The sequence below is a fragment of the Nitratireductor luteus genome, from assembly GCF_026162365.1.
GTDB lineage: Bacteria > Pseudomonadota > Alphaproteobacteria > Rhizobiales > Rhizobiaceae > Chelativorans > Chelativorans luteus.
In genome coordinates this window covers 166,502-278,820 of record NZ_JAOANW010000001.1, presented here as the reverse complement: position 1 = coordinate 278,820, position 112,319 = coordinate 166,502, and the positions used below count along the sequence as shown (strand labels likewise).

At 63.1% G+C, this 112,319-nt stretch carries 107 protein-coding genes, 1 tRNA gene and 3 pseudogenes (2 of these 111 running past the window's edge); 66 read left to right on the top strand and 45 right to left on the bottom strand.

Features of this window, described 5'->3' with window-relative positions:
• On the bottom strand, window positions 1-785 hold the beginning of the coding sequence (gene scpA, locus N1058_RS01425) for a methylmalonyl-CoA mutase (RefSeq protein ID WP_265515693.1). 1,360 nt of this gene lie to the left of the window's left edge; the window shows 785 of its 2,145 coding nt (coding positions 1-785); it begins with the start codon at window positions 783-785; its stop codon lies off the left edge, out of view.
• Between the two features lie 9 nt (window positions 786-794).
• A complete protein-coding gene (locus N1058_RS01420) occupies window positions 795-2,237 on the bottom strand; it encodes a methylmalonyl-CoA mutase family protein (protein WP_265515692.1) in 1,443 nt (480 codons plus the stop codon).
• 219 nt (window positions 2,238-2,456) lie between these two features.
• Here N1058_RS01420 and N1058_RS01415 point away from each other — a divergent pair, with 219 nt between their 5' ends.
• Window positions 2,457-4,004: a helicase HerA-like C-terminal domain-containing protein gene (locus N1058_RS01415; RefSeq protein WP_265515691.1), complete on the top strand. Its 1,548-nt coding sequence runs from the start codon at window positions 2,457-2,459 to the stop codon at window positions 4,002-4,004.
• 42 nt (window positions 4,005-4,046) lie between these two features.
• On the opposite strand, the gene N1058_RS01410 is transcribed toward N1058_RS01415, so the two are convergent.
• Window positions 4,047-4,793, bottom strand: coding sequence for a L,D-transpeptidase (locus N1058_RS01410; protein ID WP_265515690.1), 747 nt, complete (start codon window positions 4,791-4,793; stop codon window positions 4,047-4,049).
• Window positions 4,794-5,005: 212 nt separating this feature from the next.
• Window positions 5,006-5,668: a haloacid dehalogenase type II gene (locus N1058_RS01405; RefSeq protein ID WP_265515689.1), complete on the bottom strand. Its 663-nt coding sequence runs from the start codon at window positions 5,666-5,668 to the stop codon at window positions 5,006-5,008.
• 150 nt (window positions 5,669-5,818) lie between these two features.
• On the opposite strand from N1058_RS01405, the gene N1058_RS01400 reads away from it, so the two are divergent.
• The 4 genes from N1058_RS01400 to N1058_RS01385 all read left to right on the top strand — a co-directional run bounded on the left by N1058_RS01400 (window position 5,819) and on the right by N1058_RS01385 (window position 8,950).
• Window positions 5,819-6,697 carry a branched-chain amino acid aminotransferase gene (locus tag N1058_RS01400; RefSeq protein ID WP_265515688.1) on the top strand — a complete coding sequence of 293 codons (879 nt, stop codon included), beginning with the start codon at window positions 5,819-5,821 and terminating at the stop codon, window positions 6,695-6,697.
• 103 nt (window positions 6,698-6,800) lie between these two features.
• Window positions 6,801-7,403, top strand: coding sequence for a superoxide dismutase (locus N1058_RS01395; protein ID WP_265515687.1), 603 nt, complete (start codon window positions 6,801-6,803; stop codon window positions 7,401-7,403).
• 165 nt (window positions 7,404-7,568) lie between these two features.
• On the top strand, window positions 7,569-8,018 hold the full coding sequence (locus N1058_RS01390; RefSeq protein WP_265515686.1) for a c-type cytochrome: 450 nt from the start codon (window positions 7,569-7,571) through the stop codon (window positions 8,016-8,018).
• A gap of 2 nt (window positions 8,019-8,020) precedes the next feature.
• The gene (locus N1058_RS01385) at window positions 8,021-8,950 is read left to right on the top strand and encodes a c-type cytochrome (protein ID WP_265515685.1); all 930 of its coding nucleotides are present in this window, start codon (window positions 8,021-8,023) and stop codon (window positions 8,948-8,950) included.
• Here N1058_RS01385 and N1058_RS01380 read toward each other — a convergent pair.
• Window positions 8,904-11,051, bottom strand: a complete 2,148-nt coding sequence (locus N1058_RS01380) for a S9 family peptidase (protein WP_265515684.1) — start codon at window positions 11,049-11,051, stop codon at window positions 8,904-8,906. The two genes, N1058_RS01385 and N1058_RS01380, sit on opposite strands and share 47 nt — an antisense overlap.
• Window positions 11,052-11,169: 118 nt before the next feature.
• Here N1058_RS01380 and N1058_RS01375 point away from each other — a divergent pair, with 118 nt between their 5' ends.
• A complete protein-coding gene (locus N1058_RS01375) occupies window positions 11,170-11,526 on the top strand; it encodes an SH3 domain-containing protein (RefSeq protein WP_265515683.1) in 357 nt (118 codons plus the stop codon).
• Between the two features lie 21 nt (window positions 11,527-11,547).
• On the opposite strand, the gene msrB is transcribed toward N1058_RS01375, so the two are convergent.
• Complete coding sequence (gene msrB, locus N1058_RS01370; RefSeq protein ID WP_265515682.1) at window positions 11,548-11,955, bottom strand: peptide-methionine (R)-S-oxide reductase MsrB; 408 nt, start codon at window positions 11,953-11,955, stop codon at window positions 11,548-11,550.
• Window positions 11,956-12,142: 187 nt separating this feature from the next.
• Between msrB and N1058_RS01365 the strand changes: the two genes are divergently transcribed.
• The 8 genes from N1058_RS01365 to N1058_RS01330 all read left to right on the top strand — a co-directional run bounded on the left by N1058_RS01365 (window position 12,143) and on the right by N1058_RS01330 (window position 18,843).
• Complete coding sequence (locus tag N1058_RS01365; RefSeq protein ID WP_265515681.1) at window positions 12,143-14,488, top strand: putative monovalent cation/H+ antiporter subunit A; 2,346 nt, start codon at window positions 12,143-12,145, stop codon at window positions 14,486-14,488.
• A gap of 2 nt (window positions 14,489-14,490) precedes the next feature.
• Entirely contained in the window at window positions 14,491-14,910 is a 420-nt protein-coding gene (locus N1058_RS01360; RefSeq protein WP_265515680.1) for a Na+/H+ antiporter subunit B, read from the top strand.
• Window positions 14,910-15,287, top strand: a complete 378-nt coding sequence (locus N1058_RS01355; RefSeq protein WP_265515679.1) for a Na+/H+ antiporter subunit C — start codon at window positions 14,910-14,912, stop codon at window positions 15,285-15,287. Before N1058_RS01360 ends, N1058_RS01355 begins: the two co-directional genes overlap by 1 nt.
• A gap of 6 nt (window positions 15,288-15,293) precedes the next feature.
• A complete protein-coding gene (locus N1058_RS01350) occupies window positions 15,294-16,853 on the top strand; it encodes a Na+/H+ antiporter subunit D (RefSeq protein WP_265515678.1) in 1,560 nt (519 codons plus the stop codon).
• Complete coding sequence (locus tag N1058_RS01345; RefSeq protein WP_265515677.1) at window positions 16,850-17,323, top strand: Na+/H+ antiporter subunit E; 474 nt, start codon at window positions 16,850-16,852, stop codon at window positions 17,321-17,323. Before N1058_RS01350 ends, N1058_RS01345 begins: the two co-directional genes overlap by 4 nt.
• A complete protein-coding gene (locus N1058_RS01340) occupies window positions 17,320-17,658 on the top strand; it encodes a cation:proton antiporter (RefSeq protein WP_265515676.1) in 339 nt (112 codons plus the stop codon). Before N1058_RS01345 ends, N1058_RS01340 begins: the two co-directional genes overlap by 4 nt.
• On the top strand, window positions 17,651-18,007 hold the full coding sequence (mnhG, locus tag N1058_RS01335; protein ID WP_265515675.1) for a monovalent cation/H(+) antiporter subunit G: 357 nt from the start codon (window positions 17,651-17,653) through the stop codon (window positions 18,005-18,007). The genes N1058_RS01340 and mnhG overlap by 8 nt, the downstream gene beginning before the upstream one ends.
• Window positions 18,008-18,423: 416 nt before the next feature.
• Window positions 18,424-18,843, top strand: coding sequence for a Ros/MucR family transcriptional regulator (locus N1058_RS01330; protein ID WP_265515905.1), 420 nt, complete (start codon window positions 18,424-18,426; stop codon window positions 18,841-18,843).
• 236 nt (window positions 18,844-19,079) lie between these two features.
• On the opposite strand, the pseudogene N1058_RS01325 reads toward N1058_RS01330, so the two are convergent.
• Window positions 19,080-19,328 (bottom strand): annotated as a pseudogene (locus tag N1058_RS01325) (cytoplasmic protein); the annotation flags it as partial.
• Between the two features lie 206 nt (window positions 19,329-19,534).
• Between N1058_RS01325 and N1058_RS01320 the strand changes: the two are divergent.
• Window positions 19,535-19,957: a helix-turn-helix domain-containing protein gene (locus N1058_RS01320; RefSeq protein WP_265515674.1), complete on the top strand. Its 423-nt coding sequence runs from the start codon at window positions 19,535-19,537 to the stop codon at window positions 19,955-19,957.
• Between the two features lies 1 nt (window position 19,958).
• On the top strand, window positions 19,959-20,780 hold the full coding sequence (locus N1058_RS01315) for a DUF6456 domain-containing protein (RefSeq protein WP_265515673.1): 822 nt from the start codon (window positions 19,959-19,961) through the stop codon (window positions 20,778-20,780).
• A 12-nt stretch (window positions 20,781-20,792) separates the two neighbouring features.
• Here N1058_RS01315 and N1058_RS01310 read toward each other — a convergent pair whose 3' ends face one another.
• Both N1058_RS01310 and N1058_RS01305 read right to left on the bottom strand, forming a co-directional pair.
• Window positions 20,793-21,218: a SufE family protein gene (locus N1058_RS01310; protein WP_265515672.1), complete on the bottom strand. Its 426-nt coding sequence runs from the start codon at window positions 21,216-21,218 to the stop codon at window positions 20,793-20,795.
• Window positions 21,219-21,267: 49 nt separating this feature from the next.
• A complete protein-coding gene (locus tag N1058_RS01305; protein WP_265515671.1) occupies window positions 21,268-21,621 on the bottom strand; it encodes a DUF5330 domain-containing protein in 354 nt (117 codons plus the stop codon).
• 511 nt (window positions 21,622-22,132) lie between these two features.
• Between N1058_RS01305 and N1058_RS01300 the strand changes: the two genes are divergently transcribed.
• From N1058_RS01300 to N1058_RS01290, 3 genes are all read left to right on the top strand, one after another.
• Window positions 22,133-23,842, top strand: a complete 1,710-nt coding sequence (locus N1058_RS01300; protein WP_265515670.1) for a sensor histidine kinase — start codon at window positions 22,133-22,135, stop codon at window positions 23,840-23,842.
• Window positions 23,817-24,668 carry a peptidoglycan-binding domain-containing protein gene (locus N1058_RS01295; protein WP_265515669.1) on the top strand — a complete coding sequence of 284 codons (852 nt, stop codon included), beginning with the start codon at window positions 23,817-23,819 and terminating at the stop codon, window positions 24,666-24,668. Before N1058_RS01300 ends, N1058_RS01295 begins: the two co-directional genes overlap by 26 nt.
• A 172-nt stretch (window positions 24,669-24,840) precedes the next feature.
• The gene (locus tag N1058_RS01290; RefSeq protein WP_265515668.1) at window positions 24,841-25,185 is read left to right on the top strand and encodes a DUF1491 family protein; all 345 of its coding nucleotides are present in this window, start codon (window positions 24,841-24,843) and stop codon (window positions 25,183-25,185) included.
• Here N1058_RS01290 and N1058_RS01285 read toward each other — a convergent pair.
• On the bottom strand, window positions 25,161-25,970 hold the full coding sequence (locus N1058_RS01285; protein ID WP_265515667.1) for a hypothetical protein: 810 nt from the start codon (window positions 25,968-25,970) through the stop codon (window positions 25,161-25,163). The two genes, N1058_RS01290 and N1058_RS01285, sit on opposite strands and share 25 nt — an antisense overlap.
• A 360-nt stretch (window positions 25,971-26,330) precedes the next feature.
• On the opposite strand from N1058_RS01285, the gene N1058_RS01280 reads away from it, so the two are divergent.
• The gene (locus N1058_RS01280) at window positions 26,331-26,516 is read left to right on the top strand and encodes a hypothetical protein (RefSeq protein ID WP_265515666.1); all 186 of its coding nucleotides are present in this window, start codon (window positions 26,331-26,333) and stop codon (window positions 26,514-26,516) included.
• 33 nt (window positions 26,517-26,549) lie between these two features.
• On the opposite strand, the gene N1058_RS01275 is transcribed toward N1058_RS01280, so the two are convergent.
• The 3 genes from N1058_RS01275 to N1058_RS01265 are packed head-to-tail and all read right to left on the bottom strand — an operon-like array spanning window position 26,550 to window position 29,827.
• Window positions 26,550-27,092, bottom strand: a complete 543-nt coding sequence (locus N1058_RS01275; RefSeq protein ID WP_265515665.1) for a DUF1254 domain-containing protein — start codon at window positions 27,090-27,092, stop codon at window positions 26,550-26,552.
• Complete coding sequence (locus tag N1058_RS01270) at window positions 27,085-27,666, bottom strand: DUF1214 domain-containing protein (protein WP_265515664.1); 582 nt, start codon at window positions 27,664-27,666, stop codon at window positions 27,085-27,087. Before N1058_RS01270 ends, N1058_RS01275 begins: the two co-directional genes overlap by 8 nt.
• Before the next feature lie 13 nt (window positions 27,667-27,679).
• Complete coding sequence (locus N1058_RS01265; RefSeq protein WP_265515663.1) at window positions 27,680-29,827, bottom strand: transglycosylase domain-containing protein; 2,148 nt, start codon at window positions 29,825-29,827, stop codon at window positions 27,680-27,682.
• A gap of 447 nt (window positions 29,828-30,274) precedes the next feature.
• Between N1058_RS01265 and N1058_RS01260 the strand changes: the two genes are divergently transcribed.
• From N1058_RS01260 to N1058_RS01190, 15 genes and pseudogenes are all read left to right on the top strand, one after another.
• Entirely contained in the window at window positions 30,275-30,757 is a 483-nt protein-coding gene (locus N1058_RS01260; protein ID WP_265515662.1) for a hypothetical protein, read from the top strand.
• A gap of 10 nt (window positions 30,758-30,767) precedes the next feature.
• Window positions 30,768-31,148: pseudogene (locus N1058_RS01255) on the top strand (terminase large subunit domain-containing protein); the annotation flags it as partial.
• Between the two features lie 296 nt (window positions 31,149-31,444).
• Window positions 31,445-31,687, top strand: a complete 243-nt coding sequence (locus N1058_RS01250) for a hypothetical protein (protein ID WP_265515661.1) — start codon at window positions 31,445-31,447, stop codon at window positions 31,685-31,687.
• A 35-nt stretch (window positions 31,688-31,722) separates the two neighbouring features.
• A complete protein-coding gene (locus tag N1058_RS01245) occupies window positions 31,723-32,388 on the top strand; it encodes a response regulator transcription factor (protein ID WP_265515660.1) in 666 nt (221 codons plus the stop codon).
• 64 nt (window positions 32,389-32,452) lie between these two features.
• The gene (locus N1058_RS01240) at window positions 32,453-33,808 is read left to right on the top strand and encodes an ATP-binding protein (RefSeq protein ID WP_265515904.1); all 1,356 of its coding nucleotides are present in this window, start codon (window positions 32,453-32,455) and stop codon (window positions 33,806-33,808) included.
• Window positions 33,809-33,992: 184 nt separating this feature from the next.
• A complete protein-coding gene (locus N1058_RS01235) occupies window positions 33,993-34,424 on the top strand; it encodes an RT0821/Lpp0805 family surface protein (protein WP_265515659.1) in 432 nt (143 codons plus the stop codon).
• A 97-nt stretch (window positions 34,425-34,521) separates the two neighbouring features.
• Entirely contained in the window at window positions 34,522-35,634 is a 1,113-nt protein-coding gene (gene ccmI / locus N1058_RS01230) for a c-type cytochrome biogenesis protein CcmI (protein ID WP_265515658.1), read from the top strand.
• A gap of 7 nt (window positions 35,635-35,641) precedes the next feature.
• A complete protein-coding gene (gene ccmE / locus N1058_RS01225; protein WP_265515657.1) occupies window positions 35,642-36,076 on the top strand; it encodes a cytochrome c maturation protein CcmE in 435 nt (144 codons plus the stop codon).
• A 16-nt stretch (window positions 36,077-36,092) separates the two neighbouring features.
• Complete coding sequence (locus N1058_RS01220) at window positions 36,093-38,084, top strand: heme lyase CcmF/NrfE family subunit (RefSeq protein WP_265515656.1); 1,992 nt, start codon at window positions 36,093-36,095, stop codon at window positions 38,082-38,084.
• Complete coding sequence (locus N1058_RS01215) at window positions 38,081-38,554, top strand: cytochrome c-type biogenesis protein (RefSeq protein WP_265515655.1); 474 nt, start codon at window positions 38,081-38,083, stop codon at window positions 38,552-38,554. Before N1058_RS01220 ends, N1058_RS01215 begins: the two co-directional genes overlap by 4 nt.
• Window positions 38,555-38,673: 119 nt before the next feature.
• Complete coding sequence (locus N1058_RS01210; RefSeq protein WP_265515654.1) at window positions 38,674-39,909, top strand: bifunctional alpha/beta hydrolase/OsmC family protein; 1,236 nt, start codon at window positions 38,674-38,676, stop codon at window positions 39,907-39,909.
• A 151-nt stretch (window positions 39,910-40,060) separates the two neighbouring features.
• Window positions 40,061-41,575, top strand: coding sequence for a Do family serine endopeptidase (locus N1058_RS01205; protein WP_265515653.1), 1,515 nt, complete (start codon window positions 40,061-40,063; stop codon window positions 41,573-41,575).
• 130 nt (window positions 41,576-41,705) lie between these two features.
• Window positions 41,706-42,380: a response regulator transcription factor gene (locus N1058_RS01200; RefSeq protein WP_265515652.1), complete on the top strand. Its 675-nt coding sequence runs from the start codon at window positions 41,706-41,708 to the stop codon at window positions 42,378-42,380.
• A gap of 12 nt (window positions 42,381-42,392) precedes the next feature.
• Complete coding sequence (locus N1058_RS01195; protein ID WP_265515903.1) at window positions 42,393-43,817, top strand: sensor histidine kinase; 1,425 nt, start codon at window positions 42,393-42,395, stop codon at window positions 43,815-43,817.
• Window positions 43,818-46,775 (top strand): bifunctional [glutamine synthetase] adenylyltransferase/[glutamine synthetase]-adenylyl-L-tyrosine phosphorylase, encoded by a 2,958-nt coding sequence (locus tag N1058_RS01190; protein ID WP_265515651.1) that lies wholly within the window; start codon window positions 43,818-43,820, stop codon window positions 46,773-46,775.
• Window positions 46,776-46,788: 13 nt separating this feature from the next.
• On the opposite strand, the gene N1058_RS01185 is transcribed toward N1058_RS01190, so the two are convergent.
• Together N1058_RS01185 and pepN are read right to left on the bottom strand one after the other, a co-directional pair.
• Complete coding sequence (locus tag N1058_RS01185; protein ID WP_265515650.1) at window positions 46,789-49,122, bottom strand: PAS domain-containing sensor histidine kinase; 2,334 nt, start codon at window positions 49,120-49,122, stop codon at window positions 46,789-46,791.
• Window positions 49,123-49,251: 129 nt separating this feature from the next.
• Window positions 49,252-51,897: an aminopeptidase N gene (pepN, locus tag N1058_RS01180; protein ID WP_265515649.1), complete on the bottom strand. Its 2,646-nt coding sequence runs from the start codon at window positions 51,895-51,897 to the stop codon at window positions 49,252-49,254.
• Window positions 51,898-52,046: 149 nt separating this feature from the next.
• On the opposite strand from pepN, the gene N1058_RS01175 reads away from it, so the two are divergent.
• Both N1058_RS01175 and N1058_RS01170 read left to right on the top strand, forming a co-directional pair.
• A complete protein-coding gene (locus N1058_RS01175) occupies window positions 52,047-54,359 on the top strand; it encodes a xanthine dehydrogenase family protein molybdopterin-binding subunit (RefSeq protein WP_265515648.1) in 2,313 nt (770 codons plus the stop codon).
• A gap of 94 nt (window positions 54,360-54,453) precedes the next feature.
• Window positions 54,454-55,407 (top strand): DMT family transporter, encoded by a 954-nt coding sequence (locus tag N1058_RS01170; RefSeq protein ID WP_265515647.1) that lies wholly within the window; start codon window positions 54,454-54,456, stop codon window positions 55,405-55,407.
• Window positions 55,408-55,410: 3 nt separating this feature from the next.
• Here N1058_RS01170 and N1058_RS01165 read toward each other — a convergent pair whose 3' ends face one another.
• A complete protein-coding gene (locus N1058_RS01165; RefSeq protein ID WP_265515646.1) occupies window positions 55,411-56,226 on the bottom strand; it encodes a helix-turn-helix domain-containing protein in 816 nt (271 codons plus the stop codon).
• 123 nt (window positions 56,227-56,349) lie between these two features.
• Here N1058_RS01165 and N1058_RS01160 point away from each other — a divergent pair, with 123 nt between their 5' ends.
• Window positions 56,350-56,745 carry a hypothetical protein gene (locus tag N1058_RS01160; RefSeq protein WP_265515645.1) on the top strand — a complete coding sequence of 132 codons (396 nt, stop codon included), beginning with the start codon at window positions 56,350-56,352 and terminating at the stop codon, window positions 56,743-56,745.
• Here N1058_RS01160 and N1058_RS01155 read toward each other — a convergent pair.
• On the bottom strand, window positions 56,742-57,608 hold the full coding sequence (locus tag N1058_RS01155; protein ID WP_265515644.1) for a uracil-DNA glycosylase: 867 nt from the start codon (window positions 57,606-57,608) through the stop codon (window positions 56,742-56,744). The two genes, N1058_RS01160 and N1058_RS01155, sit on opposite strands and share 4 nt — an antisense overlap.
• Before the next feature lie 37 nt (window positions 57,609-57,645).
• Entirely contained in the window at window positions 57,646-58,287 is a 642-nt protein-coding gene (locus N1058_RS01150) for a hypothetical protein (protein ID WP_265515643.1), read from the bottom strand.
• 175 nt (window positions 58,288-58,462) lie between these two features.
• Here N1058_RS01150 and N1058_RS01145 point away from each other — a divergent pair, with 175 nt between their 5' ends.
• Complete coding sequence (locus tag N1058_RS01145; protein WP_265515642.1) at window positions 58,463-60,175, top strand: electron transfer flavoprotein-ubiquinone oxidoreductase; 1,713 nt, start codon at window positions 58,463-58,465, stop codon at window positions 60,173-60,175.
• 109 nt (window positions 60,176-60,284) lie between these two features.
• On the opposite strand, the gene N1058_RS01140 is transcribed toward N1058_RS01145, so the two are convergent.
• The 4 genes from N1058_RS01140 to N1058_RS01125 form a co-directional block, all read right to left on the bottom strand.
• Window positions 60,285-61,250, bottom strand: coding sequence for an endonuclease/exonuclease/phosphatase family protein (locus tag N1058_RS01140; protein ID WP_265515641.1), 966 nt, complete (start codon window positions 61,248-61,250; stop codon window positions 60,285-60,287).
• A 78-nt stretch (window positions 61,251-61,328) separates the two neighbouring features.
• Window positions 61,329-62,828: an AMP nucleosidase gene (locus N1058_RS01135; protein WP_265515640.1), complete on the bottom strand. Its 1,500-nt coding sequence runs from the start codon at window positions 62,826-62,828 to the stop codon at window positions 61,329-61,331.
• Window positions 62,829-62,905: 77 nt separating this feature from the next.
• A complete protein-coding gene (locus N1058_RS01130; RefSeq protein WP_265515639.1) occupies window positions 62,906-63,100 on the bottom strand; it encodes a hypothetical protein in 195 nt (64 codons plus the stop codon).
• A 42-nt stretch (window positions 63,101-63,142) separates the two neighbouring features.
• Window positions 63,143-63,307 carry a hypothetical protein gene (locus N1058_RS01125; protein WP_265515638.1) on the bottom strand — a complete coding sequence of 55 codons (165 nt, stop codon included), beginning with the start codon at window positions 63,305-63,307 and terminating at the stop codon, window positions 63,143-63,145.
• Window positions 63,308-63,528: 221 nt separating this feature from the next.
• Here N1058_RS01125 and N1058_RS01120 point away from each other — a divergent pair, with 221 nt between their 5' ends.
• Window positions 63,529-64,230 carry a glutathione S-transferase family protein gene (locus N1058_RS01120; RefSeq protein ID WP_265515637.1) on the top strand — a complete coding sequence of 234 codons (702 nt, stop codon included), beginning with the start codon at window positions 63,529-63,531 and terminating at the stop codon, window positions 64,228-64,230.
• A gap of 63 nt (window positions 64,231-64,293) precedes the next feature.
• On the opposite strand, the gene N1058_RS01115 is transcribed toward N1058_RS01120, so the two are convergent.
• Window positions 64,294-64,635, bottom strand: a complete 342-nt coding sequence (locus tag N1058_RS01115) for a DUF2147 domain-containing protein (protein WP_265515636.1) — start codon at window positions 64,633-64,635, stop codon at window positions 64,294-64,296.
• 400 nt (window positions 64,636-65,035) lie between these two features.
• Between N1058_RS01115 and N1058_RS01110 the strand changes: the two genes are divergently transcribed.
• Window positions 65,036-65,302 (top strand): SEL1-like repeat protein, encoded by a 267-nt coding sequence (locus N1058_RS01110; protein WP_265515635.1) that lies wholly within the window; start codon window positions 65,036-65,038, stop codon window positions 65,300-65,302.
• 164 nt (window positions 65,303-65,466) lie between these two features.
• Here the strand turns inward: N1058_RS01110 and N1058_RS01105 are convergent, their stop codons facing one another.
• Complete coding sequence (locus N1058_RS01105) at window positions 65,467-67,428, bottom strand: acetyl-CoA carboxylase biotin carboxylase subunit (protein ID WP_265515634.1); 1,962 nt, start codon at window positions 67,426-67,428, stop codon at window positions 65,467-65,469.
• A gap of 990 nt (window positions 67,429-68,418) precedes the next feature.
• On the opposite strand from N1058_RS01105, the gene N1058_RS01100 reads away from it, so the two are divergent.
• Both N1058_RS01100 and N1058_RS01095 read left to right on the top strand, forming a co-directional pair.
• Entirely contained in the window at window positions 68,419-69,759 is a 1,341-nt protein-coding gene (locus N1058_RS01100) for a DUF7507 domain-containing protein (RefSeq protein WP_265515633.1), read from the top strand.
• Complete coding sequence (locus N1058_RS01095; RefSeq protein WP_338040603.1) at window positions 69,752-70,066, top strand: DUF7507 domain-containing protein; 315 nt, start codon at window positions 69,752-69,754, stop codon at window positions 70,064-70,066. Before N1058_RS01100 ends, N1058_RS01095 begins: the two co-directional genes overlap by 8 nt.
• 61 nt (window positions 70,067-70,127) lie before the next feature.
• Here N1058_RS01095 and N1058_RS01090 read toward each other — a convergent pair whose 3' ends face one another.
• On the bottom strand, window positions 70,128-71,033 hold the full coding sequence (locus N1058_RS01090; protein WP_265515632.1) for an ABC transporter substrate-binding protein: 906 nt from the start codon (window positions 71,031-71,033) through the stop codon (window positions 70,128-70,130).
• A gap of 116 nt (window positions 71,034-71,149) precedes the next feature.
• On the opposite strand from N1058_RS01090, the gene N1058_RS01085 reads away from it, so the two are divergent.
• The 8 genes from N1058_RS01085 (at window position 71,150) to N1058_RS01055 (ending at window position 76,920) form a co-directional block, all read left to right on the top strand.
• The gene (locus tag N1058_RS01085) at window positions 71,150-72,136 is read left to right on the top strand and encodes a FecCD family ABC transporter permease (RefSeq protein ID WP_265515631.1); all 987 of its coding nucleotides are present in this window, start codon (window positions 71,150-71,152) and stop codon (window positions 72,134-72,136) included.
• Window positions 72,133-73,185, top strand: a complete 1,053-nt coding sequence (locus N1058_RS01080) for a FecCD family ABC transporter permease (protein WP_265515630.1) — start codon at window positions 72,133-72,135, stop codon at window positions 73,183-73,185. Before N1058_RS01085 ends, N1058_RS01080 begins: the two co-directional genes overlap by 4 nt.
• On the top strand, window positions 73,178-73,996 hold the full coding sequence (locus tag N1058_RS01075; protein WP_265515629.1) for an ABC transporter ATP-binding protein: 819 nt from the start codon (window positions 73,178-73,180) through the stop codon (window positions 73,994-73,996). Before N1058_RS01080 ends, N1058_RS01075 begins: the two co-directional genes overlap by 8 nt.
• Before the next feature lie 126 nt (window positions 73,997-74,122).
• Window positions 74,123-74,893, top strand: a complete 771-nt coding sequence (locus tag N1058_RS01070) for an MBL fold metallo-hydrolase (protein ID WP_265515628.1) — start codon at window positions 74,123-74,125, stop codon at window positions 74,891-74,893.
• A gap of 681 nt (window positions 74,894-75,574) precedes the next feature.
• Complete coding sequence (locus N1058_RS01065) at window positions 75,575-76,159, top strand: DUF922 domain-containing Zn-dependent protease (protein WP_265515627.1); 585 nt, start codon at window positions 75,575-75,577, stop codon at window positions 76,157-76,159.
• Window positions 76,149-76,424 carry a DUF2314 domain-containing protein gene (locus tag N1058_RS01060; protein ID WP_265515626.1) on the top strand — a complete coding sequence of 92 codons (276 nt, stop codon included), beginning with the start codon at window positions 76,149-76,151 and terminating at the stop codon, window positions 76,422-76,424. The genes N1058_RS01065 and N1058_RS01060 overlap by 11 nt, the downstream gene beginning before the upstream one ends.
• A 53-nt stretch (window positions 76,425-76,477) precedes the next feature.
• A complete protein-coding gene (locus N1058_RS24200; protein ID WP_420847921.1) occupies window positions 76,478-76,579 on the top strand; it encodes a type II toxin-antitoxin system RelE family toxin in 102 nt (33 codons plus the stop codon).
• Between the two features lie 11 nt (window positions 76,580-76,590).
• Entirely contained in the window at window positions 76,591-76,920 is a 330-nt protein-coding gene (locus N1058_RS01055) for a helix-turn-helix transcriptional regulator (RefSeq protein ID WP_265515625.1), read from the top strand.
• 9 nt (window positions 76,921-76,929) lie between these two features.
• Here N1058_RS01055 and N1058_RS01050 read toward each other — a convergent pair whose 3' ends face one another.
• The 5 genes from N1058_RS01050 to N1058_RS01030 form a co-directional block, all read right to left on the bottom strand.
• Window positions 76,930-77,826, bottom strand: a complete 897-nt coding sequence (locus N1058_RS01050) for an HNH endonuclease (RefSeq protein ID WP_265515902.1) — start codon at window positions 77,824-77,826, stop codon at window positions 76,930-76,932.
• Between the two features lie 177 nt (window positions 77,827-78,003).
• Window positions 78,004-78,528: an O-acetyl-ADP-ribose deacetylase gene (locus tag N1058_RS01045; RefSeq protein ID WP_265515624.1), complete on the bottom strand. Its 525-nt coding sequence runs from the start codon at window positions 78,526-78,528 to the stop codon at window positions 78,004-78,006.
• A 408-nt stretch (window positions 78,529-78,936) separates the two neighbouring features.
• On the bottom strand, window positions 78,937-80,544 hold the full coding sequence (locus N1058_RS01040; RefSeq protein WP_265515623.1) for a carboxyl transferase domain-containing protein: 1,608 nt from the start codon (window positions 80,542-80,544) through the stop codon (window positions 78,937-78,939).
• An 84-nt stretch (window positions 80,545-80,628) separates the two neighbouring features.
• On the bottom strand, window positions 80,629-81,789 hold the full coding sequence (locus N1058_RS01035; protein ID WP_265515622.1) for an isovaleryl-CoA dehydrogenase: 1,161 nt from the start codon (window positions 81,787-81,789) through the stop codon (window positions 80,629-80,631).
• Between the two features lie 48 nt (window positions 81,790-81,837).
• A complete protein-coding gene (locus tag N1058_RS01030; protein WP_265515621.1) occupies window positions 81,838-82,431 on the bottom strand; it encodes a TetR/AcrR family transcriptional regulator in 594 nt (197 codons plus the stop codon).
• Between the two features lie 149 nt (window positions 82,432-82,580).
• Here N1058_RS01030 and N1058_RS01025 point away from each other — a divergent pair, with 149 nt between their 5' ends.
• Entirely contained in the window at window positions 82,581-82,820 is a 240-nt protein-coding gene (locus N1058_RS01025) for a hypothetical protein (protein ID WP_265515620.1), read from the top strand.
• Between the two features lie 223 nt (window positions 82,821-83,043).
• Here the strand turns inward: N1058_RS01025 and N1058_RS01020 are convergent, their stop codons facing one another.
• Together N1058_RS01020 and N1058_RS01015 are read right to left on the bottom strand one after the other, a co-directional pair.
• Entirely contained in the window at window positions 83,044-84,135 is a 1,092-nt protein-coding gene (locus N1058_RS01020; RefSeq protein WP_420847927.1) for a glycosyltransferase family 4 protein, read from the bottom strand.
• A gap of 381 nt (window positions 84,136-84,516) precedes the next feature.
• Window positions 84,517-84,870: a MerR family transcriptional regulator gene (locus tag N1058_RS01015; protein WP_265515618.1), complete on the bottom strand. Its 354-nt coding sequence runs from the start codon at window positions 84,868-84,870 to the stop codon at window positions 84,517-84,519.
• An 80-nt stretch (window positions 84,871-84,950) separates the two neighbouring features.
• Between N1058_RS01015 and N1058_RS01010 the strand changes: the two genes are divergently transcribed.
• Complete coding sequence (locus N1058_RS01010) at window positions 84,951-85,766, top strand: aminotransferase class IV family protein (RefSeq protein ID WP_265515617.1); 816 nt, start codon at window positions 84,951-84,953, stop codon at window positions 85,764-85,766.
• A 303-nt stretch (window positions 85,767-86,069) separates the two neighbouring features.
• Here the strand turns inward: N1058_RS01010 and N1058_RS01005 are convergent, their stop codons facing one another.
• The 5 genes from N1058_RS01005 to N1058_RS00985 all read right to left on the bottom strand — a co-directional run bounded on the left by N1058_RS01005 (window position 86,070) and on the right by N1058_RS00985 (window position 90,616).
• Window positions 86,070-86,618, bottom strand: a complete 549-nt coding sequence (locus N1058_RS01005) for a dihydrofolate reductase family protein (RefSeq protein WP_265515616.1) — start codon at window positions 86,616-86,618, stop codon at window positions 86,070-86,072.
• Window positions 86,619-86,845: 227 nt separating this feature from the next.
• On the bottom strand, window positions 86,846-87,772 hold the full coding sequence (locus N1058_RS01000; protein WP_265515615.1) for an SRPBCC family protein: 927 nt from the start codon (window positions 87,770-87,772) through the stop codon (window positions 86,846-86,848).
• Window positions 87,769-88,110, bottom strand: coding sequence for an ArsR/SmtB family transcription factor (locus N1058_RS00995; RefSeq protein WP_265515614.1), 342 nt, complete (start codon window positions 88,108-88,110; stop codon window positions 87,769-87,771). The genes N1058_RS01000 and N1058_RS00995 overlap by 4 nt, the downstream gene beginning before the upstream one ends.
• A 161-nt stretch (window positions 88,111-88,271) precedes the next feature.
• A complete protein-coding gene (locus N1058_RS00990) occupies window positions 88,272-89,378 on the bottom strand; it encodes a pyridoxal phosphate-dependent aminotransferase (protein WP_265515613.1) in 1,107 nt (368 codons plus the stop codon).
• A 50-nt stretch (window positions 89,379-89,428) separates the two neighbouring features.
• Window positions 89,429-90,616: a serine hydrolase domain-containing protein gene (locus N1058_RS00985; RefSeq protein WP_265515612.1), complete on the bottom strand. Its 1,188-nt coding sequence runs from the start codon at window positions 90,614-90,616 to the stop codon at window positions 89,429-89,431.
• A gap of 523 nt (window positions 90,617-91,139) precedes the next feature.
• On the opposite strand from N1058_RS00985, the gene N1058_RS00980 reads away from it, so the two are divergent.
• The gene (locus N1058_RS00980) at window positions 91,140-91,550 is read left to right on the top strand and encodes a DUF3024 domain-containing protein (RefSeq protein ID WP_265515611.1); all 411 of its coding nucleotides are present in this window, start codon (window positions 91,140-91,142) and stop codon (window positions 91,548-91,550) included.
• A gap of 24 nt (window positions 91,551-91,574) precedes the next feature.
• A pseudogene (locus N1058_RS00975) lies at window positions 91,575-92,712 on the top strand (hypothetical protein).
• 22 nt (window positions 92,713-92,734) lie between these two features.
• Here the strand turns inward: N1058_RS00975 and N1058_RS00970 are convergent.
• Window positions 92,735-92,824, bottom strand: a tRNA-Ser gene (locus N1058_RS00970).
• Between the two features lie 550 nt (window positions 92,825-93,374).
• Between N1058_RS00970 and N1058_RS00965 the strand changes: the two genes are divergently transcribed.
• Window positions 93,375-94,478 carry a porin gene (locus tag N1058_RS00965; protein WP_265515610.1) on the top strand — a complete coding sequence of 368 codons (1,104 nt, stop codon included), beginning with the start codon at window positions 93,375-93,377 and terminating at the stop codon, window positions 94,476-94,478.
• Window positions 94,479-94,579: 101 nt separating this feature from the next.
• Here the strand turns inward: N1058_RS00965 and N1058_RS00960 are convergent, their stop codons facing one another.
• Together N1058_RS00960 and N1058_RS00955 are read right to left on the bottom strand one after the other, a co-directional pair.
• A complete protein-coding gene (locus N1058_RS00960) occupies window positions 94,580-95,476 on the bottom strand; it encodes an alpha/beta fold hydrolase (RefSeq protein ID WP_265515609.1) in 897 nt (298 codons plus the stop codon).
• A gap of 61 nt (window positions 95,477-95,537) precedes the next feature.
• Entirely contained in the window at window positions 95,538-97,595 is a 2,058-nt protein-coding gene (locus N1058_RS00955; protein ID WP_420847926.1) for a lytic transglycosylase domain-containing protein, read from the bottom strand.
• Between the two features lie 375 nt (window positions 97,596-97,970).
• On the opposite strand from N1058_RS00955, the gene dapA reads away from it, so the two are divergent.
• Window positions 97,971-98,852 (top strand): 4-hydroxy-tetrahydrodipicolinate synthase, encoded by an 882-nt coding sequence (gene dapA, locus N1058_RS00950; RefSeq protein ID WP_265515607.1) that lies wholly within the window; start codon window positions 97,971-97,973, stop codon window positions 98,850-98,852.
• 58 nt (window positions 98,853-98,910) lie between these two features.
• Complete coding sequence (smpB, locus tag N1058_RS00945) at window positions 98,911-99,384, top strand: SsrA-binding protein SmpB (protein WP_265515606.1); 474 nt, start codon at window positions 98,911-98,913, stop codon at window positions 99,382-99,384.
• A gap of 62 nt (window positions 99,385-99,446) precedes the next feature.
• Here the strand turns inward: smpB and N1058_RS00940 are convergent, their stop codons facing one another.
• Window positions 99,447-100,115 carry a uracil-DNA glycosylase gene (locus N1058_RS00940; protein WP_265515605.1) on the bottom strand — a complete coding sequence of 223 codons (669 nt, stop codon included), beginning with the start codon at window positions 100,113-100,115 and terminating at the stop codon, window positions 99,447-99,449.
• A complete protein-coding gene (locus N1058_RS00935; RefSeq protein ID WP_265515604.1) occupies window positions 100,112-100,699 on the bottom strand; it encodes a LabA-like NYN domain-containing protein in 588 nt (195 codons plus the stop codon). The genes N1058_RS00940 and N1058_RS00935 overlap by 4 nt, the downstream gene beginning before the upstream one ends.
• A gap of 332 nt (window positions 100,700-101,031) precedes the next feature.
• Here N1058_RS00935 and rpoZ point away from each other — a divergent pair, with 332 nt between their 5' ends.
• From rpoZ to recO, 8 genes are all read left to right on the top strand, one after another.
• Entirely contained in the window at window positions 101,032-101,430 is a 399-nt protein-coding gene (gene rpoZ / locus N1058_RS00930) for a DNA-directed RNA polymerase subunit omega (RefSeq protein ID WP_265515603.1), read from the top strand.
• Window positions 101,431-101,561: 131 nt separating this feature from the next.
• The gene (locus tag N1058_RS00925; RefSeq protein WP_265515602.1) at window positions 101,562-103,808 is read left to right on the top strand and encodes a RelA/SpoT family protein; all 2,247 of its coding nucleotides are present in this window, start codon (window positions 101,562-101,564) and stop codon (window positions 103,806-103,808) included.
• Between the two features lie 260 nt (window positions 103,809-104,068).
• On the top strand, window positions 104,069-104,611 hold the full coding sequence (locus N1058_RS00920) for a DUF2062 domain-containing protein (protein ID WP_265515601.1): 543 nt from the start codon (window positions 104,069-104,071) through the stop codon (window positions 104,609-104,611).
• The gene (acpS, locus tag N1058_RS00915) at window positions 104,611-105,012 is read left to right on the top strand and encodes a holo-ACP synthase (RefSeq protein ID WP_265515600.1); all 402 of its coding nucleotides are present in this window, start codon (window positions 104,611-104,613) and stop codon (window positions 105,010-105,012) included. Before N1058_RS00920 ends, acpS begins: the two co-directional genes overlap by 1 nt.
• Before the next feature lie 126 nt (window positions 105,013-105,138).
• Complete coding sequence (lepB, locus tag N1058_RS00910) at window positions 105,139-105,888, top strand: signal peptidase I (RefSeq protein WP_265515599.1); 750 nt, start codon at window positions 105,139-105,141, stop codon at window positions 105,886-105,888.
• Complete coding sequence (rnc, locus tag N1058_RS00905) at window positions 105,888-106,604, top strand: ribonuclease III (RefSeq protein WP_265515598.1); 717 nt, start codon at window positions 105,888-105,890, stop codon at window positions 106,602-106,604. Before lepB ends, rnc begins: the two co-directional genes overlap by 1 nt.
• A complete protein-coding gene (gene era, locus N1058_RS00900; protein WP_265515901.1) occupies window positions 106,604-107,527 on the top strand; it encodes a GTPase Era in 924 nt (307 codons plus the stop codon). Before rnc ends, era begins: the two co-directional genes overlap by 1 nt.
• Before the next feature lie 19 nt (window positions 107,528-107,546).
• Window positions 107,547-108,293 carry a DNA repair protein RecO gene (gene recO, locus N1058_RS00895; RefSeq protein ID WP_265515900.1) on the top strand — a complete coding sequence of 249 codons (747 nt, stop codon included), beginning with the start codon at window positions 107,547-107,549 and terminating at the stop codon, window positions 108,291-108,293.
• Window positions 108,294-108,296: 3 nt separating this feature from the next.
• On the opposite strand, the gene N1058_RS00890 is transcribed toward recO, so the two are convergent.
• The 3 genes from N1058_RS00890 to N1058_RS00880 all read right to left on the bottom strand — a co-directional run.
• Entirely contained in the window at window positions 108,297-110,264 is a 1,968-nt protein-coding gene (locus N1058_RS00890) for a PhoX family protein (protein WP_265515597.1), read from the bottom strand.
• 90 nt (window positions 110,265-110,354) lie between these two features.
• Entirely contained in the window at window positions 110,355-111,596 is a 1,242-nt protein-coding gene (locus N1058_RS00885; protein WP_265515596.1) for an MFS transporter, read from the bottom strand.
• A gap of 214 nt (window positions 111,597-111,810) precedes the next feature.
• Window positions 111,811-112,319: the 3' portion of a mechanosensitive ion channel family protein gene (locus N1058_RS00880; RefSeq protein ID WP_265515595.1), read on the bottom strand. 379 nt of this gene lie beyond the right edge of the window; 509 of the gene's 888 nt are visible here — the last part of the coding sequence; its start codon lies beyond the right edge, outside the window — the gene reads right to left on this strand; it ends in the stop codon at window positions 111,811-111,813.

Here is a 112,319-nt window from a genome sequence, read left to right as displayed (position 1 = left end):
CCGGCGGCAATGCCGGCGCGGGCATATTCGATGCCGTCGGCGATGGTGTAGGCGAGCTCCAGATCCGCCGTCGCACCGGCTTCCTGCATGTGGTAGCCGGAAATCGAGATGGAGTTGAATTTCGGCATGTGCTCCGTCGTGTAGGCGAAGATGTCCGAAATGATCCGCATCGATGGCTTGGGCGGGTAGATATAGGTGTTGCGGACCATGAACTCCTTCAGAATGTCGTTCTGAATGGTGCCCGCGAGTTGCTTCTGGTCGACGCCCTGTTCCTCCGCCGCGACGATGTAGAGCGCCATGATCGGCAATACGGCGCCGTTCATGGTCATGGAGACCGTCATCTGATCGAGCGGGATGCCGTCGAAGAGCTGGCGCATGTCGAGGATCGAATCGATGGCTACGCCGGCCATGCCGACGTCGCCGGCCACCCGCGGGTGGTCGCTGTCATAGCCCCGGTGGGTGGCAAGATCGAAGGCGACGGAAAGGCCTTTCTGGCCGGCGGCCAGATTGCGCCGGTAGAAGGCGTTCGATTCCTCGGCCGTGGAGAAGCCGGCATATTGGCGAATGGTCCACGGGTGGCGGACATACATGGTGGGGTAGGGGCCACGAACGAACGGGGCGAAGCCTGGAAAGCTGTCCAGGAACGGCAACCCCTGCAGGTCAGCCTCACCATATCGACGCCGGACGGCAATGCCCTCCGGCGTTTCTCGGGTCTCGCCGGATGGCGATTTTTCGGAGGCCGGTGAAGGCGGCGACCAGTCGATCCGGGAAAAGTCGGGAATCACGCCGCCACCCTAGTCGCCGGCCGAAGCAAGCGCTTCGTCAATCCTGACGGCAGACAGCTTCTCGCATGAGACCGCGCCGTCGTCCGGCATGGGTTGGCGGCTGGCCTTCAGGATGTTGATCGGCCGCTCCTTTTCGGTGCGATAGACCGTGGTGCCGACGATGGCGCGCGCCCCATCGGCATATTTGACCTGCCGCCGGGCGCGGGCTTGCATAACGCGCTTTTGGATATGGCCGTTGGCCAAGCTGCGCAGGACACCGCCTTCGGACTCGATGCGACGGAACTCCTCCCATGCCTTCTCGCACAGGCCTGCCGTAAGCGATTCGATGGCGCCGGAACCCGCGGCCGGATCGGCGACGAAATCCAAATGGCTTTCGCCCGACAGAAGAAGCTGCGTGTTGCGGGCAAGCCTGCGGGCGAAGCCATCCGGCAGGCCGTGAGTGATCGTATGCGGCAGGACCGCAATCGAATCGGCTCCTCCCGCGGCAGCGGCGAAGGCGGCGATGGTCGAGCGGAGTATGTTGGTCTCCGGATCGCGCCGCGTCATCATCCGGTAGGATGTCTCGGCGTGGATCGTGACTGGAGAAGGCTCTATCGAGCATGTCTCCAGCATACGCGCCCAAAGCTTCCGCACGGCCCGTATCTTGGCCATGGACAGGAACTGGTTCTGGTCGACGCTGGTTGCAAAGCCGATATGCGGCGCGGCGTAGACCAGCGGCTGGCGGGCCTGCTCGAACATGCGCAGGTGGGAGACCGCCGAGGAAAGCATGATGCCCAATTCCTGAGCCTCGGTCGCGCCGGCATTGTGGAAGACGCGCCCGTCCGCCTCAAGAAGAACGCCCGGCAGCGCCAGGGCGAAGAAGCCTGCCAGCGATTGCGGCATGGAGGCTTCCAGCGCGTCTATCGACATGCGCAGCCTGCCCGTGCCGGCAAAAAGGGACGCCGGATCTATGCCGAAGGAAAGCGAAAGCTTTTGCGGATCGACGCGCCGACCCTGGAGGAGATGGGCCACCCAGTCGATGGAGGCGCGGCTTTGCGGATGCACGTCGATGCGCAGCCGCACATCGCGCAACGGGATGTCGGCGAGCACCGCTTCCAGCGCCTGCGGCCCTGACGGCAGGCCATAGCCGAACGCATTGGGCGCGCCGGCAAAGATCAGGGACAGGCCGGTCGCGCCCTGTTCCAGGTCTTCGCGCGCCTGGACATTGGCCCGCGCCTCGTCGGGATCGTCGATGCGCTGGATGATCGTCCAGGGAACGGAGGGCTGAACGCGCGGCAGCGCCTGTGCGCCTTCGGCTCGATCGTAGAGCGGCGCCACACTTATCCCGTCGTCCGTTTCATGCGATAGCGCCGCCATGCCCGCTTCGTCACCGAGCGATTTCGACACGAGCGAGAGCCACTGTTCCCTGTCAACCTTGGGGAAATCCGCCCTGGTCAGGACCGTGCGATCCATTCTGCCTCCTCAACACCCACGGCTAATTGAACAGAGAGTTTAGGATGCCCTTCCTCCCGCCGCAATGCACCAATGCGAGACATTTCTTCAACCTGTTCAAGTAGCGAATTCCTTGGGCGGCGGCTCGCCGGATGCAAGTATGGATTGTCGCGGTGGCCGGCACTGACTATACGGTTTAGTAGGCCATGCCGATACGGGCGGACAAGGAGAGGCGAGGGCATGACGTCGGAAGACAGCATTTTTCTGGGAGCCAGCCGGCACAATGACGATACGTATCAGCGGGCCGAGCATCTGCTTCTGAAATACGCCAACCGGCATGGTCTGGTGACGGGCGCGACGGGCACCGGCAAGACCGTCTCGCTGCAAATCCTCGCCGAAGGATTTTCCAATGCCGGCGTTCCGGTGTTCTGTGCCGACGTCAAGGGCGACCTTTCGGGCATCGCCGCTATGGGCGAGGAAAAGGATGTCCTGGCGAAGCGGGCGGCCACCATCAAGCTGGACCCCTACGAGTTCCAGGAATTCCCCGTCATTTTCTGGGACCTTTTCGGCGAGAAGGGCCATCCCATCCGCACAACCGTTTCGGAGATGGGCCCGCTGCTTCTGTCGCGCCTGATGAACCTGTCGGAAGCACAGGAAGGCGTGATGAACATCGCCTTCCGGATAGCCGACGAGGAAGGCTTGCTGCTGCTCGACATGAAGGACCTACAGGCCCTTTTGCTGCATATGGCCGAGCGCTCGGACGAGTTGAGTACCCGGTACGGCAATGTCTCCAAACTCTCGGTCGGTGCGATCCAGCGTTCGCTCCTGGTTCTGGAAGAGCAGGGCGGCACGCATTTCTTCGGTGAGCCCGCGCTGGAGATCGCCGACATCATGCGCACCACGCGCGACGGGCGCGGCGCGATCAGCGTGCTTGCCGCCGACAAGCTGATGATGAATCCGCGCCTTTACGCGACATTTCTTCTCTGGCTGCTTTCCGAACTGTTCGAGGAACTGCCCGAAGTGGGCGATCCGGACAAGCCCCGGCTCGTTTTCTTTTTCGACGAGGCGCATCTCCTGTTCAGCGAAGCGCCGAAAATCCTCATCGACCGGGTCGAGCAGGTGGTGCGGCTGATCCGCTCCAAGGGCGTTGGCGTCTATTTCGTGACGCAGAACCCGCTGGACGTGCCGGAGACCGTGCTGTCGCAACTGGGCAACCGGGTCCAGCATGCCCTGCGCGCCTATACACCGCGCGAGCAGAAGGCCGTGAAGGTTGCCGCCGAGACCTTTCGTCCCAATCCGGATTTCGACTGCTTCGAGGCGATTACGCAACTGGGCGTGGGCGAGGCGCTGGTTTCCACGCTAGAGGCCAAGGGCGTGCCATCCATGGTCCAGCGCACCCTCATCCGCCCACCTTCTTCGCGGCTGGGGCCCATAAGCGACGCGGAGCGGCAGAAGATCGTCCAGCAGAGCCCCGTTGCCGGACAGTACGACAACGGCATCGACCGGGAATCCGCGTTCGAGATGTTGCAGAAGAAGGCAACCGAAAAAGCCAAGGCCGAGGAAGAAGCACGCGAGCGGGAGGAAGCAGACAGCAGCGAAGGCTCGCGCTGGACCTTGCCGGACTTCGGCGGCGGCTCCTCACGCGGCTTGAGCACGAGGCGCAAAAGCTCCTATCGCAGGCAGTCGGTGACCGAGGCGGCCGTCAAATCCGTGGTGCGTTCCATCGGAACGACGCTCGGCCGCGAGCTTATCCGCGGCATCCTGGGGAGCTTGAAGCGGGGACGGTAGAACGTTTCCGTGCGCCCGGATGGACGCACGGAAACATAAGGATCAGACCGTGCGCAAACCGCCGCCGGTCACCAGGATCGGCGAACCTTCGGGAACCCGGTCGTAAAGATCGATCACATCCTGATTGATCATGCGCACGCAGCCGGACGAGACAGATTTGCCGATTGTCCACCATTCGGGAGATCCGTGGACGCGGTAGAGCGTGTCCTTGCCATCCTGATAGATATAGAGCGCGCGCGCCCCGAGAGGGTTCTGCAGGCCGCCATCCATGCCGCCATTCCAGTTGCCCGTTTCCTTGTCGAAAACCGCGGCGTATTTCTCCAGTTCCGGCTGGCGCTCGATCATCTCGGTGGGCGGGAACCATTTTGGCCAATGCTGCTTGCGGGCGATTTCGGCGCGGCCGGCCCACTCGAAGCCGGCGCGGCCGAGGCCGACGCCGTAGCGCAGGGCACGCCCGCGCTCGCGCACGAGATAAAGGAAGTGCTGCGACGTGTCGACGACGATCGTGCCAGGCCGCTCGCCGGTCGGGTCGGCAACCTCCTGCCGGAGGTAGCGTGGGTCGATCTTGTCGATGGGGATGGCCGGGAGCTCAAAACCGCCGTCGACCATGGCGCCGTACATGGCGCGGTAATGCGCCGGTCCCGTAGGCTCGGGCCGTGCGGGGACGGGCGGTGCGTTCGAGGGAACGGTCACGCAGCCTGAAAGGGTCAGCGCAGCGGCCCCCGCGCCCGTGGCTGAAAGAAAGCGTCGGCGAGTGAGCGAAATGGATGGCTTTTTATCAGATGGCATCGGGTCTCTTCGCTAGTTCGGTCAAAAATATTCTCTATCGTGAAATGCAAGGCCGCCCGTCACAGTTGCGTTGCGGACCATCCCCATATCTCCGAGGAAAGCAAGCGGATATGTCCCCGTGATTCGGGCCAGACGGTGAAATTGCCGCCGCCGGCCGCAACTTCCCGAGGCATATTGCTTTTATGCAACGCTTCGGGCAATGCCGCGCTTCATCAACTCGTTGTGACAAGTCCTTCAAGAGAAGGCAAAATCAGCGCCGGACTGTAGTTCTCGTACTCGTCCGGCTGTTGCGACCGGTTGACCCACACGGTTCTGAACCCGAACTTGGCGGCGCCTGCTATATCCCACCGATTGGATGACTGGAACGAAACTGCGTCGGGATAAAGACGCCACGCGGTGGTGACCATCTCGTAGACGGAGGCATCCGTCTTGAAGCGCCGGACGGCGTCGGCCGACAGAACATCGTCGAGCACGGTGTCGAGGGCAGCCGAGCGGACGGCTGCATCGAGCATTGCCGGCGAACCGTTCGACAGGATTGCCAGCCGGGCTCCGCCAGCCTTGAGCTTCTTCAATACGGCCGGGACTTCCGGATAGCAGTCGAGGTGCCAATAGGCCTCGAGCAGCTTGTCCCGCAGCGACGGATCGGCGGAAGGAACCTTTCGAAAGGCGAAGTCGAGCGCCCGTTCGGTCAGCGCCCAAAAATCGCTGTAGGATCCCATGAGCGTTTCGACCCACGAATATTCAAGCTGCTTGGCGCGCCATATCTCCGACAGGAGCTGGCCTTCCGGGCCGATTTCACCCGCGTGCCGGCGCACGGCGGCGTGGACGTCGAACAAGGTTCCGTAAGCATCGAAGACAAAAGCGGTGTGGCGCATGCACATACCTTTGAAATATGCTGGCAGTTGAATGCAAGCGTTTTCTGCCGTCAAGGAGGCTGGCATCCACCTATGCGGCCGCTGGTGTTTGACGCCGCGCGCGGACGCGCTATTGATCTGGCCGTAAAAGAAGAAAGAGGAAATCCCACAATGAATGCCGTGCCCGCAGCGCAATCCACCACCTGGACATTTCTCGACGGCGACTGGCACGAGGGCAATGTTCCGATCGCCGGGCCGCGCACCCACGCCATGTGGCTGGGCTCCTCCGTGTTCGACGGCGCGCGCTGGTTCGAGAACGTGGCGCCCGACCTCGACCGCCACGCCGCCCGCGTCAATACATCGGCCGTCAATCTTGGCCTCGCGCCGACCAAGTCCGTCGAAGAGATCGTCGGGCTGACATGGGACGGGTTGAAGAAATTCGACGGCAGAACCGCCGTCTACATCAGGCCGATGTATTGGGCCGAGCACGGTGGCTATATGAGCGTACCCGCCGACCCGGACTCCACCCGCTTTTGCCTCTGTCTCTATGAAGCGCCGATGATTGCGCCGTCCGGCTTTACAGTGGGCGTGTCGCGCTTCCGCCGCCCGACGATGGAGACTATGCCGACCGACGCCAAGTCCGGCTGCCTTTACCCGAACAATGGCCGCTCGATCCTCGATGCAAAAGCGCGCGGCTTCGATAACGCGCTGGTGCTCGACATGCTCGGCAATGTGGCCGAGACAGGCTCCTCCAACATCTTCATGGTCAAGGACGGGGAGGTTTTCACGCCGGCGCCCAACGGCACTTTCCTCTCAGGCATAACGCGTAGGCGCGTGATGGCGCTGCTTGGCGAGGCCGGTTACAAGGTGGCGGAGAAAACCTTGCGGGTTCATGACTTTATGGAGGCCGATGAGATTTTCTCCAGCGGCAATCATTCCAAGGTGGTGCCGGTTACAGGCGTGGAAGACCGCAAATTGCAGCCCGGACCGGTGGCCAAACGCGCGCGCGAACTGTATTGGGAATGGGCGCATGCCGACCTTGCCGCCTGAGTGAGAGCGGGAACGATCTACCGGGGGCAGGCGTTGTCAAACCGCCTTTGCGTCCCCATTTGCGGAATGCAGATTTTCAACCATGGTTACGAGGGAGACCGATATGGCCTTTGAACTGCCAGACCTGCCTTACGACTACGAGGCGCTTCAGCCCTACATGTCGAAAGAGACGCTGGAATACCACCACGACAAGCACCACAAGGCCTATGTCGATAACGGCAACAAGCTGGCTGCCGAGGCCGGAATGGACAATTTGTCCCTCGAAGAGGTGGTCAAGCAGTCCTTCGGCAAGAACCAGGGCCTCTTCAACAACGCCGCTCAGCATTTCAACCATATCCATTTCTGGAAGTGGATGAAGAAAGGCGGAGGCGGAAAGAGCCTGCCCGGCGCCCTCGAAAAGGCCATTGCGAGCGATCTCGGCGGCTATGACAAATTCAAGGCCGACTTCATGAATGCCGGCGCCACGCAGTTCGGGTCGGGCTGGGCCTGGCTGGCCGTCAAGAACGGCAAGATCGAGATCATGAAGACGCCGAATGGCGAGAACCCGCTGGTGCATGGCGCGACGCCCATTCTGGGCGTGGATGTGTGGGAGCATTCCTATTACATCGATTACCGCAACGCGCGGCCCAAATATCTCGAGGCTTTCGTCGATAATCTGATCAATTGGGACTACGTCCTGGAGTGTTACGAGAAGGCCACCGGCTGATATCGAAGCCTGAAACTGCAGGTTGATGGGAAACCCGGCTCCGGCCGGGTTATTCCTTATTGGCGTATAGCTCACGAAAGCGTGATTGAATCTTACGGATTGTTAAGTTTCGCCGGCGTGCCAGTCGCTAAGGTGCGGCGGGATGACAAAGACCGGAGATTGCAAATGAAGACTATCCTCCTATCCATTTCGGCCTTGATGATTTCAGCGGCGGGCGTTGCCGCCGCCGACGATCCGATTGCAGTCCGCAAGGCACTCATGCAGGCCACAGCGGCTTCCGCCGCCACGTCCGGCGGTATGATGAAGGGCGACATCGCCTATAATCCGGCCGTCGCCAAGGCGGCCATCGCAACGCTGAATGCGGTTTCGCATGCTTATGGCGATTTCTTTCCGGAAGGTTTGTCCGGGGAAAATTCGACCGCGTCGCCCAATATATGGGAAGACACCGACGCTTGGCAGCAGGCCTTGAGCAAGTTCCAGATCGACACGCAGGCGGCCGTCGAGGTCTCCGGCAAGGATGGTCCCGCTGACCTTGCTTCTTTCCAGGCCGTGATAGGACCCGTCTTGTCCAATTGCAGAAGTTGCCACGAGAATTTCCGCGTGCAAACGAACTAGCCATGCATCGCAAGATCTTAACGCCTGTCGCCGCGTTGGCGGCAGCCGGCGCTGCTTTCTGGTTTCTTACGGGAGCCGAAGGGCTCGACGCCCAGGCGCTTGCGTCGGTCGAACCCGGCGATGCAGCGCGGGGCGAGCGGGTTTTCTGGGCTGGCGGCTGTACTTCGTGTCATGCCCGGCCCCAAGCGCAGGGCGACGCCAAGCTGGAACTGGCAGGCGGGCTTGAACTGACGACTGATTTCGGCACCTTCGTGGCCCCCAATATCTCGCCCGATCCGGATGACGGCATCGGCGCCTGGAGCGAAGCGGACTTCGCCAACGCGATGCTCCGGGGTGTCTCGCCCGAGGGTGCGCATTACTATCCCGCGTTTCCCTATACGTCCTATGCGCGCATGGAAACGCAGGACGCCGCCGATCTCTTCACCTTCATCAAGACGCTGCCACCCGTTTCGGGCGCGGCGGGCGAACACCAACTCTCGTTCCCGTTCAACATCCGCCGAGGGCTGGGGCTTTGGAAGATGCTCTATCTGAACGAGGAACCGGTGCTCGCTCTCGGCCAGGACGCATCCGAAGCCCTGCGGCGTGGACAGTATCTGGTCGAGGGGCCAGGCCATTGCGGCGAGTGTCATACGCCGCGCTCGTTTACGGGCGGATTGGAGAAGGGAAAATGGCTGGCCGGCGCGCCGTCGGCGGAAGGCAACGGCATCGTGCCCAACATCACGCCGGACGAGAGCGGCATCGACTCCTGGTCGGCAAGCGATATCGCCTATTATCTGGAAAGCGGCTTTACGCCCGACTTTGATTCGGTGGGCGGGGCAATGGCCGCGGTCCAAGCCAACATGGCGAAGCTGCCGGCCGAAGACCGCGAGGCCATCGCCGCCTATCTCAAATCCGTGCCGCCCCGGCCGAACGGCTATCCGGCTTCCCAATGACCTTCATCATGCCCGTGACCTTGAGCATGAAAGCATAGGCGAGCGCCACTTCTTCCAGCCTTGAAAAGCGGCCGGAGGCGCCGGCATGGCCGGCCTCCAGATTGGTGCGCAGGAGGATCGGCTGGTCTCCCGCATTGTGCTCCCGCAGCTTGGCCACCCATTTGGCCGGCTCCCAATAGGTCACCCGAGGATCGGTCAGGCCGGCGAGGGCGAAGATCGCCGGATAAGCGCGCGGGGCGACGTTGTCATAGGGCGAGTAGCTGCGGATCAGCGCGAAATCCTCGGCGCTGGCCAGCGGATTGCCCCATTCGGGCCATTCCGGCGGGGTGAGCGGCAGGGTGTCGTCGAGCATCGTGTTGAGCACGTCGACGAACGGTACCTGCGCCACGATGGCGCGGAACGCCTCGGGCGCCATGTTGGCGACCGCTCCCATCAGCATGCCGCCGGCCGAGCCGCCCTCGGCCACCAGCCGGTCGTGGCTGGTGTAGTTCTCGGCCACGAGATGGCGGGCGCAGGCGATGAAATCGGTGAACGTGTTCATCTTGCTCGAGCGCTTGCCGTCCTCGTACCAGGAAAAGCCCTTGTCCTTGCCGCCGCGCACATGTGCGATCGCGTAGACGAACCCGCGGTCGACGAGCGACAGCGGCGCGGTGCGGAAGGAGGCGGGGATGGTTATGCCGTAGGAGCCGTAGCCGTAGAGGAGGCAGGGAGCCGAGCCGTCGAGCGCGATGTCCTTGCGGTAGAGCAGCGAGATCGGCACCAGCGCGCCGTCTTCGGCGGGCGCCATGAGGCGGCGGGTCACATAGTCGGAGGGATCGTGCCCGCTCGGCACTTCCTGCGTCTTGAGCAGCGTGCGCTCGCGGGTGCGCATATTGTAGTCGAACTCCTGCGTCGGAGTGGTCATCGAGGAATAGGTGAAGCGGATCGTCTCGGTGTCGTATTCGGCTGCGCCAATCAGACCGAGCGAGTAGGCCTCTTCGTCGAAGGCGATGGCGTGTTCGGCGCCGGTCGCCCTTTCGCGGATGACGATGCGCGGGAGCCCGTCGACCCGCTCGATGCGCACAAGGTGATCCTTGAAGGCGACCATGCCGATGATGAGCCGGCCCGGCTGGTGCGGCACGACCTCGCTCCAGTTCGCGCGGGAGGGATCCGCCGCCGGCGCGCGCACGATCTTGAAATCCTTGGCGCCGTCGGCATTGGTGAGGATGAAGAACTCGTTCCCGGCCGCCTCCAGGTCATATTGGAGCCCGGTCTCGCGGGGTGCGACGAGCTTGGGTTCGGCATCCGGCGTGGCGGCCGGCAGGATCCGGTATTCCGATGTTTCATGGTCGTGGATCGAGATCATGATCCAGTCGTTGGCAAGGCTCGCCCCGACGCTCATGAAGAAGCCGGCGTCGGTCTCCTCATAGACCAGGCGGTCGTTTGCCGCATCTTCGCCGATGCGGTGGTAGAACACTTTCGAAGGGCGGTGATTGTCGTCCACCAGAGTGTAGAAGAAGCCATCGGACCCGGCGTCGAACGCGCCCGAGCCGGCGGTGTTCTCGATCCGATCGGTAAGGTCGGAGCCCGTTTCTAGGTCGCGCAGATGCAGCGTGTAGAACTCGGAGCCCTTGTGATCGGCGCTCCATAGCAGGCGGCGATGGTCCGGCGCGTGCTCGACTGAGCCGATGTTGAAATAGGTCGTGCCCTCGGCCTCACGATCGCCGTCGAGAAGGATCATTTCTTCGCCGCCCTCGGTCGGCTGCCGGAAGAAATACGGATGCTGGCCACCCTTGCGGAAGGCGCTGCCATAGGCATAGGGACCGTCTTTCATCGGTATCGAGGAATCGTCCTCCTTGATCCGGCCCTTCATTTCCTCGAACAGTACTTTGCACAGCTCCTCCGTATCGGCCAGCACGGCCTGCTGATAGGCGTTCTCCGCCTCCAGATGCGCCCGTATGTCATCGGCGAGAAGGGAGGGGTCCTTGAGTACTTCCTGCCAGTTCGCCGCCCTCAGCCACCCGTGATCATCGGTCAGCTCGACGCCATGGCGAACCTCGATTCTGGGACGCTTCTCGGCTTTTGGGGCAACAAGCGCCGGAAAGACGGGCTTTGTCAGCATGAAATGAACCTTTCGGGAGGATGAGAACACACAGAGCTGGAAGGCCGGCAATAAACAGGGCCTTCATCGCTCGTTCAAGATGGGCGTGGGATTATCGGTTTGATGAAGGAGGAAGCAAATGCGCATTTCCCTGTTAGCAGCCGCGCTCGGCCTGAGCATGATCGGCAGCGCCGCCGAGGCGACGGTCTTCGCCGCATGGGAGGTGACGAACGTGCCCTGGGGCGACACGCTCAACGTGCGGAAATACCCCGCCAGCCATTCGCAGAAGCAGACGGCCTATCCGAACGGCACCGTGCTCCAGATGACCGGCCGCTGCACCGGCGGGCTCGATCTCTTGTCGATTGCCGGCGATCCGGAGTGGCACCAGAAGCAGGCCGTGCGCTACCGCTGGTGCGAGGTCTGGCACGACCCAGCCCGCAACGGGCATTTCGTCACCGGCTGGGTCTACGGAAAATATATCCAGCCCGCCGATTGATACGAGGACAGCGGACACCGGTCATTTCGGCTCGAAATCGAGGGCATGACCGTTCATGCAGTAGCGCAGGCTCGTGGGCTGTGGACCGTCGGTGAAGACGTGGCCCAGATGGGCGTCGCAATCGGCGCAGCGGATTTCGGTACGGGTCGAAAACCACGACCGGTCCACATGTTCGCTGACGGCGTTCTCTTCGACAGGGGCGTAGAAGCTCGGCCAGCCCGTGCCGGAGTCAAACTTCGTCTCGGACGAAAACAGTGAGCGCCCACAGCCTACGCATCGGTAGAGGCCGGGCTCCTTGTTGTCCCAATAGGGACCGGTGAACGCCCGCTCCGTGCCGTGCTGGCGCGTGACGTGATACTGTTCCGGCGTGAGCTGCTCTCGCCACTCCGCGTCTGTCTTCTGCACCTTGAAATTCGTTTGATCGGACATGTTCGTGCTCCTGACAATCGTTGCCCCTATGTAGTGCCCGGCGATTGCAAATGTCAGCCTTTCGCGGAAACTTCAGTTGCGGACGATGTGTGAATAAACGGACCGATTGTCGCGCCCGCCTTGCTCCGGTGAAAATGAGCGTCTATGTCCTTTCGGGGTTTAGACGAATGATTGAGCGGGGACCTTCATGGCGGCGGATGGGCACTGGCTGACATTTCTTGTTCTAATGCTGCCTTTCGCCGGCGCTGCCGTTGCACCCTTCCTGGTTCGCTCCTTCGGCCATAACGCCGCCTGGCTGCTGGCGCTCATTCCCGCTTTCATGTTCTACCATTTCACCGGCTTCCTCAGCTCCGTCGCCAACGGGGAAACGGTGGCGGCGGGGTATTCATGGATACCCTCGCTGGGCGTCGATTTTTCCTGGTATATCGACGGGCTGTCACTGACCTTCGCCCTGCTGATCACCGGCATCGGCGCGCTGATCGTTCTTTACTCAGGCGGTTATCTGAAGGGGCACCCGCATCTGGGACGCTTCTTCTCGTTCATCCTGATGTTCATGGGCGCAATGCAGGGGCTGGTGCTTGCCGATGGCTTCCTGACCCTGTTCGTCTTCTGGGAGTTGACGTCGATCACCTCGTTCCTGCTGATCGGCTTCGACCACGTCCGCGAAGCCTCCAGGCGTGCCGCGCTTCAGGCGCTGATCGTGACCGGGCTCGGCGGCTTGTCGCTGCTGGCAGGGTTGCTGCTCATCTGGAACATGACGGGGCTGGGCTCCATGTCGGCGCTGCTGGAGGCGGAAGGCGCGCTGCGCGAGGCGCCGCTTTATCTCGCCGCCTTGCTGCTGGTTCTTGGTGGCGCCTTCACCAAATCGGCGCAGTTTCCGTTCCATTTCTGGCTGCCCAACGCCATGGAAGCGCCGACGCCGGTTTCCGCCTATCTGCATTCGGCCACGATGGTGAAGGCAGGCGTCTATCTTGTCATGCGGCTCAACCCGGTGATGGGTGACACGGTTGCGTGGGAAACGATACTGCCCGTCTTCGGAGGCACGACCCTGATCGTCGGCACGCTGCTGGCGGTCCGGCAGACGGATCTCAAGCTGATGCTGGCCTATACGACGGTTTCCTCGCTGGGGCTTCTGATCATGCTGACGGGCTTCGGCTCGGAGAAGGCGGCCGAGGCAGCCGTGCTTTATCTGGTTGCTCATTCCATGTTCAAGGGTGCGCTGTTCATGGTCGCCGGCGGCATTGACCATGAGACCGGCACCCGCGACATCACGAAGCTTGGCGGCATCGGTCGCGCCATGCCCATTACCTTCGCCGCCGCCGTTCTGGCGGCGATCTCCATGGGTGGACTACCACCCTTCTTCGGTTTCCTCGCCAAGGAGGAAATCTATGCCGGGCTCTGGCAAGGCAGCGGCTGGAGCGGCCTGATCACGCTTGTCGCCATCGTCGGCAACGCGCTGATGTTCGCGGTCGGCTTCGCGGTTGCGCTGAAGCCCTTTACCGGCCCGAAGGTCGAAACGCCGAAGCATGCCCACGAGGGCCCGATATTGTTGTGGCTTGGGCCACTGGTGCTAGGCCTCGGCGGCCTTTTGACCGCGCTTGCCTCGCCCCTGAGCCATCGCTTCATCAGCAATCCGATGGCGAGCGCGGTGGTCGGCGAGCCTGTCGAGATTTCGATATCCGTCGTCCCGCATGTCGGGCTGCCGCTGCTTCTGTCGGTGATGACCATCGCGCTCGGGATAACGGCTTATCTGGCGCTGGCGCGCGGACGCGAGATAATGGCGGGGACATTGAGGACCATCGGTTGGGGGCCTGACCTGGGCTTCGACCAGGCCATAGGCGGGACGGTGCGGATTTCCTCGACTGTCACGCGGGTCGTTCAGAGCGGACGCCTCGACTACTACATGACGGCGACATTCATCGCGCTGGCGCTGGCGCTGTTCGTGCCGATGATCCTGTTCGGCGAACTTCCCGCGCTGCCCGATTTCCCGAGCCTTCGGTTCTATGAATGGACCGTGCTGGCCATCGCCTTCATCGGCCTGGGCGCCGTCCTTCATGCGCGCGACCGGCTGACCGCCATCGTCTCGCTGGGTATCCAGGGTTTTGCCGTGGCGTTGTTGTTCATGCTTCTCGGCGCGCCCGATCTTTCGTTCACCCAATTCATGGTAGAGACGCTTTCGGTTGTCATTCTTGCGCTGGTGATGACGCGGCTCAGACTTTCGCCGACGGACCACCGGCCCACGGGCGAAAAGGCCGGGGATATAGCCATTGCTGCAGTCTGTGGCGCCACACTCGGCCTGATGCTTCTGCGCGTGACTCAGATACCCTTCGACGACACGCTGAGCGCCTTCTTCGCGGAAAACTCACGGGCGATCGCCCATGGCCGCAATATCGTCAATGTCATCATCGTCGATTTCCGTGGCCTGGATACGCTGGGCGAAATCGCCGTGGTGATGATCGCCGGTCTCGCCATCCTTGCACTGGTGCGCATTCGCGCCGGCAAACCGGCAGATGCCCGGAAAGGAGGAGGCTGACCATGCGCACGCTCATCTTCCGCACCATCGCGCCATATCTGACCAGCCTAATGGTGCTGTTCTCGATCTTCGTGCTGCTGCGCGGCCACAATGAGCCTGGCGGCGGGTTTATCGGCGGGCTGATAGCGGCTTCCGCCTTTGCCATCTACGGCATCGCTTGCGGCGTCTCGCCGGTTCGCCGCGCGCTCTATTTCCACCCCATGGCGATCTCTGGGTGTGGGCTGCTGGTCTCGGCGCTTTCCGGCCTTGTCTCCATATTCGAGGAAATGCCGTTCCTGACCGGGCAGTGGGGCGTGATCGAGGTACTTGGCGTGCCGGTGGACATATCGACGGTTCTCTTCTTCGACATAGGCGTCTACCTCGTCGTCGTCGGTTCCATTACCTCCGTCGCGCTCGCACTTGAAGAAAGGGAGCATGCCTGATGGAGACCGCGCTCTCGGCGACCGTCGGCATCTTCTTTGCCGTCGCAATCTACCTGATGCTGTCGAAGCACATCATTCGCATCCTCCTGGGCGTGGCCATTTTCGGCAACGCGGTGAACCTGACCATCTTCACCGCCGGCCGCGTGATGCGCGAAGTGCCGCCGATCATTCCAGAGGCGCTGATAGCGCCCGATGCGGCGACCGCCAATCCGCTGCCCCAGGCGCTCATCCTGACGGCAATCGTGATTTCATTCTCGTTCTTCGCCTTCCTGCTCGTCCTTGCCTTCCGCGCCTATCAGGAGCTCGGAAGCGACGATACGGACACGATGCGGGTCGCCGAGCCCGAGAGCGAAGACCTACCACCGCTTGGATATTGAACGGCCATGGCAGTTGATCCCGGAAAGACAGTCGACCTGGCGCATGCGATGGTGATGAAGCCCGTTGCCGCCGCCGATTGGCTGGTGGTAGCGCCGGTCGTCATCCCACTCGTCTTCGGCGCCGTGATCCTGATGCTGCGTCATGAGACCAGGATGCACGCCTCGATCGCCATCGCCGCCCTGGTGGCGACCCTGGCGGCCAATATCGGGCTTTTGGCGCGCGTTATCGAGACCGGGCCACTGGTCATGACGATGGGACGGTGGCTGCCGCCCTTCGGCATCTCGTTCGCCGCTGACGCGCTTGGGGCGTCACTGGCTCTGGTGGCGACGCTGGTTGCGCTGGTCTGCGCGATCTATTCGCTTTCCGACATCGGCTCGATTGGCCGAAGATATGGTTTCTATACCTTCATGCTCCTGATGATGGCCGGTGTCGGCGGAGCGTTCCTCACGGGCGATATCTTCAACCTCTATGTCTGGTTCGAGGTCTTCCTGATCTCGTCATTCGGACTTCTGGTCCTGGGCTCCGAACACCGCCAGCTCGACGGTGCGACGAAATACGCCATCCTGAATCTCGTCGCCACGACGCTCTTCCTGACGGCGACGGCTTTTCTCTACGGCATCTTCGGAACGCTGAACATGGCGGACATCGCCCGCAAGGTGGACGGCCTGCGCGACACCGCGCCGCTGATGACGCTAGGCGTGATGTATCTTCTGGCCTTCGGCATGAAAGCGGCCGCGTTCCCTGTCAATTTCTGGCTGCCCGCCTCGTATCATACGCCGCGCATCGTGACCGCGGCGCTGTTCGGCGGCATTTTGACCAAGGTGGGGGTCTACGCGCTGTTGCGCACCCTGGTCATGCTTTTCCCGCCGGAGCTGGCGCTGCTGTCGGGCCTTATTGCCTGGGTGGCGGGCCTGACCATGGTGATCGGAATCATGGGCGCGCTGGCGCAGACGGATTTGCGGCGAGCGCTCGGCTTCGTTGTCATATCGGGCGTGGGCGTCATGATGGCGGGGCTGGCGCTGGGCACGGGCGAGGGGCTCTCAGGCACCATCTTCTATGCCTTCCATTCCATGATCGTCATGGCCGCGCTTTATCTCCTGGCCGGCGTGATGAACGGTGTCGGCGGAAGCTATTCGATACGCACGCTGTCGGGTCTTTACGGGGCGCACCCAATGCTGGCGGCGTTCGCGTTGCTCCTGATGCTTGCCGCTGCCGGGCTGCCGCCGGCTTCGGGCCTGTGGCCGAAAGTGATGCTGGTTCGTGCTTCACTCGATGCCGGCTATCCGTGGCTCGCCTTTACGATCCTGGCGACGGGGCTGCTGACGACGCTGGCCCTGGGAAGGGTCTTCATTCTGACCATCTGGCGCCCGCGCGCGGAAGAGCGCTTGGCCGCGGCGGTCTCGCCAAGGCTCGGCTACACGGTCCTTGCCGCTTTATCGCTGCCCATCGTCATCATGGGGCTCTATCCCGACCCGGTCATTCGCGTGGCCCAGATCGCCGCGGGCAACCTTCTCGATGCGGCGCCCTATATCGGAACCGTGTATCCGGGGGGAGGCGGCCAATGACCCTCTATCTGATCAATATCCTTCTGGCGCTTGCCTGGACGGCGGTGACGGGTTCGTTTTCGCTGGCCAATATCGTGCTCGGTTTCGTGCTCGGCGCAGGGGCGATTTACCTCATCCGGGAACAGGTGGGATCGCTCGGGTACTTTGCGCGGGCTTTTCGGCTGACCGGGCTGGCGGCGCTCTTTCTCTATGAGCTCGTGCTGTCGGCGTGGCGCGTGGCCGTTCTGGTTCTGAAGCCGGACATGAACCTGAAGCCCGGCATCTTCGCCTACCCGCTCAGGGCCGACCGGGACTTCGAAATAACGCTTCTGGCCAATCTCATCACCCTGACGCCTGGGACGCTTTCCGTCGATGTCTCCGAGGACCGGAAGTATCTCTATGTGCACGCGATCGATTGCTCCGATGTCGAAGCGTTGAAACGCGACATTGCGCAGGGCTTCGAGCGCAAAATACTGGAGGCGTTTCGATGACCGATGGCAGCACCTTCCGGGAACTCGCGGAACTGATCGCGCTCGCCGTTTTGAGCGGGTCGTTTCTGCTTGCCGTTGTGCGTGTCGTGCTGGGGCCGAGCCTGCCGGACCGGATCCTGGGCCTGGATATGCTGGTCTCCATCGCCATCGGCTTCATCGCCGTCATCGGCATCCGCACCGGCTATACGCTCTATCTCGATATCGCCATCGCATTGGGGCTGGTCGGGTTCCTGGCGACCGTTGCCTTCGCACGCTTTGTCCTGAGCAGACGTTATGAAGAGGAATTCATCGCCGAGGACACGCGCGGCATATACGGGGAGAGCGAGAATGATTGACCTGCTGCAGAACCTGCTGGTCGGCGCGCTTCTTATCATCGGCGCGGCTTTTACATTCATCGCCACGGTCGGCATCCTGCGTCTGCCTGACCTCTATACGCGCATGCATGCGGCATCGAAGGCAGGTACGCTCGGCGCGGGCCTGCTACTGGTGGCGTTGGCCATCTTTGCCGAAGATCATGCGACCGTGACGCGGGCGCTGGCGGCGGTCGTATTCCTCATGCTGACAGCGCCGATATCCGCGCATCTGCTGGCGAAGGCGGCGTACGAGGCCGGCTATCGCCTCTGGGACCGCTCGGTGCATGACGATATGGCCGGTACCGGAAAAGACAAGCCGTCCGACTCCTGACCAGACAGGCTGCCGCGGAGCAGGGCGATCCCGCTCGGGAGATCGCTTGTCGGCATGATGCAAATCGCGATCGCAGCGACATGCGTTCTTTTGACGGCATAGAACGATGCCGCAGTTGATTTGGATATGCGCGTTGTTTTCTCCGAAACTTCAATCCGATATTCACGCCTGTACCGCAGTATTGCTGCCGTATCATTGAGGCAATGTTGCACAAAAAATGAAATTAAGTATAACAGACATATCTCATCCCATATCGTGAAAGAAATTGTGTGTTGACCTCATGCAACAAACCGTGAATACGAACTTACGAGTTGTGGGAATCCTCTGAAAAGAAGATTCGAAGAGAGATAAAAAAGCGAATTGTTCAGGTGCGGGAAAGCGGTGCGAGCGAAATGACGTTGGGCAAGGTAACGGAAATGGATGAACAGCAAACAACAAATGATGATGTGCTTATTGAGCTGACGGCGGACGTTGTCGCGGCTTATGTAAGCAACAACCCCGTTCCGGCTTCAGAATTGCCGAACCTGATTGCCGATGTGCACAGCGCCCTGGGGCGGGTGAATCGCAATTCGGAACAGCCGCCCGTGGAAAAGCAGAAACCTGCGGTGAATCCGAAGCGCTCGGTGCACGATGACTATATCGTCTGTCTCGAGGACGGGAAGAAGTTCAAGTCGCTCAAGCGCCACTTGATGACCCATTACGGCCTGACGCCTGAGCAGTATCGCGAGAAGTGGGGTCTTGATCCCAGCTATCCGATGGTTGCTCCAAGCTATGCCGTGGCCCGTTCGCAGCTTGCGAAGAAGATGGGTCTGGGGCGCAAGCGCAAGGCGCGTTAGAACACCCCATAGTCATCGATCATTGCGTCGGCCCGAGAACCTGCACCGGTTTTCGGGCCGATGCGTTTTGAACCTCGCGCGGTTCAAGCGTGGGTGCCTCCTTCGGCCCTTACCTGCCGGCGCGACCTGCGGCGCTGCCGCCTTTTCATGGCGGCATCGAAAGACGAGCGCCGGCGCTTCCGGACAGCGCTGTCGTCCGGGTCGTGACGGCTGCCTTCTGTGCATAGCCGGGCAAAAGCGTTCTTCAGGGCGATATGGCGGTTGAGATCGTAGCTCCAGTGGCCGCGAAGCCCTTTCAGCCTTTCGCGTTCGAGCAGGCGTGAGACACGCCGCCGGACTGCCACGCGGGCTTCGCCGGACGATTGCAGGGCTTCCCCCAAATCTATTCCCGTCATGATGAAGAATGCTGCGGTCTGCCGCGCTTCGGCGACGCGCTGTTTCCTGGCGCTGCGAAACGCCGCCATATCCATTTCAAGAGAATGCATGCCTTACCTCCGCCTGTGTCGACCAGTGTGCAGCGGGCCGGGCGAGCGGGGATAAATCGGCAGTTCATTTCATGTGGGAACATTAAAAAGGCAAGCAAAAACAGCGGGATGCATGTTGCATCGCAAATCTTTTGTTCTTTATTTGTTCACGGTGTAGGTGATAAAGGATATAAGAAAATATTCCTTTTAATGCTGGGGGAAATTCAGTGCAGACGATTTCAACAGGCAACCTTGCCACCGAGAAGGATCATCAACCTATCGAGGAGCCTTCCATTGGACATGTGCTCCCCAGGGTAAGCCCCGTGAACGATGAAAGGGTTGCCGATATCTGCGAATGCGTGATGGATCTGACGGCGGCGCTCTTCAATGTAAGCGGCAAGGAACTGCGCAGCCCCGGGCGGAGCTCGACAAGTGTGGCGCGCGTTCGCCAGATCGGAATGTATGTAGCCCATGCCATGCTGCGGCTGAACATGACCGAGGTCGGCCGGGGTTTCGGCCGCGATCGCACCACGGTCATGCACGCCTGCCATATGATCGAGGATATGAGGGAGGATCCCGATTTCGACCAGATCATCATCATGGCGGAACGGGTGACAGCCGCCGCCTTTCGGCAGATGGAGGTGCGCTGACATGAAACGCGGCGATGCAGACCTCGCACGGGGAGCGCGCGAAGGAACCCGGCTGATCCGGTTCCTGGCCAAGGGCACGGCCCGGCTGGAAGGAGCGGCGTGCACAGGCCGGATGCTGATCGATGGCGGCGACCGGGGGACCGTCTCGGCCAGGCCCGACGTCATCGTGGAACTGGCGCGGGAGGGCGTCATCCTACGGCAAGGCAACCGGATCGCGCTCACGGCGGACGGCATGGCACGTGCCAGGCGGGCCGATGCGGCGGCGGACCCGTTCGCGGCCCAGCACCGGACCGTGGGTACGGTGCGGACGGAGGTGGCCGGCCATTGGACCGAAGCGACGGTCAATTTACGCGAATCGCCGCTGGCACGGCTGGCAAGGCAACGCGGGCGGGCGGGAGAAACCTTTCTCGGCGAGCGGGAGTTTCGTGCCGGGGAACGCCTGCGCGCCGACTATACGCGCGGCCAGATCATGCCGCGTCTCGGGGCGAACTGGAGCGAAGCGGTGGCGGGCGGACGGCGCGGAAGCCACGAAAACGGCATCGGCGAGCTGACGGATGCGGCACTTTCGGCCCGTCAGCGCGTGGAAAAGGCCCTCGAAGCGGTCGGCCCGGAACTTTCCGGCGTTCTCGTTGACATATGCTGCTTCCTGAAGGGACTCGAGCAGGTGGAGGCCGAGCGCGGCTGGCCGGTGCGCTCCGCAAAGATAGTGCTGAAGACGGCGCTTGGCGCGCTCGCTCGCCATTACGAGCCGCAGCACACGTCGCAGCGGCGCTCGGTGCTGCATTGGGGGGCGGCGGATTTTCGTCCGAGCATCAAACGGTAAGAGACTGTGGTGCTACGCGGCGGCAACCGCCGCGCCTGCCTCGTCCTTCATGCGCTTGATCATGGCGCGCAGGCCGTTGGCGCGCTGTGGGGTGAGGTGCTCGTCGAGACCCAGCTCGCGCATCGTCTGCTCCGCATCGATGGCCGTGATCTCGCTTGCGCGGCGGCCGGAGAACAGCGCCATCATGATGGCGACGAGGCCGCGCACGATATGCGCGTCGGAATCGCCCTTGAAGCGGATGACGGGATCGGCGCCGTCGCCGGTTTCGGTGACGAGCCAGACCTGACTGACGCAGCCGCGCACCTTGTGGCGGTCGTCCCGCGCCTCGTCGGGGAAGGAGTCAAGGTCGTTGCCGAGCTCGATGATGTAGCGATAGCGCTCCTCCCAGTCGTCCAGGAAGGCGAAATCGTCTCGAATGGCGTCGATAGTGATGCTCATGCCCTGCATATAGTGGCTGTACGGGCCGACGTCACGGGTTTTTGCCGTCCTATTCGGAGGCTTCGATGCTTCCAGTGGTCAGGACAGGCTCGCTGGGCCGAGGCGAATCGCCGGCCGTTTCAACTGCTGCTTTGCTCGTTTCGTCTGCATCCACCAAGCCGGAGGCGATGGTGACGGCCTGCCTGGCGCGGGCCGCGATCGTCGCCAAGGCGGCGCGGCCGGTTTCGCAGACCTCAGGCTTGCGCTCGCAGATGCCGACCATGTCGACAACCGCTTCCCGCGCGGCGAAGAAGGCCTGGATGGGGCCGATGGCGTCGGGGCCTTCGCCCCCCGAGCCCGTGTCGAGCGGGATGACGAGCAGCACCAGCGAAAGCCAGAAGGCGGATCGTATGAGAAATCCCATTTGACAGTCCCTAAATGCCGCCCCGATTTCCGGGGCTTCCTTCAATCAATCTCTCACAGGCGGGCCAAGGACATATTGCGAAATTGGCTAAAATTCGAGGCAATTGAAATTCAAAGCGGTGAAGGATTGCTGTTGATTCGATCTTTCGATGAAGGCGGGAATGCGGTGCAACATACTCTTTACCAACCAAGCTTCTGATAAGGCACGAAAAACTTCGGGAGCTGCGCGGCGGGACGTCTGTCACTGAGCCGTTTCCGCGGGGCAAAATCGGCCACCCTTTGTTAACCATGCCGGCATTCGGATGCCCGCTGGCCGCGAAAAAGCGGTGGATTTGGGTGCGAGAGGCGCTCCTGGCGCGCGCACTTATCCATTCCTTAAAAGGTGGATGCGAGTTTTGCTTTCAGAACGAGAACCCGTAAAGCGGACACGAGTAGAGCGCGTCGAGTTGAGCACACGAGCCTCCATATCAGCAGATTGGCCCAAGGGCGCCGCAAAGGCGTGCGAACGGCTGTTGCATCCTTCCGTAGGGGAGGCTGCGGAGCGTGCGCGCCAGTCGCGGCTGTTGGGCGTGTTGCTCGCTGGCCCCTCGCTGGTCGCAGCGGGCCTTCTGCTGGTGCTGCCGGGCCATATGGATGGCGCGGTTTCCGTGGCGTGGGCGGCGATGACGCTCGGCCTTGGCCTCCTGTTTCCCTTTGTGCTGATCGCCACGGCTCTGCGCCGGCTGGTGGAGCCGGCCGCCCTTGTCGCAGGCGTTGCCGCCGCCGGATCGCTGGCCGCCCTTGCGGGCGGAGCGGCGACGCCGATGGCCGGCCTCTGCGCTGCGCTTGCAATCGAGGCGGCATGGGTAGGACGCTCGCGCCCGGCCGCGGCGGCGGGCATGGGTGCGGCAGGCATTGCCATGATAGCGGGCGCCCTGTTTCCGTGGGAAGCGACGGGCACCCTGTCGCCGGCCTGGGGCTGGCTCGTCATCGGTGTTTATGGCGCCACGCTGGCCGCCCGGATTCCGTTTTCCAAGGCGCAGGCCGCAACGGAAGATGGCGACGGGCCATTGGAGATCGAGGAATTGATAGGCGCCGCGGTATTCCAGATGACGCTGAGCGGCGATATCGTCCACGCATCGGACAGGACGCGCCAATTGCTGGGCGTTGCGCCTGAAATAATGCTTGGTAGCGGTCTCTTCGACCGACTGCTCGTTGCCGACCGGGTGATTTACCTGTCGGCGCTGGCCGATTTGCGTGACGATTGTGACCGCAAGTCCTTGCGCGTGCGGCTGCGTCGGGCAGTTGGAGAAGCGGGCGAGGGCGCATACCGGCCTTTCTTCCTTGAACTCGTGAGGCGCGGGGACGGTGAAACGATCGCCGGCGTTCTGTACGAGGACCGATTGGCTGCCGAACTCGAGCACGCCTTCGTTGAGGCGCGCGAGAGCGCGCAGGCGGCGGCGCTGTCGAAGACGAAGTTCCTGGCGTCCGTGAGTCATGAATTGCGCACGCCGTTGAACGCCATTGTCGGGTTCTCCGACGTGCTGGCGAACGAAATGTTCGGACCGTTCGCCAACGAGAAGCAGCGCGAATATGTGGGGCACATCCGTGAAGCGGGCGACCATCTGCTTTCCGTCGTGAACGCGATCCTGGATGTTTCGAAGATCCAGTCGGGAACCTATGCGCTTGGCTCCGAGCCTTTCGAATTCGATGGCGCAGTTCAAATGGCGATGCGCATGAACCTCCAGAAAGCGCAGGAGAAGGGCATCGAGCTCGGTGCCGACATTGCCGACGACGTCGGCACGGTGGATTGTGACCGTCGGGCGGTGCAGCAGATCCTGATCAACCTCCTGTCCAACGCCGTCAAGTTCACGCCTGCCGGGCAGGTGGAGGTTACTGCGCGCCGTCTCGGCAATCGGCTGGACTTTACCGTGAGCGATACCGGCATCGGCATTGCCGCCGACGATCTGGACCGGCTGGGAACACCGTTCATGCAGGTGCAGAGCGACTACACGCGCCATGTCGAGGGTACCGGCCTTGGATTGACCCTGGTGAAGGGTCTGGTCGGGCTGCTCGACGGAGGCATGAGCATCGAGAGTACACCTGGAAAGGGCACGAGCGTGACGGTGTCGCTGCCGGTGGGACATCAGCACCAGGTCGAAGAGCTCGGCGAGGGCCTTGGTTCGGTGCAGGGTTTTTGGAATAGCGAGTGGACAGATGACGCGTTACGCAAGACAGCCTGATGAGCATGCCGGAGTGACAGGCTGGATCGCCGCAGGTTTTGCGGGATTGGGCAGTGCCATGGCGCGCAATCCCATGGCCGTCGGCGGAACGACCGCATTTCTGATTTCGCTGGCATTCGTCTCGGCCAATGCCATCTGGTATCAACCGCAGCCGCATCCCAGTGCCTTCATACCGACGCGCGCTCCGGTGCGAACCTTTGCGCCGGCGCCCGATATCGTATCCGAGATGCCGGCACCGCGCACCGCGCCGCGCGACGTGCTTGCCGTCGGCGAATCGGCGAGCCAGCCGAGCGAACCGGTTGCAGCTGGCGAAATGGACCCGAACGGCGATCCCTCCGTTGGTTCCGTCCAACGGGTACTGGGCGATCTCGGGCTCTACAGGGGGCCGGTCGACGGCATGAACGGCCCGCAGACCCGCGCCGCGATAGAGAATTATCGCCGCATCGTCGGCCTGAGCGGCGGTAGCGAGATCGACGGACCGCTGCTACGTCAGCTCGGCCTTGGCCGGGATGTGGTCGATATTTCGGACGTTCCCGCGCCCAAGCCAGCGCCTCGTCCGCAAACTGGAAACCTCGCCGAGAACCCGGCCACGAACCCGAATGACGGCATGCATACGGCCTCGGTGGAGGGGTCGAGCGAGACGGTAAGGCGGGTGCAGGCAGGCCTCAAAGCTTTTGGCAACGAAGGCATCGAGATCGACGGCATGATGGGCGCGCGGACGCGCGAGGCCATTCGCGAGTTCCAATCCCTTTTCGGCCTGCCGGTGACGGGCGAGGCCGACGAGGCGCTGCAGGCGAAGATGCGCGAAATCGGCCTGACCAACTAAGCTAAGGTCTGTCGATACTGGGGTCTGGATGGGCTGCAAATGGGATTTTTGGGCGCTTCCGGTGCTCAAGTAGCTGCATGTCCATCCCGCTCGTCGCTGCGCGACGTCAAAAAAGCACAATTTCCATCTCACCCGGATTGAATCTCAACAGACCCTGAGGCAAGGCGGTTTCATGCGTATCACCAGCGACCTTTGGGTTTCAGCTCTCGTCAGGCGGGTTTTCGCCGATGGCGGCTTCGCAGCCATACGCAGGCGCGGCGCGCGTGAGGCAGGGGCTATCATGGTGCTGTTTCGCAAGCCCTTTGGCGAGGTCGATCTGTTCATACCCGCGCCGCAGACAAGCTATGACGACACACGCCCCCACGACCGGCAGTTCATGGCTGCCAAAACGGCATTGCAGGACGCCGATATAGATCAGATCATCGAGCGCGAACTGCGCTTCGACAGCGACATCTGGGTGGTGGAGCTGGAGACGGCGCGCGCGGCGGAGAACTATATAGCCGTCGTCGAGCCTTGAGCGGCATATTGGGCGAGGGGACCGGTCTGCTCGGCCGAACGCTTGCGCCATAGGTCCAGCTTTTCGCGCGCTGTCTCGGCATCAAGCGTACGGTAGCGCTCCAGGAAGAGGCGGATGCCGGCCGGATAGGCGACCTGGGAGGGATAGACGGCGGCGGTCACCAGGAATGCCTTTTCCTCATCCAGGTCGAGAACCCGCAGCGCCGGCATAAGCGCGGAATAGGTGACGCCGTCGCAGAGGCGGGCGGCGACAGCGGGGGAGATGGCAAGGAGCCGGGAAAGGGTTTCCGGCAATTTCGCCGGCCCCACGGTCAAAGCCGCCTCGCGCAACGCTTCATAGGCTTCCTGGGTATCGGGCAGCGCCGGTTCTGCCGCCTCGGTGGCGGCTGTTCCGGCCGCCTCGCTCATGAGGCCGCGCAAATGTTCGCGCATCTCCTCGACCGCGGTTGCAGCCGAACGGGACTCGGGTCCCGATGACGCTTTCTCGACGCGGGACAGGAGCGCGCGGACGAGCGCGGCGACCATGGGATGGAGATTTTCGCGGCGGGCGATGACGCGCGCATGGGCAAGGCCGTGGCGCGCGATGAGGGCGATGAGATCGACATCGGTGAGTGCGGTCGAGCGCACGAGAAGGGGTGCAGCGGTCTCGACCGGCTCGTCGCACAGGCGCTTTACCAGGCCGCCAGGCGCGGGATCGCATTCGCTGAGAGCGGCGGCGGCAAAGCGCCGGGCTTCCGTGGAAACGCGGTCGAAAAGGCCGAGCGCCAGATCGTCGAGCTGGACCACCTCTTCCCGGGTAGGCCGCGAAAGAGAGCAATAGGCTGTCACCGCGGCGCGGAACAATCGCTCGCAATTGCCCGGGCCCCCTCCAAACGCAATATGTCTGAAGTCCGCAGATGACACGCAGAATACGCCTACCAACAGATACAACAATGGTCCGCTGCAACGCCTTGTGGCGTGGCGGACCGGCACATCGGTCAAACTAGACGGAATGGATTAGCGATCCATTAACCCAGCGATTAAGGAATGCGTTCACCATTACCAGGCGGGAGCGATTTTGGCGGTAACCAATCGTTAACCATAACGGCGCAAGTTCGCGTCAGGAGGCGTTGCGTAAATGCTCCAACCCAAAAAGGGACGCGAGACATGGCGACAATCCTGCCCTTCAGGCGCCAGACCGCGGCGAGACTCACCCGCCGGGCGGCCCGGTGCAATGCGGAAATCATCATCTTCCCGGGCGTTCGTTATGAACGCGGCGCGGGTATCGATGCGGGCAAGAACAAGCGGCCGCCCGTCGGCGGAACGCGCGCCAAGCGGCGCGGAAAGAGCTGACGGCAGACGCCGCCGTTCTGCGGTCGCAGCGTATCAGAGAGGCTCGCAGCGCATATTTTCGAGGAAGGCGCCGGCGACGGCGGTCCAGGTCTTGTCGGGCACGAACAGGCGAACCAATGCGACGCCCTGATCGATTTCCGATTCCACGAACACCGATTGGGCAAATTCAGCCGGCAATTCACGGCGGAGCGCCAGCATCTGAGCCGTACTGGCGACGACCACGTCCAGATCGTCACCGGCTGCCGCGCGGTCGCTGATGGAAAACACATTGAGGCCGCGGTCGTCATAGATGGCCATCGACCAGAAGGGCACGCGACCGGTGGCGCGGACATGGAGAACGCCTTCCGACAGGTCGAACCGGCAGGCGGCTGCCTTCAGGAAAGGGTTGCGCGGCGTCGGCACGCGCCCTCCGGGAACCGATGGCGACAGGACCACCGTCTCATAGGCCTGCGCCGTCGTCGACAGACGGGTCCAAACATCGCGCACCGAATAGGCCGGCAGCATGAACAGGATGGTGACATGGACGATGCCGACGCCGACGAGCCCCAGAACCAGCGCGTAGAGAAATCTAAGCATCGCAGCCTGTCCGTATGATGTCGGGCATCGATATCTGGTCGATACCGGCGCTGGTCGAGACCGGTGTGTCGAACAGGGTCAGCACCAATTGCATGGAGCCTTGACCGGAAAGGGCGAGCCAGTTCCGGGGAGCTGGATAGTGCGATGCCGTGATCTCGATCCCCTCGGGCTCCTGCAGGATCATTTGCGAATGGAGCGCGGGCGCTCGGCGCCCGGTGGGGGGCAAGGGCATTCCCGAAAGATCGGCTGCGTAGAGCGTCCAGAGCCGTGAGACGGGCAAGGTTCCCGACAGGCGGTAGGCGCATTCGCGCCTTAGCGCCTGACCGTTGCTATCGCGCGTGGCGGTGAAAGCGATGCCTTCCGCCTTGCCGAGCGGAATGCCGCCCTCGCGAACGAAGCGGGCGCGCGAATAGGGGTCGGCCTGCGGCGTGCCGGCGTTGGGAAAGGCGGTCCAGGGCCCGATACGCAGGGCATCGATGGCCGGTGCTTCCTCGAGCATCATCCAGACGCTGACCGCTCCGCCGCCCAGCGCCACGGCGATCGCGAGCAGCAATGGAAGAACCGTTTTCATCATGATGGAAAGGCGCTCAAAGGGCGGAAAGAGTTTCAGAGGCGGATTTCGGCTTGAGCGGGGCAGCGCGCCGGAACTGCTCGCCGATTTCCTTCAGCGCATCCGTCGTGGCCGGCGGCATGGAACGGGCTGGACGCAGGCCATTGCCGTCCTCACCATTCTCGCCATTTGCCGCGGCCACCGCTGCCGGGTCCAGCTCGGGCAACGGATTTTCGATGCCGGGTATGGGCTTCAGCTCGATGTTCTGGTGGGCGTAGGCCATGAAGCGCTGCCACACCATTGCCGGCAGCGAGCCGCCGGTCATGCGGCGGGTGGGGTGGTAATCGTCGTTGCCAAGCCACACGGCGGCCACGTAGTTGCCCGTGTAGCCGACATACCAGCCGTCGCGATAGGACTGGGTGGTACCCGTCTTCCCCGCCGAGCGCACCATGGGAAGGGCCGCGCGCCGGCCGGTGCCCCATTCTGGAACCTGCACGAGGATACTGTTCATCGAGGACACTGCCTGCTCCGAAAGGACCCGGCGGGGCGGTGGGGCATCGCGGGCAAAATCATAGACTACTTCGCCCGAATGGGTGAGCAATTGCAAGACACCGTGGCGTGTGCCGGCATAGCCACCATTGGCGAAAACGCTGTAGCCGGTTACCTGATCCATGACGGTCATACCGGATGTACCCAGCACCATTGTCTTGTGGCCGTTGAGCTCGGTCTCCACACCCATGTCGCGGGTGAGCTCGACGATGGGATCGATGCCCAGATGGTCGCGGGCAAGGCGCACGGGTACGGTATTGTACGACTTGACGAGCGCGGTGGTCAGGTCGACGCTGCCGGCATAACCGCGCGTGTAGTTTTGAGGTGTCCAGTTGCCCCAGGAAATGGGCGCATCGGAGATGACCGATGTGGGGGTGAAGCCGGCTTCCATTGCGGCGGCATAGACAAAGGGCTTGAACGAGGAGCCTGGCTGACGCTCGGCACGGGTGGCGCGGTTGAACTGGCTCTGGCCATAATCGCGCCCGCCGACGATGGCCCTGACGGCGCCGTTGGTCTCGAGCACCACCACGGCGCCTTCCTCAACGTCGTAATCCTTGCCGTGCTGGCGCAGGTGGAACTCCAGCGACTCCTCCACGGCGTGCTGCAGGTCGGGGTCGATGGTGGTGCGGGCAATCAGCGAATGAGTGCCGCCACGGGGAACGATGCGCTTGACCTCTTCAAAAGCCCAGTCGAGAAAATAGTCAGGGCTGTCGCGGTGCCCGCGGTCGACCGGGGTGGCCGGGTTGCGGCGAGCGGTCAGCACCTGCCCCTCGGTCATGAAGCCTGCCTGGACCAGATTGGTGAGGACCTCGTTGGCGCGGGCACGGGCGGCGGGCAGGTTGATGTGCGGCGCATAGCGCGCCGGCGCCTTGAACAGGCCGGCGATCATCGCCGCCTCGGCGACCGTGAGGTCCTTTACCTGCTTGTCGAAATAGAAATCGGCGGCCGCCGCGATGCCGAAGGTGCCGCCGCCCAGATAGGCACGGTCGAGGTAGAACTGGAGGATTTCCTTCTTGGTCAGGTTGGCCTCCAGCCAGATCGCCAGGAATGCTTCCTTGACCTTGCGGTCGAGCGTTCGCTCGTTTGTGAGGAACAGGTTCTTGGCTAGTTGCTGCGTGAGGGTGGACCCGCCTTGCACGATGTTGTTGGCGCGCACATTCTCGCTCACCGCGCGCAGAAGACCGATAGCGTCTATGCCGAGATGCTCGAAAAACCGCCGATCCTCGGTGGCCAGGACTGACTTGACGACGTGGTCGGGCATCTCGTCCACGGGGACGGAATCGCGCTGGATGATGCCGCGCTGGCCGATCTCGTTGCCGTAACGATCGAGAAACGTTACGGCGTAATCGTCCTGCGCACGCCAGTCTCCTGCGGTCTCGTAGAAGGCCGGCATGGCCAGCGCCAGCATGACGACCGAGCCGACGGCCAGTAACGTGAAGACCTCGCTGTAAATCTCCGCCACAGCGCGGCGCGGACCGTAGAGGCGGAAGCGGCGGAAGAAGATGGTGAGGTTTTCCCAGAACTCCGACGCCTTGAAACCCGCCTCGTAGAGCGTGGAATCGAGCCACGCATCGATCTCAAGCAGCCTCGTGGCCCGTGGAGCCTTGGCTTTATGGCGCTTGTGCTCTTCGTCCATGGTGGGCCGTCAGGCGCCTTCTTCCCTGTTGCCGAGCCCGAGCCGGTTCCCTCACGGGATCACTCGGACAAAGCCTGCATTTTTAAGCATATTTAGCACATTCTAACTTCAGGGGAGGGAAATTGTGCTGACACAGTGCGGTGCAACCTGCATTTACGGTAAATATTGGGAGGATCAGGTCGAGTTGCGTGAAATCCGACAGAGAAAGGAAAATATTCCTTGACCGCGTGACGGTCCGCTGGTAGGGTTCAGGCATCGTCGGAAAAGTGGGTTCGAAGGTGGCCGGGGCGGCTGGTTGGTTGCGCCGGGGCTTGTCGCCATTTCAAAGTGTTACAGCGTCCTTTGCGCATCCAATTGGATGCGCGGCGCTGTGTGTTTTCCGGATTTGAGGTTTTGGAGCGCCGCGGTTTTGCCGGGGCGCTTTTTTATTGGCTGAAGGAGGTGGATATGGCGACTGCGGCGGAGAGGCCGTTGCGGGCGGTGCGCGCGACCTTCGAGGGGGCGGAGCCCTCGCTGGAGCTGCTGGCGGAGGCCACGCAGCGCTCGCTGGCATCGCTGCAGAGGCAGGCGGAGCGCGACGGCTGGAACGGCGATGGCCCGGTGGATGCCGGGGCGCTGGAGGGGCGGCTCTTGCGGCTTTCCGACACGCTGGTGCGCGAGTTCGAGAAGTTGAGCCGCGCGGGAAAGGCGGCCGGCAGGTTCGACAAGGGGCGCATCGATGCGCTGAACTCGATGCTGAGGATGATCGAGAAGATCGGTGACATGACGCGCCTTCCCCAACGCGCGGCAGACAGGCAGATAAAAAGCGATGCAGAAATGGCCGCCGCCCTCAAAGCGATCGATCAGCGCATCCTCATGCTTGCCAGAGAGCTTGCCAGCTGTCTCGACGACGGCGAACTGGTCGCCGGAACTGACGGAAAAGATTCTTGACGAATGGGTGATGTCCGCACGGCTGGCGCAGTACCCGATATTGAGGGTCGCTCCCGTCTGGCTCGTGATGGGCGGGCGTGGAGCGGGCAAGACGCGGCTCGGCGCCGAATGGGTCAACGGGCTGGTGCGCGGGCTGACGGTGTTCGGCGGTGCGCGCTACGGCCGCATCGCATTGGTGGGCGAAACGCTGGGCGATGTGCGCGAGGTGATGATCGAGGGGCCTTCCGGCATCCTCGCCGTCTCGCGCCGCGGCCTGCCCCGCTACGAGCCGAGCCGCCGGCGGCTGCTCTGGGACAATGGCGCGGTGGCGCAGGCGTTTTCGTCGGAAGACCCCGACAGCCTGCGCGGGCCACAATTTGATGCGGCATGGTGCGATGCGAAGACGATCTGGGCCTCGCTGGTGACGATTGCCACCGCGCTCGCCGGCATGTTCGGACTGCCCGTCGACGGGCTTGATGCGGCCGCAGTATCTGAATCGCTGCTGCAGGCGATCACTGCCATATCGGGCCTGGCCGCCATATTGGGCCGGGTGGGCGCGCAGAGTCGAATTCGCTGAGTCTCGCCGCCCGTCCCGTGCGATGCGCGGGGCGGGTGGCTCGCGAGTTATTCATTCCCCATTCAGACAGTTTGCGTTAAACGAACGGTATGAAAAAGCATCGCCCAGTTCCCGTAATCACTGCCGCAATCATGTTTGTGGCCGCATGTGCTGGCGGCGCGCGGGCGCAGGAGGAAGCGCCGCAATTGCTGGCCCAGAATGGAGCCGATTGTTATGCGATCGGCCAGCGCATCGCCGCCGAGAACGGTGGGACGCTTGCCAAGGCGACCGCGCAATCCCAAGGCGGATCGACGGTTTGCAAGATTGTCGTACTGGTCCCCGGCGGGAGCGGGGAGCGGCCGAGGCGGGCCGAATTCACGGTGCCTGCCGGTTAGGGCGGGGCTTTTGAAATATTCCTGGAAGGCATTTCATGCGAATTCTCGTTGTCGAAGACGATCAGGATCTCAACCGCCAGATTAGTGAAGCCCTCGGCGATGCGGGTTATGTCGTGGACCGGGCCTTCGATGGCGAAGAGGGGCATTTTCTCGGCGACACAGAACCATATGATGCGGTGGTTCTCGATATCGGTCTTCCGCAGATGGATGGCATCAGCGTGCTGGAGCGCTGGCGGCAGGGCGGGCGCGTCATGCCTGTCCTCATATTGACCGCGCGCGATCGCTGGAGCGACAAGGTTTCCGGGATCGACGCGGGCGCGGACGACTATGTGTCCAAGCCGTTTCACATGGAAGAGGTACTGGCGCGTGTACGCGCGCTCATCCGGCGGGCGGCCGGCCATGCGACATCCGAACTGGTTTGCGGGCCGTTGCGCGTGGACACCAAATCCTCGAAGGCCGACGTTGACGGAGTTTCGCTGAAGCTGACGTCGCATGAATACAGGATGCTGGCCTATCTGATGCACCACAAGGGCTCCGTCGTCTCGCGCACCGAGCTTGTCGAGCATCTCTACGATCAGGATTTCGACCGTGATTCGAATACGATCGAGGTCTTCGTGGGCAGGCTCAGGAAGAAGCTCGGCGTCGACCTGATCGAAACGGTTCGGGGCATGGGATACCGCATGCGCGAGCCGGATGCCTGACGGCCGGCAGCCGAAAATTTTCTCGGACGGTAGGCTTCGCGATCGATTGAAGCGCCTGGTCCGCATGGTCACCTTCCGCGTCGTCGCCTTCTCTTCGATATGGGCGATCATCGCGCTTGTCGTCATTGCAACCGTCAGTTCGGCACTCTTCCGGCAGGTCAGCCACCGCGGGTTCGACAGCGTGTTGTCGGCACATCTTTTCAATCTGATCGCCTCGGTCAGCGCATCGGATTCCGGGCGGCTGTCCGGTACCCCCAATCTCGGCGATCTGCGTTTCTCGCAACCGCTTTCAGGCTGGTACTGGTCGGTCGAGCCTGCCTCGGAGGCTTTGCGCAACAGGCTGTATTCGCCTTCCCTTGCCGCGTCGCTCCCACCGGATGTTCCGGCCAACGTGCCTTTCGATGACAACTTCCAGCGTGAATACGTGGTAACAGGACCTGGCGGCGAGCAAGTGGAAGTGCTCGAGGCCGAGGTCGTGCTTGGCGAGGATGAGCGGATCGCCCGTTTCAGGGTCATGGGCAATCTGAGCGAGTTGGAAGAGGAAATCGCTGCATTCACCCGCAGGCTGTTCGGCTATCTGACGATCTTCGGCGTGGGCATGATCGCTATCAACGTTATCGCGATTCTTCTGGCGTTGCGGCCGTTGCGCAGTATCCGGCGGGCGCTGGCAAACATTCGTGCCGGCAGTGCCGAGCGCCTTGCCGGTCCCTTCCCGACGGAGATTGCACCTTTGGCCGAGGAGACCAATGCACTGATCGAGAACAATCGGCGGATTGTCGAGCGGTCGCGCAAGCAGGTGGGCAATCTGGCGCACTCGCTGAAGACGCCTCTGGCGGTGCTGATGAACGAAGGCGATGCGCTGGGCGGCGGGCGTGGTCGGCTGATCGCCGGGCAGGCCGAGGCAATGCAGAAGCAGATCGACCACTATTTGCAACGGGCTCGCGCGACGGCCCAGCACGGCACTTTATCGTTTCGCACGCCGGTAAACGCAACGCTGGCGCGCCTGGCGCGGGTGACGGCGAAGCTGAACAACGAAAAGCAATTTGACGTGAGCTTGGCGGATGTGGACCTCGTCTTCGCCGGAGAGCGCGAGGATTTGGAGGAGATTGTCGGGAATCTCCTGGAGAACGCCATGAAATGGGCCCATTCCCGCGTGGTCCTGTCGCTGAACGATATCTCCGGGGAAGCGGGGAGCGAGGGCCGTTTCTCCATAGTGGTCGAAGACGATGGACCGGGCATTCCGCCCGATCAGGCCTGGCAGGCGTTAAAGCGCGGCCGGCGCCTCGACGAAACCAAGCCGGGAACGGGCCTTGGACTGGCTATCGTGGCCGACCTTATCGAAGAATATAACGGCAAGCTTGCGCTTGAGCGGTCGCCGCTTGGCGGGCTAAAGGCGGTAGTCACGCTATGGTGCTCCTGAGAGCCTAACCGCTATTGACGGACAAAAATCCTCAGGCAGCCCTAGACTGCCGAGTTTCCGGTGGGTTCTGATGCAGGCGGGACGCCGGTAGACAAATTTCCGACAAACATGGTCTATTATTCATGTTCCCGGTATAAGCCCCACGGCGATCAGCAAAGGTTGGAATCCAGAATTGGCGAGTTTCATGAAATCTGCGGCATTGGCTATGCTTTCCGCGGTCGCGCTCTCCGGCTGTGCCACGAACATGCTGAGTGGGGCGCCAGAGGCGAATGCGCTGACCCAGCCCCAGAGTTCGGACGGACAGCAGTCGATCAGCGGCATCGTGGGTGCGGGGCTGCTGATGAGTGGGCTGGGTTCCGATCTCAGCCGAAGCGAAAAGATCGCCGCGCTTGACGCCGAGTACAAGGCGTTGGAGACCCGCATGGCCGGTGAACCGGTAATATGGCGCGATGAGAAATCGGGCCGTTCCGGAACGGTGATCGCTGCGCAGCCCTACCGTGTCGGATCGCAGGATTGCCGGCCCTTCACCCATATGATCGAGGACAATGGGCAAAGCCGATCGGTGCGTGGCACCGCCTGCCGCAATCGCGACGGCAGCTGGACGCTCTTAAACTGAGGGCCTTTGACCGCTTGCCGTTTGCCGCCCGCATGAATGCCAAAAGGCCGCATCGGCGTCAGGTTGGCATGGGTTCGGGCGATGGATATGAGTGGCTATGATGTTCTGGATCTTTGCCGCGCTCCTGACGCTTGCTGCTTCGCTCGCGGTTATGCGCCCCTTTCTGCGCAAGAGCGCCGACGCTGCGCACGGCGATCAGCACGATATCGCCGTCTATCGCGACCAGCTTGCCGAGTTGGAGCGCGAACGCGAGCGCGGGCTGCTCGACGAGGGTGAAGCAGAGGAAGCACGCGCCGAGATCGGGCGGCGCATTCTGGGGCTTCAAAAGAGCGACGCATCTCAAGAAGCGGCCAACGGAAATCAGGGCGCGTTGGTGAAGGTCGTTGCAATCGCTGCCGTCCTTTCGGTTCCCGTGGTGAGTTGGGCGACATATCAGCTTATCGGCCGGCCGGACATACCGGCGCAGCCCTTGGCAGCGCGGCTCGAGAAGGATCCAGCCCAGGCTTCGCTCGACGAACTGGTCGCACGCGCCGAAAACTATCTGGCCGAAAATCCCCAGGACGCGCGCGGCTGGGACACGCTGGGCCCGGTCTATATTCGCCTTGGACGGTACCGGGATGCGGCCAATGCCTTTCGAAAGGCGATCGACACGGCCGGCGGCACCGCAGAGCGCGAAGCCGCTCTTGGCGAAGCGCTCGTCGGCGTGGGCGAGGGGGTCGTGACGGGTGAAGCCGAAGCGGCATTCATCCGCGCCCGCGAACACGATCCTGCAAATCCACGCGCCCGCTTCTACCTTGGAATGGCAGCGGCGCAGGAAGGCGACAGTGCGCGTGCCGGAAAGATCTGGCGCGCCCTGGCCGAGGAGCTCGACGATGCCTCCCCCTGGAAAGGCGCGGCAGCTTCTGCCCTCGCGGATCTTACAGGGGGCAGTCCTTCCCAGAACGACGATGCCGCAACCGACAGCAATTCGGCGTACGAGCGTCAGCAGATGATCGAGGGAATGGTGGCGAGCCTCGATGCAAAGCTCCGCGACAATCCGCGGGATGCGGAGGGTTGGCGGCGTTTGATAAGGTCCTATGTCGTGCTCAATAAGCCATCGGAAGCCAAAGATGCCCTGGATCGTGCTGTGGCGGCTTTCGGAGCCGGCAGCGAGGAGGCCGACGCGCTGAACGCATTTGCGAAGGAACTGGGCGTTTCGTCAACGGAATAGGTAGATCGTGACCCGCAAGCAAAAACGTTTAGCCGTCATCGGCACGGGTATGGGCTTCCTGGCGGTTGCCGCCGCGCTCGTCTTCTACGCGCTGGGCCAGCAGACCTCCTACTTCTATATGCCGGGCGACTTGCTGACGCGGCCCGCCGTGGCGGGCGACAGGATCAGGCTTGGCGGCCTTGTGCAGGCCGGCTCCGTCGTGCGCGGCGAGGGGACGCAGGTCCGCTTCGCCATCAACGACGCCGACAACTCGGTGCAGGTCACCTATAATGGCATCCTGCCGGACCTTTTCCGGGAAGGGCAGGGCGTCGTGACGGAGGGCACGCTGGGCCCCGACGGCGTCTTTGTCGCCGATACGGTGCTGGCCAAGCACGACGAGAACTACATGCCGCGAGAGATGGCGGAGAGCCTGAAGGAGCGGGGCGTTTGGCAGGAACAATGATCAGCTGGTGCCGCCTATGAGCGTCGAGCTCGGCCATTTTGCGCTGATACTGGCTTTCGCGCTGTCCCTGGTGCAGGCATCGGCGCCTCTTGTCGGAGCACGCCTGGGTAATGGGCGTCTCATGCAGATCGGCGAGCCCGCTGCGATAACCGGCTTTGCCCTGATTACCCTGGCATTCGCAGCCCTGATGCTCGCTTATGTCCAGTCCGACTTTTCGGTGCTCAACGTCTGGGAGAACTCCCATTCGGCCAAGCCGCTCCTGTTCAAGCTGACCGGCACCTGGGGCAATCACGAAGGGTCGATGCTTCTTTGGGTTCTTATCCTTTCGCTGTTCGGCGCGATGGTGGCCTTCTTCGGAAGCAATCTGCCACCCTCGCTGCGCGCCAATGTGCTCGCGGTGCAGGGGATGATCGCATCGGCCTTCCTGCTGTTCATCCTTGCCACCTCCAATCCCTTCGCCCGGCTGCAGCCCGCGCCCATCGAGGGCCGCGACTTGAACCCGATCCTGCAGGACGTGGGGTTGGCTGTTCATCCGCCGCTGCTTTATCTCGGCTATGTCGGCTTTTCGATTTCCTTCTCCTTCGCCGTCGCGGCGCTGCTGGACGGGCGCATCGACGCCGCCTGGGCGCGCTGGGTGCGCCCCTGGACGCTCGCCGCATGGGCCTTCCTCACCGGCGGCATCGCCATGGGGTCCTACTGGGCCTATTACGAACTCGGCTGGGGCGGTTTCTGGTTCTGGGATCCCGTCGAGAACGCCTCGTTCCTGCCGTGGCTTTCCGGAACGGCGCTGCTGCATTCGGCGCTCGTCATGGAAAAACGCGGCGCGCTGAAAATATGGACGGTCCTGCTCGCCATCCTGACATTTTCGCTCTCCCTGCTCGGCACTTTCCTGGTGCGCTCGGGCGTGCTGACTTCCGTCCACACATTCGCGAGCGATCCGGCCCGTGGCGTCTTCATCCTCGCGATCCTGATGCTTTTCATTGGCGGCGCGCTGGCGCTGTTCGCCTGGCGTGCATCGGCGCTTGCTCCGGGCGGGCTGTTCCATCCGATATCGCGGGAAGGCGCGCTGGTTCTCAACAACCTGCTGCTCACCACGGCTGCCGCGACGGTGCTTGTCGGAACGCTCTACCCACTGCTCGTCGAGGCCGTGACGGGCGACAAGATCTCGGTCGGCGCTCCGTTCTTCAATCTTACCTTCTTGCCGCTCTTTCTTCCTCTGCTGCTGGCCATGCCTTTCGGTCCCGTGTTGGCTTGGAAGCGCGGCGACCTGGTTGCCGCGGCGCAGCGCCTCCACCTTGCATTCGCCGTGGCGGCCATCGCCGGCTTCATGGTCTATTTCCTCGTCGACCGGGCAACGGCCTTCGCAGCCATTGGCGTCGGCATCGGTCTCTGGCTGGTTTGCGGTGCAATTGCCGATCTGGCCGTCAAGGCGGGGGCAGGCAAGGTCGGGCCAGTCGTCGGGCTGCGCCGCCTGTGGGGCCTGCCGCGCGCCATGAAGGGCACCGCGCTTGCCCATGCGGGAATGGGGCTGACGGTGCTCGGCGTCGTCTGCGTAACCACGCTCGAAGCCGAACGCATCGTCACGATGCAGCCGGGCGACAGGGTCGAGATCAGCGATTTCTCGTTGCGTTTCGACGACATCCGCCCCTTCACCGGTCCCAACTACTCGGAAGAACAGGCCTTCTTCACACTGTTTTCGAGCGGCGGCCGGCAGATCGGCGAAATCGTCTCGTCCAAGCGCTTCTACACGGCGCGCGGCATGCCCACGACCGAAGCCGGCATCGAGACGCTCCTTCTCAGCCAGCTCTACATCTCCATAGGCGACGCGACGTCGGCCGGCGGCCTGGTGGTCAGGGTGTGGTGGAAGCCGATGGTGACGCTCATCTGGCTCGGCGCCCTCGTGATGATGATCGGCGGCACCGTCTCGCTTCTCGACCGGCGGCTTCGCATCGGAGCGCCCAAGGCGAGCCCCAAGCGCCGCCTCGCGACCGCGGGAGAAGGCGGATGACCATTCGGCGCTTCGTGCTGATCGCCATCGCCGCGCTGCTGTTCGCGGCGGGGCCGCAGGTGGCCGGCGCCGTCCAGCCTGACGAGATGCTTTCCGATCCGGTGCTCGAGCAGCGCGCGCGGGACCTGTCGGCCGGGCTGCGCTGCATGGTCTGCCAGAACCAGTCGATCGATGATTCCGACGCCGAACTGGCACGCGATCTCCGGGTGCTGGTCCGCGAGCGCCTTGCTGCCGGCGACAGCGATGCCGAGGTGATCGAATACGTCGTCTCGCGCTACGGCGAATTCGTTCTCCTGAAGCCGCGTGTGAGCCCGCGCAATGCGCTCCTTTGGGCCACGCCCGTCCTTATCCTGCTTGCCGGTGTGATCGTGCTTGCCCTTGGCGTGTCGCGGCGCAGGAAGAAGCGCGCGGCACCTCTGACCCCGGAGGAAGAGGCAGCGCTAAAGGGCATCTTGAACGAACGGGACTGAGTTCTCGCGCTCTTGTGTTCGCCGGTGGCTCGCCAATCCGACGCCACATCCCTAAGCTCCTCTACCATACCCACCGACGTCCGATCTTCGGGCCGGTGATATAAATCGGAGGAGGCAACATGACTTCCAGTGTTCAAAAGCTCGAATTTCCGGGACATTCCGGTGCGAAGCTGGCGGCGAGGCTGGATCTTCCCAATGGGCCGGTGCGTGCCTATGCCATCCTTGCCCACTGCTTCACCTGCTCCAAGGATCTGAAGCCGCTGCGCCGTATCGCCGCTGACCTGGCGCGGGAAGGCATCGCCGTCCTGCGCTTTGATTTCACCGGACTGGGCTCCAGCGATGGAGAATTCGCTTCCACCGATTTCTCTTCCAATATCGCCGATCTGCGCGCCGCCGTGGATTATCTGCGCGAACATTACGAAGCGCCTTCCGTGCTCCTGGGCCATTCGCTGGGCGGAGCGGCGGTGCTGGCGCTGGCCAAGGACGTGCCCGAGGCGCGGGCGGTGGTCACAATCGGCGCGCCTGCCGATGCTTCGCATGTCCTTTCCAGCTTCGGTGCAAGCCTGGAGGAGATCGATCAGCGCGGTGAGGCGAAAGTGACCCTCGAAGGGCGCCCGTTCACCATCACGAGCGATTTCGTTGCCGATGTGCGCGATCAGGCAATGGCGGAAGCCATCGCCGCCATGCGCAAGCCACTGCTCATCCTCCACGCTCCGCGCGACGAGGTCGTCGGAATCGAGAATGCCGAGCGCATATTCACCGCCGCCAAGCATCCCAAGAGCTATGTTTCCCTGGATGATGCCGACCATCTCCTGACGGACCCTGAAGACGCCGCCTATGCCGCGTCCGTCATCTCCGGTTGGCTTTCCCGCTATATTCCCAGAGACAAGCCGCAGGGCGAGGAACCTGTCGAGCATGTGCAGGTGCGCGAAACCGGTGAGGGACGCTTCCAGAATTCCGTTCAGGCGGGACGGCATCGCCTGTTCGCCGACGAGCCGGAGGCGGTGGGCGGCATGGACAGCGGGCCGTCTCCCTACGATTTCCTGTCCATAGCGCTCGGGGCCTGCACCTCCATGACGCTGCGCCTTTATGCAGAGCACAAGAAGCTGGCACTTGGCCGTATCGACGTCGACGTTTCGCACAGCAAGGTGCATGTAGAGGATTGCGAAGAAGATGCGAAAGGCGGCAAGGGCGGCCGCATTGACCGGTTCGAGCGCATTATCTCGATCGAGGGCGAAGTCCCGGCCGAGCTGAAGGACAAGCTGGCGGAAATCGCCGGAAAGTGCCCCGTTCACCGCACGCTGGAGGGAGATGTGCGCGTCGTCACCTCGGTCAAGGAAGACGTCCAGGCTTAGGCAAGCGCGAGAATGTGGGAACATTACCAAAGTTTCATGCCACGGAAATGGCGCGGTAAGGTGCCGTAACCTATTTGAGGGACAACGGAGCGGCGCTCCTGCCGCTCGGTCCCGTTAATCTCAGTAGAATGGCAAAGGAGCCTCTATCGATATGAGTGCAAACAACTCGACTATATCGAAGACGCGCAAGAGACTGGTGGCGGCCGCCGCCTCCGTGGCGATCGCAGGCGCGATCGGTCTTGGCGCCGTAACCACGGGCACGGCCCCCGTACTGGCCGAAGCGGTCAAGCTGAATGCGCCTGTTCAGGCGCCAAGTTTTGCCGACGTGGTGGATCTGGTTTCACCGGCGGTGGTGTCCGTTCGGGTCAAGGGCAGTGTTCAGGAAACGAGTGGTCCAGCAGCTCCCTTCTTCGATATGCCTGGCTTCGAGGACCTCCCTGAAGATCATCCGATGAGGCGCTTCTTCGACCAGTTTCGCGAAGGTCCGCGCGGCCAACGGCATGATCGCGGCCCGCGTCCGCCCCGGCCCATCTCGCAGGGTTCAGGCTTCTTCATCTCGGAAGATGGCTACCTGGTCACCAACAATCACGTGATCCAGGGTGGCGACCAGTACACGGTCGTCATGGATGACGGCACCGAAATCGATGCGGCACTGGTTGGAAGCGATCCCCGCACCGATCTGGCCGTCCTCAAGGTCGACGAAAAGCGCAAGTTCACTTATGTCGATTTCGCCGATGACAATGGCGTCAGGGTCGGCGACTGGGTCGTTGCCGTTGGCAATCCCTTCGGTCTCGGCGGCACCGTGACGGCCGGCATCGTTTCGGCTCGCGGCCGCGAAATCAGTGCCAACCCTTATGACGACTATATCCAGATCGACGCGGCGGTGAATCGCGGCAACTCCGGTGGTCCGGCATTCAACCTGTCGGGCGAGGTCATCGGCGTGAACACGGCGATATTCTCACCCTCCGGCGGCAATGTCGGCATCGCTTTCGCCATTCCGGCCTCGCTTGCCAAGAGCGTCACGCAGCAACTCATCGAGAACGGCGAGATCGAGCGCGGCTGGCTCGGCGTCCAGATCAGTCCCGTTACGGCCGAGTTTGCCGAGTCTCTGGGTCTCGACGAGGAAAAGGGCGCCTTCATCCAGGGTGCCGAGGAAGGCGAGCCGGCAGCCCGTGCCGGCATTCAAGCCGGCGACGTCATCCTGGCCGTGAAGGGCGAGAGCATCGCCTCTCCGCGCGATCTGGCCCGCAAGGTGGCTGAATTGCCGCCCGGCGAGAAGGTCGAGGTATCGATCTGGCGCAACGGCAAGGCCATGACGCTCGACGTGGAACTGGGCGAAATGCCCACCGACCCGCAGGTCGCTTCCGCACCGTCAGAGCAGCCCGCACCGGACGCCGATGCGGCTTCGGCAGGCTTTGGCCTCACGGTCACTCCGTCGGAGGACGGTGTTGGCCTGGTCGTCACCGATGTGGAACCCGGCAGTATCGCCGACGAAAACGGCATCCAGCCCGGCGATGTCCTCCGTTCGGTCAACACCCAGGACGTCAGTTCCGTTGAGGATATGAAGGCAGCCGTCACTGCTGCCGAGGAGGCGGGCCGCCCGGCGGTTCTCGTGCAGGTGGTGCGCGATAGCGCCAACCGATTCATCACGCTGCCCGTCGGCTAAAAGGCGGCAGGAACCCACCGGCTTTCCCCCAAAAAAAGCCGGTGTCAGAGCGTGACCCGCTCGGGGCGCGGCGGTGGGTTTCCCGCCGCCGCGCCTTTTTCGATTGGATGCGTGAAGGTATAAGGCCGAGATGAAGATTCTGGTGATCGAAGACGACAGCGAAGCTGCCAGCTTTGTGAAGAAGGCCTTCGCCGAGGCCGGCCATACCACCGATGTCGCGCCCGACGGAGAGACGGGTTTCACGCTGGCGCAAACAGGCAGTTACGACGTCCTGGTGGTGGATCGCATGCTCCCGCGCCGCGACGGCCTTTCCGTCATTTCCGAGTTACGCGCCGGCGGCGATACGACGCCGGCGCTGGTTCTTTCCGCGCTTGGGGAGGTCGACGACCGGGTAACCGGGTTGCGGGCAGGTGGCGACGATTATCTGACCAAGCCTTACGCCTTTTCCGAACTGCTGGCCCGTGTGGAGGTACTCAGACGCCGGGTCGGCGCGAAGGAGATCGAGACCGTCTACAAGGTGGGCGATCTGGAGCTAGACCGTCTTTCGCATTCGGTCAGGCGCGGCGGACAGGACATCACGCTGCAGCCCCGCGAATTCCGCCTTCTGGAATATCTCATGCGCCATGCAGGCCAGGTCGTAACGCGCACGATGCTGCTTGAAAATGTGTGGGACTATCATTTCGACCCGCAGACCAACGTCATCGACGTCCACATCTCACGCCTGCGCGGCAAGATCGAGCGTGGCTTCGAGACGCCCGTGCTCCACACGGTGCGCGGGGCCGGCTACATGCTGAAAGCGGGCTAGGCCTTGGCTTCCATGCCCGCCATCATGCGAACGACGGCGGCGCGGCTCTCCGCGCTATATCTGATATTGTTCGCAATCTGCGCTGTTTTTCTCGTCGTCTACATGACCTCGCTGTCGGTTCGCATGCTGACGGCGCAAACCCGGGACGCCATTCACGAAGAGGTAGCCAGCCTCGATCTGGCATATCAGCGGGGCGGCCTACCGCGGCTGGTGCGGGTGATGGAGATGCGCGCGCGCCAACCGGGCGCCAACCTTTATCTTATCGCCGATGCCACCGGCTCGATCCTGGGCGGCAACGTCGAAAGCCTGGAGCCGGGTGTTCTGGATACGACCGGCTGGACCACCCGGCCCTTCGCCTATCAGCGCTACGGCGAGACACGTTCGCAGCAGGACGGCGGGCGGTCGCCTGGACCTCACGATGCGGTCGCCCAGGTATTGCGGCTGCCGAATGGCATGATCCTCCTGGTGGGGCGCGATCTCGGCGAGCCTGAGAAATTTCGCAAGGTGGTGCGCCGGTCCCTGATGGCCGCGCTCGGCATGATGGGTTTCGGGGCCTTTCTCATCTGGTTTTTCGTCGGCCGCCATGCTCTCAAGCGCATCGACAGTGTGTCCGAGGCGAGCAACGAGATCATGGGCGGCGATCTTACCCGCCGGCTGCCGGTGACGGGCGCGGGCGACGAGTTCGACCGCCTGTCGGAAAACCTCAATTCCATGCTCGACCGCATTGCCGCTCTCAACGAGGGGCTTAGGCAGGTTTCGGATAACATCGCTCACGATCTGAAAACGCCGTTGACGCGCCTGCGCAACCGTGCCGACGCCGCTTTGAGCGGCGATGCGGATGATGCGGCTTGCCGCGAGGCACTGGAGCAGACGATCGCCGAATCGGATCAGCTCATCCGCACCTTCAACGCCATCCTCATGATCTCCAGGCTGGAGGCCGGATACTCGGCCGAGTCCACGCAGACAATTGAACTCGATGCCACCCTTGCCGATGTGGTCGAACTCTATGAGCCGCTCGCCGAGGAGCAGGGCGTTGTCCTGGTGGGCACGACGAAGGAAGCGCTGCGTATCGAAGGCAATCGCGAACTGATCGGCCAGGCGCTATCGAACATCGTCGACAATGCCATCAAATATTCGGCCAGAGCCGACGAAGAACCTGCCGGGGAAGCACCGCGCGTTACGGTATCGCTCGAACGGTCGAAGCAAGAGGCCCGGCTCGTCGTCACCGATAACGGCCCGGGAATACCGGCCAGCGACCGGGAGCGCGCAACGGAGCGTTTCGTCCGTCTCGAAGCCAGCCGCACCCAGCCCGGTTCTGGCCTTGGTCTCAGCCTTGCCAAGGCCGTCATGAAATTCCACGGCGGTCGGCTGGAACTTTCCGGGGGCGACCGGGGGCTTTCGGTTGCGATGGTCTTCCCGTTAGGCAAGACTGCGTGAATGGAAGGGACACAGAACAGGCAAGCGCGACGAACCGGCTGGTTTTCCATCCCGCCGCGACAGTTGTTCGTGCTCGATGAAGAGCACGCGCGCGACGAAACGAGGACGCTTGCCGAAAATGCCGAGGAGCAGGACTGCCCACGTCTGGCGCAGTTGCTGGCGGAAGACGGGCCGTCCACCCGTTTCCTTGGCGCTGTCTTCGATCTTTCGCCCTATCTCCGCGATTGTGCACGACGAGACCCGCAGGCGCTCGAACATCTGTTCGACCAGACACTGGAAGAGCGGCTGGCGGCGCTGACGGCCGCGATCGAAGCCGCGCCCTTCGCCGAGGAGAACTCCGAGGGTGCCATGATGGCGCTGCTGCGCCGCCTGAAGCGCGAGGGGCATTTTCTCATTGGACTGGGCGCCATGTCGGGCGAGGCCGGTGCGGAAAAGACTGTCGAGCGGCTGAGCACGCTCGCGTGTATCTGTGTCCGCGCCGCCGTCGACTTTCTGCTTCTCGATGCCCACCGCCAGGGCAAGCTGGCGCTGCCTGATCCCGCGCGTCCTTCACAGGGCTGTGGCTGGATCGTGCTGGCCATGGGCAAGCTTGGCGCAGGCGAACTCAATTTCTCGTCGGACATCGATCTCATCGTCCTGATCGATCCCAACGCGCCTGCTATAACCGATCCGGTCGATGCGCCGGACGTTTTCGTGCGCCTGACCCGCCGGCTCGTGCGCCTGCTGCAGGACCGCACCGAGGACGGCTACGTCTTCCGGACCGACCTGCGCCTGCGCCCGGATCCAGGCTCCACCCCGCTGGCCATTCCCGTCGAGGCGGCGCTCCACTACTACGAAAGCCGCGGCCAGAACTGGGAGCGGGCCGCGATGATCAAGGCGCGGGCCATCGCCGGCGATATCGCGGCGGGAGAGAATTTCCTGCGCGAACTCCAGCCCTATGTCTGGCGCAAATACCTGGACTATGCGGCGATTGCCGACGTTCATTCCATCAAGCGCCAGATCCACGCCCACAAGGGCCATGGCGAAGTGACCGTGCGCGGCCACAACGTGAAGCTCGGGCGCGGCGGTATCCGCGAGATCGAATTCTTCGTGCAGACCCAGCAGCTTATCGCCGGCGGTCGCTTTCCCGAATTGCGCGGGCGCGGGACCGTGGAAATGCTCGGGCAATTGTCGGAGCTTGGCTGGATCGACGAGGAAGCGGCCAGCGGCCTTGCCGAGCAATACTGGTTCCTGCGCGACGTCGAGCATGCGATCCAGATGGTGGACGACGAGCAGACACACATCCTGCCCGAAGACGATGAAGGGCTCGACCGTATCGGCCGCATGCTCGGAATGGCCGACGGCAAGGTTTTCGCGGAGGCTTTCCGCAAGGCGCTGCATTTGGTCGAAAGGCATTATGCGGCTCTGTTCGAAACCGCCCCGCAGCTCTCGCGCGGCGTCGGAAACCTCGTCTTCACCGGCGATGGCGACGATCCAGGCACGCTGGAAACCTTATCCGGGCTCGGCTTCGAACGCGCCAGCGACATCGGGCGTGTCATTCGCGGCTGGCATTTCGGGCGCTATCGCGCCACCCAATCCGCTGAGGCCCGCGAGCGGCTGACCGAGCTCACGCCGGCGCTGCTGGAGGCCTTCGGGCGGACCCGCCGGGCCGACGAAGCGCTCCTGCGTTTTGACGAGTTTCTCTCGGGGCTGCCCGCCGGCATCCAGCTCTTCTCGCTGCTTCAGTCGAACCCGCGCCTGCTTGAACTGCTTGCCACCATCATGGGCGCTGCGCCGCGCCTTGCCGCCATCATCACGCGTCGTCCTCATGTCTTCGATGGATTGCTCGATCCTCATCTTCTCTCCGAGCTCCCCAACAGGGCTTACCTTTCGGAACGGCTGGAAACCTTTCTGGCCGGCGGCCGCGCTTTCGAGGAAGTGCTCGACCGGCTGAGGATTTTCGCTGCCGAACAGAAATTCCTGATCGGCATGCGCCTTCTCACCGGCGGCATCGACGCCGAGCGTGCCGGAAAGGCGTTCTCCGATCTTGCGGATCTCACCATCGCCGCTGCCTTCGATGCCGTCTCGGAGGAATTCGCCCTCACACACGGGCGGGTGCCAGGCGGGCGCGCGGCCATCCTCGGCATGGGAAAGCTGGGCAGCCGGGAACTGACCGCCGGCTCCGATGTGGATCTCATCCTGCTCTATGATCACTCTGCCGACATCGAGGAATCGGACGGCGGCAGGCCGCTGGCGCCCTCGCAATACTACGCCCGTCTGACCCAGCGCCTCATCTCCGCCGTATCGGCGCCGACTGCCGAGGGCGTGCTTTACGAACTCGATCTGCGCCTGCGCCCGTCTGGCAACAAGGGGCCGGTCGCCACCCATATCGAGGCTTTCCGCAAATATCAGCGCTCCGACGCCTGGACCTGGGAGCACATGGCGCTCACCCGCGCCCGGCCGATAGGCGGTGACGAAAGCCTGTGCGGTCAGGTGAGCGACGAGGTCGAGCAGATCATCGGAATGCAACGCGATATGCCTACACTCCGCAAGGATGCGGTGAAGATGCGGCATCTCATCGAAGAAGAAAAGCCGCCCCGTGACATCTGGGACCTCAAGCTCATACCGGGCGGCATCATCGATCTCGAGTTCGTCGCCCAGATATCTGTCCTGTCCGGAAAATGCACCGCCGAACCCCGCCCAACCCGCACCGACACGATCCTGGCCAACCTTGCCCCGGACTTCGCCGATCGGCAGACGAGCGACGATCTCGTCGCCGCCCACCGCCTCTATATGTCGCTGACCCAGATCGTGCGGCTTTGCCTCACCGGTCCGCTCGATCCCGACGATGTGCCGCCGGGGTTGGCAGACCTCATCCTGCGTACCGCCGATCTTCCTGAACTTTCAGTTCTCGAAGCCCATGTGAAGGAGACCGCGGCGCAGGTCCGGGCGCATTTCGAGCGGCTGCTGTGCCCGTAATTTTCGCTTCCCTTCAGGCCGCCTTGGCCTCGTCCGCGACGGGTATCCTGACCGATACGATCGTGCCGACGCCCTGCGTCGAGCGGATCTTGAGCGTGCCGCCGTGCAGCTCGGTCAGCGAGCGCGAGATTGCAAGGCCGAGGCCGGAACCCGTATGGTTCTTGGAGAACTGATTCTGCACCTGCTCGAACGGGCGGCCCAGTTTCCTTAGCGCGTCGCGCGGGATGCCGCAGCCCGAATCCTCGATGGTCAGGACTACCGCCTTCGAGGTCCGCCGCGCCCGCAGCGTTATGTGCCCGCCTTCGCCGGTGAACTTGACTGCGTTGGATAGGAGGTTGATGACCACCTGCTTGATGGCGCGGCGATCGGCATAAAGCGAGATGGAATCGGGTATCCTCGTGTGCACCTCGATCTGCTTCTTGTCCGCCTGCAGCGCCACCACCCGCACCGTCTCGCGGATGAGCGGGCAAAGGTCGATACGCTCCCTGTCGACGGAAAACTGGCCCGCCTCGATCTTCGACATATCGAGAATGTCGTTGATGACGCCCAGCAGGTAAGTGCCGCTCGAATAGATGTCGCCGACATATTCGTCGTAGCGATCCGAGCCCAGTGGGCCGAAAAGCCCCTGCTGCATCAACTCCGAGAATCCTATGATGGCGTTGAGCGGGGTGCGCAGCTCGTGGGACATATTGGCGAGGAACTCGGACTTCGCCCTGTTGGCCGCCTCGGCGCGCTCGGTCTCGCGCATGTATTTTCGGTTGAGTTCGACCAGCTCGCGCGCGCGCTCCTGCTCCGCTCGCCGCGCCACGCTCAGATCGTGGATCGTCGCCATCAGCCGCCGCTCGCTGTCGACCAGCTTTTCCTGATGCTGCTTGAGCTGGCTGATATCCGTGCCGACCGACACCGTGCCGCCATCGCGGGTTTTCAGTTCCGTCACCTGCAGCCAGCGCCCGTTTGCAAGCTGGCGCTCGAAGGTGACGCCGGCGCGGGGGTCGGCCGACCCTGCCAGACGCCGCTCCGAGCGGATCGAGTTCATTCGCGCCTCGATGTCGCTGCGCCGCACGCCAGGTACGATCTCGGCCGGCTCCAGCCCGGTATATTGCTGGTACTTCGTGTTGCACATCACCAGCCGTTCCGCCGAGTCCCAGAGCACGAAGGATTCGGTGATGTTCTCGATCGCCGTGCGCAGCCGCTGGTCCGCCACCTCCGATTGCTGGACCAGCGTGCGCTGCTCCGTCACGTCGACGGCGATGCCGATGAGGTGGATTTCCTGCGAGTCGGGATCGACGACTTGCGCGCGGGCGCGCATCCAGACCCAGTTTCCGTTGGCATGCCGCATGCGGAAGACCTGGTCGATCTGGTCCGTCTCGCGTGCCACGATGCGGTTGGCCAACTCGAAAAGGTCGCCATCGTCGGGATGGATGATCGCCGCGACATCGCCGAAGGACAGCATGATGTCCGCCGCCTCGTAGCCCAGCATCTCATACATGGATCGCGACCAGTACATCTTGCCGCGCCCCATGTCCCAGTCCCACAGGCCGCATTTGCCGCGCACCAGCGCCAGGTCGATGCGCTGGTGAGCCTCCAGATAGATGCGGTCCGCCGCCTGCGCCCGCGCCGCCTGGCTGAAATAGGCATAGAGGATCGCCATAAGCACGCCGGCTGTCAGAACGAACAGGGTCGCGTTGAGTGAGACGGATTTGCGCCATTTGCCGAAGACTGCGTCACGCGAGGCCAGCGCCACCGCCGCGCCGCCGCCTTCCATCAAATTGATGGCCGCCATCCAGTCGGCACTGCCTATCTGCACATCCAGCACGCCGGCGCGCTCGCCGAACATGAACAGCGGCTGGCCGCCGGAGAAAACCGTTTCCAGGTTCCTCCCATCCAAATCATGCCCGCGCTGCGAGGAGGCGACGACCTTGAACCGGTCGTCCGTCACCGCCAGCACCCAGCCGCCGCCTGCCGCCAGGTGGCGATTGGCGGCGTCGATCAGCCGCGTCGCCTCGCGCGGCTCCAGGGGATCGGCGCCCGAACTCTGCGCGATCGACATGGTCTGCGCCAGGTTCGAAGCGGTGATCGCCAGCACGGTCTTGATGTCGCGTTCGATGTCGTCGCGCCAGTTCATCAGCGAGAACGCCCGGGCCGCCGCAATGATCAGCAAAAAAATGACGATGAGTATGGGGATCGCGCGCCGCAGATAGGGTTCGATGGCGAGGAGCTGTTCATAGGCCGGCGCGGCGATGATCTTGGCATTGCCGGCGACACTCGTGCCGCCTCCCTGCCGCCTGCGCCAGCGCGCAAATATGCCCCCCGCAGGCATGGCCGCCCACGGCTCCGCCTTCGCCATCCGAAGGGCTCCTCGTATTGTTTCCCCGATGATTCGCTAAACCGCACCTGCGAATCATCCATAAAGAATCAGAGGTGATTCGCCTTGTCCAGAGCCCAGCAGAAAAGTTGATAAATGCTTACCGCCGAATCAGGCGAGCGTACGTTCCACGATGTCGCGCAGATCGCGCGACAACTCCTTCTCCTGGGCGATGGTCGCCAGCGCCTCGCGTGCATGTTCCTGGCGCTTTTTCTCGAGCGATCTCCACGATCTGAAGGCGATGGCCAGCCGTGCCGCAAGCTGGGGATTATCCTTCTCGATCGCCAACACCGTCTCGGCCAGGAACCGGTATCCCTCGCCGTCGGCGCGGTGAAAGCCGGTCTGATTGGCGCTGGCGAAGGTGCCTATGAGCGCCCGCACCCGGTTGGGGTTGGCGAGCGAGAAGGCCTCGTGCGCCATCATCTCGCGTACCTGCTCCACCGTGTCGGGACCCGGTGTGGTGGCTTGGACCATGAACCATTTGTCGAGCACGAGCGGGTTGCCGCGGTAGCGTTCCTCGAATTGGGAAAGGGCCAGTGCGGTCTGCCGGGCATGCGGAAACTGGTGAGCGAGAACGGTGAGCGCGGCAGCCATCGCCGTCATGTTGTCCGCCGTCTCGAATTGTCGCGTCGCATACCGGGGCGTGTCGGCGCCGGCGCTCAGATAATCGAGAAGCACGTTGCGCAATGCCCGCCGGCCGGCGCTCGCGGCATCGGGCGTGAACGGCTCGCCGCTATCGAGCGCTTCATGGATATCGCCGAAGGTGCCGGCACACTTCTTCCCGATGGCCTTTCGCAGCCCGGAAATGGCGGCATGGATGGCATCGGGATCGATCCCGCTGCCGATCTCCCGCGCAATGTCGGCCTCCGCCGGCAGCGTCAGAGCCTGCGCGCGATACGCGGCCTCCAGCGTTTCGTCGGATGCGATCTCGGCCGGATAGGCAAGCAATTCGCCAGGAAATTCCGGCTCCTTGCCGCCCCTGATACGCTGTGTCGCCTCTATAAGGGCCTCCGTGAAAAGCGTATTCAGCGACTGCCAGCGCGAGAACAGGTCGTTGTCGTGCCGGGCCAGGAACATGCGGTCCTCGGCGGAAGCTTCCAGCGAAAGCGTCACCGGCGCGGAAAAACCGCGATTGAGCGAGACCACAGGCCGCGCCCCGATGCCTTTGAAGCGGATCACATGCTTGCGCTTACGCAGATGGATCACACCATCCTCGACATTGGCGCCGTCGACGCCGTCGAAATCCATCTCCTCGCCGTTCGGCCCCACCAGCCCGAAGGCCAGCGGGATATGCATCAGGCGTTTGCGCGCCTCCGATGGGGTAGGAGGCACGCTCTGCTCGATCTCCAGCGTGAATTCCCGCGTACGGCCGTCATAGCGGCCGCTGGCGGTTATGCTCGGCGTGCCGGCCTGGTGATACCAGAGCGCGAATTGCGCCAGGTCCACGCCCGACACATCCTCGAAGCAGCGCACGAAATCCTCGATCGTGACCGCCTCACCGTCATGACGCTCGAAATAAAGGTCCATGCCCGCCCGGAACTTGTCCGCCCCCAGCAGCGTGCGGATCATGCGCACGACCTCGGAACCTTTTTCGTAGACGGTGGCCGTGTAGAAATTATTGATCTCCCGGTAGCGCCGGGGCCTTACGGGGTGAGCGAGCGGGCCCTGGTCTTCCGGGAACTGATGCGCCCGCAGTGTTCTTACCTCGGCGATGCGCTTCACCGCCCGCGAACGCTGGTCGGCAGAGAATTCATGATCGCGGTAAACCGTCAGCCCTTCCTTCAGGCAAAGCTGGAACCAGTCGCGGCAAGTGATTCTGTTTCCAGTCCAATTATGGAAGTACTCATGGGCGATGATGGCTTCGATATTGGCGAAGTCCATGTCCGTGGCCGTCTCCGGATCGGCGAGCACGTATTTGTCGTTGAAGACGTTGAGACCCTTGTTCTCCATCGCGCCCATGTTGAAGTCGGAGACGGCGACGATGTTGAAGACGTCGAGATCGTATTCCCGGCCGAAGCGTTCCTCGTCCCAGCGCATTGAGCGTTTGAGCGCATCTATCGCATAGGCTGCGCGCGGCTCCTTGCCGTGCTCCACATAGATGGCCAGCGCCACTTCGCGGCCGGATGCGGTGGTGAAGGTGTCGTGCACCGCCCCGAGGTCGCCCGCCACCAGCGCGAAGAGATAGGACGGCTTGGGGTGTGGGTCATCCCAGACCGCGAAATGCCGGCTGTCGTCGAGTTCTCCGTTATTCGTCGGATTGCCGTTGGAAAGCAGCAGCGGTGCCGTCTTCCTGTCGGCCTCGATGCGAACCCGGTAGACACTCAATACGTCCGGCCGGTCGAGGAAATAGGTGATGCGGCGAAAGCCTTCGGCCTCGCATTGCGTGCAGAAAACGCCATTCGAGACATAGAGCCCCATCAACGCCTTGTTCGCCGAAGGATTTGTGCGTGTCACAAGCGTCAGTTCGAACCGCCTTGCCGAAGGTGTCTTGCGCAGAACAAGGCTGTCTTCGGTCGCTTCGTAGTCCGTTTCGGCGACCGGCGCGCCGTCGATCAACAGGTTTTCGAGCGTCAGTCCGTCGCCGTCCAGGATCAGCGGTTTGTTCGCCGCAACACCGCCCCGCCTTTCCACCGTCAGCCGCGCCTCGATCCTGGTATCGGTGGGATCGAGCTGGAATACCAGGTCGGTCTGGGGAATGAGGTAGTCGCTCGGGCTGTAGTCCTCGAGACGGAACACCTGGCCGGTATCGGTGCGCATTCAACATACTCCGGAAGGGTCCAGGCAACTTGCGCGATGCTGGACCAACAAAATCGACTGTGGCTCTTTACACGATGGAGCGGGTCGACAAAACTGACATCATCTCTATGTCTTCATTCGTCTCCATTTTCACGGGCAAGGAACTCGGTATGACGGTTCTCACACCGAAATTCGGCATGGGCGCATCCGTGCTGCGCAAGGAAGACCAGAACTTCATCACCGGCAAGGGACGCTACACGGACGATGTAGCGGTCGAAGATGTGCTGCATGCCCATGTGCTGCGCTCGCCCATGGCGAAGGCGAAGTTCACCATCGGCTCCCTTGACGCGGCAAGGGCCGCGCCCGGCGTGCACCTGGTGCTCACCGGTGCCGATACAGCCCATCTGGGGAACCTGAAATCCGGCGCGATGCAGAAGCAGCCGGACGGCAAGTTTGCGCCCACCAAGGACATTCCGATCCTGTGCCGTGAGCGGGTGCAGTATGTCGGCGACGCCATCGCCTTCATCGTGGCCGACAGCCGCAGCCAGGCACAGGACGCCGCCGAGCTGATAGAGATCGACTTCGAGGACGAGGAACCGGCCGTCGATACGGCAGCCGCGCTGGACGATGGTGCCCCGCTGGTCTGGCCGGATCTGGGCAGCAACCGCGCCTTTCTCTATCATGTCGGCGACAAGGCGAAGTCGGAAGCCGCGTTCGCCAAGGCGGACCGCGTGGTCGAGACCTCCTTCAAGAACAACCGCCTCGTTTCCAACTACATGGAGCCGCGCGCGGCGCTGGCCGAATGGGATGCGGCGAGCGAGCACTTCACGCTGACCACCGGCTCTCAGGGCGTGCACTCCATGCAGGAGATCCTGGCGAAGCAGGTCTTCGGAATCCGCAAGGACAAGCTGCGGGTGATCACGCCGGATGTGGGCGGCGGCTTCGGCCCCAAGACCTTCGTCTATCGTGAATATGCGCTGGTGATGGAGGCTGCCAAACGCCTCGGCAGGCCCGTCAAGTGGACCGGCGACCGCACCGAGCACTTCATGACCGACGCGCAGGGCCGCGACAACGTCGTCAAGGCCGAGATGGCACTCGACAAGGACGGCCGTTTCCTTGCGCTCCGCGTCAATCTCATCGCCAATATGGGCGCCTATATCTCGCAATATGGCCCCTTCATTCCCTTCGTCGGCGTGTCCATGTCGACAGGCGTCTACGACATCCGGGCGCTCGACGTGACCATCGACGGCGTCTACACCAACACCTGTCCGGTCGACGCCTATCGCGGGGCCGGACGGCCGGAGGCGGCCTTTCTCCTGGAAAAGCTGGTCGACGAATGCGCCCGCCAGACCGGCCTTGGCCGCGATGAGATCCGGCGCCGCAATTTCATAAGGCCTGAGCAGTTCCCCTATACCACCCAGACCGGCCGCAAATACGATGTGGGCGAGTTCGAGGGGCACATGAGTTTGTGCATGGAGCGCGCCGGCTGGGCCGATTTCGACAAGCGGGCGGAGGAGGCGGCCCGGCGCGGCAGGATCCGCGGCATCGGCATGGCGACCTATATCGAGGCCTGCGCCTTCGCCGGCTCCGAGCCCGCCCATGTCACGCTCAACGGCGACGGCACGGTGACGCTGGCCATCGGCACCCAGTCGAACGGTCAGGGCCACGCCACGGCCTATGCCCAGTTCGTCGCCGAGAAGCTCAATATCGACATCGACAGGATCACCGTCCATCAGGGTGATACGAACGTCCTGGACAAGGGTGGCGGCACGGGCGGCTCCCGGTCCATCCCCCTGGGCGGCGTGTCGGCGTCCCGTGCCGGCGAGGACCTTGCCGAAAAGATCAGGAAGATCGCCGCCGACGAGTTGGAAGCCTCCGCCGCCGACATTGAACTGGCAGACGGCACTGCCCGGATCGTCGGCACCGACCGGAGCCTTGATTTCTCGGCCATCGCCAAGGCTGCCAGGCAGCCGGACGACCTCAAGGGCTTCGGCGAGTTCGTGCAGGACGAGGCAACCTATCCCAACGGCACCCATATCTGCGAGGTGGAGATCGACCCGGCCACCGGTGGAACGCTACCGGTCGGCTACTGGATCGTCGACGATTTCGGCGCGACGGTGAACCCGGTTCTCCTGGCCGGGCAGGTTCATGGCGGTGTTGCCCAGGGTGCCGGCCAGGCGCTGACCGAAGACACAGTCTATTCCGAGGACGGTCAGCTCGTCACCGCGACCTTCATGGATTACGGGATGCCGCGCGCGGACCTTTTTCCCGACATCCATTTCGAAACCCGCAACGTGCCCTCGACCACCAATGCCATGGGCATCAAGGGCGCAGGCGAAGCCGGCACCATCGGCTCTACACCCGCCGTCCACAATGCGGTCGTCGATGCCCTCTGGCGCGCATACGGCATCAACCATATTGAGATGCCGGCAACACCGTTGCGCATATGGAGCGCCATCCAGGAGGCTTCGGGAGAAGGGTGAACGCGGATTTGTCCAGCCGGGCATGGCGGAAAGCCGGCATTTGCGCATCGCTTTCCGCCCGTGCCATCCCATATGCTTCACGCAAGGCGCACGCATGCCGGCCATAACCGAATTGGGCGCTTCGAGCCGGCCGCTGATAGGCATCGCGCTGAAGGTAATGTCGGTGACGATCTTCGTCTGCATGTCGTCGCTGATCAAGTATTCGGGCGATGTGCCGCCGGGGCAGATCGTCTTCTTCCGGTCCTTCTTCGCCATCTTCCCGATCTTCGCCATGCTCGCCTGGCGGCGCGAGCTGGCTACCGCCTTCCACACCACCAAGCCGTTTGGCCACATTGCGCGCGGGCTTGTCGGCGTCGTGGCCATGGCGTTGGGCTTCTACGGCTTGACAAAGCTGCCGCTGCCCGATGCGATCACGCTGAACTATGCACAGCCCCTCATCGTCGTGGTCTTCTCCGCACTCTTCATGGGCGAAACAGTGCGCATGTACCGCTGGAGCGCGGTCATTGTGGGCTTTGTCGGTGTGGTGATCGTCGCCTGGCCCAAGCTGACCTTGTTGAGCGGCGAGGGGGGCTTGGCGGCGGAGCAGGGGCTCGGCGTCATTGCTGTCCTCGCTGCTGCGGCCTGTTCTGCCGTAGCCATGCTGCTTGTGCGAACGCTGGTGCAGACCGAAAAGACGGCGACCATCGTCTTGTGGTTTTCGGTCACCGCAACCATCATGTCGCTCGTGTCGCTTCCCTTCGGTTGGACGGTACTCTCCGACGGCCAGATGCTGGCGCTCATAGGCGCTGGCCTGTGCGGCGGCGTCGCGCAGATCCTGATGACGCAATGCTATCGCTATGCCGAGCTTTCGACGATTGCGCCCTTCGAATACACGTCGATGATCCTTGCCATCGTCATCGGCTATTTCGTCTTCAAGGACGTGCCGACGCTCTACACGCTTGTCGGCGGCATCATCATCGTGGGGGCGGGCCTGTTCATCATCTGGCGCGAGCATCGGCTTGGACTCAAGCGTGCCGCCGCCCGGCGCTTCGTGCCGCCCACATCCTGACTTCTACTTGCCGACCGGCCCCTCCCGCTGCCGCAGAAAGTGCGCCGTGGCATCGTCGGCGGGAAAGAACGTTTCCAGCGCCAGTTCGGACAAGGTGACGTCGAGCGGCGTTCCGAACACGGTCGTGGTGGTGATGAAGGAAAGTTCTTCCCGCCCGACCCGCAGGCGTAGCGGAACCGCGATCGTCTCGGCCTCCACCGGGCGTTTGCGCGGTTGCGTGGGCCCGACCGGATAGGCCGCAAGTTCCTTTTCCAGCGCATAGAGCTGCGGATCGGCAAACTGCCCGTTGAGCTGCTTCAGCCGCTCCAGCACATGGTTTCGCCACTGCGCCAGATTGACGATGCGCGGCGCGATTCCCTTCGGATGCAGGCTGAGCCGCAGCACGTTCACCGGCGGCGAAAGCAGCGCCGTCTCTTCGACGCCCTCCAGAAAGGGCGCGATCGCCTCGTTGGAGGCAACCATGTTCCAGTGCCGGTCGATGGCGATGGCCGGGTTGGGGGCATGGCCGTCGAGGATCCGCTGCACCGCATCCATCGCGGGCTTCAATGCCGGATCGTCCAGGCTGCGCTCGGGAAAGGAAGGCGCGAAGCCGGCGGCCAGCAGCATGCGGTTCTGCTCGCGCAGGGGCAGCGAAAGGCTGTGCGCCAGAAGCAGCACCATATCGCGCGAAGGCCTGGCGCGTCCGCTCTCCACGAAGCTCAGATGGCGCTGCGAGATGCCTGCCTCCAGCGCCAGGTCGAGCTGGCTCAGCCGCCTCCGCTTGCGCCAGTCCCGCAGCAGGTCGCCGGGGCTGTCATTTTCCATACTTCTCGTGTCCATGGCCGCAAGCTACCTCGCCTGAAGCATCAATACCATTACCTCCCGCGTAATCGCCTTGAGCGCCGGGAACGGTCAATCTTTCGGCGTGAACCGGCAAGCGCCGGCCAATCAAGGAGAACGATCATGAGCCAACCCATCACCTCTTACCTTCGCAAGGTCCTCCTGCTGGATGCAGCTGTCAGCGGCGCGGCGGGCGTTCTGATGATCGCCGGAGCGGGCATCCTGTCCAGCCTGCTGGCATTGCCGTCCGGGCTTTTATTCTGGTCCGGCCTCGTGCTCGTGCCCTTCGTGGCGATGCTGGTCGCCGTCGCCCGCCGGCCGAGCGCGCCGCGTCTGGTGCTCATCGACATCGTGGGCGTCAACGTTCTGTGGGTGATCGCCAGCTTCGCGATCATGGCCGTTGGTATCATCCAGCCGAACATGCTGGGTGTGTTCTTCATCACTGTGCAGGCCCTGGCGGTGGCATTGTTCGCCGCGCTCCAGGCGGCAGGGCTGCGCGCGACCGCGGTGCCCGGTTAAGCGTCCAGCCGTGCTTTCACCGCGAGAAAATCGCGCCATGCCAGCTTCTTGTGTGCGGGGTTGCGCAACAGATAGGCGGGATGCAGCGACGGCAGGGTGGCGATTTTCACGCCGCCCGCCGTTTCGTGTTCGGCCCATTTGCCGCGCATCCGCATGATGCCGGTCGTGGTCCGCAGCAGGAGCTTGGTTGACGGATTGCCCAGCGTCACCAGAACTTTCGGGTTCACCAGTTCGATATGCCGCTCGATGAAGGGACGGCATATCTCGGTCTCGATGGGTGAGGGATCCCTGTTGCCGGGCGGTCGCCACGGGATAACGTTCGATATGTAAGCCGATGTGCGGTCGCGTCCGATCGCCGCCAATATGCGGTCCAGGAGCTGCCCCGAGCGCCCGACGAAGGGCAGGCCCTGCAAATCCTCGTCCCGCCCCGGCGCCTCGCCCACCAGCATCAGGTCGGCTTGCGGATTGCCGTCCGCGAAGACCAGGTTCTTTGCAGTCAGCTTCAGATTACAGCCGTCGAAGCTCTCCAGGATCGACCGCAACTCGTCCAATGTCGCCGCCTGCCGCGCCAGCTCGCGGGCTCTCGCCGCCTGTGCCTCGTCGGGCACGCTGGCCGCCGGCGCAATGGCAGGCGCGGGGATGCGCTCGGATCGGGCGGCCAGGGCAGGGGCAGGAGCCGGGGGAGATGATGGCGCACCGCCTGCAGCGTTGCCGCGCGTCTCGGCCGGCCTCTCCCGTGCCGTCGGTCGTTCCGAAAAACGGTCGACAGGCTCCTCGCACAATGCCTCCTCGACGCCGGCATCGGCATAAAAGGCAAGCAACTCCCGCAGGCCGAAATTTGTGTCGGTGGCTTCTGGTTTCATGGCGTCAATCTTGTCCCTCGGGCGCGCCAATGCAAGCTCAGGACAGAGGAATGCGCGGGTCCTGCACCAGATAAAACGGCGAAACGGGCGTCAGGTCGGTGATCAGGATGGAGAAACTGGCTGACTTGTCCGGGTCGACCTTGCCCTTGCGGAAGAGGAGCCGGTCATGCGGCTCGAAATTGCGGTCATGAAGGTCGAAGCGGTCGGAATGCATTCCCCGCGGCTCGATCCGCCGCTGGTCGAACGACAGCCCGTCGCCATAGGTGCTGGGCCGCCCCGGTTCCTCTTGCAGCTCGAACTGAAATTCGATCCAGCCGAGTCCGCTCGCGTTGCGTGTGCGCAATGTCAGGTAAAGAGCCGTGCCGAGCGATCCCGGTATGATGCGCGGGCCGGCGTCCGGCCCGTATCCGCTGATGACGAGCACCACCGGACTTGCCGAGTAGAACTCCTGGGTCAGCACCACTGGATCCTGCCGCGTTCCCTCGCCATACGCCTCGACGATGCGGAAGCCGCCCATCTCGTCGGAAAAACGATATCCGCCTGCCGGCCATTGCCCGTCATCGGCTGGCCCTGCTGCGGGAATGATGAAGGCAGCGGAAACCGCCGCCAGAATTTGCGACAGGCTCCACATGTCCCTACCTTTCGGCCATCGAGTGCCGCCGCGCTCATTGTAGCGCATCCGTCGCTCTCAGGGGAGGGGAACTTGATTTACCTTTACGTAAAAGAATAAAGTGGTTCAGGGAATAAAATCTTGCCCAGGCCGGCCCTGTTCGGACAACCGAACATGCGCTATAGGCCGGACAGCGAAAAAAGGCAGCCGGCGCATCGTTGGCGTGGCAACCGGGGAGACAGGAATGAGCGAGACCGAGCGCGAAAGCATGGAATTCGACGTTGTCATCGTCGGCGCGGGGCCCGCAGGGCTGGCCGCTTCCATCAAGCTGAAGCAGCTCAATCCGGAGCTTTCCGTGGTCGTCCTGGAGAAGGGCGGCGAGGTCGGCGCGCATATCCTGTCCGGTGCGGTCGTCGACCCGATCGGCATCGACCGCCTGCTGCCCGACTGGCGGGAGGACGAGAGCCATCCCTTCAAGACGCCGGTCACGGACGACCGGTTTCTGGTGCTGGGGCCGGCTGGCTCGCTGCGCCTGCCTAATTTCATGATGCCGCCGCTGATGAACAATCATGGCAACTACATTGTCTCCCTCGGCAACGTATGTCGCTGGCTGGCCGAGAAAGCGGAGGCTTTGGGCGTCGAGATATATCCGGGCTTCGCCGCCGCCGAGTTGATTTACAACGACGAAGGCGCGGTCATCGGCGTGGCCACCGGAGACATGGGCGTTGAGCGCGACGGCAGCCACGGCCCCGCCTATGCACCGGGCATGGCTCTGATGGGCAAATATGTGCTGATCGGCGAAGGCGCTCGCGGATCACTGGCCAAGCAGTTGATCGCCAAATTCAACCTCGATGAGGGCCGGCAGCCGCCCAAATTCGGCATCGGCCTCAAGGAATTGTGGGAAGTGAAGCCGGAAAACCACCGGCCCGGCCTGGTGCAGCATTCCTTCGGCTGGCCGCTGGACATGAAGACGGGCGGCGGCTCCTTCCTCTATCATCTGGAAGACAACAAGGTCGCCGTCGGCTTCGTGCTGCATCTCAACTACAAGAACCCCTACATCGCACCTTTCGAGGAATTCCAGCGCTTCAAGACGCATCCCGCGATCGCTCCCACCTTCGAAGGCGGCAAGCGCATCTCCTACGGCGCGCGCGCCATCACCGAGGGCGGACTGCAATCCGTGCCGAAGATGTCCTTCCCGGGCGGCTTGCTCATGGGGTGCTCGGCCGGTCTCGTCAATGTGCCGCGCATCAAGGGTTCGCACAACGCGGTGCTGTCCGGCATCCTGGCTGGGGAACACGTTGCCGAAGCGCTTGCCGAGGGGCGCGAGAACGCCGACCTGACCTCTTTCGAGGAAGCATGGCGCGCCTCCGACATCGGCAAGGATCTGAAGCGCGTCCGCAACGTCAAGCCGCTATGGTCGCGCTTTGGGACGATCCTCGGCATCGGCCTTGGCGGCTTCGATATGTGGACCAACCAACTCCTGGGCTTCTCGTTCTTCGGCACGTTGAAGCACGGAAAATCCGATGCCGAGACGTTGGAGCCGGCCGAAAAGCACCAGCCTATCGACTATCCCAAGCCGGATGGCGTGCTCACCTTCGACCGCCTGTCCTCGGTCTTCCTGTCCAACACCAATCACGAGGAGGACCAGCCGGTCCACCTGCTCGTCAAGGACATGGAACTCCAGAAGAATTCGGAATTTGCCGTCTTCGCCGGCCCTTCGACCCGCTACTGCCCGGCGGGCGTTTACGAATGGGTCGATGCCGACGGCAACGCGCTGGCCGGAGGTCCGGGAGCATCCGAAAAGGGTGGCGAGGCCAAGGCAGGCCGGGAGCCCCGCTTCGTGATCAACGCGCAGAACTGCGTCCACTGCAAGACCTGCGACATCAAGGACCCCAACCAGAACATCGACTGGGTGCCTCCCCAGGGCGGCGAGGGACCGGTCTATACAGGGATGTAGTTCTGCCTTTGGCATTTGCGGTCGAGTGGCATCACCCGACGTCCGCATAAATGTGGTAAAAACAATTAGGTGGAGCGTCCTTTATACGGTCAGGTGGATGCGCGGCACTCTAGCGTTCGGTCTTGGCCTGGAGGACCGGCTGTTCCTCGCTGCCCGGTTCGATCTCGAACGTCAGCAGCACCGGAAGATGGTCCGATCCCACGTCTTCCAGCCGCTCGATCGACAGCGCCCGCACGCGCCCCTTTGTCAGAACGTGGTCGATCGGCAAGCCGGCATAGCGGCGCAGCAGGTCCGGCAGGGGCCGTTTGAGCCATGTCGGCCCTACCAATCGAGGCGCCGTCAATTCGCCGGCCGCCTCGACCCTGCGCGCCGTCACGCTCCACGGCGATGCGTTGAAGTCGCCGGCCAGAATGGCGGTCGGGCCGAGCGTCTCCAGCACCGGATACACCCGGTTTACGTGCTCATGCTGGTCGAAGGGCCAGGGCCAGCCCAGATGCAGCGCGGCGACAGTGATGGTGTTGCCGCCCAGACTGATGCTGGCCGTCGCCATTGACCCGCGATCATGGCAGGCAGCGGCCGCCGGATGCCGGAAGGGTCGACGCGACAGGACGGCGACGCCCCCGATAAAGGCCCGCGCCCGGCAGACGATGCGGTGAGAATAGGCCCCGTCGATGAAGGCGAGCTCGGTGCGCCACATGTCGGAGACTTCGTTGAGTGTCACGATATCCGCGTTCGAGCGGCCGATCAGGGACAATACCGCTTTCGGCGTTGCGTTGTCGTAGCGCAGGTTGAGATGCAGGAGCCGGTATCGGGCCGAAGGCGTATCCGATGCGACGGCTTCCGCAAGCTTGCCACCATATAGCGAGGTCGATCCCGCAGCGGCCACACTCAATATCAAAGCAGTCAGCCCGATCTGGCGCCAGCCGCGGAAGAACAGGAGCGGTAGGGCAAGGATGGCCACCAGCGCGGCCAGGTGAAGGCGGAAATGTGCCAGCGCATCGAAGACCGGATGCAGCGCACCCCAATAGCCCGCAACCAGCGGCAACGTCGCGAACATTGCCGATACGGCCAGCAACGGGCAAATCCAACGGCGGTGGCCCCGTGATTTGGACGCACCACCTGCTTCCATCGTCCCCGCCATCGCTTGTGCCCGCTACTGGAACGCCGTTTCCGAAAAGCTTCTGAGCTTACGCGAATGCAATCTCTCCGGCGGCATCGCCGCCAGCTTCTCGACCGCACGTATGCCGATCTGCAAATGCTGGGCAACCTGCCGCTTGTAGAAATCGGTGGCCATGCCCGGCAGCTTCAATTCCCCGTGCAGCGGCTTGTCTGAAACGCACAGAAGTGTGCCGTAAGGCACGCGGAAGCGGAAGCCGTTGGCGGCTATCGTGGCCGATTCCATGTCGAGCGCGATGGCGCGTGACTGTGAAAGCCGCTGCACCGGCCCCCGCTGATCGCGCAGTTCCCAATTGCGGTTGTCGATGGTCGCGACCGTGCCTGTCCGCATGATCCGCTTGAGATCATAGCCGGAAAGCCCGGTGATTTCCGCCACAGCCTCCTGAAGTGCCACCTGCACCTCGGCCAGGGCCGGCAGCGGCACCCATACTGGCAGGTCGTCGTCGAGCACATGATCTTCGCGCACATAGGCGTGCGCCAGCACATAGTCGCCCAGCGCCTGGGTGTGGCGCAGGCCGGCGCAATGGCCGAGCATCAGCCATGCATGCGGCCGCAGCACCGCGATATGATCGGTAATGGTTTTGGCGTTGGACGGGCCGACGCCGATATTGACCATGGTGATCCCGCAATGGTCGGCGCGGGTCAGGTGGTAGGCCGGCATTTGCGGCATGCGCTGCAACGCCGTCTCCGGCGGCGTGGTTTCTCCGGCCTGCGTCATGATGTTGCCCGGCTCCACGAAGGTCTCGTAGCCTTCGCCTCCCCGCGCCATCGCCCCCCGCGCATAGGCGCAGAATTCGTCGATATAGAACTGGTAGTTGGTGAACAGCACGAAGTTCTGGAAATGGTCGGGTGCCGTCGCCGTATAGTGCGAAAGCCTGTGCAGCGAGTAGTCGATGCGCTGCGCGGTGAACGGCGCCAGCGGCATCGGGTCGCCCGGCGTCGGCTCGTGGGTGCCGTTGACGATGTGGTCGTCGGTGGAGTTCAGATTGGGCACGTCGAAAAGATCGCGCAGCGGCCGCTTGAGCCGGTCCGCGACCGAGCCTTCCACATAGGTGTCCCTCAGGAAGGCGAAATGCAGCGGTATCGGCGTGTCCGATTCACGGACGATGATCGGCACCCCATGATTGCGGATGAGAAGCCCGAGCTGCTCGATCAGATAGGGGTCGAAAAGATCTGGCCGGGTGATCGTGGTGCGATAGGTGCCAGGTTCCGGCACATGCCCATAGGCAAGCCGCGTGTCGATCTGCGCGAAGGATGAGGTCGCGAGGCTGACTTCGGGGTAGTAGGCGCGATACCGACGCCCGCTCTCGCCCGTCTTGGCGACATGGGCAAAGGCGTCCCGCAGGAATGCGGTGTTGCGGTCGTAGATGACTTTCAGCGCATCGACCGCCGCGCGCGGATCGGAAAAGGCCTGCCGCGCTATCGGCTCGGGGCTCGAAATGGTCTCAATCGGTTGAGGATAGATTCGCTTGTCCATATCCCATTATAGGTGTTCACGATGACGGTTTCGAGGCCCTGAATCCTCTTCGACGAGCATATACAGGTACAGGAAGTCTACTGCGCCCGCCGCAAGCTCACCATCAGGACGAAGCCGGCCCCGCTGGGCTTCTTGTAGGAGCCTTCGATGATGTTTTCGTTGCCGGCCCGCACCGAGCTGACGGCTGCCAGGGGAACACTGACCATGCAGGCAAGCGCGATAACCCGTGGAAGCATGCGTATGCCGTCCGTCATGAAATTTCTTGCCTTCATCTTTCACCTGCCCGCCCGCCAGGGGCGACTTGCGAGCCGCGCTCAGATAGCGCAGGCGCTCTTGTCATCATGATCGAGGCAGGAGTTCACAGTTAGGTTCGCGCGCCACTTGCCATTTGTACGGCTTGCCTCGGCCACCAGCACCGCTGCGAACATGCCGGCAATCGCCGCCAGCACACAGATTGCCGTAAAGCCGCGCGTTAACATGGGGTGTCTCCTTCATCGTTCCGGCAATATGCCCGGACGCGCCTGAACGGTGACTGAGAAGGCTATTCATCAACCGTTCAGCTTTATAAACACGAATAAGTTATCCATTCAAAATACCGTAAACGGAATCGTTTGTCGATCATTCCGGCTGTCTCTTGCACTATCATTGCGAAACGGCTGCATCGCACTTATGTCTTCAAACAAACAGGAGAAAGAGCCGAATGATTGAGCAACATCAACCGATAGAACTGCATTATTGGCCGACGCCCAATGGCTGGAAAATCTCCATCATGTTGGAGGAACTAGGCGTTCCCTACGAAGTGCATTATGTGAACATAGGCAAGGGCGAGCAATTTCGGCCCGAATTCTTGAAGATCGCGCCCAACAACCGCATGCCGGCCATCATCGATCCGGAGGGACCGGGCGGCGAACCGATCTCCCTCTTCGAATCGGGAGCCATCCTCCAGTATCTGGGCCGCAAGTTCGGCACGTTCTACCCGCAGGACGAGCGCCAGCGCGTGGAAGTGGAGCAATGGCTGTTCTGGCAGATGGGCGGCCTCGGCCCGATGGCGGGGCAGGCGCATCATTTCCGTCAATATGCACCGGAAAAGCTGCCCTATGCAATCGAGCGATACACCAACGAGGTCAACCGCCTCTACGGCGTGATGAACAGGCGCCTTGCCGACCGCGATTTCCTGGCCGGCGATTATTCCATCGCCGACATCGCGTCCATCGGCTGGGTGAAACCGTATGAACGTCAGGGCCAGGACCTGAACGATTTTCCCCATCTCAAACGCTGGTTCGAGACCATCATGGCCCGCCCCGCGGTTCAGCGCGGCCTTGCGGTAGGCGAGGAAAAGCGCGGCAACATCGCCGAGGACAAGGAAGCGCAGAAGGTCCTGTTCGGCCAGCGCGCGAGCTGACCTTCCTTCGAGCGCTGCAAAAGGGCCGTGCGTTTCGCGCGGCCCTTCTCGTTGCGCGGCGCGTTACATTCGCGACCAGGTTTCGTTGCGGCAGATCAACCCGCCAAGCACGCAACCGCCCATCTTGAACGAGTTGCCGCTGAGGCTGCCTTTGCCTGAATATGTCTTATCGTTGGCCGGGTCCGTCACCGTTCCGGTATATTGACCGTTGTCTTCCGGCTTGAACTTGCCGATCTGCTTGCCGGCGTGCTCGCCCGTCTTCAGCGTGATGCAGTACTGGCCGCCGCACGGCACGATCTCGGCCGTGTTGCCCGATTTCGTCTTCCAGCGTCCCTCGATAGGATCGGCGAACGCCGCTCCGCCCGCCATCAGCAACGCGATACCCGTCAACAGCACTCTGCGCATGGTCCCGTTCCTCCCTGTTCGACCGCTCAATTGGCTTACGCAGACGTAAGAGTAATGCAACGGCGCGGCGAGCGAAAGAGGATTTCACTTGCTGCCGTCAGCCGGTCCCCAGCCGCTCCCCAGCCGCTCCCATGCGTGCCGAAAGCCGTTTCGTGGTTAGGAAAGCGTTGCCCCCTCTCGTACGCATTTTAACGAAGCAGCGTCCGAAAGCCCGGCAATCCGGACTTCCTATCCTTAACGGATCCTACCCGTTTACCGAATGTTTGAACTTTGTTTTCGCCTGATTAATCAAGCTGTTTAACGCCGATTTCAATCCTCTCCGCCATTCTTCGATCCATCGCAGCACCGCTCCAGGGGACAAGGAGGGCGGGCCGCTCTCAGGAAGACAGGGGACTTGAAAATGGCACGTTTTGACTTTCAGGAAGCAGGTTCAGGCGCCATCGGGGCAGGTGCGCAGGCCGATGTGATCTTTCAGCTCGGCATGATGTATGCGACCGGCCGCGACTGCGACGTCGACCTGGTCGCGGCGCACAAATGGTTCAACATCGCGGCCATCAAGGGTTCGGCCCGCGCTGCCGAGCTGCGCACCGAGCTGGCGGCCAATATGTCCAAGATCGAGATCGCCCGCGCCCTGCGCGAGGCGCGCGAATGGATGACAATGCATTGAGTTTCACAGCATGATCCCGAAAAGTGGATACCGGTTTTCGGACAAGGTCATGCTCCAAGGTAGTGCGGGGGCACCGGCTCACGAGCCGAAGAGCGCCGCGCCGGGCTGAGGAAGCCGGCGCGGCGTTGTCGTTTTGCCGGAACCTTTAGAACCAGCACAGCCTCTCAGCCCGCTTCGTCGAACCGCACCAGTACCATCCCGTCGGTGACCTGCGCCCCCTCCATCGCAATTTCGGCGACGACACCGTCATGCGGCGCGGTGATCGTGTGCTCCATCTTCATCGCCTCCAGAACCAGCAGCGCCTGGCCCTTGGCGACAGTATCGTTGGCGGCTACCCGCACCAGCTTCACCAGCCCCGGCATCGGTGCGCGCAGGCTGTCGCCGCCGGCCGCGCCTTCATCGGCCAGGCTGAACGGATCGAAGCTCTGGAAGACATGGCATTCCGGCCCCTCGAACACCGCCACATGCCCCGGCCATTGCACGACCCGCGCCGCCTCGTCCGGGCCCAGCGTGACGGCCTCCTCGGCACCCTCGCTGCCGCGCAGCGTGATCGAGAACCGCCCGCCGCCGAGGGCTTCCAGGGCATAGGTCCACTCTCCCTGGGCTCCCGCCAGCCGCCCGTGATGTCCAAGCCGGCTGAAGTGCCCATAGCCTTCAAAGGCGTCGAAGGGGTCGTCACCGGCCGGGGCGCGCCTTGCGCCGGAGGCTGCCAGCGCCGCCAGCGCAACGGCATGCGTTCCGGCGGTCCGGCCCTGCCGCAGCGTATCCATATGGCGGCCTATCAGGCCGGTATCGATATCGCCGGACGCAAATTCCCCATTGCGCGCAAGCCGCGCCAGGAACGGCACATTGGCCGTGCATCCGGCGATTTCCGTCTCGTCCAGCGCCTTGCCGAGCGCCTCCAGCGCCTTCGCCCGGTCGTCGGCACGCACGATCACCTTGGCGATCATCGGGTCGTAGAAAGGTGAGATTTCATCGCCCTGCCGCACGCCCGCATCCACGCGTACCGACCCGCCATCGAGCGTTTCGGGGAAGCTCAGATGATGCAGCCGGCCCGTCGCCGGCAGGAAGTCGCGCGCCGGGTCTTCCGCATAGATGCGCGCCTCGACCGCGTGGCCGGAAAGCCTGATCTCCTCCTGCCGCAGCGGCAGCTTCTCACCCGCCGCCACCCGCAGCTGCCATTCCACGAGGTCGACCCCTGTCACCATCTCCGTGACGGGGTGCTCCACCTGCAGCCGGGTGTTCATCTCCATGAACCAGAAGCGGTCCGGCCGCAGCCCGTCCGATGCGTCGACGATGAACTCGATCGTGCCGGCGCCGCTATAGCCTATCGCCTTGGCGGCGGTGACCGCCGCCTCCGTCATGGCGGCGCGCATGGCTTTTGTCATGCCGGGGGCGGGGGCCTCCTCGATCACCTTCTGGTGCCGCCGCTGGGCCGAGCAGTCGCGCTCGTAAAGATGTACTGCCCCGCCGTGATTATCGCCGAACACCTGCACCTCGATATGGCGCGGCTTGTCGATCAGCTTTTCCACCAGCACCTGGGCATCGCCGAAGGCCGCCTTGGATTCGCGCTTGGCGGACGCCAATGCTTCCGCGAAATCCTCCGGGCGGTCGACCCGGCGCATGCCCTTGCCGCCGCCGCCGGCCCGCGCCTTGATCAGCACCGGATAGCCGATCTCGTTGGCCTTGGTGGCCAGCACAACATGTTCCTGCGCCTCGCCGTGATAGCCCGGCACCACGGGCACGCCGGCCTTTTCCATCAGCCGCTTGGCCGCATCCTTCAGGCCCATGGCGCGGATGGCTTTGGCCGAGGGGCCGATGAAGGTGAGCCCCGCCGCCTCGACCGTCTCCACGAAGTCGGGGTTCTCCGACAGAAACCCGTAGCCCGGATGAATGGCCTCGGCCCCTGCCTCACGCGCGGCGGCGATGATCTTCGCCCCGTTAAGATAGCTTTCCGCTGCTGCGGCCGGGCCGATGGGAATCGCCCTGTCGGCCAGGGAAACATGGAGGGCGTTGCGGTCGGCATCGGAATAAACGGCGACCGTCTTCACTCCCATGCGCTTTGCCGTGCGGATGACCCGGCAGGCGATCTCGCCCCGGTTGGCGATCAGGATCGTGCGAAACATTGAACCTCCCGAAAAAAGACGGACCACGATGGCAGCTGGCACTCAGGCCAGACCGCCCGACGACCGCACAAAGGCGGAAAAGTAAAAGACAGCCGATCTTATAGACCGTGGAGCAGGTGCCAGGCCAGCACGCCGCGCGCCCTGGCCGCACATTCCCCTTTTACGGTGGAGCAGGGGCGTTCCGGCGGAATGGCGTTGAGGACGAAGCTGGGCTCTTCGGCCCCGGCGTTTACCGTAAGCGTACCCTTTGGACACTGATCGGCATGCCCGCCGTCTCCTAATGGTGCTGACGAATCTGTACCCGGCCCTGAGTCGGTCCGAGGCTGTCCCGCCTGCCTAAAGGCCTCCGCCACATTGCGTTCTTCGACAGTAACCGCGTCGCCCGGCACCGGGCCTTCACCGTGACACCGCTCGCGCAATGGGGTTTCCATGTCCAATCTGCTTCAAGTCCTGCTTACTTTCTTCGCTGCTCCTCACGGGAAGGCGCGCGCCGCCGCGTTTGGCCGGTGCCGACCGCCGAGCGCGCTCACAGCCCGTCCCGGGCTTCTCTCGCTGTTCCTGGCCGGGCTGTTGCTGGCGCTCGCGCCGCAGAGCGCTCAAGCGCAGACGATCCCGCCGACGTCGCCTTGTACGGTCGGGGCTGGTCAGACGCCGCCGGGGTGGACGAACGGCGTTGCGACTCCAGATTGCTCGACCACAACACATTGGGCGGGGCAAAGCGCAAATCCTTGGACTGGAGGTCCGATTCCGGCAACTCCAGACGGCAACACTACATTTGCATCCATGGGGCAGGGCGGAGGTGCTGCTGAGACGGGAGAGTCCATCTATACCCAAATGACGGGCTTGATCCCTGGCAATACATATCGTGTTCCCTTTTATGGCATCCCTAAAGGCTGGGGAAGCTATGGCCCATGTGCAGGACTGCGCCTTTCCACGGCAACCACCACGACGGATTTTGTCCTCCCAGATTCAGGCGCCTGGTCGCAGCGCGTGTTTGAATTCACCGCTACAGCATCGACGCAAACACTGACGGTCTATTCGTATTCCGGAGGGGTAAATTCGACCTGCTTCACCAGTTTCTACCTCGGCGGCGAAGTCATCGAGATCATCAAGACGGCGTCGAGCGGGGCGACGCAGGCTGGCGATACGGTGACCTTCACCATGGCGGTGGAGAACCAGGGCACCACGGAACTGACCGGTGTGTCAATTTCCGAGGACACGCTGGAGCGGCTCGACGGGACGGCGCTGACGCTGGCCACCGGCCCGACCTTCGTCTCCAGTTCCGTTGGCTCTCCGGAGGGCACCTTAGCCCAGGGCGAGACCGCCACCTATGAGGCGACTTATGAGTTGACCCAGGAGGACGTCGATGCCGGCGGCATCCGCAACAGTGCCGTTGCCGAGGGCACCGATGCCGACGGCAACCTGTTCGACGACATTTCCAGCGACACACCGGGGGTGGACGAGAACCCGACCGTCGTGACCATCGCCGCCGCTCCCTCCTACGACTTCATCAAGGAATCCGCCCACGACGACGCCGACAGCAATGGGCGTGTCGATGCCGGTGAGACGATCGCCTACACCTTCACCGTCGAGAACACCGGCAATGTGAGCCTGACCGATGTGGTTGTGACGGATTCGCGCGCCGTCCTTTCGGGCAGCCCGATACCCGGGCCGCTGGCGCCGGGCGCGGTGGACACGACCAGCGTGACCGGCACCTACACGGTGACGCAGGCCGATATCGATGCCGGCGATCTGGACAATCTGGCCTCGGCCACGGCCAAGGACCCGGGCGGCAATGACGTGACCAAGCAATCGCGCCCGCCGAATGGCGCGGAAGGCGAGCCCACCACCGTTCCGGGTTTCGCGCAGATCGCCGATTACGACTTCGTCAAGGAAGCAAGGCATGCCGACGCCAACGGCAACGGCCTGTTCGATTCCGGCGAGACGATCGACTACACGTTCACGGTCGAGAACACCGGCAATGTGACCTTGAGCGATGTGGCGGTCACGGACAGCCGCGCCACCATCTCCGGCAGCCCGATCCCGACGCTCGCGGTGGGCCAGGTGGACACGACCAGCGTGACCGGCACCTACACGATCACGCAGGCCGACATCGATGCGGGCGACCTCGATAATGTGGCCGACGCCACGGCCAAGGATCCCAATGACGACGACGTGATCAGGCGGTCGCGCCCGCCGGGCAGCAATCGGGGAGACCCGACTAGCCCGCCGGGCGGTGTCACCCAGGTCGCCGACTACGATTTCGTCAAGGACGTGACCCAATGTCGACGCCGACGGCAACGGGCGGATCGATGCGGGCGAGGTGCTTGATTACACCTTCACGGTCGAAAACACCGGCAATGTGAGCTTGACCGATGTGACGGTGACGGACAGCCGGGCAACGGTTCGCGCCGACCTTCATATCGTGAAGAACTGGGATGCCCTCGTCGAAGGCAGGGCGTTCTACACGCCCACCATCAAGTCGGCGGACTACGGCTTCCTGGCCGCGCTCTACCGCCATGTCGGCAACAACTTCAAAGTCGGCGCAGGCTATAATTTCGGCCGGTTCTCCGACGATCTGCGCGACCTGACGCTGGACGACAAGGGACCGTTCCTCAACGTCGTCGGAAAGTTCTGAACCATCAGAAACCTGCCTCCCCACGCCGACGGCGCGGGGAGGCTAGAAACGATCTTCCCGACTACTCGGCGACGCCGTAGATCCGGGCAATTTCCTTCAGCATCAGCCGCGCCGCCAGAATGCCGCCGGCTGTGTTCCATATGACGTCGTCGACCGCATGCACCTTGCCGCCCTCGACCACATCGAGGCTTTGCCAAAGCGGATCGTTCAACACTTCCTCCGTGGCTTTCTCGCCTTCGCCGTCGCCCGTGTCATAGGTGAAGTAGATAAGGCGGTCGCCTTCCATATCCGGAATGCTCTCCTTGCCCACCCGCAGCGCGAACGCGTCGACGTCCTGGTTCGGCGGGCGGTTGAAGCCGATCTGGTCGAGGATGAAGCCCGAGAAGCTGTCCTTCTGGTAGATGCGTATCTGACCCGCCAGGATGCGGACGATGGAGACGCGCTCGTCGGTGCGCGCGCCGAGCTTTTCGCGCAATGCGGCAATCTCGGCATCGAACGCAGCCAGAACATCCTCTCCCTGCTTCGCCTGACCGACAGCTTCTGCGTAGAGCTTGAAATTGACCCGCCAGTCGCCGCGCAGCCGCTCTGAAAAGACTGTTGGCGCGATGGCCGAAAGCTGCGGATAGATGGCTTCCTGGCGCGTCTTGTTGCCCAGGATTAGGTCCGGCTGGAGTGCCGCGACAAGCTCCAGATTGACCGCGCTCTCCTTGCCGACCGGCGTGACCTCGGCCATCTGTTCGGCGATGTGCGGATACCAGGGGTCGCCCGTCCAGGAGTTGACCGCGCCGACCGGCGTGATACCCAGCGCCAGCAGCGCCTCCGTGCCCTCATTGGTCAGGACGACGATCCTTTTCGGCGCGTCCGGCACGTTCGTAACCCCCATCGCATGGGCTATTTCGCCGGCGTGCGCCGAAAAGGCGCAAAGCGTAAACAGCGCTGCCGCCGCCAGTTTCGATAACAGTTTCATCGGGGTGCTCCTTTCAGGCGTTGAGGTGTCGACATGCCGAAATGTGATTGTCGGCGTCAAGTTATAAGTTGACTTCCACGATCATATTCAGCAAACGGCGCGGGTTGGAGAAGGCCATGAAAGCCCTGACCGCCGTTCTGATTGCCATCCTTGTGCTGCTGGCCGCCGCCAGCCTGCATCTGGGCGTGCGCTTCACGCCGCCGGCCGAGGTCTGGCGCGCATTGACGGCGGGCGGCGGAGACCAGACGGCCCTGATCGTCAACACGCTGCGCCTGCCGCGCGCGATGATCGCCATGATCGTGGGCGCCGCGCTCGCCATTGCCGGCGTTCTCATGCAGACGGTGACGCGCAATCCATTGGCCGAGCCCGGCTTGCTGGGCGTCAATGCGGGGGCGGCCTTCGCGGCGGTCCTGGTCGTCACGCTGACCGGGGAGGAGGCCCTGGCGCCCCTCATGGCGGCTGCATGCGCGGGCGCGCTGCTCACGGCGGCCGTCGTCTATGGCGTCGCGCTGACCGGGGGAGGGCGCGCCGCGCCGCTGCATCTGCTTCTGGCCGGCATCGTGGTCGCCGCGCTGCTGGCCTCGCTGACGCAGATCCTGCTGGTTTCGAACGAGCGTACCATGGAGGAGCTGCTCTTCTGGCTTTCCGGCTCTTTTGCCGACCGCAACCCGCTCTTCGTCCTGCCCGCCGCCGGCCTCGTCCTTGCCATCGGCGTCGGCTGCCTGGCTGCGGCGCCGCAGCTCGACATTCTGTCGGCCGACGAGACGACCGCTTCGGCGCTCGGCCTGTCGGTCGTCCGCATGCGTTTTGCCGCCATTGTGGGCGCCGCGCTTCTGTCGGGATTCTCGGTGGCGCTTGCCGGTCCGGTGCCGTTCGTCGGGCTTGCCGCCCCGCATCTGGTGCGTCGGCTTGGCGTGCGTGGACACGCCCGGCTGCTGCCGCTGGCAGCCATTGCCGGGGCGGCGCTGGCGATGGCCGCCGATATCGTCTCCCGGTTCATCATCTATCCCTCGCAGGCCCCGGTCGGCGCCGTCATGGCGATGCTCGGCGTTCCTGTGCTCCTGATGCTGCTTCACCGGCGGGCGGCGGGGGTCGGCCTATGAGCGCCATCATGCAGGGCGCAGCGGACCGGTCCGCGATGCCGCGACATGCCTCGGCTCCCATGCTGGGGCTGGTGGCAGCGGTGCTGCTGGCGGCAATGCTTGCCGGATTGAGCATGGGCAGCTCGCCCATGCCGCTGGAGCGCCTGCTGCCGGCGCTGATCGGGCAGGGCTCGGCGACCGACATGCTGATCCTGTGGACCCTGCGGGCGCCGCGCGTGCTGCTGGCCGGTGTCGCCGGCGCCTCGCTGGGCCTGGCCGGCCTCGTCCTGCAGCGTGCCACCCGCAACGCACTTGCCGCGCCCTCCGTCCTGGGCGTTACCGACGGCGCGGCGCTGGGCGCGGTCGCATTCCTTTTCCTGTTCACCGACCCGGCCAACATGCTGACCGTCAGCATCTATTGGCAGCCGGTCGCCACGGCTCTGGGGGCGGCTTTTTTCGCCATGCTCGTGGCGCTGCTGGCCGGGCGCGGCAATGTCGGGCCGGTAAGCCTGATATTGTATGGCTTCGCGCTCGGCGCGCTCGCCCGCGCCGGCGTGACGCTGTTTATCGTGGCCGGGCCCGTCTACCGCGCCAGCCAGGCCGCGATATGGCTGGCAGGCTCCGTGCACGAGGCACGCTGGAGCGATGTCGCGGCCACCGGGCTGGTGCTGTCGATCTGCCTTCCGGCCGTGGTGCTGATGGCGCGGCGGATGGACCAGCTTCTGCTCGACGACAACAGCGCCATGGCGACAGGCGTCGCCGTGCGGCGCAGCCAGTTCATGCTGATGGGGCTGTCGGTGGTCCTGACGGCGGGCGCCGTCTCCTTCGTCGGCGCGATCGGCTTCGTCGGACTGGTGGCGCCGCACGCGGCCCGCCTTCTCCTGGGCCTGCGCGCCCTGCCGCTCATCGCCGGCAGCGCCATGCTGGGTGCGCTCGCCGTCATCGCGGCTGACATCGTGGTGCGCTACGGCTTCGCCCCGCTCGAAGTGCCGACGGGCGCCGCGACCGCGCTTCTGGGGGCGCCGTACTTCCTTTTCATCCTGTTCCGCGCGAGGCAGAACCATGCTTGAACGAACCCTGACCGGCTTGCGGAACGGCCTCGAATTGCGCGGTGCCGCCGCCGGCTACGGTTCGCGGCTGGTATTCGAAGGGCTGGACCTTGCCATCGCCAGCGGCCGGGTGACGGCACTGTGCGGCCCCAATGGCTGCGGCAAATCCACGATGCTGCGGGCCATGCGGGCGATGCTGCCTTTGAGCGCCGGCGCGGCGCTGGTCGACGACGGCTCCGTCGACGCCCTTCCCGTGCGCGAGCGCGCGCGGCGCATTGCGATGCTCAGCCAGAACCCTTCCGCCCCCGACGAGATGACGGTCGAGGATCTGGTGCGGCTCGGCCGCTATGCGCACCGCAAGCGCTTCGCCCCCGCCGGCCCCGGCGACCGGCAAGCCGCCGATGCCGCCATGGCCGCGGCCGGCGTCGACGACATCGCCGCCCGGCCCATCGGCTCGCTTTCGGGCGGGCAGCTGCAGCGGGCCTGGATCGCCATGGTCATCGCCCAGGCAGCGCCCGTGATCCTGCTCGACGAGCCGACCAACCATCTCGACATCGCCCATGCGCTGGAAACGCTGGATCTGGTCGCGCGCCTGTGCCACCGCGAGGCCCGCACCGTGGCCGTGGTGCTGCACGACCTCAACTTGGCCGCCCGCCACGCCGACGACATCGTCTTTCTCAGACAGGGCCGCATCGTGGCGCAGGGGCCGGTGGCGCAGACCTTCACGCGCGACGTGATCTCCAGCGTTTTCGGCATCGAATGCCGGGTGCTGAGCGACGAGGAAACGGGGCGGCCCTTCTGCATCCCCGTCCGCGCCACCGGGCACGGCTGACGCTTCAATTTTGCGCGACCCCTCTATTCGCCGGGCTCGTAAACGCGCTCGCATGACCTATAATTGCGCATCGGGCCGCTGCATTTCCAACGGGGCCGGCCTGCCCCCCAACTGGAGAACCCGACGATGATGACACGACGCGATGCGCTGAAGCTGGGTGCCGCCGGAGCGGCGGTGCTGGGCGCCACCACCGTTATGCCTTTCGTTGCACGCGCTCAGAAAGGCGGCGACACCTACGAGACCGAGACCGGTCAGATCACCATTCATCCGATCGACCATGCGTCCTTCGTCATGACCGTGCCCGGCATGGTGATCTATGCCGATCCTGTGGGCGGGGCCGCGGCCTATGAGGGCCACCCCGAGCCCGATCTCATCCTGGTCACGCACGAGCACGGGGATCACTACGACGCCGAGACGCTTGCCGCCCTTGCCGGCGAGAACACGCGGCTGATCACCAACCCCGCCGTCCACGACATGCTGCCCGAAGAGCTGAAGGCCAAGGCCACGGCGATGGCCAATGGCGAGACGATGACGGTCGGCGATATCGAGATCGAGGCCATCCCGGCCTACAACACCACGGAGGACCGCCTGCAATACCACCCGCAGGGCCGCGACAACGGCTATGTGCTGACCATCGACGGCCGCCGCGTCTATATCGCCGGCGACACCGAGGATATCCCCGAGATGCGCGCACTCGAGGACATTTACATCGCCTTCGTGCCCATGAACCTGCCCTATACGATGGATATCGAGCAGGCGGCCTCGGCCGTGGCCGAATTCGCCCCCACCTATGTCTATCCCTACCACTATCGCGGCCAGGACCCGGAAGCCTTCGCCGCCAGGGTGGCGGAAGCGGAAGTGGAGACCGAGGTCGTGCAGGGCCCCTGGTATAGCTGATCGGCTCCGGAGCGGAGCGGACGCGCGGATTCGTTCCCGCGCGCCATCGCACCGGGTTTCAAAGAGCGTGGGAAGCGGGGCGCGTTGTCCGTGCCTCTCTGTGTAATTTAATGTGGCGCGATCAACGCGCCCCGCCGGCCGCTGTCCTGCGTGACCGGTCAAGGAAGGTTCCCATTGCCCTTTTGGGGCGCCCAGGCTCGTCACTGAGACGCCTGGACCGAACCTCCCGCGGCTTCTCCGCGCCCTGCGTCCTTCGACAAGCTCAGGACACAGGACTCCGGCCTGCTGCAGGCCCTCACATGCCTCCGGTACCGACCCGGAAGGGGAGGCTGCCGCCGCCCTCCCTGATCCCCGGTCCGGACCCGGTTCCCGTGAGGGCGATGGGGAGCATGATAAGGGCGGCGGGGCGCGTGGGGATAAGTTTCCGCGAGGAAAATTGGAAAAGGTGTGCCGGGACAAGGGCTTGGCCGGAACGGGGCGCGGATTTTGTCCACGGGCGGCGGGTTTATGGGGTCGCCGGTGGCCGTCGCCAGCATTCAGGCATGGGTCCTCGGGTTAAGCCCGAGGATGACGAATGGCAGGAGGGATGGCGGCAAAACGCCGGCGCCGGCGCCTTGACACGCGGCGGGCGGCGGGAAACATGCCGTGACCGATGGGCGGTCGATGGATGAAGGGTGCGCAATGCGGATTTTCGTGATGCTGGCGATGCTGGCGATGGCCGGGACAGCGGCGGCGGGCGACTGGCAGCCTGTCGAGAAGGTGGAGCCTTACCAGATAACCGGCGCGACGGGCATCGCGCTGTACGAGTCCATCGGCGCGCGCGGACCGAAGGTGGGCATCGGACGGGCCATCGCCTACACGGATTTCAAGCTGACATGGACCCGCGACTACCAGCAGCAGGGCGGCGGCTGCGTGCTCGCCTCGGCAAAGCCCAAGCTCATCATCACCTACCGCCTGCCGCAAGTTTCCGGCCCGCTTCCCACCGAGACGAAAAAGCTCTGGGACCGCTTTATTACGGGCGTTACGGCGCATGAGCACGTGCATGGCGAGATCATCGTCGACATGGTGAAAAAGATCGAGGCCGCCTCGATAGGTCTCGCCATGCAAGCCGACCCCGACTGCAACAAGGTCCGCGCCGAACTCCAGAACCGCCTCCGCACGCTCTCGCTGGAACAAAGGCGGCAAAGCCGCGAGTTCGACCGCGTGGAGATGAGCAATGGCGGCAATGTGCACCAACTGGTGCTGGCGCTGGTGAATGGGCAATAAAACCGCTTGTGGCGGCGGCAGGGCCGAGCACATCTGGGTGGAGGTGATCGGCATGCGAAACGGTGTCTTTCAGGGCCGGCTCGCGAACGATCCCGTCACTCCCGGCTACCGGGCCGGCGATCCGGTCGAACTTTCCCCGGACGAGATCGAGGACTGGATGATCAACACCGGCGAGGCGCGCTTCGGCGGCTACACGGTCCGGGCGATGATGGGCGACATGCCCGCCGCGCAAGCGGAGGAACTGCGGCGGCAGTTCCGCGATTGAGAAGCTACTGCTGGGGGAGATGGCGTGCAAAATCGCATTCCGGTGCTGGCGCGGTGAACGGGGGAGGGGCGGTTGGCGACTGGCGTGTCATCATGCATGACGGCGAGGTTCTGGACATTCTGCACATCGGGCCGCGCGGCGGCGTCTACGACTGATGGAGAAGAGCATGGCCGATACGATCACGATCACCCGCGAGGAATACGCAAGGCTGCGCGCGGCCGCCGAGAAACTGGCGGACATCGAAGCCTATGACCGCGCCATGGCCGATCCCGGCCAAGCCATCCCCGCCGAATATGTGCGCCGCATGGTGGACGGCGAAAGCCCGCTGCGCGTCTTCCGCGACCTGCGCGGCCTGACCCAGGCGGCGCTGGCCGAACGCACCAGCGACAACCGGGTGCAGATTGCCGATATCGAGGCCGGGAGGAAGACGGGATCGGTGCAGACACGGCGGAAGCTGGCTGCGGCGCTTGGTGTGGCTGTTGATGATCTGGTGTGAGATGTTCTCTCACTGCTTGAAGCAATTTTCGCGGTGCCAGGCTAGGAAATGCGGGTGGGGGCGGAGCGACGGGCGGTCTGGCGCCAGTGCCCGGTAGGTCCGGTTGATGAGACCATGCACACGGTCGGGGTCGTTGACCTGGCGCGAGACAAGGATTTCGAGATCGTCTGATAGGCTGATCAGCCCACGATCGAACATCCAGTGCACCGTGCCGGAAAGCGCGATGCCGTTCCTCACCGTGTCGGGTCCATTTGCCTCGACCGGGCGGATATGGGCGGCCTCGACCTCAGCCCGACCGCGCCCGTTGATGAGTTTCAGCCCAGTCACGGCGCAGCGTTCGTCATAGGCGCGCAGGACGATGCGGCGGAAGATGCGATCCCTCACGACGCGTGATGTCAAGTTGCTAATCCGCTCACGCTTCTGCTCGAATTGGAAGGGGGTCTGCTCTTCCCGAAACCCGTCGGACGTGGCCTCGCCAAAGCGGGGCAGCAATAGCTCTCCGTCCTCCAGCCCCGCCATAACAATCCGATGGAAATCGCTGGAAGAGATCGAGCGGACAGCAGATTGCGCACGACCGGAAATTCGTCCTTGCTCGTTCAGCACGCCCCGTTCGATTACGCCACCTGGGCCGCTGAACGGAACGGGATTGGCGAAATCAAGATAGGTGCCGGGCTCGATCAGGGCCAGGTACATACCTTGTGTGCCGGGATCGGGAATAACCTCTTGGACTTTTGCGACGGCAAAATAGCCGCGAGTATCGGGCACTTTGCTCGGCTCATAGTAGATGATCCAGCTACCGACGCAGGCTTTCACCCGTCCGAGATATTGGGCGGGAAACTGGTACTGCTCTGCAGGACTATCGTCGTAAATCGAATCTGAGCGATGAATAAATACCCCGAATCCCATCACGCTTGTATATCGGGTCCGTCCTCAGGCTGGCAATTCGAATATGATGCCGTCGCCCCACTGTCGGGCTGGCGAGTAAAGCGGGCGGCCTTCGCGTTCGTATTTCGCCAGGATTGGCTTCTCGAAGGCCACGTCCTCGTCCTCGCGCTCGACAACGATCAGAACGATGGCATCCCGCTAGCAGTCCAGCGCTGCTAGTTCCACAGCATACCCCCGCGTCGTCTCCTCATCGAAGCCGACAAAGATAACCCTCTCCGGCAATTCACTCCCCTCCAGAAACTCCGCCACCGCTCGCACCGCGATGCGGGCGGCCTCATCCTTCGGATACCCGTAGACGCCGGTGGAAATGGCCGGGAAGGCGATGGAGTTGCAGCCGTGGTCGCGGGCGAGCTCCAGGGAGCGGCGGTAGCAGGAGGCGAGGCGTTCGGCTTCGCCCTGGCCGCCGCCGTGCCAGACCGGGCCGACCGTGTGGATGACGTGGCGGGCGGGGAGGCGGTAGGCTCTGGTGATCTTGGCCTCGCCGGTCTCGCAGCCGTTCAAGGTCCTGCATTCTTCCAGAAGCTCGGGGCCGGCGGCGCGGTGGATCGCGCCGTCCACGCCTCCGCCGCCGAGCAGCGAAGCGTTGGCGGCGTTGACGATGGCGTCGGCTTCGATCCTGGTGATGTCGCCGGTGATGGCTGTCATGCGGTCTATGACGGGCATGGGCTTGCTCCTTCCGTTGTTGAAAGAGGATGCCTTGGTGGGCGCTCGGGCGCGTGCCGGTATCGTCGTCATTGTTCAGGCATGGAAGCTCGGGTCAAGAGCGCGCGGATGACGAAGCGGAGGGGATGGCGCCAACGCTTGCCCTATCGAAGGTGGGCTCCGGCCGCTCCTGCTGACGGGGATGACGAAGTGGAAGGATGGCGCGAACGCTTGCACTGTCGAAGGTGGACGCTGGCGGTCCATCATGTAAGCAGTATCCCATCCCCTTCGTCATCCCAGGGCGGAGCCGAAGGCGGAGACCCTGGGATCCATGCCGTTCCCTTTCCGCCCGCGCCAAACGCTTCCGGCACCGTGCTCCTGCGGTCGATGATCGAAGCATGTAAGGCTCAAACCCGTCCGCGATGGGCGTTACATCCTGAACACGCCGAACCGTGTCTCCTCGATGGGCGCGTTGAGCGCGGCGGAGAGGGAGAGGCCCAGCACCTCGCGCGTTTTCGCCGGGTCGATGATGCCGTCGTCCCATAGGCGAGCGCTGGAATAGAGCGGGTGACCCTCGCGTTCGTATTTTTCCAGGATCGGCTTCCTGAAGGCGGCTTCCTCCTCCTCGCTCCAGGTGCCGCCCTTGCGCTCTATGCCCTCGCGCTTGACGATGGAAAGCACGGTGGCGGCCTGTTCGCCGCCCATGACGGAGATGCGGGCATTGGGCCACATCCACAGGAAGCGGGGGGAGTAGGCGCGGCCGCACATGCCGTAATTGCCGGCGCCGAAGGAGCCGCCGATGATGATCGTGAGTTTCGGCACGCGCGCCGTCGCCACCGCCGTCACCAGCTTGGCGCCGTCGCGGGCGATGCCGCCGGCTTCGTATTTGCGCCCCACCATGAAGCCGGTGATGTTCTGCAGGAAGACGAGCGGGATCTTGCGCTGGCAGCACAGCTCGATGAAATGGGCGCCCTTGAGCGCGCTTTCGGAGAACAGAACGCCATTGTTGGCGATGATGCCCACCGGCATGCCGTGGATATGGGCGAAGCCGGTGACGAGCGTGGTGCCGTAATTGGCCTTGAACTCGTCGAGCTCGGAGCCGTCGACGATGCGGGCGATCACCTCGCGCACGTCATAGGGCTGGCGGGTGTCGGCGGGGATAATGCCGTAGATCTCATGAGGATCGTGAAGCGGCGGAATCGGTTTGCGAACCGCGAGCTTCAAGTCCTTCTTTCGATTGAGGTTCTTGACGATGCGGCGGACGATGGCCAGCGCGTGCTCGTCGTTGAGCGCGTAGTGGTCGGCCACGCCCGATTCGCGCGTGTGCACCTCCGCGCCTCCAAGCTCCTCCGCCGTCACCACCTCGCCGGTGGCGGCCTTCACGAGGGGCGGGCCGCCGAGGAAGATGGTGGCGTTGCCCTTTACCATCACGGTCTCGTCGCTCATCGCCGGCACATAGGCCCCGCCTGCCGTGCACGAGCCCATGACGCAGGCGATCTGAGGAATGCCGCGCGCCGACATGTTGGCCTGGTTGTAGAAGATGCGCCCGAAATGCTCGCGGTCGGGAAAGACCTCGTCCTGATTGGGCAGATTGGCGCCGCCCGAATCGACCAGGTAGATGCAGGGCAGGTTGTTTTCCAGCGCGATCTCCTGCGCGCGCAGGTGCTTCTTCACGGTGAGGGGATAGTAGGTGCCGCCCTTCACGGTGGCGTCGTTGACGACGACCATCACCTCCACGCCCTCGACACGCCCCACCCCGGCGATCAGCCCCGCCGAGGCGATGTCGCCGCCATAGAGCCCGGAGGCGGCGAACTGGCCGATTTCCAGAAAGGGCGCGCCGGGGTCGAGCAACTGCGCCAGCCGCTCGCGCGGCAGGAGCTTGCCGCGGCTGGTGTGGCGCTCGCGCGCCTCGTCGGTGCCGCCCTTCCCGATCACGGCCGCCTTTTCGGCCATCTCCGCGACCAGCGCCTCCATGCGCGCCCGGTTGGCCTTGAAGGTTTCGGAGGCGGGCGAGAGCTGCGAGGAAATGACGGTCATGCGCGGTGGGTCTCCTCAATGGCGTTCAGGGGCTTTGTGGAACATGCGCGGAGATTAGGCCTGTGGCGAAGGCATGCAAGCCCCTCAGGCCTCTCCGGCGATTTCGCGGCCGATCAGCCAGCGGCGGATTTCGCTCGTGCCGGCGCCGATCTCGTAGAGCTTGGCATCGCGCAGCAGGCGGCCGGTCGGGTATTCGTTGACATAGCCGTTGCCGCCCAGAAGCTGGATCGCGTCGAGCGCGGCCTGGGTCGCCTTTTCGGCCGCGTAGAGAATGCAGCCGGCGGCATCCTTGCGCGTCGTCTCGCCCCGGTCGCAGGCCGCCGCCACGGCATAGACATAGGCGCGGCAGGCGTTCATCGTCGTATACATGTCGGCCAGCTTGCCCTGCACGAGCTGAAACGCGCCGATGGGCTGGCCGAACTGCTTGCGCTCGTTCACATAGGGCACCGCCACATCCATGCAGGCGGCCATGATGCCGAGCGGCCCGCCGGCCAACACCACGCGCTCATAATCGAGCCCGGACATGAGGATGTTGACGCCCTGGCCCTCCTCGCCCAGCACATTGTCGAACGGCACCTCGACATCCTCGAACACCAGTTCGCCGGTATTGGAGCCGCGCATGCCGAGCTTGTCCAGCTTCTGCGCCACCGAAAAGCCCTTCATGCCGCGTTCGACGATGAAGGCTGTGATGCCGCGTGGGCCGGCCTGCGGATCGGTCTTGGCGTAGACCACCAGCGTGCCGGCCTCGGGCCCGTTGGTGATCCACATCTTGGAGCCGTTGAGCACATAGCGGCCGTTGTGCTTTGCGGCCTTCAGCTTCATGGAAACCACGTCCGAACCCGCGCCCGTCTCCGACATGGCGAGCGCGCCGACGGTCTCGCCCGAGCACAGGGCAGGGAGGTATTTCCGCTTCTGCGCCTCGCTGCCCCAGCGCCGGATCTGGTTGACGCAGAGATTGGAATGGGCGCCGTAGGAAAGCCCGACGGAGGCCGAGGCGCGGCTGATCTCCTCCATCGCCACCACATGGGCAAGATAGCCGAGGCCGGAACCGCCCCGTTCCGGCTCCACCGTCATGCCAAGCAGGCCGAGTTTGCCCATTTTCGGCCAGAGCTGGGCGGGAAAATCGTTTTCCCGGTCGATCTCGGCGGCCAGCGGCGCAATCTGCTCCTGCGCGAAGCGGTGCACCATCTCGCGCAGCGCCTCGATCTCCTCGCCGTGCCCGAAGCGCATGGTCTGGTCGAACATGGTCGTTCTCCTCCTCCTATACCAAGGCCATTGTCCCTGGTCCCGGTATCAACCGGCGCCGACGAGGCGCATGGTCATGATGTGATAATTATGGGCCACTTCGCGTACGGAAAGGCGCTCGTCGGGCCGGAACCAGGCGATGACGCCGGTGATCATCTGGATGATGGCCATGGCCGTCAGCGTGACGTCCTCTATGCGGAAGCGGCCCAGTTCCGCCCCGTCGCGCAATATCTGGCGCAGTTCCTTCTCGTAGGCCGCGCGAAGGCGCAGGATATGGGTGAGCTTTTCCGGAGAAAGGCTGCGCAGCTCCATATTGTTGACATGTGTGGAAAGCCGGCGCTCGACGTGGAAATGAATGTGGTTGCGCACGAACGCGGAAAGCTGCGCCGTCGGATCGGCGCTCTCCGGCTTCGCGTTTTCCCACGATGCCAGGAGGCCGGTCATGTGCTCTTCCATCAGTGTGAAAAGCAGCGCTTCCTTGTTGGGGAAGTAGCGGTAGAGCGCGGCCGGCTGTACGCCGACCCGCTCGCCGAGCTGACGCATGGACATGGCCTCGAAGCCATGGCGGGCGATCAGCGACAGCGCCGACTGGCGTATCGCCGCCAGGGTCTTTTCGCCATCCGAGCCTGCCGTCCGCGCCATGGTGCCTCCAGAGTACAAAGAATTAATAGAACGTCCGTTTAATTAATTCAAGAGCGTCCGTTTCCGCTGCAGTTGGAAACCCTGGAACTCCGCCCGCCCTGTAACCATTTTAGAGGGTGAGATCGTCCGGACAGCCAAGGGAGAACGGGATGGCGACACTGACCAGGCAAGCCGTCGAAGACATTCTGGGGCCCGTCGACAACGCCCTTGTCGCCGAGATCGCCGCCACCGGCGCGACACCTGCGGAACTGCAGGAGGCGCATGCATGGGTGATGAATGACGATGCGCTGGTGAACGATTTCAGGCCGATGCCGAAGGGGAAGGTCGCTGAGCTCGTGGACATACTCTATCGGCAGGAAGGACCGGCCGGGGAAGAGGACATGGCGTGAACGGCAGACCAGCCGGCTGTGCCGCCCGATACGCCCGGGCATGATGAATTCGGGGCGGATCAAACGTATCTGCCGCCAAGTTTTTGCGCCCGCGGCCGCTCATTCGCGTCGCTGCGAGGAAGAGCGGTATAGCGCTTGCTCGTCTTTCGGGAACGGCGTTGTCAGACCCTCATGAGACGGAGACCCTCGCGAAGGCCAATTGCCGGTCCGAACCCATATTATTTCAAATTTTGCCCCGGTTTGCTTGAAGGGCGCAGTGGACGATCTCATCCCAACTGCTGATGACTATATCGATCGCGAAGCGGCGCGCGGAGCGGGTTGCCGCCTTACCGAGCCGCCGGCGCAATGCTTCGTTCCCCAGCACAAGAGAAAGCGAGTTGGAAAGGGCACCGATATCGCCGTTGGGAACGAGCAGGCCGTCTTTGTCAGGGGTGATGATTTCGGCCGGCCCATGACGGCAGTTGAACGATACGACGGGCAGTCCCGCCGCCATCGCCTCGGCAAGTACATTTCCCCAACCTTCGTAACGGGAGGACAGAACGAACACGTCTGCGCTCTCTATCCACTGACAAGGACGTTCGCTAACCCCCGGAAACAGTACGCGGGTACCGAGACCAAGTGCATCGCGTTGCGCGATCAAATTCGATCGCTCCGGCCCTTCGCCCCAAATCATCAACTGCCACTCGTCATGAACTGAGGCGATGCGAGCGAAGGCTTCAAGAAGAAGATCAAATCCCTTCTGAGGCACCAGTCGTCCCACCGCGGCCAATGTCTTGTTGCCGCGCCGATCTGGAAGGTCGGCCGGTAGTGCAACGGGATTGGGGATGACCCAGGTTCGCGGCCGCTCTTTAGGCGGAAAGAAATCCATCGCTCCTTTGGTGATTGTGACGAGGCCGAAAGCCCGCGGATAGAGCTGCCGGCGTAGCCACGACCAGATAAAACCGAATTCCTGAAGTTCAGGATTGTTGCGCTCGGAAACGACGACCGGAATACCCGTACCTGATGCAGCCATGACGGACAGGATGTTGGTGCGAGTAAGAAAACTGATGACAAGGTGCGACCGCTGGTTCAGGAATGTGCGGCGCAGACAGAATATACGGTTCGCCGTCAGCCACAGTGCTCTGATCCAATTGTTTCGTGCCGTTTGTAAGCCGAGGCGGATGATCTCAACAGCAGGATGGGTCGCGTAATAGGAATCTTTCTCCGATCCCTCCAACGTCACGATCGAAATCCGCCAGTTCCGCTCCGCCAAGTGATTGGCGAGCAAAGTCATGACGCGCTCACTACCGCCCGGATTCAGTGATGGCAGAACCATGGTGATCCGCACATCTTCGGTCGGGTTAAGGTCTCTGCTTACATCATCTGCGGGCACAATCCGTACAGTTTTCATCTGTCCAAAAGGAGGTGAGTGGGGATCCCGATCATCCGACCCTTGCACAATAGATTAAGGGTTCAGATTCGAAATATCCGAATTTCCTGACGTGACGGAAGTGAAGACTGCCTGAGCGAGTACCTATTGGGACAATTGGACAACGCCGCTCTGTCCGCATCGCTGACGTCCCAGCCGAGTCGTCCGATCACGGTGTGTGTGGTGACGGAAAGCGTCGATGACCACCGCGCTACCCAGCTGCACTACGTACGGGAGGCGTCACCCGACATTTCAGAGGCCGGTGCTCAGGCGGCAACGACAAAGAGATCAACGTTTATCTATCTCTCGAAGGAACCTCTCCAGAACATTCCGGCTTTCGACCAGCCTTTCCGCCTTTTGGTCGACAAGGCGGATCTGCTCGCGCAAGACCTCGCGAAGTTCATCACACGGTTCAAAGACGGGGCCGTCCCCTCTGATGCAGGGCAAGAACTGTTGGATTGTCGCGAGCGTCATGCCCGCAGAGCCGAGCAGCCTGATTCGCTCCACAGTACGTTCCTCTGCCAGATCGTAATCCCGGTAACCGCTTGCCGTGCGCTGCGGCTTCAGCAACCCCTCGGCCTCGTAGTAGCGGAGCATGCGAATGCTCACACCGGTGCGCTTCGATAGCGTGCCTATTTTCATTCCATACTCTTGACTCTGACAGCACTGTGAGACCCTAGAGCTATTGCTCTTTCGTGTGAACTCACTCAGGAGCAAGAAACATGTCCGCTGAAGCCGGTACTGACCAAGCGCTAATCGATGGCCGCCCGGCCATCGTTGCTGAGCTGATCCCTCTGGCCTTCGCAGGGTTTGCGCATTTCACAGCGATGCAGGTTCGAAACCGCAAGGTGAAGGGCTTTGATCTACATCTGGCGCGTCTACGCCAGGCTTCAAATGCATTTTTTGGCAGAGCATCGACCGACGAACAACTTCGATCCTATGTCAAGGCGGCAATCGATGGCGGTCCAGAGGATCAGTCGCTGACGGTTACGGTGTTTTCACGCCACGGCGAATTCACCGCCGACAGCATGGATGTGGAACCGGCTACCCTCGTCCGCACTGGAGCACCATCTGACGGTCCACAAGGTCCGCTGCGGCTGAGCGCAGTGGATCACGAGAGACCCCTTGCCGCTATCAAGCACGTCGGCGAAGTCGGCAAAACCTACTACTTGCACCAGGCCGTCAGACAGGGTTTTAACGACGCCGCTTTTGTAGACAGGCATGGGCGGCTGAGCGAAGCGACGATTTGGAATCTCGTCTTTTGGGATGGCGCCGCCGTTATTTGGCCTGAAGCTGCGGTTCTAACCGGAACGACGATGGGAATTGTTCAGCGGCAACTGGACCGTCTTGGTGTTCCCCAGCGCCATGAAGAGGTCAGCTTGGATCGTCTTCAGGACTTATCTGGAGCGGCGGTGATGAACTCATGGACACCGGGTATCCCGGTAACCGCCATTGCTTCAAACCCTATCGCAGAGGCAAAACCATTCGTAAGCTTGCTTCACAGCGCCTACGAGGCTGAGCCTGCCAGCTTCCTTTAGTTAGGGCTCCCAACATTCGTGACAAACAATGGGAGCGCGGCCCGTTCAACTGGAAAGCCGGATCGTGTGTCCAATCTTTTGCCTCCCGAATGGTAGCTTGGAGTAAGGTCGAGCCACCAATGTTTGGCGGTCGAGCGCCCGCTCAGCTGTTCCAGTCTGCCCGCACCAACCTACAAGCGGCCATTCGCAGATTTAAGGTGATGGCCGCTACGCCCCCTTGGCCGCCGACCGTCCGGAGCGCGCCGCTTCCCCGGACCCTCCCATTTCGACAGGCCCAGTTGATGGGAAATAGCGGATCGATCGTCACTGTCTGCTCTCCGGCGCGTAATGGAGGATGACGACACCTGACTTGAGCGTCCTCGTTTCCAGGTGCTTCAGGGGTATCCGGTTCGGGCCGCCCTTGAAGAGCGGCGTGCCTCTGCCGAGAATGACGGGGTTGATCCCGAGGTGATACTCGTCGATCAGGCCGTGCTCCATCAGCGTCGCCGTGAGGTCGGCGCTGCCGAACACGAAGATGTTTCCGCCGTCCCTGGTCTTCAGCTTGGAGACTTCTTCCGCGACATTGCCGTTGAAGAGCTTCGTGTTGTTCCAGTCGGCGCTTTTCAGCGTGCGCGAGAAGACCACCTTCTCAATTCCGTTCATGAAGTCCGCGATCCACCCCTGCTCGGATGGCCAATGGGCTGCCATGAGCTCATAGGTCACGCGGCCGAAGATCAGCGTGTCGGCCTTTTCCTGGGTCTCACGAATGTAGGTCTCGAGTTCTTCTTCGAAGGCGAACCAGCTGATGTCCCTGTTCGGACCTTCGAAGAAGCCGTCGACGGTCACCATGTCCCATATGATCAGCTTTCGCATGGAACCCTCCTCTTCGTGCATTCCTTTGTGATTTCCCGGCCTCACCCCGCGAAACGGATGCGTGTGTTGGTGATCTGCCGGCTTCCGGGACCCCGGTCTTCTCCGCCTGACCGGCTCCAAGCCTATCTGACCGAAGAGGCGGATGCGGTCGCCGATGGCCGCGCGCGCGACAAGGATGAGGACTTCGCCCGCAGGTCCCAATTCGAGCCGGCGGGAAGCCGCAGCATTCAGCGGGATGCGACGAAGCGCTCCAGCTTGCCCAGGGTCTGCAGCCCCAGCTCCTCGGCGCCGAAGCCCTTCGCCTCCTGGAACTCGGCAGCCGTGCTGAATGCCATGCCCAGCGTTACCTTCGTTGCCCCGTCCTGATCCTCGAACGAGACCCAGGCGTCGGCATGTTTCGGCCCGTTTTCGCCCCAATGCAGCGTATAGCCGATCCTCTCCTCGGGCCGGACCTCGTTGTACAGGTGGTGGTTCGGGAAGACCGTGCCGTCAGGCGCGATCATGTCGAACACCCATTCGCCGCCGGTGCGCAGATCGATCCTTTTCGTGCGACAGGAGAAGCCTTCCGGCCCCCACCATTGCGGCAGCGTTTCAGCGTTCATCCAGGCGCCCCACACGATGGATCGCGGCGCCTGAATTACCCGCTGCAGCACCATGGTCCGTTCAGCCGTGCCCGCGAGGTTGTCCAGGCCGGCACTGAAGCCTTCCCGGTAGCCTGCCTCCATGTCCTCTGCCAACGAGGAAAGCTGCACCGTCACGACCAACCGGCTGCGCTCGTCCGCGCCTTTGAAATCGGCTGTCACCAGCGCTGCTGATTGCGTCACGCCTTCGGACGAGATCACTTCGTAGTTCACGCTGCACACCGCCGGCTGTAACGCCAGCCAGCCGCACTCGCAGCGGATGTCAGGCTGGCCCTCTACCTTGCAGAGCGAGACCTCGCGGCCGCCCACCCTGGTGTCGGCTTCGAGAAACTCCACGGCGACCGAGGGCGATGGCGCAGCCCAGATCGCCCGCGCGGCCGGAGCCGTCCATGCCTCCCACAAAACGGCCAATGGTGCGGCCATGTCCCGTTCGAAAGTGAGCGTGGCAAAGCGGCCCTTCCCATCGTCAGGCGCCGCACGGATCGCACTGTTTGCTGCGAGGTTCTGTGTCATTCTTCGCCTTCCTTCATCACATTCATCACAAATGCATCCAACCGGTCGAGCCGAGCCTCCCAGATGGCCCGCTGTTCGTCGAGCCATGTCCGCGCCGGATCCAGAGCCTCGGGTACGATGGCGCAGGTGCGTATCCGCCCGTCCTTGGACGTGGTGATCAATCCTGCCTCCTCCAGCACGGAAAGGTGCCGCATCACGGTGGGCAGCCGTAGTCCCGTGGGTCCGGCCAAATCCGTCACCCGCGCCGGTGTTTCGGCGAGCCGGGTCAGGATCGACCGGCGGGTCGGATCGGCGAGCGCGTGGAAGAGCAGCGAGAGATCAGGATCATGCTTAGCCATATTGCTAACTATGGCTCAATTTGACGGCGGCGCAAGCGAAAACTTCGTCAAGTGGCTAAGTTTTTTCCGCCCAAACGCGCGGAGTTCTTGGAGCAGGCGGCTTCCGTTGCCGAGTCCGCTGAGAATGGAGCGACGGCGGATCACGTTGAACTCATCCCGTACTATTCCACCGCCTTGAGCGCCTCCGGAAGTTTGGCTTCGAACACATTGATCTCTTCGGCAGGTCCCACACTGACACGGATGCAGCGGTCGATGCCCGGCGCCATGGGTTTGCGTACGAATACATCGCGCTTGCCCAACTCCTGCAGCACTTTCATGGCGTATGCGCCATCGCGGCCGCAATCCATGGTGACGAAATTGGTGGCGGAGATGAGCGGCGTCAGCCCGTTTTCGCTTGCGATACGGTAGAGGCGCTGCCGGCAGGCCTCCACCTCGCCGCATACCCAATGCAGATGCCCCTGATCCTCAAGGGCGGAAAGGGCCGCCTCCTGCGCCATCCGCGTCATGCCGAAATGGTTTCGCACCTTTTCGAAATTGCGGATTGTCTCCGCCTCGCCGATGGCATAGCCGCAACGCAGGCCCGCAAGGCCGTAGACCTTGGAAAAGGTGCGCATGCGCAGGACGTTGGGCCGCGAGATGTCGAGCGCGGGCAGGGTGCTTTGCGGCGCGGTCTCGCCATAGGCCTCGTCGAGCACGAACATCGTGGTGGGGGGCAGCGCATCGATGAAGTCCTCGACGGCATCGGCTTCCCACCACGTGCCCATGGGGTTATCCGGATTGGAGAGATAGACCAGCGGCGCGTTCTGGAGCTTCACCGCGTCCAGAAGACCCTCGAGATCCTCGCGGTCGTCGCGGTACGGCACCGTCACCAGCCGCCCGCCGAAGCCGGCGACATGGTAATTGAAGGTGGGATAGGCCCCGAGCGAGGTGACCACCGGCGCGCCCTGTTCCACATATTGCCGCACCACAAGGCCGAGCAGCCCGTCGATGCCTTCGCCGATGACGATGTTTTCGGCGCCGACGCTGAGATGCCGCGCCAGCGCGTTGCGCAGATCGTGGTTCTGGGCATCGCCATATTTCCACATCTGCGGCGCGGCCCCGGCCATTGCCCTGGCGACGGAGGGCGCCGGGCCGAAACCGTTCTCATTGGCGCCTAATCGGGCGCGAAACGGGCGGCCACGCTCGCGCTCCTGCGTTTCCGGCCCGACAAAGGGCACGGTTGCGGGTAGGGAGCGGACGAGCTCGGTGGGAGAAGGTCTTTCGGTCATGGCCCCGATGGTCGAATGGTTGATGGCTTTGTGGTTGGTAGAGCAATCGCCTAAAACATTCTAGCCAACTGTCTCAGCACCGAAATCTCAAGCTGCACCGCCGTATCCTCGCTGGGCTGGGGACGCGATGACGTCTTGGCAATGACGATGCCCGTTATGGGATCGGCCCATATATATTGGCCATGAATGCCTATTCCGCAAAACGAACCGTGGACATCGCGCGCCTGATACCAGCAGGAGCGGTAGGTGCCTTCCGGGAACGTTTCGAAGAAGTCGCCCTTCTCCCAGGCCTTGCGGTCGCCGGCCTCGCGCATGTCCGATATCCAGGCGGCGGGGATGAGCTGTTCGCCGGCCCGGCTTCTTCCGCCGTCGAGAACCAGTTGGCCGAACAGCGCCAGATCGCGCGGCGAGATGCAGATGCCGCCCGCCGCCCGCGCCGTGCCCTGACGGTCGACGGTGACGATTGCCGCGTCCTTCGCTCCCATCGGCTTCCAGATGCGCTCGCCGAGATAGTGATGAAGGCGCACGCACGTCGCCCGCTCGATTACCAGGCCGAGCATGTCGGTATTGGGCGAGGCGTAGTAGAAGCGCTCGCCATGCCCGCCCGTGCGCATGGCGAGCGTCGTCAGAAACGCTTCCATTGTCTCGGGGCGGGTATCCTCCCGTTCCGGGTTCCACAGCATGGCCCTGCGGTAGCGGTCAAAGGCGCCGCCGTCGTCGAGATATTCCTCGTCGAAATCAAGGTCCACGGTCATATCGAGAAGATCGCGCACGCGTGCGCTCGCGTAAGCGCTGTCTCCGGGGGTATCGACATAGGCTGCGACCGGCGCTTGCGGGTCGAGGACGCCGTCGCCCACGGCAACGCCGGCCAGCATGCCCGTCACCGACTTCGAGATCGAGAAAATGAGATGGGGGAGGGCAGGGTCGACATGATCGCCATGCCATTCGCCGATCACCGCGCCGCCGCGCATGATCACAAGGCTGTCGCTGTGCGAGCGGGCCAGATGGTCGAGAAGGCCGACCCTGTCGCCGTCAGGGTAGTTCAGCATGACGCCCGGCAGTGCCGGGCCGGTCGTATAGGGTCCGCCCGATGGCCCGGCGATTGCCGCCGCCGGCACGATCTCGCCCACATGCTGGAAGCTCCATCGCGAGTGGGGTGCGGTTCGCCAGTTTCGCAGCGTTATCGCGCGGCGTGCCAGCCACGATGCGTCCGGGGTGCCCTGCAATTGTGCATCCATTTTCGCGCCTCCTTCTGCTCTAGTACAGGAAGGGCGGCAATGGACGAAACGGGGCAGCGGTGCCGAAACGGCGGTCCAGATATGACTTGGAATCGGCACCCGCCACGGCATCGGCCCGAAAATCGGAATCGGTTTTCGCAAAGCACTATGCGTAGATTCAACGGCTTACAGCGTCCCTTGTGATGCACGGCGCATTAAAACAGGCGCAACTGCGTCCGCTTTCCTGGGCATTGCCTCAACCGCCGGGAACCCCGCGCTCGAGAACCACGATGCAGGAATCGCAGGTAAAGGAAGCTGGGAAGGGAAAGTCGGGCGCTATGGCGCAGAGCAGCAGGTTTTGCCAATCCTTTGAAGCTCGAAGAGCGCTGAGAATGGCGGGCCACGACGGATAGTGATGAGCACTACATTTACGCCCTATGACTGGGCGATCCGACGAGCGCGGCGCCTCGCGGCCACTACTCGACTCTTCCGGCGCCCAGCCTCGTGAGACAAACACCGAGAAAGACGAAAGCGGATCAGGGAAATGGCCAGAGCGAAACAGTGGATGCAAACGACCCGCGCGGCCCGCCCCAAGCTGCCGGATGACGCGGAAAAGCAAATGATCGTCGCGGCCTGCGAGGCCTTCATCGTCGACGTATTGAAGCCGCGCTTCCTGCCGCAGATCAGGCCGACCGAATGGAACTACGTGATTGACATCCACGGCGCGTGGGCGGCGGGGCGATACCGCTTCATGCAGCGGTACCGGTCGGGCATGGAACTCAATCGTGGCGAGGAGTTCGACGCGCCCTTCGCCCGGTTCGACCGCATGGGGCCGGACCGCTTCGATATCTACTGGATGCGGCACACCGGCAAATGGTGGCGGCTCCATAGCGGTGTGACGCTTGTCGAGGCGCTTCGAATCCTCGAAACGGATGGTGTCCTGCATCCCGTCTGATTCCCCGCCAAGGCGACCGTGACCATGAGCGAATACCAGTACTACGAATTCCAGGCCATCGACCGCCCGCTCGGCGGAGCGGATCAGGAAGCCCTGCGGGCCTTGTCCACCCGGGCGCGGATCACGGCCACCAGCTTCACGAACTCGTATGAATGGGGCGACTTCAAGGGCGATCCGGCCAGGCTGATGGAGAACTGGTTCGACCTGCATCTCTATCTCGCCAATTGGGGCTCGCGCCGGCTGATGATCCGTTGGCCGGTGCATCTGGTCGATCGCAACCTGCTCGACGCCTTCCTGGGCGAGGTCGATGGCGCAGAGTTGCGGCGCGCCGGGCAGAACCTGATCTTGGACACCGCCTTTGACGAGGTGGAAGCCGAGGATTGGGACGATGGCTCGGGCTGGCTGGCGGCGCTCGCACCGCTGCGCGCCGACGTGCTCGGGGGGGGACCTACGTTTGTTCTATCTCCTCTGGCTGAGCGCAGTCGAGGCGGACGTGTTCGAGCCTGACGAGCCGGAGCCTATGCCGGGCATCGGGCCGATGACCGGAGCGTTGGAAGCTTTCGCTGAATTCTTCGATATCGATCGCGACCTCGTCGCGGCGGCCGCAGAGCGCGGTGCCGACCCGCTGGCGGAAAAGCCGGCGTCATCGAAAGCAGTCAAGTCAGTCATCGCCGCGATGACCGACCCCGAAAGGACCTCCTTTCTTACGCGGCTGTTTGACGGCGACGCGCATGTCGGCAATGAGTTGCGCGCGCTCGTCCGCCATCGCTTGACCCCGCCAACGGATACCCCGGCCATCGCCGTGCGTACCGTCGGCGACTTGCGTGCGCGTGCCAAAGCGATCCGGCAGGCCGGCGAGCGCGCGCTGGCTGAAAAGGCGGCTGCCGAGCGGAAACGGCGCGAGGAGGAGACGGAACGGTTCCGCCGCGCCCGGCTCGACGCCATTGCCCGGCGGGGCGAGAACGTCTGGCGGGAGATCGAGACCGAGATCGAGCGCCGCAACGCGACCGGTTATGACAGGGCCACCAGCCTGCTCCTCGACCTGAGGGCGATCTCCAAGGAAAAAGGCGCGCCCGAGGACTTCTTACGCCGCCTGCAGGAGATACGAAACCGTCATGCGCGGAAGGAGCGGTTAATCGAATGGCTGGCGAAATTGGGATAGCGTAGTGCGCTCTGGCGTAGGGTGGCGGAGAGGAAGGGATTCGAACCCTCGAGACGGTTGCCCGTCTACTCCCTTAGCAGGGGAGCGCCTTCGACCACTCGGCCACCTCTCCGTTCGCAGCGCTGGATAAAGAAAAGCGCAGCCACAATCAACACGCATATGCGTTCATTCGCAATTATTGGCCCACAACCGAATCGGATGGCACGATGGTGGATGAGACAAAACCTGACGCCGTTCACAGGCCGGCTACTGTCGAACGCTGCGCCATTGAGGATGGAGACTGCTTCAACGGGGATGGAACGCGCAAGGGAGGCAGGAGCTGGGCCAACGCCCGCCGATTCGTCGCAGGGATCGAGATTCGCGGCGAACCAGTGGTTCTTAAAGGAGGACGGGGCCTGATCGGGCCTCCAACGGTTAACAACTTCTTTCCGTGGGGGGCATTTCCGTGGCATTTGTGCAACAGGCAGTCTTCATAGCGATGATGATGCGGCATGAATGCGGCAATGCCGGTTGAACCCGGCCCCGCCATGAGTAATGTCGCTCTCGAAGAAGACGCGCCGGGTGCGTGCCTTTTTCATGTATCGGGGATGGGGCAGGGAACGCTGTCCTTCAGCAATAAATACCCAGACCCTTATTTAAGAACTTTGACTGGAGGTCAGAAAATGAAGATCAAGAGCCTTCTCATTGGCTCCGCGGCGATCATGGGTGGCGTATCCGCCGCTCAGGCAGCCGACATGGTTGTGGTTCCAGAGCCGGAGCCCATGGAATATGTCCGCGTCTGTGACGTCTACGGCGCTGGCTTCTTTTACATCCCGGGCACCGAGACCTGCCTGAAGATCGGCGGCATGGTCCGTTATCAGATCGGTTTCTCGGACGGTGACTTCGGTGACAACAACGGCTGGCGCAAGTATGCCCGCGGCGAACTCAACATCGACGCCCGCTCGGAGACCGAATACGGCACGCTCGGCGCATTCATCAAGTTCCGTGGCACCACCTCTTCAGACGAGCCGCTTATCATTCCCGGCCTGAACGAAGGTGATGCATATTCGCAGGGGATCACAGGCTCGGGCGTGAACCTGCAGCAGGCGATCATCTCGCTGGGCGGTCTCTCGCTGGGTGTGAACGACTCGATCTGGGATACCGGTCTTTCCGGCGAGCAGGACGTGGGCTTCTTCCCGTACTCCCGCGTTCACTTCATCAACTACACCTTCGACGCTGCCAATGGTGTGTCCTTCGCGGTCTCTCTTGAAGAAGCTGACCGTGACTACGACTACACGCCGAATGTGGTTGGCCGCGTGGGCGTGACCCAGGGCTGGGGTAGCGCAGACCTTTATGCTGCCTACGACGCCACGGGTGAAGAATACGCAGTCAAGGGTATCGTCAAGGCGAACCTGTCCAGCAATATGTGGCTGGGCGTGCTTGGCCAGTACGAAAGCGGCATCAGCTACTACTCGGTCAATCCGTTCGATGACATCGGCTCCACCGGCCTGTCCTTCCACACCGGTGCTGAGTGGTCTGCCGCAGCTGAACTCGGCTACAAGTTCACGCCGAAGCTGAAGGCCTCGCTGGGCGGTTCCTACTACAGCAACATCGGCCACGACACCGACGTCAATGCCTGGAAGCTCGGCACGACAATCGACTACGCCATCGTCGAGAACTTCAATGCCAAGCTGGCCGTCAACTACACCAAGTTTGACGGAACTGTGCTGGGTGTTGAAGACCCGAACCAGTGGACGGGCTTCCTCCGTCTGCAGCGGGACTTCTAATATCGGTTAGAAGAACGTCTCAGGAGACCCGGCGAGCTTGCTCGCCGGGTTTTCTTTGTGCTTATGAATGATAGGCGTGAGGGCCGGGCGGTTCCCAGGCGCTATACTTTTCCGGCGCGCTCGGCCTTCGACAGGAAAGTGCCGATTCGGCGGGGTAGGCCGCCCGTCTCAAGCAGCGGCGCATGGCCTTGCCCCTCGACCGTCAGCGCTTCCAGTCGGGGATGCCGCCGCTCCATTTCGTCGAGCGTTTCACGCGACAGAAGCTTCGAGTTTGCGCCGCGCATGGCCAGGACCGGCACCGAACGCAGCCCTTCGAACTGCGGCCAGAGGGTGGGCAGCGGATTGTTGAGGTCGACGAGCTTGAGCGTTTTCAGGAGTCTGGGGTCGAAATCCGCGACAGGACGCCCGCTTTCGGCAGACCTGTAGAGCGCCCGCGTCTGGCGCTCCCAATTCTCCTGCGTCAGCGCCGAGAACGCATCGCCGTGCACCGCACGCTGCAGCCGCACCGCCTCGTCGATGCTGGCGGGCGTGGGTGCGTTTTCCAGGTAGCTGCGGATATGAGCGAGCCCGGCACCTTCGATCACCGGGCCGATATCGTTGAGCACCGCTGCCTTGATCAGCGCCGGACGCATCGCTGTCAGCGCCATGACGATGAGCCCGCCGCGCGAGGTGCCGATGAAGCTGGCGTGCTCCACGTCGAGCGCCGTTAGCCCGGCGGCGACATCGTCGGCCTCCACCGGCACGGCGTAGTTTTGCCAGTTGGGATCGTAGCTGGACCGGCCGCGGCCGCGATAATCGAAGGCGATGAGCTGCCGCGGCCGCTTTTCGTCCTTCGAAAGGATATGTGCCAGCGCCTCGAAATCCCGCGCATTGCGCGTCAGCCCCGGCAGGCAGACTACCGGCCACGTGCCGGGGGAGGGTGCGCCGTAGATCCGCGCATGCAGTTTGAGGCCATCCTTGGCAGAATAGAAGAAATCGCGAAAGTTATCGTCGCCCAAAGCCCTTGCCCCCTCGAACTTGCAATCGCTGGGCTCCCGACAATGCAACGTCCGGCAGTCCTCAACGCCCCTTCACAAGATCCTGCTCGACGGTGAACTGCCCCGTCAGGCGCATCTTGTAGACCTGATAGTTCTCCATGACACGCTGAACATAGTTGCGCGTTTCGGTATAGGGAATGCGCTCGATCCAGTCGACCACCGCGTCGACCGGCTTTCCGCGCGGGTCGCCATAGCGCTCCGCCCATTCCGATGCCCGGCTCGGGCCGGCATTGTAGCCGGCGAAAGTCAGAACGTAGGAGCCGTCGAACCGGCCGAGTTGCTCCGACAGGTAGGCCGCGCCGAGGGTGGCGTTGTAGCCGGCGTCGCTGGTCAGCTTGGAGGCGGAAAAGGGCAGGCCGTTCTTGCTGGCCACCGCCCTGGCCGTGGACGGCATCAACTGCAGGAGGCCGCGCGCGCCGGCGCTGGAAACCGCACCCGCATTGAACTCGCTTTCCTGCCGCGCAATGGCATAGGCCAGCGCCTTGCCTGCGCCCGTGACCGAGGCGCTGGCCGGGATGGCGCCAATCGGATGGGCCAGCGTGCCGATGTCGAGGCCGCGCGCCGCCGCCATCTTGCCGATGCGTAGCGCCAGGTAGTGGTCGCCTTGCCGCTTCGCCGTCGCCGCGAGCAGGGCTAGCTCGCCGGTGCTGTTCAACTCCTGCGCCAGGTCGCGATAAAGGATCCGCGCGCGCTCCTGGTGACCCGCTTTCTCAAGGCGATCGATCGCGCGCACGGCCTCGCGCACGGAAAAGTTCTTGCGATCCGTCGCCGTGGGTTTCGGATAGGCGGCTTCGAGCCTGGCGCGGCCAAGCTTGGCGGTGGCAAGCTGCCCGTAAAACGCCGTGCCATAGGCCGCAGCCTTGCCGTAGAAGCTCGCCGCGTTGCCGCCGCTGCCCGCTTCCGCGGCGCGGCCAAGCCAATAGAACGCGCGCGCCCGCGAGATGGGCCCGTCCGCGACCTCGGCGATGCGGGAGAAATGGCGGGCCGCACGCTGCGCGTTGTCGAGGAAGCGTAGCGCGTACCAGCCGGCGTGGAATTCGGCGTCGGCTATCGTGGCCGCGTTGCCGCCCGCCTGCGCGGCGGCGATGCGGTAAGCGGTCTGTGCATCGTCGATATCGATGAGTTCGCGGGACAGGGCCCGCCGCTCGAACCACCATTCGTCGGGGTCGATCGCCCGCGTTGCCTCGCGATCCACCGAAAACACCACCTGCGCGGCTTCCTTGAAGCGCTCCGTCCGCCGCAGGTAGCGCGCCCTGGCGAAATGGTAGCCCGCCGTACGCTGGTCCGCCGGTACCGCGTCGAGCAGCTTTCCGGCGTTCCTTTCGTTGCGGATGACGGCTGCCCAGGCTTTGGTCAGCGCTTCGCCGCCCGCGCGTTTGGCCACGCGCTCGGCCGAGCGCACCCTGTCGTCATAGAGCATCCGCTCCATGCGATAGCGGTGGTCGGCTGCCGGAATGATCCGGCCGAACTCACGCAGGATGGCCGCTTCCTCCCTCGCACCGAGCTTCTCGACCCGCCAGAAGGGGGAGAGCACGGCGCGCGCGGCGGCCATGTCGCCAAGCTCAACATGCGCCCGCGCCAGTGCGACGGTACCTTCATACGTGGTCGGCTGCGTGTTCTGGAAGGCTGCGATGACCTCTCGCGCCGGCGGCTGCTCACGATAGAGCGCCCGTTCGCTGCTGGCGCGCAACCTCTCCATGCCGGGCCAGTCGGCCAGGTCCCGTGCCGTCTCAGCGATATCGAGGCTTGGTACGCCGTGGCCGGTCGACAGTGCGACCGCCCAAGCCAGGATCTTGCGGTCGAGCGATTTGGGCTTCAACTTGTCGCGGATAGCCCGTGCCGAGGCCGTATCGCCACCCGACAAGGCGTCGAGCCCCTGCTTCAGCGCTGCGATATCGTCCTGCTTCAGCAGTCCCGAAGTGGCGAAGGGAATGGTTGCCGTCACCGCGGCGCGGTCGAGCGGGGCGTAGGGGCGCGGCTCGGGCACGGGCGCGCTCTGCGGCAGCTCGAAAGCCCCGACGCTACCGGTCAGCGAGAGCAGGAGGGCGAATGCGCCGACTTTAGAGCGCTGTGCGTCCATTCGGACGCACAAGGGACGCGCCAGCTTGAAGCTACGCATCGTGCTTTCCGGAAATGGATTCCAATTTTCGGGTCGATGCCGTTGAAGACCAGTACTGCACGCGTTTCATCCTCGAAACCATGGTGGCTGCCGAACGGGCTGGGCCCCGGCGTTATTGTTCTCGCGGCAGCTTCCCCCGAATCTAAAGGGTTTGCGTGAAGGGCCCGTTAACGAAAGGTTAGCGTGGGCGGCCGCTCTGTGCCAATAAGCACCCGCTTCGTTGTTCTTGCCGCCATTCGATGGCGAGACTATGGTGCCGCGCTTCGCAATGGGCTAGAAGCCGGCAATATAGCGGCCAACGGGCCGTATCAAAAGGAATACGAGGAGTTTCGGTCAATGTTCAGGGGGTCCATAACAGCGCTCGTGACGCCGTTCAACAAAGACGGCAGCCTGGACAAAAACGCCTTCAGCTCTTTCGTCGAATGGCAGATCGAGGAGGGCTCGACCGGGCTCGTTCCGGTAGGCACGACGGGCGAGTCGCCGACGCTGACCCATGACGAGCACCGTGAGATGGTCAGGCTGTGCGTGGAAGCCGCCGCCGGCCGCGTTCCGGTGATCGCCGGCGCGGGATCGAACTCGACGCGCGAGGCGATCGGTTTCGTGGAGCATGCGGAGACAGTGGGCGCGGACGCCGTTCTGGTGGTCACGCCCTATTACAACAAGCCCAACCAGCGCGGCCTGTACGAGCATTTCGCGGCGGTGGCGCGCTCCACCAGTCTGCCGATCATCATCTACAATATACCGCCGCGCTCGGTCATCGACATGCTGCCGGAGACGATGGGCCGCCTTGCCGCCGACTTCTCCAACATTGTCGGCGTGAAGGATGCGACGGCCAAGATCGAGCGGGTATCGGAGCAGCGGCTCGCCTGCGGCAAGGATTTCATTCAGCTCTCCGGCGAGGATGCCTCGGCGCTGGGCTTCAACGCGCATGGCGGCGTGGGAGCCATCTCGGTGACGGCCAATGTGGCGCCGCGCCTTTGCGCCGAGTTCCAGGAATCCACGCTCAATGGCGACAAGGAGAAGGCGATCGACCTGCAGGACCGCCTGATGCCGCTGCACAAGGCGCTTTTCATCGAACCTGGGCTTTGCGGCGCAAAATACGCGCTGTCGCGCCTCGGCAAGGTAGAGAACACCGTTCGCCTGCCGCTCGTGCCCGTGGAGGCTTCGACGGCGGAGCGCATCGACGCGGCGATGAAGCACGCCGGGTTGATGAACTAGAGCGATTCCAGGAAAAGCGGGGTGCTGAACGAACGCGCCCCGCGCGCATTGGGAATTCATGGCCAAGGAAAAGAACCCGAACATCAAGACGGTCGCGGAAAACCGCAAGGCGCGTTTCTCCTACGAGGTGGCCGACACGCTGGAGGCCGGCCTGGTGCTGACCGGCACCGAGGTGAAATCGCTGCGCGAGGGACACGCCAACATCCAGGAATCCTACGCCTCGGTCGAAGGCGGGGAGTTGTGGCTGATCAACGCGCATATCCCGGAATATTTCGCCGGCAACCGCTTCAATCACGAGCCGCGCCGCAGGCGAAAGCTGCTGGTCTCCAAGAAGGAGATCGCGCGGCTTTCCCAGGCGGCGGACCGCGAAGGCATGACCATGGTGCCGTTGAAGATGTATTTCAACGAACGCGGCATCGCCAAACTCCAACTGGCGGTCGCCCGAGGCAAGAAGCTTCACGACAAGCGCGAGACCGCGAAGCAGCGCGACTGGAACAGGGAGAAGGCGCGGCTGTTGAAGGAGAAGGGATGAATAGTGAATAGGATTGGTCGGGGATGTTTTCTCTGGGCAAGTCGAACACGGAGAGGGACCATTCACCATTCACCTAAAAACTCCCTCACCCTCCCGAACACCTCCACGAACATCTCTTCCGTCAGCCGTCCCGTATTCGTGTTGTAGCGCGAGCAGTGGTAGGAGGCGAACAGGCGCAGCCGGCCGCCGTCATGCTCGCATCCATGGCTGAAGGGATAGTCCTTCACGGCGAGCCCCAGCGCGCGGACGGTGGACTGGTGTGCGATGGTTCCGAGCGAAACGATGGCTTTGAGATTGGGAAAGCGCTCTATCGTCGGCATGAAGTAGTGCTGGCGGCAAGTGCGTATCTCGCTGCCGACAGGCTTGTTTTCCGGCGGCACGCAGCGCACGGCATTGGTGATGGCCGTGTCGACCAGTTCCAACCCGTCGTCCGGCCGCGCGTCGAAGCGTCCCCGGGCGAAGCCGAATCGCTCAAGCGTGCCATAAAGCAGCGTTCCCGCATAATCGCCGGTGAAGGGTCTTCCCGTGCGGTTGGCCCCGCGCACGCCCGGCGCGAGCCCGACGATCAGAAGCCGTGCCTTTTCATCCCCTTCGGCGGGCGCGAAGGTGGGGACGGGTGCGTTGTGCCATTCGGGCTCGCGCGCGCGCCATTCGGCAATGAAATCATGCAGGCGCGGGCAAAGGGGACAGTCTCTCGGCGGCTCGCTGCCGCCCTGGTATAAGATGCTCATTCATCAATATCGTTGTTCTCAAAATCATCGGTCTCGGGGCGACGAAGCGGTCTTTCCGAGGGGTCGCGGCCGATTTCCGCCTGAAGCGATGCAAGGTCGATATAATTATCGGCCTGCCGGCGCAATTCGTCCGAAATCATCGGCGGCTGCGACTTTATGGTGGACACGATGCTGACCTTGCGGCCCTTGCGCTGCAGCGCTTCCACCAGCGTCCGGAAATCGCCGTCACCCGAAAAGAGGACATAGTGATCGACGACATCGGATAGCTCGAGCGCATCGATGGCCAACTCGATGTCCATATTGCCCTTGATCTTGCGGCGGCCGGTGGAATCGGTGAATTCCTTCGCCGGCTTGGTCACGACCTTGTAGCCATTATAATCGAGCCAGTCGATCAACGGTCGGATGGAGGAGTATTCCTGATCCTCCACAAGGGCGGTGTAGTAGTAGGCGCGCAGAAGATAAGCCTTCTGCTGAAAGCTGGACAAAAGCTTGCGATAGTCGATATCGAAACCGAGCGATCTCGATGTGGCGTAAAGATTAGCCCCGTCGATAAACAGAGCGATCTTTTCGCGAGGGTCAAACATGTTCAAATATCCTTCGTGGCAATTGGCTGCGCAGGCAAAACCGGAATGCGCCATATTGCTGTCGGCGCATGTTCCGTCCAGCATATCTGCTGACATAGTGCGAACTTGTTTTCATTCCAATGCCAATTAAATTCTAAAGGTCAATCATGGTTGATGTGAATCTTGATTTAGGCGGTGGGAAAAGCCGTACGGCATGGATTGGTTCCCCGCTGAGGAGAGGCGTTGGTGCGCGGCCTTATGCCTGCTTGAGGCGAAATTTCTTGAATCTCGCGCGCCAAAAAGCTATGGGACCGCAAGATTTCCGGAAATTCCAAGCATGAAAGGGGCAAGCCATGGCCCGTGTTACCGTTGAGGACTGCATCGACAAGGTCGAAAATCGTTTCGACCTCGTTCTGCTTGCAAGCCACAGGGCGCGCCAGATATCGCAGGGCGAGGCGATCATGGTGGATCGCGACAACGACAAGAATCCTGTCGTGGCCTTGCGCGAGATCGCCGACGAGAGGCTGTCGCCGGGCGACCTGAACGAAGCGCTGATCCATTCGCTGCAGAAGCATGTCGAAGTCGACGAGCCCGAAGCAGACCTGCCGACGATCAACGATCAGGCGGAGACCGCCGCCGCCGAGGCCGACCGGCCCGAGGACGAGCCCATCTCCTTCGACCGCATGAGCGAGGAAGATTTGCTGGCCGGCATCGAAGGACTTGTGCCGCCTGAAAAAAGCGACGACTTTTAATCCAGTCGAAGCGCCGCCCTTTCGTGGCGGAGTTTTCATGCCTATTCTAGGAAAATGCGCCGCGCGGCCGACGTGGCGCATTTTTTGCGTTTGAAGACGGTCCACAGGTCCTAAATTGGGAGTCGTTGCCCATGATGCGTCAATATGAGCTTGTCGAGCGCGTGCAGCGCTACAAGCCCGACGTGAATGAGGCGCTTCTCAACAAGGCTTACGTCTATGCCATGCAGAAGCACGGCCACCAGACGCGGGCCTCCGGTGACCCGTACTTCTCGCATCCGCTCGAAGTCGCGGCCATCCTCACCGACATGCACCTCGACGAGGCGACCATCGCGGTGGCGCTTCTGCACGACACGATCGAGGACACCAGCGCGACGCGCTCGGAGATTGACGAGCTTTTCGGCGACGACATCGGCAGCCTGGTCGAGGGCCTGACCAAGCTCAGGAAGCTCGACCTCGTCTCCAAGAAGGCGGCCCAGGCGGAAAACCTGCGCAAGCTCCTGCTGGCGATCTCGCAGGATGTGCGGGTGCTTCTGGTCAAGCTTGCCGACCGTCTCCACAATATGCGCACGCTCGACCATGTGCCGGTGCACAAGCGGCTGCGCATCGCCGAGGAGACGATGGAGATCTATGCGCCGCTGGCCGGCCGCATGGGCATGCAGGACATGCGCGAGGAACTGGAGGAACTGGCCTTCCGCTACATCAATCCGGAAGCCTTCCACACGGTCACCGAACGGCTTGCCGATCTTTTCGAGCGCAATCGCGGCGTCATCGGCGAGATCGAGAGCTCCCTTGCCGGACTGTTCGAGAAGAACGCGATCAAGGCAACTGTCAAGAGCCGCCAGAAGAAGCCCTGGTCCGTCTTCAAGAAGATGGAGACCAAGGCACTATCGTTCGAGCAGCTTTCCGACATTTTCGGCTTTCGCGTGATCGTGGACACGGTCGAGGATTGCTACCGGGCGCTCGGGGCGATCCATTCGACCTGGTCGATGGTGCCCGGCCGCTTCAAGGACTACATCTCCACTCCGAAGCAGAACGACTACCGCTCCATCCACACGACCATCGTCGGCCCGTCCCGCCAGCGCGTGGAACTGCAGATACGCACCCACGAGATGGAAACGGTGGCCGAGTACGGAGTGGCGGCCCACACGCTTTACAAGGATTTCGGCTCCAAGACGAAGGATGGCGGCCACAAGATCTCCAAGGATACCAACGCCTATGCCTGGCTGCGCCGAACGATCGAGGCGCTTTCGGAAGGCGACAATCCGGAGGAGTTTCTCGAAAACACCAAGCTGGAGCTTTTCCAGGACCAGGTTTTCTGCTTCACGCCGAAAGGCCGGTTGATTGCGCTGCCGCGCGGGGCAACGCCCATCGATTTCGCCTATGCGGTTCACACGGATGTGGGCGATACCTGCGTGGGCGCCAAGGTCAACGGCCGCATCATGCCCTTGATGACGGAGTTGAAGAACGGCGATGAGGTCGACATCATCCGCTCCAAGGCGCAGGTGCCGCCGGCTGCCTGGGAATCCGTGGTCGTCACCGGCAAGGCGCGCTCGGCCATCCGGCGAGCCACGCGCAATGCCGTGCGGAAGCAATATTCGGGCCTTGGCTCGCGCATTCTGGAACGCGCCTTCGAGCGCGCAGGCAAGCCGTGGAACAAGGAGTCGCTGAAACCCGTCCTGCATCGACTGGCGCGCAAGGATGTCGACGATGTGCTTGCCGCCGTCGGCAGAGGTGAACTGACCTCGCAGGACGTCGTCCACGCCGTTTTCCCCGACTATAAGGACGAGCGCGTCACCCAGAACCCGAAGGCCCGGGAAGAGGGTTGGTTCAACCTGCGTAACGCGGCCGGCATGCTGTTTCAGATACCGGGCCGTTCCTCGCGCAGGAAGTCCCGGCAGAACAAGGAGACAGCAATGGCCGGTGAGGGCGGTGCGCTGCCCATCCGCGGTGTCAGTGGCGATCTGCCGGTGCGTTTCGCGCCGGAAGGCGCGGTGCCGGGAGACCGCATCGTGGGCATATTGCAGCCCGGCTCCGGCATAACGATCTACCCCATCCAGTCGCCCTCGCTGACTGCGTTCGACGATCAGCCCGAGCGCTGGATCGATGTGCGCTGGGATATCGACGAGCATATGAAGGAACGTTTCCCGGCGCGCCTTTCGGTGACCGCGATCAACGAGCCCGGCTCACTTGCGGAAATCGCGCAACTGATCGCCTCAAACGACGCCAACATCCACATGCTGTCCATGGCGCGCACGGCGCCCGATTTCACCGAAATGATCTTTGATCTGGAGGTCTGGGACCTGAAGCACCTCAACCGGCTGATGTCGCAACTGAAGGAGGCGCCCTGTGTGTCGGAGGTGCGCCGGGTCAATGGCTGAGGAGTGGTAGTCGGAACAACGGGCGTGCCTTTGTCATTGCCTGTAATGGGACGCATCGCGCCGGAAAGTCATCGATCTGCCTTGCTCACACCGCATGGCGTTCTCTATATCTTGGCAGCTGGCTGGTATTGTCCATGGGAACGCAGTGTTAACAGGCAGGTTTTAGAATCGCCGGGGTGGGGTGCTCCGGTGGGTGGAATATGGCGGCAATGTTATTTCGACGCAGGAAAAGCGCTGATTTTTGGGAACGTTTGAGGACGATGGTCTGGCCGCGCCGGTCGTTCTGGCGGTCCGCCCAATATTTCACCAAGCGCGCTCTGCGCCTGCGCGCAACACCGCACGCCATCGCCGCAGGTATCGCCGCCGGCGCCTTCGCTTCGTTCTCGCCATTTCTCGGATTTCATTTTCTCCTGGCCGCTGCGCTGGCCTGGCTGGTAGGCGGCAACGTCGTGGCGTCGGCAATCGGCACTGCAGTCGGCAATCCGCTGACTTTCCCCTTCATCTGGGGCGCAACGCTGCAACTGGGCAAGGCCATGCTCCGTGGCGCTCATCCCGGCCCGCATGTGCCGGTGGATCTGGGCCGTGCGCTACGGCATCTGGAGTTCTCCCAGTTATGGGACCCCCTGATCAAGCCCATGGCCGTGGGCAGCTTGCCGCTCGGTTTGGCGGTGGCGTTGATATTCTATTTCCTGACGCGGTGGACAGTCGTCGCCTTCCGCGAACAGCGGCGCAAGCGGTTGGCCGAAAAAGCCCGCAGACGCGCCGAGATGCAATCGCGAACCGCACCGGCGGCGGCAGGCTGATGATCATCGGACTGGGCAGCGATCTCATCGATATCAGGCGCGTGGCCAAGACGCTGGAGCGCCACGAGCATCGCTTCACGCAGCGCGTTTTCACCGATATCGAGCGCGCAAAATCCGACCGCAGACGGGAACGAGCGGCATCCTATGCCAAACGCTTCGCCGCCAAGGAGGCCTGCTCAAAGGCGCTCGGCACGGGGATCTCGCGCGGCGTCTACTGGCGCGACTTGGGCGTGGTCAATCTGCCGGGCGGCAAGCCGACCATGGTGCTTACCGGCGGCGCGGCAGAACGCCTGCGCCAGATGCTGCCCGAAAGGCATCGCCCGCTCGTCCATCTGACCATCACCGACGATTTTCCACTGGCCCAGGCCTTCGTCATAATCGAGGCCGTGCCCGATTATTGACACACCGCCATGCTGCGGCCCTAGGGCGCGCCTTCCCGCATTGCCCCGTTTGGCGCCAGCCGGTAAGAGGGGGCTCCAGACAGAGGCCATGAACGCGCGATTCCGTGGCCCAGAACCGAGGACGACATGAGCGTGGCTGAAAAATCCAAGAAAAAGGCCGGCGGGCTGGGCGAAACCGTCAGCGTGATTGTGCAGGCGCTGCTCCTGGCGCTGGTTATCCGCACATTCCTGTTTCAGCCCTTTTCCATTCCCTCCGGCTCCATGCGGCCAACGCTCCTGGAGGGGGACTATCTGTTCGTGACGAAGTGGGCCTATGGCTATTCGCGCTACTCGCTGCCCTTGTCACCGCCGATCTTTTCAGGCCGCATTTTCGGTGCCGAGCCGGAACGCGGGGATGTGGTCGTCTTCAAGCTGCCCTCGAACACTTCAGTCGACTATATCAAGCGCGTTATCGGCCTGCCGGGCGACCGCATACAGGTGCGCGAGGGCATTCTTCACATCAACGGCGAGCCGGTGAAGCGGGAAAAGATCGGTGTCATCGACGACCCGGACATTACGGAAATGACGCGCCCGGTGGACCTTTACCGCGAAACTCTGCCGAATGGCGTTTCCTACGAGACGCTCGATCTTTCCCCCAATTCCATCGGCGATAACACGCGCGAATTCGTGGTGCCCGAAGGTCATTATTTCATGATGGGCGACAACCGCGACAACTCCACCGACAGCCGCTTCTCGGTGGGATTCGTGCCGGCGGAAAACCTCGTTGGCCGTGCCAATGTCATTTTCTTCTCCATCGCCGGCGGCGCAAGCCCGCTTGAGCTTTGGAAATGGCCCACCGAGATGCGGCCCGGGCGCATCCTCAACTGGGTGGATTGATGGCCGACAAGCGCCTCACCGGGGAGGAACTCGCCGAGGCCGTTGAAAGGCGCACCGGCATCACCTTTCGCCAGAACGGACTGTTGCTGGAGGCGCTGACCCACGCCAGCGCGCGCGGCGCGAAGGGCTCGGACTACCAGCGTCTCGAGTTCCTGGGCGACCGGGTTCTTGGTCTCGTCGTCGCCGAAATGCTCTATCACGCATTTCCCGATGCGCCGGAAGGCGAGCTATCGGTGCGGCTCAATGCGCTGGTCAATGCTGAAACCCTGGCCGAGGTCACCGACGAGCTGGCTCTCGACGAACTCATCCATATAGGCAGCGACCTCAAGGCGCTGGCGGTGCGAAAGCAGGTGAACCTGCGTTCCGACGTGATGGAATCGTTGATTGCCGTCATCTACCTGCAGGACGGGTTGGAAGCCGCCCGAAGCTTTATCCACGCAAACTGGGAAAAGCGGTCGCGCAAGCCCCTGGCCGCGCGCCAGGATCCCAAGACGGCGCTGCAGGAATGGGCGCATCAGGTGTCGGGGGCCACGCCCGACTATGCGGTGGAAAGCCGCGAGGGGCCGGACCATGATCCCGTCTTTACCGTCGTGGTGAGCATCAAAGGCTACGGGGTCGGGCGCGGCAAGGGCCGCTCCAAGCGCGAGGCCGAGCAGGTGGCGGCGACCGAAATCCTCATACGCGAAGGCGTCTGGCAGAAACAGGAAGGCGCATGATGACCGGCGAGGATTCACAGCACGCCGCAACCGGTACACGTTCAGGCTTTGTCGCGCTCATCGGCGCGACCAACGCCGGCAAGTCGACGCTGCTCAACCAACTGGTCGGCGCCAAGGTCTCCATCGTCACCCACAAGGTGCAGACGACGCGCGCACTGGTGCGCGGCATCGCCACAAGGGACAGGACGCAGATCGTGTTCATCGACACGCCCGGCATTTTCCGGCCGCGCCGCCGGCTGGACAAGGCGATGGTCAACACCGCCTGGGGCGGCGCGCGTGATGCCGACATCATCGCGCTTCTGATCGACGCCGAACGCGGCATTCGCGGCGACGCTGATGCGATCCTCAATAGCCTTGCCGAGGTGCGCCAGCCGAAAATCCTGATCCTCAACAAGATCGACCGTGTCAAACGAGAGGCCCTGTTGGCGCTGGCGGCCGAGGCCAATGGACGCGTTGCATTCGACCGCACCTTCATGGTCTCGGCGCTGACGGGATCGGGCTGCGGCGATCTTCTCGATTATTTCGCCGAGAGCCTGCCGCAGGGCCCTTGGTATTATCCCGAGGACCAGATCTCAGACCTGCCGATGCGGCAGCTCGCCGCCGAGATCACGCGGGAAAAGCTGTTCCTGCGCCTTCACCAGGAGCTTCCCTATGCCACCCATGTGGAAACGGAGAAGTGGGAGGAACGGAAGGATGGATCCGTGCGCATCGAGCAGGTGATCTATGTCGAGCGCGACAGCCAGAAGAAGATCGTCCTCGGCCACAAGGGTTCGGCAATCCGCGCTATCGGTCAGGCCGCGCGCGAGGAGATCGCCGAGATCCTCGAGCAGAAGGTGCACCTCTTCCTGTTCGTCAAAGTGCGCGAGAACTGGGGCAACGACCCCGAGCGCTATCGCGAAATGGGGCTTGAATTCCCGCATTGACAGGCTGATACCAAGGGCCATGGAATGGCGCGACGACGGCATGATACTCGGGTGCCGCAGGCACGGCGAAACCAGCACGATCCTGGAGGTGATGACGGCCGCCCATGGCCGGCACCTGGGATTGGTGCGCGGCGGCCGCTCGCGAAGGATGCAGCCCCTGCTGCAGCCTGGAAACCGGGTCGAACTCGTCTGGCGCGCCCGGTTGGATGAGCATCTGGGCCTGTTCCAGGTCGAGCCGCTGGAGCTTCACGCTGCCCGTCTCATGGCTTCGGCCGCCGCCGTCCACGGCATCCAGCTATTGGCCGCGCATCTGCGGCTTCTGCCCGAGCGCGACCCGCATCCTGCCCTTTATGAAACGATGTGCGTGGTGACGCGCCATCTGGACGAGCCAGGCATCGCGGGGTCGCTGATGGCCAGGTTCGAACTCGCGGTGCTGGAAGAACTCGGCTTCGGCCTGGACCTTTCCCGGTGCGCCCTGACCGGTGAGCGAGAGGGGCTGGCGTTCGTGTCGCCGAAGACGGGCAGGGCGGTGACGAGGGAGGCAGGCCAGCCATGGGCCGACAAGCTGCTGCCGCTGCCCGAATTCCTCGGTTCCCGATCGCGGGCCGAAGGCGATGCCGGCGGGCTGGCCGAAGCTTTCGGCCTGACCGGCTATTTTCTGCATCGCAACGTCTACGAGCCGCGCGGGATCGAAGCGCCCGATTCCCGCGCGGGCTTTCTGTCCGCCCTGGCCCGCGCTCTGGCAAAAGGCGAGAACGCGGCCTGAGCGTCAGGCGATTTTACCGCCGCCCTGCTTGGTGACGACGAGCAAGGACGGGCGCACCGGCAGCTTCTCGTCGAAATCCGGCCAGCGGGTTGCGGGGCTCTCGAAGGTGGCAAGCCCCTCGTCGCCCGGATGCTGCACGGCAAGGAACAGCGTCTCGCCGCTCGGCGTGAAGTAGGGGCCGCACATTTCCGCGCCCACGGGAACGCGGAAGAAGAGCTTGGAGGTGCCCCGCGCTTCGCCTTCCGTATCGACGGCCCACAACCCGTCGGTGCGTCCGGTTTTGCTCTGGCTGTTGCCATCGGTTGAGACCCACAGCCTGCCGTCCGCGTCGATGGCGCAATTGTCGGGCATGCCGAACCAGCCGTTCTCGCTGGTGGCAGGAGAGAACGTCGCGCCCACCTCGGCAATGGACGGATCGCCGCATTTGAGCAGGATTTCCCATGTCGATTTTGTCGAAGCGAAATCGCCGTCCGTTTCGGTGATCTCGATGATGTGGCCGAAGGCGTTTTCCGGGCGCGGATTGGCTACGTTCACGTCGTCGGCCTTGCGCCGCGTGTTGTTGGTCAGCATGCAGTAGACCTTGCCGGTCGCCGCATTCGGCTGCACGTCTTCCGGACGATCCATCTTGGTGGCGCCCAAAAGGTCGGCCGCCCGCCGCGTCTCGATCAGAACGTCCGCCTGGCTTTCGAACCCGTTCTCCGCCGTCAGCGGGCCCTCGCCATGGACAAGCGGCAGCCACTCCATCGTGCCGTCTTCGTCGAAACGGGCGACGTAGAGGGTGCCTTCGTCGAGAAGGTTCATATTGGCAGTGCGGTCGGCTTCGTCAAAAGTGCCGGCGGTGACGAATTTGTAGACATAGTCGAAGCGCTCGTCGTCACCCGTGTAGCAGACGACCCTGCCGTCACCATTGACGACAGTCTCGCAGCCTTCATGCTTGAAACGGCCCAGCGCGGTGCGCTTTCTCGGCGTTGAATTGGGGTCGAGGACGTCCACTTCGACGATCCAGCCGAAGCGGTTCGGCTCGTTCGGCTCCTTCGACACGTCGAAGCGGTCGTGGAAGGAAGCCCAGTTGTACCAGCCGCCCGGGGCGCCGACGCGCTTGTAGTTCTCCTCTTCCCGATGGCCGGCCGGCAGTTCGCCGCCGAAATAGCCGTGGAAGTTTTCCTCCGCCATCAGATAGGTGCCCCAGGGGGTGACGCCGCCGGCGCAATTGTTCAGCGTGCCGAAGACTTTCGTGCCGGAGGGGTCGGCATTGGTCTTCACCCGGTCATGGCCGGCCACCGGGCCTGAAAGCGCCATTTCGGTGTTGACGGTGATGCGGCGGTTGTGGGGGCTGTCGAGCACCGGCTGCCATTTGCCATTTTCGCCCTTACGGATTTCGATGATCGTGCCGCCATGGGCGGCCATCTCGATGTCGACCAGTTCCCTGGTGTAGTCGCCCATCTCCACCTTGCCGTCGACCACGCGGGCAAGGCCGGGGAACATGAGTTCACCATTGGTGTATTCATGATTGACCACGAGAAGGCCGCGGTCCTCTGACCCGTCGAGCGGGATGAAGCCGACATAGTCGTTATTGTAGCCGAACTGCTTGGCCTGCGCGTCGGCGCTCTGGTTCATCGGATCGAAGTCGGGGGCATCGGGCAGCACCTTGTCGCCCCAGCGCAACAGGATGTCGGCGTCGTAGCCTTCGGCGATATGGTGCGTTTCATCGACGCCCGCGATCGTTTCGGTGAAGTCGAATGCCGAGGCAGTGGCGGCTTGCGCCTTGCCGGCGAGCAGCGCCATCGGGCTCACGGTCGCGCCGATGGCGGCTACGGCGAGCGAGCCGCCCAGAAAGCCGCGGCGCGAGTAGCGGCGGTTGATGATATCGCCCATTGTCGGGTTGGGCGTATCGTTGCGGCCGATATCCTCGGACTCCTCGCGGATGTCGGTCGGCGTCTTGATTTCGGTTGGGTCGACGTGCTCGTTCATGTCTGCCTCTCCTCGATGGGGAATATCCACGGAGACGCAATAGGGCGCGTCTATTGCAGCCGCATGACAGCCATGCGGTCCGTGAACAGCCTATTCCGCCGGTGCCAGAATGGGCCTGTCCACAGGCTGCTCCTTGATCGGCCAGTGGACGGCCGCGGCAAACAGGCCCAGCGCTACGCCGAGCCACCAGACGGGATCATAGGAGCCGAGCTTATCGTAAAGATAGCCGCCCAGCCAGACCCCCAGGAACGAGCCGATCTGGTGCGAGAAGAACACCAGCCCGCCCAGCATGCCGAGATAACGCGTGCCGAACATGACCGCGACCAGCGCATTGGTCGGCGGCACGGTGGAGAGCCACAAAAGCCCCATCACGATGGCGAAGATGACGACGGTAGTCGGCGTCTGCGGGAACAACAGGAACGCGGTGACGGCGACGGAACGCGCTATATAGATCCAGGCAAGGAACATGGGCTTTGAGTAGCGCTGGCCGATGAAGCCGGAGGCGAGCGAACCGATGATGTTGAAGAAGCCGATCAGCGCCAGCGCGATGACTGCGTAGCGCGCATCGATGCCGAGATCGCCGATATAGGCGGGGAAATGGGCGGTGATGAAGGCGACCTGGAACCCGCAGACGAAAAAGCCCGAGACTAGGAGAACGAAGCTGCGATGCGCGAAGGCCTCGCGCAGCGCGGCGCCGAAGGTCTGCTCCATCTCGACGGCCCTTGGCACGCGCCCGCTGGACGAATTGCCGACCAGCGGAATGGCAAGCAGCGGCACCACCAGCATCGCGATGCCCATATAGACCAGCGTGTCGGACCAGCCGAAAGTGTCGATCAGCGCCTGGCTGATCGGCGCGAAGATGAACATGCCGGCGGAGCCGGCGGCGGTGCCGATGCCAAACACCAGGCTGCGATTCTCGGCCGTCACGTTGCGGGCGAAGGCGGCGAGCACGATGCTGAAGGAGCCCGATGCGATGCCGAGCCCGACCAGCACGCCGCCGCTGATATGCAACATCGTCTCGCTGGTCGCCGTGGCCATGAGGATGAGGCCGGCGGCATACAGAAGGCCCGACATGGCCATGACCCGCCAGGTGCCGAACCGGTCCGCGATTGCGCCGAAAACGGGCTGCCCCATGCCCCAGAGCAGGTTCTGTATGGCCATCGCCAGCCCGAAAGTCGTGCGGTCCCAACCCCGATCCTCCAGCATGGGAAGCTGGAAGAAGCCCATCGCCGAGCGCGGCCCGAAAGTCATCGCGGCGATGATGCAGCCGCAGATCACGATGAGCCACGGAAAGCCGACGGCGGCGGGGCGGGCGGGGGCAGCTTGCGACATGAAGAAGTTCCTCACTTACGGCGCGGAGACGTGCTTGCGGCCGCTAAATGCCGCCGTGATTCGTTTAGCCTACAAGCAACACCTCCCGCAGAACGTCTCCGGAAGGTGTCACAATGACGCCTATTCTAGCCAGGACTGAAATTCGGACAAATGAATTGATCGCCGGCCAGCGTTCAGCAGAATTGATGCATGGGTCCAACGCCGCGGAACAAGATCACGCTCGGCTCTTGCTTCCCGCTGCACGTTTTGGCCTGGGCGCTTCCGCAGGCACATAGTGCACGTCGCGCTGCGGGAAGGGGATGGTGATGCCCTTGGCGTCGAAGGCTTCCTTCGCGGCCTTGGTGAGGTCGAACTGGACCGGCCAGAAATTGCTCGCCGCCGTCCAGTAGCGCAGCGTCACTGTCACGGCGCTGTCGCCGAGATCCTTGACAAGCACCTCCGGCTCGGGAACGCCGATCACGCGATCATCGCTGCGCGCAAGCTCCATCAGCGTGTCGTGCGCGAGGTTGATGTCGTCGCTGTAGCTTATGCCGATATCGAGATCGAAACGGCGTGTCGGGTTGCGCGAATAGTTGGTGACGGCCTTGTTCCATAGCTCGCTGTTGGGAGCCAACACGTAGAGCCCGTCGAAGGACGTCAGCTCGGTCGCGAACAGGCCGATTTCCTCGATCGTGCCCGATATGCCGCTGGCATCGACATATTCGCCGACGCGAAACGGCCGCA

What these genes read in the sequence shown, in the direction of transcription:
- N1058_RS01420 (WP_265515692.1), bottom strand. Translation starts at nt 2,237, where the DNA reads ATGGATCGCACGGTCCTGACCAGGGCGGATTTCCCCAAGGTTGACAGG.
- N1058_RS01415 (WP_265515691.1), top strand. Translation starts at nt 2,457, where the DNA reads ATGACGTCGGAAGACAGCATTTTTCTGGGAGCCAGCCGGCACAATGAC.
- N1058_RS01410 (WP_265515690.1), bottom strand. Translation starts at nt 4,793, where the DNA reads ATGCCATCTGATAAAAAGCCATCCATTTCGCTCACTCGCCGACGCTTT.
- N1058_RS01405 (WP_265515689.1), bottom strand. Translation starts at nt 5,668, where the DNA reads ATGCGCCACACCGCTTTTGTCTTCGATGCTTACGGAACCTTGTTCGAC.
- N1058_RS01400 (WP_265515688.1), top strand. Translation starts at nt 5,819, where the DNA reads ATGAATGCCGTGCCCGCAGCGCAATCCACCACCTGGACATTTCTCGAC.
- N1058_RS01395 (WP_265515687.1), top strand. Translation starts at nt 6,801, where the DNA reads ATGGCCTTTGAACTGCCAGACCTGCCTTACGACTACGAGGCGCTTCAG.
- N1058_RS01390 (WP_265515686.1), top strand. Translation starts at nt 7,569, where the DNA reads ATGAAGACTATCCTCCTATCCATTTCGGCCTTGATGATTTCAGCGGCG.
- N1058_RS01385 (WP_265515685.1), top strand. Translation starts at nt 8,021, where the DNA reads ATGCATCGCAAGATCTTAACGCCTGTCGCCGCGTTGGCGGCAGCCGGC.
- N1058_RS01380 (WP_265515684.1), bottom strand. Translation starts at nt 11,051, where the DNA reads ATGCTGACAAAGCCCGTCTTTCCGGCGCTTGTTGCCCCAAAAGCCGAG.
- N1058_RS01375 (WP_265515683.1), top strand. Translation starts at nt 11,170, where the DNA reads ATGCGCATTTCCCTGTTAGCAGCCGCGCTCGGCCTGAGCATGATCGGC.
- msrB (WP_265515682.1), bottom strand. Translation starts at nt 11,955, where the DNA reads ATGTCCGATCAAACGAATTTCAAGGTGCAGAAGACAGACGCGGAGTGG.
- N1058_RS01365 (WP_265515681.1), top strand. Translation starts at nt 12,143, where the DNA reads ATGGCGGCGGATGGGCACTGGCTGACATTTCTTGTTCTAATGCTGCCT.
- N1058_RS01360 (WP_265515680.1), top strand. Translation starts at nt 14,491, where the DNA reads ATGCGCACGCTCATCTTCCGCACCATCGCGCCATATCTGACCAGCCTA.
- N1058_RS01355 (WP_265515679.1), top strand. Translation starts at nt 14,910, where the DNA reads ATGGAGACCGCGCTCTCGGCGACCGTCGGCATCTTCTTTGCCGTCGCA.
- N1058_RS01350 (WP_265515678.1), top strand. Translation starts at nt 15,294, where the DNA reads ATGGCAGTTGATCCCGGAAAGACAGTCGACCTGGCGCATGCGATGGTG.
- N1058_RS01345 (WP_265515677.1), top strand. Translation starts at nt 16,850, where the DNA reads ATGACCCTCTATCTGATCAATATCCTTCTGGCGCTTGCCTGGACGGCG.
- N1058_RS01340 (WP_265515676.1), top strand. Translation starts at nt 17,320, where the DNA reads ATGACCGATGGCAGCACCTTCCGGGAACTCGCGGAACTGATCGCGCTC.
- mnhG (WP_265515675.1), top strand. Translation starts at nt 17,651, where the DNA reads ATGATTGACCTGCTGCAGAACCTGCTGGTCGGCGCGCTTCTTATCATC.
- N1058_RS01330 (WP_265515905.1), top strand. Translation starts at nt 18,424, where the DNA reads ATGGATGAACAGCAAACAACAAATGATGATGTGCTTATTGAGCTGACG.
- N1058_RS01315 (WP_265515673.1), top strand. Translation starts at nt 19,959, where the DNA reads ATGAAACGCGGCGATGCAGACCTCGCACGGGGAGCGCGCGAAGGAACC.
- N1058_RS01310 (WP_265515672.1), bottom strand. Translation starts at nt 21,218, where the DNA reads ATGAGCATCACTATCGACGCCATTCGAGACGATTTCGCCTTCCTGGAC.
- N1058_RS01305 (WP_265515671.1), bottom strand. Translation starts at nt 21,621, where the DNA reads ATGGGATTTCTCATACGATCCGCCTTCTGGCTTTCGCTGGTGCTGCTC.
- N1058_RS01295 (WP_265515669.1), top strand. Translation starts at nt 23,817, where the DNA reads ATGACGCGTTACGCAAGACAGCCTGATGAGCATGCCGGAGTGACAGGC.
- N1058_RS01290 (WP_265515668.1), top strand. Translation starts at nt 24,841, where the DNA reads ATGCGTATCACCAGCGACCTTTGGGTTTCAGCTCTCGTCAGGCGGGTT.
- N1058_RS01280 (WP_265515666.1), top strand. Translation starts at nt 26,331, where the DNA reads ATGGCGACAATCCTGCCCTTCAGGCGCCAGACCGCGGCGAGACTCACC.
- N1058_RS01275 (WP_265515665.1), bottom strand. Translation starts at nt 27,092, where the DNA reads ATGCTTAGATTTCTCTACGCGCTGGTTCTGGGGCTCGTCGGCGTCGGC.
- N1058_RS01270 (WP_265515664.1), bottom strand. Translation starts at nt 27,666, where the DNA reads ATGATGAAAACGGTTCTTCCATTGCTGCTCGCGATCGCCGTGGCGCTG.
- N1058_RS01265 (WP_265515663.1), bottom strand. Translation starts at nt 29,827, where the DNA reads ATGGACGAAGAGCACAAGCGCCATAAAGCCAAGGCTCCACGGGCCACG.
- N1058_RS01260 (WP_265515662.1), top strand. Translation starts at nt 30,275, where the DNA reads ATGGCGACTGCGGCGGAGAGGCCGTTGCGGGCGGTGCGCGCGACCTTC.
- N1058_RS01250 (WP_265515661.1), top strand. Translation starts at nt 31,445, where the DNA reads ATGTTTGTGGCCGCATGTGCTGGCGGCGCGCGGGCGCAGGAGGAAGCG.
- N1058_RS01245 (WP_265515660.1), top strand. Translation starts at nt 31,723, where the DNA reads ATGCGAATTCTCGTTGTCGAAGACGATCAGGATCTCAACCGCCAGATT.
- N1058_RS01240 (WP_265515904.1), top strand. Translation starts at nt 32,453, where the DNA reads ATGGTCACCTTCCGCGTCGTCGCCTTCTCTTCGATATGGGCGATCATC.
- N1058_RS01235 (WP_265515659.1), top strand. Translation starts at nt 33,993, where the DNA reads ATGAAATCTGCGGCATTGGCTATGCTTTCCGCGGTCGCGCTCTCCGGC.
- ccmI (WP_265515658.1), top strand. Translation starts at nt 34,522, where the DNA reads ATGATGTTCTGGATCTTTGCCGCGCTCCTGACGCTTGCTGCTTCGCTC.
- N1058_RS01220 (WP_265515656.1), top strand. Translation starts at nt 36,093, where the DNA reads ATGAGCGTCGAGCTCGGCCATTTTGCGCTGATACTGGCTTTCGCGCTG.
- N1058_RS01215 (WP_265515655.1), top strand. Translation starts at nt 38,081, where the DNA reads ATGACCATTCGGCGCTTCGTGCTGATCGCCATCGCCGCGCTGCTGTTC.
- N1058_RS01210 (WP_265515654.1), top strand. Translation starts at nt 38,674, where the DNA reads ATGACTTCCAGTGTTCAAAAGCTCGAATTTCCGGGACATTCCGGTGCG.
- N1058_RS01205 (WP_265515653.1), top strand. Translation starts at nt 40,061, where the DNA reads ATGAGTGCAAACAACTCGACTATATCGAAGACGCGCAAGAGACTGGTG.
- N1058_RS01200 (WP_265515652.1), top strand. Translation starts at nt 41,706, where the DNA reads ATGAAGATTCTGGTGATCGAAGACGACAGCGAAGCTGCCAGCTTTGTG.
- N1058_RS01195 (WP_265515903.1), top strand. Translation starts at nt 42,393, where the DNA reads ATGCCCGCCATCATGCGAACGACGGCGGCGCGGCTCTCCGCGCTATAT.
- N1058_RS01190 (WP_265515651.1), top strand. Translation starts at nt 43,818, where the DNA reads ATGGAAGGGACACAGAACAGGCAAGCGCGACGAACCGGCTGGTTTTCC.
- N1058_RS01185 (WP_265515650.1), bottom strand. Translation starts at nt 49,122, where the DNA reads ATGGCGAAGGCGGAGCCGTGGGCGGCCATGCCTGCGGGGGGCATATTT.
- pepN (WP_265515649.1), bottom strand. Translation starts at nt 51,897, where the DNA reads ATGCGCACCGATACCGGCCAGGTGTTCCGTCTCGAGGACTACAGCCCG.
- N1058_RS01175 (WP_265515648.1), top strand. Translation starts at nt 52,047, where the DNA reads ATGACGGTTCTCACACCGAAATTCGGCATGGGCGCATCCGTGCTGCGC.
- N1058_RS01170 (WP_265515647.1), top strand. Translation starts at nt 54,454, where the DNA reads ATGCCGGCCATAACCGAATTGGGCGCTTCGAGCCGGCCGCTGATAGGC.
- N1058_RS01165 (WP_265515646.1), bottom strand. Translation starts at nt 56,226, where the DNA reads ATGGACACGAGAAGTATGGAAAATGACAGCCCCGGCGACCTGCTGCGG.
- N1058_RS01160 (WP_265515645.1), top strand. Translation starts at nt 56,350, where the DNA reads ATGAGCCAACCCATCACCTCTTACCTTCGCAAGGTCCTCCTGCTGGAT.
- N1058_RS01155 (WP_265515644.1), bottom strand. Translation starts at nt 57,608, where the DNA reads ATGAAACCAGAAGCCACCGACACAAATTTCGGCCTGCGGGAGTTGCTT.
- N1058_RS01150 (WP_265515643.1), bottom strand. Translation starts at nt 58,287, where the DNA reads ATGCGCTACAATGAGCGCGGCGGCACTCGATGGCCGAAAGGTAGGGAC.
- N1058_RS01145 (WP_265515642.1), top strand. Translation starts at nt 58,463, where the DNA reads ATGAGCGAGACCGAGCGCGAAAGCATGGAATTCGACGTTGTCATCGTC.
- N1058_RS01135 (WP_265515640.1), bottom strand. Translation starts at nt 62,828, where the DNA reads ATGGACAAGCGAATCTATCCTCAACCGATTGAGACCATTTCGAGCCCC.
- N1058_RS01130 (WP_265515639.1), bottom strand. Translation starts at nt 63,100, where the DNA reads ATGAAGGCAAGAAATTTCATGACGGACGGCATACGCATGCTTCCACGG.
- N1058_RS01125 (WP_265515638.1), bottom strand. Translation starts at nt 63,307, where the DNA reads ATGTTAACGCGCGGCTTTACGGCAATCTGTGTGCTGGCGGCGATTGCC.
- N1058_RS01120 (WP_265515637.1), top strand. Translation starts at nt 63,529, where the DNA reads ATGATTGAGCAACATCAACCGATAGAACTGCATTATTGGCCGACGCCC.
- N1058_RS01115 (WP_265515636.1), bottom strand. Translation starts at nt 64,635, where the DNA reads ATGCGCAGAGTGCTGTTGACGGGTATCGCGTTGCTGATGGCGGGCGGA.
- N1058_RS01110 (WP_265515635.1), top strand. Translation starts at nt 65,036, where the DNA reads ATGGCACGTTTTGACTTTCAGGAAGCAGGTTCAGGCGCCATCGGGGCA.
- N1058_RS01105 (WP_265515634.1), bottom strand. Translation starts at nt 67,428, where the DNA reads ATGTTTCGCACGATCCTGATCGCCAACCGGGGCGAGATCGCCTGCCGG.
- N1058_RS01090 (WP_265515632.1), bottom strand. Translation starts at nt 71,033, where the DNA reads ATGAAACTGTTATCGAAACTGGCGGCGGCAGCGCTGTTTACGCTTTGC.
- N1058_RS01085 (WP_265515631.1), top strand. Translation starts at nt 71,150, where the DNA reads ATGAAAGCCCTGACCGCCGTTCTGATTGCCATCCTTGTGCTGCTGGCC.
- N1058_RS01080 (WP_265515630.1), top strand. Translation starts at nt 72,133, where the DNA reads ATGAGCGCCATCATGCAGGGCGCAGCGGACCGGTCCGCGATGCCGCGA.
- N1058_RS01075 (WP_265515629.1), top strand. Translation starts at nt 73,178, where the DNA reads ATGCTTGAACGAACCCTGACCGGCTTGCGGAACGGCCTCGAATTGCGC.
- N1058_RS01070 (WP_265515628.1), top strand. Translation starts at nt 74,123, where the DNA reads ATGATGACACGACGCGATGCGCTGAAGCTGGGTGCCGCCGGAGCGGCG.
- N1058_RS01065 (WP_265515627.1), top strand. Translation starts at nt 75,575, where the DNA reads ATGCGGATTTTCGTGATGCTGGCGATGCTGGCGATGGCCGGGACAGCG.
- N1058_RS01060 (WP_265515626.1), top strand. Translation starts at nt 76,149, where the DNA reads ATGGGCAATAAAACCGCTTGTGGCGGCGGCAGGGCCGAGCACATCTGG.
- N1058_RS01055 (WP_265515625.1), top strand. Translation starts at nt 76,591, where the DNA reads ATGGCCGATACGATCACGATCACCCGCGAGGAATACGCAAGGCTGCGC.
- N1058_RS01050 (WP_265515902.1), bottom strand. Translation starts at nt 77,826, where the DNA reads ATGGGATTCGGGGTATTTATTCATCGCTCAGATTCGATTTACGACGAT.
- N1058_RS01045 (WP_265515624.1), bottom strand. Translation starts at nt 78,528, where the DNA reads ATGCCCGTCATAGACCGCATGACAGCCATCACCGGCGACATCACCAGG.
- N1058_RS01040 (WP_265515623.1), bottom strand. Translation starts at nt 80,544, where the DNA reads ATGACCGTCATTTCCTCGCAGCTCTCGCCCGCCTCCGAAACCTTCAAG.
- N1058_RS01035 (WP_265515622.1), bottom strand. Translation starts at nt 81,789, where the DNA reads ATGTTCGACCAGACCATGCGCTTCGGGCACGGCGAGGAGATCGAGGCG.
- N1058_RS01030 (WP_265515621.1), bottom strand. Translation starts at nt 82,431, where the DNA reads ATGGCGCGGACGGCAGGCTCGGATGGCGAAAAGACCCTGGCGGCGATA.
- N1058_RS01025 (WP_265515620.1), top strand. Translation starts at nt 82,581, where the DNA reads ATGGCGACACTGACCAGGCAAGCCGTCGAAGACATTCTGGGGCCCGTC.
- N1058_RS01020 (WP_420847927.1), bottom strand. Translation starts at nt 84,135, where the DNA reads ATGGTTCTGCCATCACTGAATCCGGGCGGTAGTGAGCGCGTCATGACT.
- N1058_RS01015 (WP_265515618.1), bottom strand. Translation starts at nt 84,870, where the DNA reads ATGAAAATAGGCACGCTATCGAAGCGCACCGGTGTGAGCATTCGCATG.
- N1058_RS01010 (WP_265515617.1), top strand. Translation starts at nt 84,951, where the DNA reads ATGTCCGCTGAAGCCGGTACTGACCAAGCGCTAATCGATGGCCGCCCG.
- N1058_RS01005 (WP_265515616.1), bottom strand. Translation starts at nt 86,618, where the DNA reads ATGCGAAAGCTGATCATATGGGACATGGTGACCGTCGACGGCTTCTTC.
- N1058_RS01000 (WP_265515615.1), bottom strand. Translation starts at nt 87,772, where the DNA reads ATGACACAGAACCTCGCAGCAAACAGTGCGATCCGTGCGGCGCCTGAC.
- N1058_RS00995 (WP_265515614.1), bottom strand. Translation starts at nt 88,110, where the DNA reads ATGGCTAAGCATGATCCTGATCTCTCGCTGCTCTTCCACGCGCTCGCC.
- N1058_RS00990 (WP_265515613.1), bottom strand. Translation starts at nt 89,378, where the DNA reads ATGACCGAAAGACCTTCTCCCACCGAGCTCGTCCGCTCCCTACCCGCA.
- N1058_RS00985 (WP_265515612.1), bottom strand. Translation starts at nt 90,616, where the DNA reads ATGGATGCACAATTGCAGGGCACCCCGGACGCATCGTGGCTGGCACGC.
- N1058_RS00980 (WP_265515611.1), top strand. Translation starts at nt 91,140, where the DNA reads ATGGCCAGAGCGAAACAGTGGATGCAAACGACCCGCGCGGCCCGCCCC.
- N1058_RS00965 (WP_265515610.1), top strand. Translation starts at nt 93,375, where the DNA reads ATGAAGATCAAGAGCCTTCTCATTGGCTCCGCGGCGATCATGGGTGGC.
- N1058_RS00955 (WP_420847926.1), bottom strand. Translation starts at nt 97,595, where the DNA reads ATGGACGCACAGCGCTCTAAAGTCGGCGCATTCGCCCTCCTGCTCTCG.
- dapA (WP_265515607.1), top strand. Translation starts at nt 97,971, where the DNA reads ATGTTCAGGGGGTCCATAACAGCGCTCGTGACGCCGTTCAACAAAGAC.
- smpB (WP_265515606.1), top strand. Translation starts at nt 98,911, where the DNA reads ATGGCCAAGGAAAAGAACCCGAACATCAAGACGGTCGCGGAAAACCGC.
- N1058_RS00940 (WP_265515605.1), bottom strand. Translation starts at nt 100,115, where the DNA reads ATGAGCATCTTATACCAGGGCGGCAGCGAGCCGCCGAGAGACTGTCCC.
- N1058_RS00935 (WP_265515604.1), bottom strand. Translation starts at nt 100,699, where the DNA reads ATGTTTGACCCTCGCGAAAAGATCGCTCTGTTTATCGACGGGGCTAAT.
- rpoZ (WP_265515603.1), top strand. Translation starts at nt 101,032, where the DNA reads ATGGCCCGTGTTACCGTTGAGGACTGCATCGACAAGGTCGAAAATCGT.
- N1058_RS00925 (WP_265515602.1), top strand. Translation starts at nt 101,562, where the DNA reads ATGATGCGTCAATATGAGCTTGTCGAGCGCGTGCAGCGCTACAAGCCC.
- N1058_RS00920 (WP_265515601.1), top strand. Translation starts at nt 104,069, where the DNA reads ATGGTCTGGCCGCGCCGGTCGTTCTGGCGGTCCGCCCAATATTTCACC.
- acpS (WP_265515600.1), top strand. Translation starts at nt 104,611, where the DNA reads ATGATCATCGGACTGGGCAGCGATCTCATCGATATCAGGCGCGTGGCC.
- lepB (WP_265515599.1), top strand. Translation starts at nt 105,139, where the DNA reads ATGAGCGTGGCTGAAAAATCCAAGAAAAAGGCCGGCGGGCTGGGCGAA.
- rnc (WP_265515598.1), top strand. Translation starts at nt 105,888, where the DNA reads ATGGCCGACAAGCGCCTCACCGGGGAGGAACTCGCCGAGGCCGTTGAA.
- era (WP_265515901.1), top strand. Translation starts at nt 106,604, where the DNA reads ATGACCGGCGAGGATTCACAGCACGCCGCAACCGGTACACGTTCAGGC.
- recO (WP_265515900.1), top strand. Translation starts at nt 107,547, where the DNA reads ATGGAATGGCGCGACGACGGCATGATACTCGGGTGCCGCAGGCACGGC.
- N1058_RS00890 (WP_265515597.1), bottom strand. Translation starts at nt 110,264, where the DNA reads ATGAACGAGCACGTCGACCCAACCGAAATCAAGACGCCGACCGACATC.
- N1058_RS00885 (WP_265515596.1), bottom strand. Translation starts at nt 111,596, where the DNA reads ATGTCGCAAGCTGCCCCCGCCCGCCCCGCCGCCGTCGGCTTTCCGTGG.